The organism is Corallococcus sp. AS-1-6 (assembly GCF_020037015.1).
In the GTDB taxonomy this organism is placed as follows: Bacteria; Myxococcota; Myxococcia; order Myxococcales; family Myxococcaceae; genus Corallococcus.
This window is the reverse complement of the sequence record NZ_JAIQDE010000018.1, coordinates 1-114,776: the sequence shown is the minus strand read 5'-3', so window position 1 is coordinate 114,776 and position 114,776 is coordinate 1. Positions and strand designations below refer to the sequence as shown.

Sequence of the window (114,776 nt, the reverse complement as noted above, 5' to 3'; positions counted from 1 at the left end):
TCGCCCGCGAGCGACGGGCCGCCCTGCTGCCGCTTGCGCCACCAGAGCGTCACGCCCACGCCAATGGCCGCGAGCACCACCACGATGCCCAGCACGAGCACCCAATGGGCCTTCAAGGCCGCCAGCATGGACTGGATCGCGCCCACGTCAGCCGCCGCTCCTTCCGCCCGGCTTCACGGCCAACTGGAGCGCTTCCAGCACGTCCTCGGCCTCCTCCAGCGTGGAGGTCAGCTTCGCGCGCAGCTTCTCCTGCTCCTGCGGCGACGGCAGCATCCCGTCCCCGGGCGGATCCAGCGCCAGCAGGCCCTCGCGCACGGAGTCCAGCAGCGGCTGCACGCCCTCCTTCAGCGACCCCAGCTCCGCGCCCACCCGCTGCTCCAGCGCGTCCAGCAGCGCGAGCGTCCGGGGAGGAGCCTTGGGGGCCGGCGCGGGAGGCCGTGCGTCGTGTGTCGGGAAGGGCCTCAATTGGAGACCCACCACAGGAAGACGGGCAGCCCCAGCACGATGGCCGCCGTCACGGCGTAGTAGCGCACCGGGAAGTCATAGACGGTGGGCACCGCCGCGGGCACCACCGGCGCGGGCGGCGCCATGGCGGCCGGCTGCGGGATGCGCTGGGAGATGCGGTCCTTGAGTTCGCGGATGCGCTCCGGCTGCCCCACGAGGCGGCCCGTGAAGCCCGCGGCCAGGCAGAAGCGGATCATCTCGAAGACGATGGAGGGCGTATCGTTGCGACGCAACTTCTCTTCCACGAACTCGTAGAAGAGGTCTCCGCCCGCATCCACCTGGAACAGGTTCTGCTGCAGGAGCGGCCAGAGATGTTGCTCCGCGTCCGCCAGCCGCCGGAGCACCCACTCATCCAGGAAGAAGACGAAGGGGCGGATCAGATCCTCCACTTCGTCCGGGCGCATGTCCGCGCCGAACGCGGCGCGCAGGCGCTCCAGCTCCACCATCAGCGCCTGCTCCAGGTGGCCCAGCGCTTCCTGCCCCACCCTGCCCTGCGGCCGGCGCGCACCCGGGGCGGGCTCGGCGGGCAGCGCCCGGTCGAGGAGCTGGCGCACGCGTCGCTGCGTTGCCAGGAGTGCGTTCCAATGCTCCAGTTTCATGAGAGTGTTTGACTATGTTGGAAGCTGTAGCGGCCCCAAACCCGCCACCGAGGCCTTGAGATCAACCGTCGCCTCGTTGTTCCAAGCATCAAGCAGGTCCCTCAACTGCTCAAGAAAGCAGATGACGACAGGCTCGAAGCTCTGGTCGAAGGGCTCCATCACGGCTTCATACGCGTGGCGGAGCCCCGACCCCTTGAGCGCGCTGTCGGGCACGACACTGAACTTCAACTCCTTGAGCCACGGAAGGACGCGGCGGAACGGGCTCTCCGCGGGGGTCCCCAGGTGACCCAGCAGGGCGACCACCTCGTCCCGGCCCAGCGTGGGCTTCGCCTTCCACGCGAGGAACTGCGTCAACGCCTCCACGTCATCCCGCAGCACGCTGTCGCGGTGCGGCTGGAGGCTGCCCACCGTCTGCCATTTCAGGCCCTCGATGTGACGGCCCGGCACGGACACGTCCACCCTGCCCGCCGCCTGCGCGGAGAACTGCGGCTGGTGCCACAGGGCCTCCAGCACGATCTTTCGCGGCGCCGTGAAGGCCTCCGGCATGCGCACGATGAGGCTCTGCCGGGACGCGAGCTTCTCGTCGAAGGTCTCGTCCACCTCGTAGCTGGGGCCCTTGCCAGGCAGGAAGGCGGGCCGCAGCGGGGCCAGGCCCGCCTTGGTCATCTCGAAGACGCCCGTCACCGAGTGCAGGGTGAACTCGCGCCCCGCGCTCATGCTGATGATGGGGTGCTCCGCGCGCGTGCCGTCCGCCACCACCACCTGCGCGGGCTCCGCCTTGAGGTTCACCACCGGCACGGTGAAGAGCTGGAAGAAGTCCGGGTGCAGCGAGCGGCCGACGTTCCAGTCCTTGTCCAGGTCCAGGCAGAGGCAGAACCGCATCCAGGAGCTGCCGCGCGGCGGCGGCACCTTCACGTGCACGAAGAGCTGCTGCTCCGGGAACTGGAAGAAGGCGCGCAGGCGCTGGAACGGGTGCGCGTAGAGGCCGCTGTCGTCCGGCGCGGGCGGGTCCCGGTTGAAGGACACCTCGCAGGGGCTGCCCACGGAGTGCTCGTCCGCCTCCTCGTCGTATACGACGCTCACCTGCTTCACGTGCTTGCGCAGCGCGTGGAACACCGCCAGCGACGAGCGGTAGTCGTCCAGGTGCCGCACGTGCAGGCTGAGCACGTCGATGGCGTCCTTGCGCGCGAAGCGGGACTCGAAGCGGAGGATGAGCCGGTGGCCGCTGCGCACCTGGGGCACCACGTCCGTGCCCTTGAGGAAGATGGGCAGCACGCGCAGGTCGCGCTGGAGCCGGAAGGAGCCCGCCACCCCTTCCGCGGGCGTCAGGCGCAGCTCCGTGCCCCGGGTGAGCAGCACCGGCTCCACCATCTTCTCCGTGGGCACGGCCTGCGCCATGGCGGCGGCGGGCACGGGCTCCAGGAGGAAGTCGAAGAAGCCCGCGAACAGCCGGCGCCAGGTGGAGCGCAGGTTGTGCAGCGTGGCGTGACGCGTCTGCACGGAGAAGAACGCCATCGCCTCGATGAGGCGGCGCACGTCCGGGTCCTCGCGGTCCAACGGGGCCGCCGGGTGCCGCTCCTGGAAGCGCTGGCGGAAGCGCTCCAGCCCGTCCAGCTCCGACAGGAAGTCCAGGTAGATCTTCTCCGAGAAGTCCTTCACCGCCCGCTCTCCCGCCGTACGTCAGTCGTCGCCATGTGTGGGTCAGCCGTCCGTCTTCAGCCCAGCTTCACCAGCGTGCCGCCCACGCTGGTGATGGAGCCCTTCAGGTTCGCCATGCCGGAGCTCTCCAGGTCGAGCTTGCCGGTGCCGGACACCTTGGTCATCGCGCCGGACATCTCCGCCTGCGACTTGCCGGCCAGCTTCAGCGTCACGCCGTCCACCTTGGCCTCGCCGCCGGAGGTCACCATCTCCGCGCCCATGTTGCCCTTCATGGCCAGCTTGGACGTGGCCTCGATGTTCACGTTCGCGCTGGAGGACAGCTTCGCGTCGCTGGTGGCCGTCTGCGTGAGCTTGGCGCTCGTCTTGAGCGTCATGTCCTTGGTGCTCTCCACCGTGAGCGTGTCCTGGCTGGTCCACTTGGAGACGCCCTTGGACTTCATCGTGATGGTGTCGGTGTCGAAGGTCAGGTCCTTCACCGTCACCACGATGCTGTCCTGCTTCTGCACGATGGTGCTCGTCTCCTGCTGGCCCTTCACCGTGATGGTGATGCTGGTGCCGTCCATCACGATGGTCTGGGTGATCTTGTCATCCCCATTGTCGACCTGGACGGTGATGCCGCCCTTCTTGTCCAGCTCGATCTTGCAGACCAGCGTTCCCGCCGCTCCCGGTCCTGAAGCTCCCATCGTCCCTCCCGCCTCAGGCGGACTCTTCCTTCACCAGGATGAGCAGGTTGCCTTCCTTGAGCTCGACCTTCTCCGTGTCGCTTTCGTTCGTGCGCTGCAGGCGCCACAGCGGCTTGTTGTCCTCGTAGAAGTGCCTCATGGACGTGCCGCTCGTCGTCGTCTTTCCGACGAGCAGGTGCACGCCCTGCCCGTCCGAGGGCAGCCGCGCGCCCGCCCGCCAGTCCAGGTTGCGCTTGAGCCACGCGCGCAGGAAGTCCAGCGCCACCAGCACCCGGGCGCCCTTGTAGGCAGGGAAGTAGAAGTGCCCCGGCTGCAGGTTCGCGTTGAAGGGCACCTGGACGATCTGGTTGGCGAACAGCGGCAGCTTCACCTTGTAGCTGTCCAGCGACGTGGCCTCGTCCGTGTACGCCTGCCAGGTCTCGTCCTTCTGCTCGCCCACCTCGCTGACGACGAGCCCCTCCACGAAGCGCGGGTACACCGGCGCGGTGAAGGGCGGCAGGTCCACGTGCGCCTCCGCCTTCTTCTCCAGCCGCGTGGTGAGCGAGATGAGGAAGCGGCTCTCCGGCTTGGGCCGCCGCACGGGCTCGTCGCCCGAGGGACCGGACGCGTCCCCGCCCGAAGGCAGCTCCCCCTCCTCCACGGGCAGCGGCTCCGCGCGCAGGCTCATCCGGCGCACCCGGAAGTCCTGCGTGGCCGGCACGCCCGCGGCCGTCCACCCGGCCGTGTCCGGCAGCTTCACCAGCGCGCCCGGGGCGAAGGCCACCGCCGGGAAGCGGTTCCAGTCCAGCTCCACCTCCAGGCCGCGAATCTTGAGGCGCGCCGTCTCCAGCGTCACGCGGGCCTGCACGTCGTCCGCGATGTCCGTGCGCAGCAGCACGTCCTGGCGGATGCCGGTGACGGCCTGGGCGTTGGTGATGGCCTGATTCTTGGGGCTCTCCGCGGCCGCGTTGAGGATGGCCACGTCGTGGCGCGCCACCTCCGGGAACACCACCGACACGCGGTCCACGTCCGCCGCGCGCAGCGTGAGGGGCGTCCCGGTGGCGTCCTTCGTCGCGCGCAGTTGGTAGCCCTGCGCCGTGTAGTCGTACGCCAGCACGCCGTTGCGCGTGTGCACGAACCAGACGACGAAGTCGTAGAAGCTGGCGCCGGACTCCGGGGCCAGGCCCAGGAAGATGAGCGGCAGCGTCTTGTCCAGCTCCGCGGCCCAGTCATTGGCCAGGGTGATCTTGTCGCCCTTGTGCGCGTCCAGCACGTCCTGGAGCGTCTTCTGCGTGTAGAGCACGCACGGGTGGTGCTGCGTCCACAAGAGCCGCGCGGGGTCCACGAAGCGCACGGTGTAGTGGCGGTAGGTGATGCCCGCGCCCTTGGCCCGGGCGACGGCCTCCTCCGTGAGGGCCTTCTCCTGCACCAGCCCCTTCACCTTCAGCGAGGTGAAGGTGGGCTTCGTCGCCGTGTCGGAGTGCACGGCCTTCAGCTCCAGCGCCACCTCCGCCAGGTCCGGCTTGAGGAAGTCCGCCAGCAGCGTGTCCTGCTTCTGTCCGCCGTGCGCCGTCTCGTCGAGCACGCGGAACTCCACCCTCCCCTCGTGCCCCCAGCCGTGCAGATCCAGCTCGAAGGCGAGCACGTCCGATGAGGGGATGGCGTGCGCCGTCCCGCCGATGGTGAGCGTCAGGCCCAGGTCCAGGCGGTCGGCGAAGGCCATCAGGTGTCCTCCGCCTGCACGCGCACCCGGCCGGTGGTGGAGTGGAACAGCAGCGACAGGTGGCAGGGCTGCCCGTCGAAGGTGCCCTTGCAGTCGAAGTACAGCCACAGCGCGCTGTCGCGGCCGCGCAGCTTCACCTCCGGGTCCACCAGCCGCGGCTCGTGCCGGGTGATCTCCTGCTGGATCTCCGCGGTGAGCGCCTCCACCAGCTCGCGCGTGCCCAGCTTCTCCGTGTACCCGCCCAGCCCGAAGTCGTGCATGAAGAAGCCGTAGCCCTTCTTCGTGTTGAGCACGGCTTCGATGTTGCGCATCACGTGCTCCAGGCTGTCGCGGCTGTTGGCGTGCTCCCTGCGGGCCGCGAACTTGTCCAGGAACGGTGCGCGCGCCATGGCGTCTAGCTCCTCCGCCAGAACAGCGAGGTCTGGGCGCCCCGGAGCGCGGGCGTCACGTAGAAGGCCAGGCCGTCCTCGCGCAGCGCGTGCTGCCACTCCTCGCCCTGGCTGAGCAGGTACCAGTCGATCTCCGGCCCCAGCGCGTGCGGGAAGGACGGATACGGCACGTGCTTGAAGGGCACGCCCTTCAGGGCCTGGCGGCGCACCAGCGGCAGCCGGGAGGGGCTGGCCAGCTTCACGCCGTCCAGCGGCGTGCGCTCCCCGGGCTGGGTGCGCTGCACCAGGAGGTACGCCTCGCTGGCGGAGCGGATCTCCGGCGGCAGCGGCGTCATCTGGAACTGGCCCTCCTTCGCCTGGAAGGCCTTGTGCGTGGAGCGCGTGGCCTCCGGCTGGAAGCTGCGCTGGAGCAGGCGGATCCACCCGCCCAGGGACTCGTTGAGGCCCTCGTGCTGGTACACCGGCATCTGCTCGTCCGGGAGCATCTCCAGGTAGCAGCACGCCTCGAAGTACAGCCGGCGGAGCGCGTCGAACAGGTGGTACGGGTGCACGTACACCTGCCGGAACATGTCCCGGCGCAGCGCGATGAGCCGCTGCACTTCGAAGAGCGCCCGGCGCGCGTTGGTGAGCCGGTCCGTGCGCAGGTACGTGTCCGAGATGTTGGTGAGCAGTTGCTGGCGCACCTGATCCAGCAGGTCATCCAGCGTGGAGAGCAGCTTCTCCAGGAAGGGGTTGGGCCCCACGAGCAGGAGCGGCGGCACCCAGTCCGGGGACGTGTGCCACGCGCCGTCCTCGTCCTGCGACACGGCGGCCAGCCCCAGGGAGCCGATGGTCCCGTCCAGCACCGGCTCCGTGGACAACTGGAGCTTGTGGAGCACGCGCTGGAGCACCGGCGGATCATCCGCGTACAGGCGGATGCCCTCCGCGCTGACGGTCTCCTTGAGCACGTGCAGGTAGACGATGAACTCCGTCCTGCCCACGGCTTCGAGCGACAGGGGCGAGATGACGGAGTTGCCCGGGACGTCCAGCAGGTCCCCGGACTTGGTGACGACGGTGAGCGCGGAGATGGACAGGCTGCCGCTCTGCAGGAGCGACTCGTTCCAGGCCAGGTTCGCGACGCCGTAGGAAGGCAGGCCGGACAGCGTGGAGTGGAGGCGGATCTCCGCGTCCAGCGCGTCCTCCTGCGCGACGAAATGCTCCGGAAGAAGCGTCTGGCCTACGTGCCAGCGGACCCGTGCGAGCTTGTACCGCTGCATACGCCGTTCTTTCCTTCCACCCGCCTGAACCCGGCCGGGAGCGAAACCTGCTCCCGGCCTGGTTTAGACCCGGACCGCGGCCGATGCTACTTGGCGGCCGCCTCGGTGATGCCCCACTTCTTCGCGATCTTCTTCGCGGAGGAGGTGGCCAGGTTCAGCGACTGCTCGGTCGCCTGCGGCTTGATGCCGATCTGGAACGTGAAGTTCTTGGGCGACTGCACCTCACGCGACTCGTTGTCCGCGATGGACATGTTCAGGTCGTCGCCGTTCTTCTCGAGCAGGCCCTTCATCTCCGCGTCGAGGAAGTTCGACTTGAAGTACTTCTTCCCGATGGGGTCGTACTCGTAGATGACGTACTTGAAGTTGACTTCGATGTTGCTGAAGTTGCCCAGCAGCATCTCCGCCACCTTCTGCTTGTTCGCCACCGACACCTGGCCGGAGAAGTACATGGCGTCCGTCACGCCCGTCTCCCACAGGTAGTGGTTGAGCACCGCGACGACCTTGTCGGCGATGGCCGCGTCCGGGTTCTCAGGATCCTTGATGGTCTCCTGATCCGCCGCCAGCGCCTCGCCGCCAATGGTGATGGCGGTGATGTAGCCCACGGGGGTCTGCTTGTCCTTCTTGAAGTTGAAACCCTGATACACGTCCAGGTTGCGCGAAAACTGGGGCATCTGTCACTCCAGGGTAAGGGGGGCAGGCGCTCACCTGCCCCAAGTGGGAAGCGGCTTAACCGAGCCGCGACTCGAGCATCAGCTCCACGTTGAGGCCTTCGAACTGGATGTGCGGGAGCACGGCCAGCTTGCAGTCATACCAACCGATCTCACCGGGACGCGGGAACACCGTCACGCTGCTCGCCTTGAACGGGAAGCGGCGCACGGTGAGGTCGTCCGGGTTGGCCACGGTCGTGACGTAGTTGGACAGCCACGAGTCCAACTGCCGCTGGATGTAGGGCGCGTCCGCCGTGTTGCCGATGTTGTCGCGCATGATGCACTTCACGTAGTGCGCCAGACGCGTGATGGAGAACGTGTAGGCCAGGTTGGTGACGAGCTGCGAGTTCTCCGAGTCCTTGGGGTCCTTGAACGTCTTGGCGACCTTGGCGGACTGGGTGCTGAAGAACGTCGCGTCGCTGGAACCCTTGCGGTACACGAGCGGGATGAAGCCCGAGCGCGCGAACTCGTACTCGCGGTAGTCGGGGATCGCGATCTCCACCGGGGCCTTGATCTCCTCCTGGCCGCGCAGGGAGAAGGTGTCCACGGGCAGGCCCGTGATCAGACCGCCGCCCTTGGGGCCGCGGATGGACTGGCACCAGCCGGAGATCTCGAACGCCTTCACCATGTTGCGCGCGAGCAGGATGGCGGAGTTGCCCCAGAGGTACTTGTCGGAGTCGCCGCGCGCCGTCTCGGTGAAGTTGAGGACGTCGCAGGGGTTCTTGTCCGGGTGCCAGGGCAGGCGCAGCACGTAGCGCGGGAAGGTCAGGCCCACGTACGCGGCCTCCTCCGTGTCGCGGAACGCGTTCCAGCGGCCGAAGCGCGGGTGGGCGAGCACGCCCTCCAGGTTCTTGATGGCCTCCATCTCCTCGATGGTCTCGCAGCCGAAGAACTTGTGGTTCACGGCGGAGATGAACGGCGCGTGCGCGGCGTTGGAGACCTTGGCCATGCGCTGCAGCCAGGTGAGGTCCGCGGGCGACGAGGAGAAGTCGTACAGGCCCACGATGGCGCCGAAGGGGCGGCCGCCGTACTGGTCGTACTCCTGGATGTAGACCTTGTCGAACAGCGCTCCGGCGAAGATGTTGCTGGAGTTGTTCTCGAAGTCCTCCGCCAGCTCATCCTTGGCGACGTCCAGGATGTCGATGGCGATGTTGGCCTTGAAGTTGGTGTGGTCGACCAGGTCCTCCAGGCCGCGCCACGTGGACTCCAGCTTCTGGAAGGTCTCGTTGTGGAGGATCTCGTTCATCTGCGCGTCGATCATGCGGTCGATGCGGCTGATGACGTCCAGCACCTGGCCCTTGTCGAAGCGGGCGGTGTTGTCCGGGCCCTCCACGGGGGCCACGTTCTGCAGGAGCGCGGCGACGCTGGAGAGGAAGCGGCTCTCCAGGGTGACCTGCTGCTCATCGCCCGCGGGGGCGAAGTTGGTGGTGATCATCGGCGCCGATTCCTGGGGCGGATCGAGCCGGACGCTGGTGAACAGGCGCTTCAGGTAGGTGGTCTCAGCCATGGCGGAGTCCTTTTAGAAGTCGAAGGGTTGGGAAGGCGGATCAGGAAGCGGCCGGGGGCTTGGCGCCCGCGGCGACGGTGGCGGCGACCGCGGCCGTGGCGGCGGCGGCGCCCCCGGCGGGCTTGCCAGCGGCGGCGGCACCGGCGGCGGGCGCGTCCGTCTTCGCGGTCTCACCGGAGGGCAGGCGCATGGTCTCGTAGCCCTTCAGCTCGTTGAGCAGCTCCTTGAGCGCGTCCGGCTTGGAGAACAGCTCGTAGAGCTCGCGGCGCAGGTCCTTGCGGTTGTCGATGTTCGACTGCATCTCCACGAGGAGCGTCTTCAGGAGCAGCAGCGCCTTGAGCTTCGGCACGTGCTTGACGATCTCATCCGGGTGGAAGGACTTCATCCGGTCGATGGGGAGCGTGACGTTCAGCTCCGACTCCACGTCCGGGTTGATGCGGTTGGGGACCTCGAAGTTGGCGGACATCTTCATGTCCTTCATCAACTCGTCGAGGTTGCGGCCGTCCACGGACCGCAGCTTGCGCGTCTCCAGGTCCGTCTTGCGGTCCTCGGAGGATCCCAGCGAGAAGTCGCCCATGACCAGGAGGCGCAACGGCAGGTTCACCGTCTCCTGCTCGCCGTTGATGGTGGTGCGGTACGTGAGGGTGATGCGGGATTTGGGAAGCTGGTCCTGAATGGCCACGGTGACTCCCTGACATTCGCAGTGCGTCGGATTCCCCCCAGTCCTACTGGAGCCGCCCCGGGAGTACGCCCTGCCGAGTGAACATTTACAGCCTAGGCGCGATCAGGAATTCCCGTCAACCAGCCGACATGACAGGTCTAGCGGGGTTCGGATGATCGCAGTTGAGCGGTGTCCCCCGTGAACAGGAGGACCTCCTGGGTCTGTTCCGGGCCTCCTACCAACGGCTCGTAGCCCAGGTGGCTTCCGTCGATCAGCCGCGCGTAGCTGCTCTGATCACGCAGGCACAGGATGACGGCGAGCGCGAGCGGGGTCTCCGCGAGGCTCGGGAGGATGCGGGTGTTGAGGCGCCGGCGGGCCTCCACGGCCCAGGGGGTGCCGGTGCCGGAGTGCGGCTCGTTGAGGAACAGCCGCACCTCCACCCCGCCGGTGGGGACGGTGGCGAAGCCGCCCACCGCGCTGCCGTCTCCGAGCGCGGCGGCGCCCAGGCGGATGCCCTTGGCTTCGATGCGCTGGCGGCGCGTCTCGCGGCGCACCACCACCTCCGCCTCCGGGAAGACCTTGGCGAACAGCCAGTGCAGGCTGCTGGGGCACGCGAGCCGAAGCAGGCGCAGCCGGTGCGCGGTGGAGTGCTCCCAGCCGGGCAGCAGGGACTCGTCGCGGTCCGGGAACTGGCCCGCGAAGCGGGTCCGCAGCAGCAGGTGGTCGAAGTAACCCAGGAAGTCCGCCATCGTGTCCTGCTCCAGGCGGTCCATGGCCTGGAAGAGGAACGAGGGCAGCGGCGTCTGCAGGCTGAGCAGGCCCAGGTTGACGGTGATGACCACGCGCTTGCGCGGGTGGCGGGTGAACTCGATGGCGTGCACCAGGTGGGGCTGGTGCACGGTGCTGCGGTGGCTGCGGAACTCCACCTCCGCCTCGCCGTAGCCCTCCTTGGCGAGCAGGTCCAGGAGGGCCGGCACGTCGAAGCTGCGGATGCGCTCGCTGATGCGCTCCTCGACGGTGAGCTTGCGGCCCGGCTGTTCGCGCTCCAGTGCCATGGGGCTATTCGTCGTATTCCGGGCCGCCGCCGCGCGGCGGGCGCGCCTGGGCGACGAGGAACGCTTCCAGGTCCACGCGGTAGAGCTGATCCATGGCGCGGAAGGACAGCGTCTCCGTGTTGTGCAGCATGGGCTCGATGGCCTCCGCGTGCTGCGTCAGGCCGTTGAAGAAGCCGGAGAAGAGCTGCGGCAGGTACACGCGCGGGTCGAAGCGCTCCACCGTGGCGAGCACGTCCACGGCGATGACGCTCGCCTTGGTGTAGTCCTCGCGCTCCACCAGCGCCTCGAAGGCAGACAGCTTGCGGACCAGCAGCGCGAGCGCGGGAGACATGGGCACGCCAGGCCCCGTGTCCTGCGCCTCCTGGCGGGCGGCCTTCTTGCGGCGCGCGGGGCGGACCTCCTCTTCCTCCTCCCCTTCTTCGTCGTCCTCTTCCTCCTCGTCGTCCTCCGGAGCGGCGGCGAGCTCGGGCTCCGGCGCCGCGGCGGGCCGGGGCTCCTCCGGCGGAGGCAGGAAGGGCACGGCCTGGGCGTGGGAGCGCAGCGCGCCGAGCAGCGTGCGCATGGCGTCCATGCACGCGCTCTTCTGCAGGATGGCGAGGGCGGCGATGAGCGGGTCGCCCAGGGCCAGGGCCTCTTCCATGGGCTCGCGGTTGCCGGGCGCGCTCCAGGCCTGCCATTGCGCGTCCTTGAGGCGCGAGTGGTGCTCCAGGTGCTTGCCCATCATCTTCAGCAGCCAGCGCAGGCCGGTGTCCGCGAAGACGAGCTTCTTCTCCACCGGGCCGAAGAAGTCCCAGTTCTCCGTCAGCGTGCGCTTGAGGGAGCGGAACAGGACGGGCAGCGCCTTCATGCCGTCCGCGAAGAAGTGGCCGAAGAGGTACGGGCCCACCAGGCGGATGTCGCGCACGCCCTGGCGCAGGAGCGCGGCGGCGGCGCGGGAGGCGTCCGCGTACTCGCTCTTGGCGACGAAGCCGGTGATGGCCTCCAGGCGCGGATCCGGTCCCTCGGACTCGTCGAGCGGTACGGGGGCGGTGGTGAACTCCACGTCGAGCAGCGTGAAGTCCACGGGCTCCAACACCTGCGCGGGGCTACCCATCGATGGCCACCATCTGTCCGGGGGCGGTGATCTGGATGACGCCGCCCCAGTTGCACATGCACTTGGAGTTGCTCTCCAGCGCCGGCATGTTGCCGATCAGCACCTTGGGACACCCGGGCATCCAGGGGGCCGCGGTGACGGGGATGCAGGGCATGGGGGTGAGCGCGCCGAAGGCCGCCGCGGTCGCCGCCGCCACCATGGGGTTGGCCAGGGACTGGCACATGCCGAAGGGCAGGATGTTCATGAACGGCTTGTTGTCCATGATGTTCGCCGCGGGCGTGGTGGCCATCACCCGGTTCACGGGCAGCACCATCAGCGACGAGGGCGCCATCCCGAAGCTGCATTGGAGCATCGCTCCCATCACGACCTGCGCACCCATGGACCGCTCCTTTTTCAGCGCGCTGACGACGGATCATCATCGCCTGAAGCCTCGGCGCTTTCCAGCAGCCGTCCTCGCAGGGCGGTGAGGGCCTGGAACATCGGGTCCCTCGCCTTCTTGTGCAGCGCGCCGGTGAAGAACTGCGAGGCGCACCACGCGTCGTCGACCGCGCCCTTCACCCGGTGGGGAAAGAGCGGAAAGAACTCGATGCGGTCGGGCAGGAAGTCCCCGCCCAGCAGCATTTCGATGCGCCGGTGGATCTCCTGCTCGCCGGACGAGGGAGCAGGCGTGGCCCCGGTGAAGGCCAGGAGGATGAAGCGGGAGTGGCTGGCGAGGCCGCCGGTGGACACGGGCACCACGCTGGTGCCCGCGAGGAACGGCAGGTCCTCCAGCGCGGCGGTGACCTCCTTCGCGGAGTAGGGGCGGCCGTCGTGCCGGAAGCCCAGGGTGCCCGCGTAGTGGTAGCGCTGGCGGATCCGCGCGAGCAGGACGTGACCCGGCGGGTATTCCTTGTCCGGCAGCAGCGTGAAGACGCCCACGTCCGTGGGGGCGCCCTGCCCGCTCTCGTTCGGATCCTTCAGCGTCCACGCGCGGCCCGGCACGGGGAGGACGTCCGTGTGCACGTCCGTGGCCGGCTCGTTCACGCCGCGCGACGACACCAGCACCGCGCCGCCGACGGACGCGTCGATGAGGACGTTGGAGGACGGCACGCCCTGGAGGCCGCACTGCTTCACCCACGCCCGCCACGCCTGGGCGTCGAAGGGCTCCTCCGGGCTGCGGAACCAGTGCTGCACGTTGCGCAGGCTGGCGCGGTGGCGCACGAGCAGGTCTCTCAGCTTCGGCGTGACGCCCAGGGCGCGCAGCGGGTGCTCCAGGAGCGGGGCCGGGTTGAGCGCCAGGTCCGCCATCTCCAGGTGCAGGTAGGTGGCGCCGCGCAGGAGCGTGGCGAAGAGGAGCGCCGGCAGGTGCTGGAGCACCGGGAAGTCCGGCGCCGCGAGGAGGTCCCCCTGCGACAGGCCGAAGGTGAGCATCCCGTCGCCGATGGCGCCCTTCCACGCGTTCTCCGCGGTGAGGGGCACCGGCGTGTGCGGCGGATCCACCAGCGGCGAGAAGAGCAGCCCCACCACGTCCGTGGGCTTGTACGTGTGGGACGTGAAGCCCGGCGCTCCCCTCCCCTGGCTCTTGAGCAGGAGCTGCTCGTGGCCCTTGAGGAGCGGGAGCTGGTGGGGCTCCGCGGCGATGAAGTCCGGCGTCAGGGACTCCAGCCGGGTGGCCATGGCGCGCGGGCCCATGGGCGGCAGGAGCGTGAAGCAGCCGCCCAGCTTCAGCGTGGCCAGCAGCGACACGAGCAGCTCCTGCCCCACGCCGTGGACCAGGCACACCTTCGCGCCCGGCTCCACGCCCTGGTCCGCCCACTCGCTGGCGCGGCGCGAGGCCAGGTCGTGCAGCGTGCGGTAGCCCAGGGCCTGCCAGCCCTGGATGCGCTGGTGCGTGCGGAACGCGGGGCGCTCCAGCGCGACGTGGCGCACGATGAGATCGTGGAAGAAGTCGTACTGCTGGCCCGGGCGGCTCTTGGGTGGCGGGACGCCCCGGCCCGCGTGGGCGTCCGCGAGCGCCACGGCGAACCCTTCCGGATCCTCCCAGCTCTCCTGCCACCACTTCGGGGCCCCGGACTCCGGAGCGAAGCCGGCTTCCAGTTGCCGGAGGATGTCCTTCACGTCGAAAGGCATGGGTGTCTACCGCGAGGGAAAGTCGAAGCCGACCTTCACCATGAAGCGGACCTTGGAGCGCACGTTGCTGTCCGGGGCGTAGTCGATGGGGGTCGCCCCGCGCTTCGCGGGCGTCTGCTGCGGCTTCGCGCGTTCAATGGACGTGGGCACGACGGCGCGCACCAGCGGGTGACGGGCCTGGAGCGGCGGGACGTGGATGTCCACGTCCCGGCCGAAGAGCCACGCGCCGCAGCGCCAGAGGATGTCGTGGCGCCGGAGGAGCAGCGTCCAGAAGCGGTCGCGCGTCTCCGTGGCCTCGAAGAGCAGCGGTGAGCTCCCGTCCTCGCGGGCCTCCCCGGGGGCCGCGAGCAGGGCGCGCAGTTGCTGCGCCACGCGCTCCACCTCGTTCACGTCCTCGGGGGTGACGGGCGAGCGGCCGGCGAGCTTCGCCTCGTGCAGGCGGAACAGCGCCACGAGTCCCAGGCAGTCCCCCACCACGTCGCGGTGGCCCTCGCTGTGGGCGGACGCCACGTCCGCGGCGGAGAGGAAGGCGGCCTCCGCGAGCGCCTCCGCGGTCTTGAGCAGCTTGCGGCGCAGTTGCTGGGCGCGGTCGAAGAGGGCTCCGAAGGTGCTGGCGCGCATGTCGCGCTGGATGCGCAGCGCGGCCCAGGCCAGGCCCTGGGCGAGCAGCGGCAGTTCGCGCAGCTCCTCGACGTTGACGCCCGGGAGCGCGGCGAGCTCCGCCTCCCGGGCGAGCACGCTCTCCACGCCGCGCTTCGTGTTGTGGAAGGCGAGCGCGATGTTGGAGCGGCACTCCTCCACGGCGCCTTCGAGGGCACGCGCGGGGGCCAGGAACACGTCATAGCCGGGCTCGGAGCCAAGGGCTTCCAGCTCGGCGATGTCGTCGGGCCCCAATCCCGCTGTCGCGTGCTGGCCTCCAGCCATGCCGGGCAGGATAGCGGGCGCTTCCGGGCGTCACAACCTGGCGCCCATCCCGGCTGCTTCAGGTGACTCGCGGGGTGGGATGCACGCCTGGGGACCCAGGGGGGCGCCGTCAGACGAGGATGAGGTCGTCCTCGTCGTCCGCCTGGGCGCTACCCGTCTGGGTGCCCAGCACGTGCTCCGTGCGGCGCAGGCGTTCGTCGCTCAGGTCCGAGACGAGCATCAGCACCTGCGGGTGGCTGGAGATGAGCGAGTCGAAGTCCTCGCGCGGCAGGCGCAGCAGCGTGGTGTGGCGCGTGGCCTCCACGGTGGCGGTGGCCGGCGTCTTCTGCAGGAGGGAGATCTCCCCGAAGAGGTCCCCTTCCTTCAGGAGGGTCAGCCGCTGCGCGCTCTTGTGGACCTCCACCTCGCCGGAGAGGACGACGTAGAGACCGTCCGTGGCGTCGCCTTCGCGGATGATGACGTCGCCGCGCTCCACGTCGCGGGCCCGGAAGCGCTCCACCAGATTGCGGCGGTCCTTGCGGTTGAAGGGGCGGAACAGCGCGGAGCTGTTCATCACGTTCGCGAGGAGCCGCTCGCGGCAGAACTTCTTGAGGGCCCTGGCGACGGGCGGATGGCTGCGCGAGAGCGTGGCGAGCACGGCGGCGGAGATCTCGAGCACCTGCGTGTCGTCGGATACGGACTCCACGGAGGCGGCGCGCGGGGCTCCGGACAGGAGCGCCATCTCGCCGAAGAAGGCGCCGACCTCCAGCGTGGCCAGGTCCTGGCGGCGGCCGTCCTCTTCTCTGAAGACGCGCACGCTGCCTTCGCAGATGACGTAGAAGGCGTCGCCGTGGGTACCCTGCGCGAGGATGCGCTCGCCGGGGCCGAAGCGCCGCAGGGGGCAGCGTTCGAAGAGCTGGATGAACGCGTCGCGCGGCAGGTCGGAGAACAGCGGGATGGACGGCAGCGCGTCCCAGGTACCGGGCCCGGCCTCCTCGGTCAGCTCGTGGACGGGCTCCTCCTCCTGCGCGTGTTCGGCCAGTCCGCGCTGGGCCGCGAGCTCCACCGCGTGCAGCAGCGAGTCTGCTTCGATCTCCAGCTCCGTGAAGCTGGAGACGCGCAGGGACGCGCGCCAGGGCTCCGGGGCTCCGGCGGTGGTGGGCACCACGGAGGCTCCGGCGGCGACCGTGGCCGTAGGCCTGGAGGGCGTGTCGACGCGGCGGGGGCGCAGGCCGGGGGGCGCGGCCTGCGCGGGAGGCTTCGGCTCGGTGGGGGCCGGCGCTGTGTCGGGGCCCGTGATGGGCGGCGCGAGCGCCTGCCAGCGCCCGCTGGGCGTCCGGATCTGGGGAAGCTCGAACATGGGAGCTGGGGACGGCGGTGCGACTCGAACGGACTGGCCCGTCAGCGCGGGTGCGGCGGCTGGCGCGGCGGCGACATGCACCGCGTGTGTCTCAGGCGGCGCTGGAACGGCCGCCGACCGCGGGGGAACGGTTACAGGCGACTCGGGGACGGCCGCAGGTGACGCGGGGGCCGCCGCAGGCGGCGCGGGGACGGCCGCAGGCGGCGCGGGGACGGCCGCCGAAGGCGGGGGAACGGCTACAGGCGGCGCGGGAACAACCGCAGGTGACGCGGGGGCCGCCGCAGGCGGCGCGGGGACGGCCGCCGACGGCGGGGGAACGGCTACAGGCGGCGCGGGATGGCTCGCTGTCGTTGGCGCGGCGGAGCCGTGCACCGCGGGCGCCTCGGGCGTCACGGGCGCTTCGGGCACGTCCTGCGCGGGCGCGAGTTCCACCTCGACGGAGAGGACCACCTCGGCGTCGTCCGCGACGGGCGCGGGTGCGCTCGACAGGGCCAGCTCGGGCGGGAGTGAGTCCGACAGGTCCACCGGTGCTCCGCCGGCCTCCAGCGGCTCCGGGGGCACGGGGTGGGTGGCCTCCGGCGGGGGCTCCCGTTGGGTGACGAGGCTCGCGGCGGTGGGCGCGGTGTCCTTCGGCTTCGCCCTGGACGTGGCCGGCGTGCCCCGTCGCGCGTACAGGTCCGCGAGCATCTGCTGCACGCCCTGGTGGGACGGATCCAGCTCGAGGATCAGCTTGCTCGCGGCGATGGCGCGCGGGAGGAAGCCCTCCTTCGCGAAGCCCTCCGCCGCGGACTGGTACGCGGAGACGGCGCGGTCACGCTGTCCGGCCTTGGCCCACGCATCGCCCATGCGCAGGCGGCTCTGGTGGTCCTTCGGCTCCGCCTGGCAGTAGTCCTCGTACAGCTCGGCGGCCTTGGCGAAGCGGCCCTTACCGAAGGCCTCCGTCGCCTTGTCCTTGAGCGCGCGGGACTCCATTCACCGCGCCCCGCCGGCCGCCGTGCCTTCCTTCGTCGGCGAGGCCCCCGCCGCGACGCGGACCTCGCGGAAGTAGTCGCCCTTCAGCGCGTCCAGCGGCTCGGCCTCCGCGCCGGTGTTCATCTTGCGCAGCGCCGTGGCCGCCGCGGCGCGGATCTCCGGCAGGTCGTGGTACAGGTCCCGCCCCACCACCTCCGCGGACTTCGCGTCACCCATGGCTCCCAGCGCCAGCAGCACGTCGCGCCGGGCCACGCTGTTGGAGTCGTCCAGCGCCTTGAGCAGCGTGGGCACCGCGCCCTTCGCGCCCATCCGCCCCAGCAACTGCGCCGCGAGCGCCGCCTCCGCCCCACCCTCCTTCACCACGACCTGCAACGCCTCCGACGCGGACGCCGGCGGCGGCCCCACGCGCGTCAGCGCATCCAGGACCACCAGCTTCTCGCTGCCCATCTTCGGCAGCGATTCCACCAGCGCGAGCTGCCCGGCCTCGCCCTGCTCCGCCAGCGCCAGCGCCAGCGTCTTCTGCAGCTCGCGGTCGGGCTCCAGCAGCGCCGCGCGGGTCACCTCGATGCCCTCCGGCCCCACGGACGCGAGCCCCACCAGCGCCGCCGCGCGCAGCACCGGGCTCGCGTCGTCCGCGTAGCCCTTGAGGATCTCCAGCGCTCCGGGCGCCTTGAGCGCCCCCAGCGCGGTGAGCAGCGTGGCCAGCGGCTGCAGCTTCGCGGGCTCCACGTCGTCGCTCAGCTCCGAGGGGACTCGCGGCGGCACCACCACCCGCCCGGCCTGCTTGGCGCGGGCCGCGTTGAGGGCCTGGAGCCGCTCGAAGAGCTGCGCGTGCTTGGAGGACCGGGGATCTTCCTTCCCCTTCGCCGCGTCCGGGCGCGGGGCCGACGGATCCAGGTCCGCGGCGTACTTCTGCGGCAGCGCCTGCGGGATCCAGTCTGCGCGCAGCGTCGCGAGCCCGGCGACCTCCTGCTCGTAGAGCTTCTGGATGACGGGCACCACGGAGGCATCGCCCACGTGCGTCACCGCCTCCACCGCGAGCGTGCGCGGCCCGGCGTCCGGCTGGTTGAGCCACGGCGTCACCTTGGGCAGCAGCGCCTGCGCCGCCGGGCCCAGGCCCGTCACCGCCTGTAGCCCCGACGCCGCGGTGGCCGGGCGCGACAGCCGGTCCGCGATGGGCTCCGCCGGGCAGCCGCCTCGCGAACGCATGGCGCGGGCGGCGTCCAGGGCTTCGTCCCGGGCGCCGTCGAGCGCGATGGCGCACAGCGCGGCGTCCGTCGCGGGCGTGCGCGGGAAGGTCAGGATGGCGTCGGTGGCCAGCGGGCTCACCGCGCTCTTCTCCACCGCCACCGCCTGGAGCTTCGTCGCGGCGGTCGGGTCCTGCAGCTTCATCAGCGCGCCGATGGCGGACTCGCGCAGCTCCGGGAAGCTCTCGTCGAGCAGCAGCGCGATGGGGGCCACCGCGCGGGTGTCGCCCGCGTCGCCCAGGCCGCGCACGGCGGCGGCGGCGAGGATGACCTGGCTGTCGCGCACCATGGGCAGCAGCCGGTTCACCGCCTCCGCGCGGCCGCTCTTGCCCAGCTCCTCCGCGGCGCCCACGCGCTCCGGGAGCGCGCCCTCGGTGAGGGCCAGGAGGTTGCGGTCCCAGAGGCCCTTGGACTCGGCGGCGACGACGGTGGCCATGGCGCCGGGGACGTTGGCGCTCTTGAGGGCCTGGACGATGACCCGGCGCGTGGCGCGGCCCCGCCGTCCGTACTGGAGCGTGAGGTACGCCTTGGCCTTGTCGTTCTTCACCTTGGCGAGCGCCAGGGCGGCCTGGCCCTGCACGGCCTCGTCGGGATCCTCCAGGAGCTCTCCGAGGAGGTCCACGACGCGCGGGTCCTGGCTCTCCCCGAGCGCGCTGGCGGCCTCACCGCGGACGATGGCGGAGAGGTCCTTGGCGGCGCGGGTGAAGAGGACCAGGTCGTCCGCGTTGTTCTGCTCGGCGAGCTTCCTCACGGCCGCGGCGCGGATTTCGGGACGGGGGTCCTGGATCTCCGCGAGGAGCTGATCCCGGTTGCCGTTGCACCCGACGAGGAGGGTCAGGGCGAGGAAGAGGGGTCGCACGCGGATTCGCATCGTTCTCCCGGAGCGGCGGACGCTGGAGGTAGGCGGCGGTTATATCAACGCCCTCCCGGGCCGCCCACCGACGGAGCGACCCAGGAGGAGGGGTGTTTCAGCGGGAGCGGCCACCGCGAGGGGGCGGACGGCCTGCCCCTCCCCGAGGCGCCTTGCTGTTCCAGCGCGGCTCGGAGGCGCGTGTCTTGCGCTCCTTGAAGTCCTGGTATCCGCCGCCGCGCTCGCCCGGGGGCGCCTTCTTCACGCCCGCGCGGACGATGCGCTCGCCCGAGCCGCTGGACGAGGACTCACCGCCGCCGCGAGACCGGCTGCCGGAGTCCTCGCCACGGGGCTTCCACTCGCGACGCTCGGGACGGCCCGCGGACTCGCCACGGGGCTTCCACTCGCGACGCTCGGGGCGGTCACCGCCAGCGGGCTTGCCGAAGCGGCTGCCACCGCGAGGAGCACCGCCTTCGGAGCGGCCTGCGCCAGCGGGCTTGCCGAAGCGGCCACCGCCACGAGCGCCACCCTCTTCGCCACCGAAGCGGCTTCCACCCGCCGGCTTGCCGAAGCGGCCGCGAGGAGCGCCACCTTCGTCACCGCCACGGCCCGCGCCGGCCGGCTTGCCGAAGCGACCACCACCGCGAGGTGCACCGCCTTCGTCACCGAAGCGACCCGCGGGCTTGCCGAAACGGCCGCCACCGCGAGGCGCACCGCCCTCGGCACCGAAGCGGCCTGCGGGCTTGCCGAAGCGGCCGCCACCGCGCGACGCACCACCCTCGGCACCGAAGCGACCGCCACCACGAGGGGCGCCTTCGTCACCACCACGGCCTGCGGGCTTGCCGAAACGGCCGCCACCGCGAGGCGCACCGCCCTCTTCACCGCCGAAGCGGCCCGAAGGCTTGCCGAAGCGGCTGCCACCGCGCGACGCACCACCCTCGGCACCGGCACGGGCAGGCCTGCCGAAGCTGCTGCGCGGAGCCTCATCACCATCGCGGCTTTCCCGGGCCGGCTTTCCGAAGCGGCCCGCGCCACGAGCGCCGCCCTCGTCATCGCCGAAACGACCCGCGGGCTTGCCGAAGCGGCCACCGCTACGGGGAGCATCTCCCTCCGCGCCAGCACGGGCCGGCTTGCCGAAGCGACCGCCACCGCGAGGAGCGCCGCCCTCTTCGCCACCGAAGCGGCTCGTGGGCTTGCCGAAACGGCCACCGCCGCGAGGAGCGCCACCCTCTTCACCGCCGAAGCGGCTCGCGGGCTTGCCGAAGCGGCCCGCGCCGCGAGGAGCGCCACCCTCTTCGCCACCGAAGCGGCTCGCGGGCTTGCCGAAACGGCCCGCGCCACGCGGAGCACCGCCCTCTTCACCACCGAAGCGGCTCGCGGGCTTGCCGAAGCGGCCACCGCCGCGAGGAGCATCGCCCTCCGTGCCAGCACGGGCCGGCTTGCCGAAACGCCCGCGCGGAGCCTCATCACCACCACGGCCCGCACCGGCCGGCTTGCCGAAGCGGCTGCCACCGCGCGACGCACCATCCTCGGCACCAAACCGGCCACCGCCACGGGACGCGCCACCCTCGGCACCGAACCGGCTGCCACCGCGCGACGCACCACCCTCGGAGCGCCCCGCGCCGGCCGGCTTGCCGAACCGCGCGGCGCCACGGGGGGCTCGCTCACCCTCGGTCTTGCTGGAACGTCCCGCGCCTCGCGCGGCCTTGCCGTACGTGGCTCCCTCGGCGGCGTCCGACTCCACCTCGTCACCGTCGTCGTCGAACGTCGGCACGTCCTCCAGGTCCGCGTCGTCGTCCGTGGCCAGCGTCGCCCCGCGCTTCGCGAACTTCGGCGGACGCGTGCCTCCGTCCTGCACGCCCTTCCACTCCTTGCGCTCCGGACGCGCCTCGCGGGTCTTGGGCCCCGTCGCGGCCTTCTTGGCCGCGCGCTCCGTCTTGCGCGGCGCCACCGGCGCGTCGTCGTCCATCGACAGCTCGACGTCGTCGTCATCCGCCCCGCCGAAGCCCGGCGCCGAGCGCCCGTGACGGCGCGGCGGCAGCTTCAGGTCCGACGCGTTCGGCTGCGCACGGCCCTCCGCCACCTCCGTGAGCTGCATCACCTCCGCGGTCTTCAGCTTCCGCAGCTCACCGGGGCGCAGGCCCTCCACGCCGATGCCCGCGTAGTTCGGACGGAACAGGCGCACCACCGGGTGCCCCACCGCCGCGCACAGGCGCTTGATGAGGTGCGGACGGCCCTCCGCCACCACGATCTTCAGCCAGGTGTTGCGCTCGGCCTTCTCGAAGATGTCCACGGACACCGGCGTGGCCATGCCGTCTTCCAGCCGCACGCCCCCGCGCAGCTTCTCCAGCGTGGGCATGTCCGGCACGCCCTTCACCTTCGCCAGGTACGTGCGAGGCACCTGGAAGCTCGGGTGCGTGAGCTTGTGCGCCAGCGCGCCGTCATCCGTGAAGAGCAGCGCCCCTTCGGCGTCGTAGTCCAGACGGCCCACGGGGAACAGGCGGCGGCCCGTCTCCTCCACGTAGCTGGCCACCGTGGGCCGGCCCTGCGGATCCGACAGCGTCGTCACGACGCCCACGGGCTTGTAGAGCAGGTAGTACGACGATTCTTCCGGCGGCGTGACGAGCTTCCCATCCACGGTCACCAGGTCCACCCCGGGCTCCACCCGGCTGCCCAGCTCCGTCACCGTCTCGTTGTTCACTCCGACGCGACCGGAGGTGATGAGTTCTTCCGCGTGCCGGCGCGAAGCCACTCCCGCGCGAGCCAGGTACTTCTGCAAACGTTCCGCCGCCATGCCTTGCCTTCTTCCAGTTGCCGCCCGTCACTCGGGCTTGGGCCCCTCGCTATCACCCTTCTCGGGCGAAGGGGGGCTTTCCAGGATGCTGGCGCTGACCTTCTGGCTCCGCTCCGCGGCGGCCATGGCCTCCTCCAGCTCCTCCAGGGCGGCCTCGCTGGCCGCCTCGTTCTTCTCCATCCGCTTCGTGAAGTTCGGGTCCGACAGCGCCGCCACCGTCCCCTCCGCCTTCGGAGCCGGGGGCGCCGCCTCCTTCTCCACGATCTCCCGGTGCTCCTGGGTCAATTCATGGAATTCACGGAGCGTGGGCAGCGCGGACAGGTCCTTCAGCGCGAAGAACTCCAGGAACTCGCGCGTGGTTCCATAAAGAATGGGGCGGCCGACTTCTTCCCGCTTGCCCAGGATTTTCACCAGCTTGCGGTCCATCAACGCCTTGAGCACCGCGCCGCAGTCCACGCCGCGGATGTCCTCCAGCTCCGGGCGGGTGACGGGCTGCCGGTACGCGATGATGGCCAGCGTCTCCACCGCCGCCCGGGTGAGCCGCTGCGGCTTCACCCGGAGGTAGCGCCGGACGTACTCCGCGGAGTGGGGATCCGTGCGGAACTGCCACCCGCCCGCCACCTCGTAGAGGACGACGCCGCTGATGCCCTCGCGGTGGATGCCGGAGAGCTGATCCAGCGCCTGGAGGATGGGCTCCCGGGGGATGCCGGTGGCCTGGTAGAGCTCGTCCACGTTGAGGGGGCGCTCGGCGACGAAGAGCACGCTCTCCAGCACCGTGCGGATGCGGTCCGGGGAGAGGTTGCGGCTCTTGGCGACCAGCTTCTCGAAGGAGGACTGGAGGTCCGGGACGTTGTCGGTGTCGTCCGAGTCCTCCTCGATGGCGGCCGCCTCCACCCCGTCCAGCTCCGCGTCGTCCGGGCCGGGGCCGGTGACGGCGGCGATCTCCTCCTCGGAGAACTGTCCGGGGCCGCCGGGCGTGCCGGGGGCGGGCGTCTCGTCAGCGTCGTCGGGACCGTTACCGGTAGTCACTCTCGTCGACCTCCGTGGGGATGAGCTTCTCCAGCGCGTCCCCGTTGGGCGTCACCTGGATGGGGCCCAGGGGCTCCTCCTGGAAGACCTTGATGAGGCGGCGCTTCACCATCTCCAGCATGGCGATGAAGGTGATGACCACCTCCTGGCGCGTGGCCGCCTCCGTGAACAGCGCCTCGAACACCACCTGCCCGTCCTTCTTGAGCCGCTCCGCCAGCCGGAGGATGGCCTCGGACAGGCTGACGCGCTCCAGCACCACCTCGTGCTGCACCTTGGGCGTCAGCCGCTCGAGCACGCGGTCGAGCGCCTCCACCAGCTTGAGGACGGAGATCTCCTGGAGCCCGACCTCGTCCTCCGGGATGGGGACCGCCTCCACGGGCACCTTCCGGGCGAACACGTCCCGGTCCAGGATGTCCTGCTTGGCCAGGTGCTCCGCGGCCTCCTTGTACTTCTGGTACTCCAGGAGCCTGCGCACCAGCTCCGCGCGAGGGTCCTGAGCCTCCTCCACCGAGGCGAGCACGTCCGCGCCTTCGGGCACCTGGGCCGCGTCCTGCCGGGGCAGGAGCATGCGGCTCTTCAGGTGGGCGAGCGTGGAGGCCATCACCAGGAACTCCCCGGCGATGTCCAGGTTCAGCTCCCGCATCCGCTCGAGGTACTCGAGGTACTTGGCGGTGATCAGCGCCAGCGGGATGTCGAAGATGTCGACCCGGTGCTCCTTGATGAGGTGGAGCAGCAGGTCCAGGGGACCCTCGAAGTTGGGCAGCGCCACCCGGAAGGCGTCTCCGGGCGTGCGCGGCAATCCCTCCCCGTCGGGGTCTGGCGGGAGGTCGTCGGGCGGTGGGGGCTTGCGACCTTCGCTCACCGGCCGGCGTCCTTCTGGGGGGATGGGAACTTCGTCATGCGGAAGGGGCCGAAATTCCAGCCTTTACGAGCGCCGGAGGGACAGACCTCCTTAGCAATGCCTCCCAGGGGGGTCAAACATTTGAACAGGAACGGGCGTTCAGGGGATTCCCACGGCCCGTCTCACCTGGTCCATCAGGCGGGTGGCTTCCGCCCGGGCGCGGTCGGCGCCGTCCTTGAGGATGCGCTCCAACTCGCCGGGGTCGTTGAGCAGCTCCTGGCGGCGCTGGCGGGCGGGGCCGAAGGTGACGTGGAAGGCGTCCAGGAGCTTCTTCTTGAAGTCGCCGTAGCCCTTGCCGCCGGCCTTCCAGGACGCGTCCACGTCGGAGAACTCGCCGGGCGGGAGCATCAGCTTGAGCAGATCATAGAGCGGCGCGTCCACGGTGGGCTTGGGCGCGTCCACGGGCGTGGAGTCCGTCTTGATGGACATGATGCGCTTCTTGATGTCCTTCTCCTCGCCGAACAGCTCCAGCGTGTTGCCGTACGACTTGGACATCTTCTGTCCGTCGATGCCGGGCACGGTGGCGGCGTTCTCCTGCACGAAGGCGGAGGGCAGCTTGAGGATGCCGGGCGCGTGGCCCCGCTCCTTCCCTTCCGGGTCCGCCGGGTCGTAGCCGGGGACGTACTGGGTGTTGAACTTCACGGCCCAGTCGCGCGCGAACTCGATGTGCTGAATCTGGTCCTTGCCCACCGGCACCTGATCCGCGCTGTAGAGCAGGATGTCCGCGGACATGAGGACGGGGTACGCGTAGAGGCCGAAGTCCGGGCTGATGCCGCGGGCGACCTTGTCCTTGTAGCTGTGGGCGCGCTCCAGGTGGGCCTGGGGCACCACGGTGCCGAGGATCCAGTTGAGCTCCAGGACCTCCTTCACGTCGCTCTGGCGGAAGAGGACGGCCTTCTTCGGATCCAGGCCCAGCGACAGGTACGTGAGCGCCGCGTCGCGCGTCAGCTCCAGCGCGAGCTTCGGGTCCCTCACGGTGGTGAGCGCGTGGTAGTTGGCGATGAAGTAGTAGGCCTCGCCCTGGTCCTGGAGCTGCACGAACTGCCGCATCGCCCCGTAATAGTTGCCGATGTGCAGCCTTCCGGACGACTGGACGCCTGAGAGAATCCGCATCGCGATTCGCGCTCCGAATGACGGGTGGAGGACACGGTTCGTTCGCACACCCGCCGTCACGCTGCAACCTTCCGTTGGGACAGGTGGGCCCTTTCAATGCCTGACACCCGCATGCCCGGCCTTGCTGGAACATTTCGTCCGGGCAGGAAAAGTCCAGGAGTTTCGAGGGGTTGAGACGTCTCGGGTCTCCCAGTTACCCTGGCGGCCGGCGCAGCATGCGACCTGCCTTGGAGGGCGCCCCCGGATGGAAGCGTTCACAGGAAACCTGGCCAGCTACCGGCTCCAGTTGGTGTTGCCCCCGCTGTACGCGACGCCAGGGGTGGAGGGGACGCTGCGGGTGGAGCGGGGCGCGGTGCGCCGGGAGTTCTACCTGCGGGACGGGCACCTGGTGGGGGTGGCCTCCACGGATCCGAGGGAGCACCTGGCGCAGGTGCTGGTGAACCTGCGCATCCTGGAAGCGCCCCGGGCGGCGGCGGCGTTCGAGGCGGCGGAGGGGGCGAACCTGCCCTACGGCACGTTCCTGGTGCAGCGCTGCTTCGTGGAACTGTCGCAGTTGACGGAGGCGATGGAGCACAAGGCGCGCGAGGCGCTGTTCGACTGCTACACCTGGGAGTCGGGCGAGGTGGAGTTCACGCCGGGGCTACCCCTGTCCGGCCGGGCGGTGGGCCTGCGGCTGCCGTTGAGCACGCTGCACCGGGACGCGGTGGCGCGGGTGCAGGAGTGGGCGCAGTTCCGGGACATCTTCCCGCGCCTGGACACCACGTTCCGGGTGTTCCGCGAGTTCGCGGTGGAGACGTTCTCCGAGGAGGAGGACGTGCTCCTGGACCTGGCGGCCGGAGGCGCGACGCTGGGCGAGCTCTTGGCGAGCGCGAGGGAGGCGCCGTTGTTCGCGGCGCGCTGGGTGCTGCACCTGTACCGGCGGGGGGCGCTGGCGCCGCACCGGTCGACGGGCCCCACGGTGGGCGAGTCCACGGAGTTCACGGAGCTGTTGGCGCTGGTGCGCGCGTTCCTGTCGTCGCGAAAGTACGACCTGGCGGTGGCGTTGGCGGCGCAGGTGCTGGAGCGGGGCCCGGTGCCGGAGGCGCACGCGCTGTACCGCGAGGCGGAGGTGGGGCTGACGCTGGCGTTGAGTGACGCGCTGTTCGCGTTGGACGGGAGGCTGGTGTTCGAGCCCATCCCCCGCCCTGCCCCGGCGGACCTGACGGCGGACGACCTGTACCTGTACTCGAAGCTGAGGGGCAGCCGGAGCATCCGTCAGGCGCTGCGCACGGCGGCGATGGGAGAGCTGGCCGCGTCCCGGTCCGTGGAACGGCTGAGGGCCGCGGGGCTGATCCGCGTGGCGCCCCTGGCGCCCGGTGCGCCAGAGCCCGGGCCAAGGCGGACGACGACGGATCCGTACGGGTTGAACCTGGGGGACCTGGGCGGGAGCTGACGCTCAGGGGAACTTGAGCGTGCCCTCGCGCCAGGCCTTGAGGACGTAATGCGCAGCGAGCCCATTGCGCCCTGGACGCTTCTCGATCCAGAGCAGTACCGGCTCACCGAACTCGGGAGCAAACTCCATGGCATGAGCCGCGACGTTCGTTCGGACGGTTTCGTTCTCGCTCTGGAGAAGGGGGAGGAGCTGGGACGTCGCGCCACGGCTCCGAAGCTCCCGATAGGCTGCGGAGATCTTGTCGGCGGCGCGATTGGCGGACCGTGAGTCCGCAGCCTCCAGCGACTGGCCATATGCGATGGACGCCTCCGCGTACCACTGGACGAGTTCTTCGATGCTGGCCTTTTGAAACTTCCGGGTGCTCAAGGAAGAGCTCCAAAGCGAATGAGGGTCTCTATTCCGAAGTCGCGTTGCGCCTGAAAGGACTGGCTGCTTAACCATTGCCGAATGGTCTGTGGGCCCGTGAGAGCGACTTCCTTCGACGAGTAGTAGGCGCTGATCCGTTGGTGGACGGCTTCGTCAATCGCGATCACGTTCTCGGTGTTGTGCACGGCCTGGGGACCGAAGCGCTGCACGTTGCCGTCCGTCTGCTCGACGATGTGGTGCCACTGCTTCCCCGGCCCCGCGGGTCCTCGGGCCCTCTTGAGGGCGCTGAAGGAGTTCCAGGAACGCGCCCCTCCTGGCGGGGTGCTGGCCGGAGTCTTCGCCGCCATGGCGACCGCCGTGGATGGCAGGGCGAGCGTGATGATGCCACCCGAGACGGACACCGCCCTCACCTGCTCGAGGCTCGCGACGTTGATGCCGACACGTGAGGCCACCGCCGCGCCTCCCGGGAAGTTCGGCAGCGTCGCGATCCTGGCCGCCAGCAACGAGGCGCCACCGGTCATGCCGTGGCTCACCGCGACCGTGAACGCGAGGACCATCACCCGTGCGATGGAGGGACCGACCCGGGCGGCGAAGCGCTGGCCGGACGCATCCAGCTCCTTCCAGGTGGTGGCCTGATCCGTCGCGAGCTTCAGGTCCTGACTCGCGTCAATCAGCTCCAGGAACGTCTCCGCGCCCAGGTAGATCAGCAGCAGCGCGGAGATGACCGCCGCGGCCTTGGTGAACGCAGGCTCGGGATTGGCGGCCAGCGCCGCCCAGGTCACGAGCCCCGTGGCGATCACCGCGTAGAAGAGCTGGGGCGCCAGGGTCTCCTCCACGGCCCTCGCGATGCTCTCCTTGAGCGGGTCGAGGGACAGCGTCAGCGCCACGCCGAACTTGTCCCAGTCGCTCAGCCCCATCACGTCTTCGAGCAGCGAGATGCAGCCACTCCGACGGAGGCCCGGCTCGCAGAAGCCTCCGAACGCACGGTCCGTTTCGCCCGTGGGATGGGAAGCGCGCACCCAGTCGACTGGCCGCGAAGCCCGGAGGCGCAGCGGCGTGACCAGGACCAGCCCGGTCAGCGCCTGTTCAAAGGCCCCCTCCCCCACGGTCACCGCCCGGACGGGAGACGCCGGGCTGAACTCGATGGGGGCACCTTCGCCTGTATCCAGCCGCACCCTGCCCCTCGGGGCCGCACACGCACTGAGCACGGCGAGGAGCAGGACGGCGAGCGGGACTCGAAAGGCCATGGACCCCTCCGGGCCCACTCCCTAGCGTGCGGCTCGACCCGAGGGGAAGCCCCGTGGCGGGCTTCGTGCGCTGACGCGGCTTCAGCGCGCGTCGGGCATCTTCTTGTCGGACACCAGCACCCAGACCGAATTCGTCTTGTCGCTGTAGAACAGTGTGATGGCCACGTGGCGCGCGCCGTGCGCGAAGCGGAAGACGAAGCCGAACGTCTGGTAGAGCTTCTTCGCCCGCACGCCCTCCTGGAACAGGCCGAAGAACTCCCGCACGCGCGTGCACGGCGCGACGTCGTAGAAGAAATTCTTGCCGATCTGCTCGCTCGCCTGGATGCGCGCCAGCGCGGCCTCGGTCCGGTTGAATTTGAGGATCCGGCCCTGCCCGTCGAGCTGGATCATCCCCAACGGGAGGTGATCCAGCTCCACCTCCGACATGCCGTCGACGCGCTGGATGAGCGCGTCGAGCGACTCCGTCGTGGTCGCTTGAAGGGGAACGGGTTCGCCAGTGGGGGGCGTGTGCGGGGTCGGGTTCATGCGCGCAACCGTAGATGAAGTCCTCACCGGCACGTCCGTGCGATGGCGCTGTCCAATGTTTGATCGTTGGATGGTGTGCTTCCAGGCGCGCACGATCCTCCGCAATCCGACGGAAACGCGCGCACGGCGCTCGTGCGGCGAAGTCCTTCCGGACCCTGTGTGCGCCCTTCGCGGCCCTCAGCTCGCGGTGCGGGTCGCCGCGTCCACCCGGCCGAGCCACGCGCTCAACCGCTTGCGCCGCTCCACCTCCGCCCCCTGCCAGGGCGTGAGCGGCGTCCGCAGGCTGTGTAACTGCCCGAACAGCGCCAGGTCCGCCACGCTCAGCGCCCCTGACAGCCAGAAGCCCTGCTCCGGCGCCCGGGCGTCCAACTGGTCCAGCAGCGCCCCGAACCGGCGCCAGCAGGCCTCCGGCCCCGCACGCCAGACGTCGCGCGCCACCAGGCGCTCCACCTGCTTGCGGCGGATCAGCGTCGGGACCACCGCGCGCACCGGCGCCGGCATGAAGTGGAAGAACGCGGCGCGCGTCCGGGGCCAGTTGCGGTCATCCGCCCAGCGCGACGCGACCAGGAAGCCGTTGAGCGACGTGTCCGCCAGCTCCTCCCAGAGCAGCGCCTCCGGCGACGCGTCGATGCGGCCCGGCGCCAACTGCTGGATGCGCGCGAGGATGGCCGTGGAGTCCGGCACCGCCTCCGCTCCCACCAGCAGCACCGGCACCTGTCCGGTGGGGTTGTGCGCGCGGTGCATCGCCGGGTTGTCCGCGCAGCCGCGCGCGTAGGGCAGCCCCGCGTACTTCAGGGCCCGGTGGACCTTCAGGCAGAAGGGCGAATAGCTCTCGATGCCCGGCAGGCCCGGGTCGGCGAGCTCCAGCAGGGTCAGGGACGGAAGTGCGTTCGAGGTCATGCCGCGAACGTAGGCCGCCCCTGTGACAGCCTTCTGTCAGGATGGTGCGAAGGCCGTCCGCCCCGGCTCAGTCCTCCCGGAGGATGTCCGTCCACCGCAAGGTGGAGATCTCCTGCTGGAACGGCGCGAGCATGAGCTTCCGGTAGTCCATCACCACCTGGGTCATCTTCTCCTCCAGGAACTTCCGGACCTCATCGTGGGTCTTGAAGTACGAGTCGATCCCCTTCAGCGCGTCCCGGATGGCCGTCATCTCGTCCCCGGTGTAGCCGTTGGTGAACTCCTCGCGCGTCCGCACGCGCATGAGGAACTGGGTGAGCTCGTCCGCGACGACCGGCGGGATGAACTCGTGGTGCATGGCGATGAAGGCGGCGATCTCGTTCTTCGTGCCGCCCAGGAAGTTGACGTTCTTCGGATCCAGCGAAGCGCCGCTCAGGGTGTTGCAGTACGCCCGCATCACGTCCTTGAGCGCCGCCAACTGGCGCACGTCCGCCACGGATTGGATCTGGTAGTTCGTCAGCGGCTTCAGCTTGCTCCCGAGCTTTCCCTGGGGAGAGACCAGCATGAACGACGCCGCGCCCAGGACGTCGATGCGGCACCGCTCCGAGAACCGCTTCCGGAGCCCGATGGCGGCCTCCTTCACGGCGTTCTCGCGCAGCGACAGGTTCCGGAAGAGCCAGCCCTCGTCGCAGATGAGCTCCAGCTCCGACTCGTCGACTCCCCGGCCCTTCTGGGTGAGGAGGTTGCTGCTGACCAGCAGCTTCGCCACCCCGGACGGACTGTCGTTCACCTCCTGCCCGATGCAGTAGACGTAGCAGTCGACGTCCTGGATCTCCGTGACGAGCTTCTTCGTCTTGGTGATGACCTCGTCCTCGCCCTTGCCCGTCTTCGTGTCCTCCAGCGAGTAGGCCTTCACGCTGAGCACCGTGCTGTTGGTGCTTTCGACCTCCGCCAGGCTCACGCCCTTCTTGAACTCCGACGTGACGGACTGGTGCACATAGGTCCCGCTCTTGGCGAGCTTGGGGGCGTGCACGAGCAGGGAGTTGGCGAGGATGTTCACCCCGGAGCGCACCAGCCAGTGCACCTCATGGCCATAGCGGATGGACTGCTCGACCGCGTCGATGGCCGCGTTGCCGCCCTGGACGACGATCCGCTTGCGCTTCTTCCCGTTCGTCACGAGGAAGCGCATGAGCTGATCCATGTCCATGATGCGCCGGTCCTTCTCCCACCCCTTGGGGGCCTTGATGCCGTTGGCCTCCGTGGGCTTGAGGTAGCTCCCGTTGCCCGTCATCAGGAGCATCTCGCGGGCCTGGATGGGGCCCCGCACCTTCTCCGACGTCGTCGGCGTGAAGGTGATCTCGAAGTGGGCCTTGTCCTCGTCGTCGTCCGGCTTCCACTCGATCTTCGTCACGTTGCCCCAGATCCGGGTCAGGCCCAGGTTCATGGCGCGGCCGATGACGTTCAGCCACTCGTCCTTGAAGCTCTCGCGGGTCGTGTAGCCCTGGGACTGCTCGAACAGGACGTCCTCTCCGACCACGGAGTCACTCGTGCTGAAGACCTTCTCCCACTCGGACTTCACCGTGCTCCGGGACTGGGTGTTCTTGAAGGAGGAGAGCGGCCGGGTGCTGATGACCTGGCGGGTGTGATTGACGACGTAGTTGCCGCCCCGCCCCGTGTACTGGTCGTTCTTGCGGATGTGCCACGGGTTGCTCATGCCGATGAGCACCGTGTTCTTGAACACGGCGCGCTTGGACGTGAGATCCAGCAGCGACTTGTCCCGCGGCGCCTCCTGCATGTCGATGTCCTTGTCACCGACGAACATCAGGTGCGCCAGCGCCTTCTTGCGCGCCTCCAGGTCCTTGATCTTCCCGAACTGCTTCTTGAACTGCTCCCGGACGTCCGACGTGAGGTCGGACCCCATGCGCGCATCGAGGTAGTACATGGCGCCGCCACCGGCGCCGATAATGGCCTTGTCGAAGATGGGCATGGGGTCCTCCCGTCAGTCAGGGGTCTACTGGCCGTTGTACTTGAGATCCCGCGGGTTGACGGTCGGCTTGCCGCGGAGCTGATCGACGGCCTCGAAGGCCTTCATGCCGCTGTTGCCCTGGGTCGCCTGCTGCCACGCGGGCAGCGACTTGAAGGCAAACACCATATCGAAGTCCATGGGCACCGTCCCGGGGTCCAGCGGCACGTTGCCCGGGTTGTCCTGGAACCACTTCATCCAGGCCTGCGAACCGGGCTGCTCGAGCACCAGCGCGTCCCCCACGGTCGTCGGCGGCATCGTGGTGGTGGGCAGCAGGAACGTCTTCATGGGCCACTCGGCCACGCTGTGGCAGCTCATGCACGACGAGGCCTGCACGGCCGGCACGATCTGCCCGTTGATGGAGGCCGGCGCCACCACCGCGCCGTCGTTCGGGCCGGAGAGGCGGCCGCCCCACCCCAGCGTCGCCGTGGAGTACGCGGGCGCCGCGGGGTTGATGACCGTCTCCTGCAGCGGCATGCCCGGGTTCAGCGTGGAGTTGACGTCGGGATCATCCCCCCACATCGCGCCCAGGGGGATCATCTTGTCCCACGGGGTGCCCGGCACGCGCATGTCATAGACGAGCGTGGAGAACACCCAGCCCGTCTTGGGCGCCGTCTTGGTGTCCTTGACGATGATGTCGAACTGCATGATCGACGCGTTCATCACCTGCGGCTTCGCGCCCGCGGGCCCGTTGGGCGGCGGCACGTAGACGGGCCACAGCGACGCGCCCTGCATCACCGGCCAGTCCTTGGCCAGCGCGCTGGTCAGCGCGACCTTGATGACGATGGACCCCTCCGGGAACTGCGCGGACGTGTTGGTGAGCGTGGGCGTCATCGCCGTCTTGCCCCACACCTGCCCCAGCGCGTACGCCGCCACCCTGTCGTAGTAGGTCAGCACGTACGTCGTCATGTCGACCTTGAGGCCGGACGCGGCGAAGGTGGACGCGGGGAACTCGGAGCCCACGTACGTGCCGTGGATGCTCTCGCGGATGGAGGCGAGCCACGGCTCGTTGTACCAGCCCTCCTTCGCCGCATCCCACTGGGGATAGTTGTAGAGCAGCGTCTGCATGGACGGCGCGATGTAGTTCTTCAGCGCGTAGACGTACGCGAGCGCGTTCGTCTTGGAGATGGGCTGCCCCTTGAGCGCGGCGATCCACGGCGGGTTGGCCGGCGGCGCCACGGGCGTGGCCGGATAGTCGTGGCTGAGGCTGAACAGCGGGCCCGAGTACTGCGAGGCCGGCGGGATGCTGCCGTTGTTGTCCGCGAAGGGGTTGGCGTTCACGGCGTTGCGCTCGAAGGCCTCGCGGGCCGCGGCGAACGGCGTGCGGACCTTCGCGGACGCCTCGGGGGTGGTGGCGGAGGCCGGCACCACCTTGGCGGCGGGCGCCTTCTTGGGCGCCGGCTTCGCTTCCGCCGCGTTCGCCTCCGGCACCGTGCAGGCGGAGAGGGACAGCGCCAGGCAGCCGGTGAGGCCCAGGACGCCGGACATCAGGAATTGGCGAGATTGCTTCATGGACGAGCAGACCTTCGTGGGCCACACCGCGCCCGAGTGGGGTGGAACGCGAGACCGTGCGACAGGGCGGCGGACGCCATGTCCGCCGCCGCCGTCCTGCACTGCACACGGCGATCCACCGCCCGGGAATGCGTCGTTTCCCCCGCGAACCTGCTTCCGCGGGAGCGCGTCAGCGCCCGGCGCGCGTCTTCACCGCAAGCGCGTGCGTTCGCGCGCGACGCACGCCCCGCGCCCCTCCCCGCGGTCCAGGGTCCCCCTCACCCCGGAGCCGGGCGCTTGCGCGCGGACGGCCTGGGCTTGAACGCGTCGCTGCGCGGGTGGAACTCGTCGTACACCTTGCGCAGCCGCGCGCCGTTGACGTGCGTGTAGATCTGCGTCGTCGCCAGGTCCGCGTGGCCCAGCATCTGCTGCACCGCGCGCAGGTCCGCGCCGCGCTCCACCAGGTGCGTGGCGAACGAGTGGCGCAGCTTGTGCGGCGACAGCGGCTTCAGGATGCCGGCCTTCAGCGCGTAGCGCTTGAGCAGCTTCCAGAAGCCCTGCCGCGTGAAGCCCTCGCCGCGCGGCGTGACGAACAGCGCCTCCGCCTGGCGCCGGCCCAACAGCTCCGGCCGCGACAGGGACAGGTACGCCTGGACCTTTTCAATCGCCACGCGCCCCAGCGGGACGATGCGCTCCTTGGCGCCCTTGCCCTTCGTGACGAGGTAGCCGGACGTGAGCTGCACGTTGTTGAGCTCCAGCGTGCACAGCTCCGTCACGCGCAGGCCGGTGGCGTAGAGCACCTCCAGCATGGCCTTGTCGCGCAGGCCCGTGACGGTGCGCTCGTCGGGCGCGGCGAGGAGCTGCTCCACCTCCTCCAGGGTGAGGAACACGGGCAGCTTCCGGGGGGACTTCGGCGTGTCCACGTCCTCCGTGGGGTCCTTGTCCGCCAGCCGCTCCGCCACCAGGAAGCGGTGGAAGACGCGCAGCGCGGCCAGGTGGCGCGCCTGGCTGCGGCGGCCCAGGCCCCGCTTGCCCAGCGTCACCAGGTGCGCGAGCACGTCCTCCTGGGTGACGCGCGCCACGTCCTCCTTGCCTCGCGAGCGCAGGTCCTCGAAGTACACGGTGAGGTCCGCCGCGTAGGCGTCCACCGTCTTGCCGGACAGGCCCCGCTCCGCGCGGATGAAGGCGATGAACGCGTCGAGCAGTCCTTCCATGGTCCCCGGAGGCTACCGGACGCGCGCCTCGCGGCAACTCCCTGACGGCCCCCCCGCGCCTTCAGGCCTGGGGCTCCGCCGAGGCCTCCTGGGCGTGCGCGCGCTCCAGCGCCTCCACCACCCAGGGCCAGCCCACCAGGATGTTGCCCGGCGAGCGCAGGCACGCGTCCGCCACCGCCAGCACCTCCGCCGGCCGCGAGCGCACCGCCAGCGCCAGGTGGCGGCCGAGGAACGGGTGCGGCAGGTAGCTCAGGTTGTGGTGGCGCACCGGCACCCAGCGCAGCGTGGGCCTCCCCGTGAAGCGCTCCACCGCGTACGCCACCGCCTGCGCCAGCACCTCCAGCGCGTAGAACGGCAGCCGGAACGCGCACGTCAGGAAGGCCACCAGCGCGCTCGCCGCCACCGCGCCCGCGAAGGACACCGTCGAGGCGCTGCTCCACACCAGCATGGGCACCAGGCTCGTCGCGATGGCCGCCACCTGCACGTTGCGCACGGACGGACCGCGCCCGCTGGACAGGCCGCCAATGCTCCCCGCGGACAGGCCGGACACGATGCCCAGGCACAGGCCCACCGTCATCGCCGCCCCGCCGCCGTGCTCCGGGCCGAAGGCGCCGCCCGCCGTGGCGTGCAGCCCCGCCAGCATGGACACGCTCGCCAGCGAGCCCAGCAGCACCCCGGACGCGAGCCCCGACACCAGCGCCACCACCAGCCCCACCGCGCTGCACAGCGCCGCGGAGACCAGGTACACGCCCCGCATCGGCACGCCCATCAGCCGCAGCCCCAGCCCCGCCAGCACCGTGAGGGTCGGCGACAGCACGACGAGCAGGAGCAGCATCCGCGCCACGTAGGCCCCGGCGGCGCGGCCTCCCTCGGCCTGCTCCCGCCACAACTGCCCGATGCGGCCCGCCGGCGAGCGGATGCCCGCCTCGCGCAGCCGGTAATGCAGATCAATGGGACGGAGCACCAACAGGCCCAGCAGCGCGAGCGCGCCCGGCACCCGCTCCGGTGAATCCACGACAGGCGTTGCTGGTAGGTCCCCCTCGGCCAAGGCTTCCCCCTCTGGAAAGGATTTCAGGACTCCAGACTACCCTTGCCCTGCCTCAGGATTTCAAGCGTATCGCCTATCAGTGAAACCACCGTGGACGGCTCGTTCAACGTGACGCCACCGTCCAGGATCAGATCCAGCCCGTGCCCCAGCGCCGTCTTGATGTCCCGCGCGTCCGAGAGAACCGTACCGTCGGTATGGGTCGCCGACGTGGTGATGAGCGGGCGGCCGAGCGCCTTGGCCAGCTCGCGGGGCAGGACGGCGTCCGGCACGCGCAGGCCCACCTGCTTCTGCTTCGTCATCATCACCTCCGGCACCAGGCGCGTGGCCTCCAGGATGAAGGTGAAGGCCCCGGGGGTGAGCCCCTTCATGGCGCGGTAGGCGAAGTTGCTCACGTGCGCGTAGCGGGCCACGTCCGACAGGTCCGGGCACAGCAGGGACAGGGGCTTCTTCTTGTCGCGGCCCTTGAGCTGGTACAGCCGCTCGATGGCCTTCTTGGCGTTCAAATCACAGCCGAGCCCGTAGTACGTGTCCGTGGGGTAGGCGATGAGGCCGCCCTTCTCCAACACCTCCACCGCGCGCGCGACGTGGCGGGGCGAGGGGTGATCCACGTCCACCTCGAGGATGGGAGCGACGGCGGCGGGCATGACGGCAGGCTCCTGGCAGAGGCCACCCCCGGGCGTGAGAGGGGGTGTGCCCCCACTATGCGCCGCCGCCCGCCTCCTCCGCACGGATTTCGCCACTGCCCAGGAGCGCGCGCCGGGTGAGGACGGGCCCCACCAGCTCGTGCGCGGTGATCATCGCGACGATGAGCACCTCCACCTGCGGCCCGAAGGACGGGAAGGTGCGCGACACCAGCGCCGCCAGGCCGAACGTCACGCCCGCCTGGGAGATGAGCCCCATCCACAGGTATTGCTTGAGGCGCGGGTCCTCCGCGGGCGCGAACCTGCGGCACGCGCCCCAGATGGCCAGGCCGCGCAGCGCCACGAGCAGCAGCGCCGCCGGCCCCACGGTCACCAGCGCGTCCAGCTTCAGCCCCGCGCCCGCCGCGGCGAAGAAGAGCGCGAACACCGGCAGGCCCGCCTGGTTGATGGCCTGGTGGATGCGCCGGCCCTCGCGCTCGTCCAGGTTCGCGATGAGCGCCCCGGCCGCCAGCGACACCAGGAGCGGCGACAGGTGCAGCCGCGCCCCGCCCTCGGCCGCCGCGAACGACAGCCCCACGAGGAACAGCGGCAGCTCGCGGTTGACGCCCCGCATGTACAGGAGCATGGCCACCGCCAGCAGGCACCCCACGGCCACGGAGCCGAACAGCTCCCACCCCACCCCGCCCACCAGCGCGGGCAGGTCCAGCCCGTCGCCGAACGTCGCGCGGGTGATGCCCGCCGCCAGGCCAAAGGCCACCATCACGAACAGGTCCCCGATGATGACCAGCGCCATCAGGAACTCCGTGAAGGGGCCGCGCGCGGACGTCTCCTGCACGATGGCGATGGTCACCGTGGGGGAGAACGACACCACCACCGTGGACAGCAGCGCGCTCACCGCCAGCGCCTGCGGCACCGTCATGGGGGTCAGGAACGGCAGCACGGGCTTGAGCGCGAACGTCGCCCCGAAGCACACCGCGAACGTCACCCCGCACACCGCCGCGCACAGCAGCGCCACGCGCGCGCCCACCCGGCGGATGAGCCCCAGGTGCAGCTCCGTGCCCGCGACGAGCGCGATGAGGCTCACCGCCAGCCCCTTCACCAGCTCCAGCCCCTTCACGCCCGCGTTGGGGATGAAGCCCAGCGCGTACGGCCCCACCGCCACGCCCACCAGCAGGTAGCCGGTGAGGCGCGGCAGGCCCATGCCCTTGGCCACCTTGCCCGCGAACAGGCCGCACAAAAGCAGCGCGCCCGCCGCCAGCAGCACCGGCGTGCCCGCGTCCGCGCGCACCACCTGCGCCTGGGTGATGGCCGCCAGGAGCGCCACGAGCAGCAGCAACCGGAAGATGGACCCCTTCACGCCGCCACCCCCGCGTCACCGGCGGGCGGCGTGGCCTGGGAGGCCGTGGCCCGGGCCTCCGCGGCCAGCACGTGCCGGAAGGCCCCGTGCGCGAGCATCTCGTTGACGACCGCGCCCACCGCCACCACGTCCAGCACCCGCTGGGACAGCGAGCCGGGCACCAGCAGCACGTACTCGGCCACCAGGCACAGCGCCAGGCCGCCCTGGGAGATGAGCGCGTAGCCGAAGCGCGGCGGCAGGTCCAACACGCCCGCCGTGAGCCGCTGCGCGAACCTCCCCCCCAGCACCTTGCCCAGGAAGCGCAGCCCCACGAACGCGGGCAACAGCGCCCAGGCGGACACGTCGCGGGCCTGGATGTGGCTGCCCACCAGGAACACCAGCACCAGGTACGTGGGCCGCTCCACGCGCGAGAGCGCCCGCGCCACCCGCTCCGCCGTGCGTCCGCCCATCAGCGCCAGCGTCGCGCCGCAGGCCACGCCCGCCAGGAGCGAGGACAGCCGCAGGTACGCCGCCGCGCCGCCCACCAGCGCCACCATGCCCAGCGTCACCGTGGTCTGCTCCGCCAGGTCCTTCAGCGAATGCGTGAGGAACGCCAGCAGCGCCCCGCACGCCACGCCCAACAGCAGCGCCAGCGACAGCAGGCCCAGCCCCTCCGCCGCGTTGCCGGTGACGCCCAGCACCAGGCCCAGCGCGAGCACGCCCAGGCCCACCGCGTCGTCCATCATCGTGAGCAGCGCCACACCCAGGCCCCGCGCGCGCTCCATCCGCCCGTTGCGGTAGCCCAGCACCGCGAAGTGGCCGGAGGACAGGCTCGCCGCCGCGCCCAGCAGCGCCGCCGCGCCCACCGCCATCATGGGCCTCAAGCCCATGGACAACAGCAGCGGGACGGACAGGGGCAGCGCGACGAAGAGGAACGCCGTGCCCGCTTGCGCGACCGCCGCCGCGTACACGGGCCGGGGCAGCAGCCGCAGCAGGCGCGGCTCCAGGTTGAGCCCCAACAGCACGCCGCCCGTCCCCAGCCCCAGCGCCACCAGCGGGCTCAGCGACTCCAGGTTGCGCGGGGTGAGCACGCCCAGCAGGGACGGGCCCAGCAGGGCCCCGAAGATGAGGAACAAGAGGCCGCTGGCCGCGAGCCGCGCCAGCGCCGGGAAGCGGCCCGGATCCAGGAGCGACCGGCTGGACGCGAGCAGCGACAACGCCGCGACGATGAGGAAGACGAGCAGCGCTTGCACGCAGCGTGCTTACACCCGCGCGCCCCCGCGCGTCATCCCCGCCGATGCGTGGGCGCCGCCAGGACAGGCAGGGCCACCAGGCGGCCCATGGGCGGGTCGTCCGCGTCCATCTCCAACTGCACGCGCTGGATGATGCGGTCCAGCTCCTCCTGCGGCAGGGAGGGCAGCACGCTCACGAGGACGACGCGGTCCTCGTCCGCGCCCAGCGCGAGGCTGCGCAGCCCGGCGAACACCGGGACCTCCGCGGACAGGGCCGCGGCGGCGCTGCGCGCTCGGATGACCAGCGGTTCCGGGATGCCGAACTCCCGGAGCCGGCGGATCGCCCGCTCGGTCGTCTCCACCTGTTCGAGGAACGTGATGACCAGGTACACGCGGCCGTCATACCGGAAGACCGCGCTTCCTGTCCCCCGTTACTCGTTGCCGCCCGGCTGCGCGGGCTCCTCCGGCGGCGTCGCCGGAGCGGAGGTGCCCTCGGACGCGGGGGCATTCCCGGCCTGGCCCTCCATGGCGGCGCGGGCGGCGCGCTTGCCCTCTTCGATCAGCTTCTTGACCTTCTGCCCGCCCTTGCGGCCGATCTCCTCATAGAAGTTCGGTCCGCGGGTGGCCTTGACGCGATCGCCGCCCTTCTTGCCGATCTCCTCGTAGAACTTCGCGCCGCGCTCGGCCTTCACGGTCTCGCCGCCCTTGCGGCCGATCTCCTCGTAGAAGGAGCGTCCGCGCTCGGCCTTCACCGTCGCTCCGCCCTTGCGGCCGATGGTCTCGTAGAACTCGCGACCGCGCTCGTTGCGGACCGTCTCTCCGCCCTTACGACCCGCCTCGGCCACCGTCATGCTGCCCTTGTTGTCCTTGTCCGACATGTCCGTGTCTCCTCTCATGACTGCCCAACCCCGTCCGCGCCTTGGTGTCCCTTGCCTGAAACCTTGGGACGGAAGCGCCCCGATGCAAGCAAGCTCCGTACACCGCCAGCCGTTCTCTCCTGACATTGCATGCATAATCCCCAAGGATTTCGCGCGCTTGTCAGGCCTGCTGGGCATCCGGACGGGACGGGTGATTGCCCGGCAGGACGCTCTCGCTGTTCACAACAATTCAGCCCACGTTGCCGATTCCCTGCCCGGATCCCACCTTGTGCGCAACGCCTGACACATGGGTCTGGCGGGTGTGGGGAGGTTGCATTGGCGAGCGTCAGGAGTGGGCTGAAGACCTGGTTGCGGATCCTCGCGCCCATGGTCGTCTCCATTGGCGGTCTGGTGATGCTCCGGCTCTTGGGGCCGGACTTCATCGATCAGCGCACCATCCGGGAGGTGCTGCTGCCCCTGGGCGACTACGCCCCCCTGGCCTACGTGGCCTTCCTGGCCGTGAGGCCCCTGACGCTCCTGCCGGGTCAGGTGCTCACCGCGGTGGGCGGGATGATGTTCGGAACCCTTGCCGCGACCCTCTATTCACTAACAGGCAGCTTCCTGTCCGCCACCCTGCTCTACTTCGTCGCTCGCAAGCTGGGCACGCGGCCCATGCAGCGCCTGTGCGGCAGCAAGTACGCGGCCATCGCCAAGGCGGCGCGGCGGCACGACTTCCAGTTCACGTTCCTGGCGTGCCTCAACCCGCTGTGCCCCACGGACATCATGCTGATCGCCGGGGCCGCGAGCGGCGCGCGCTTCTGGCCATCCGTGCTGGGCGTGGTGCTGGGCACCATCCCGGGCACCTTCCTCACCGCGCAGTTCGGCAGCGGCCTGGCGCAGGGCCGCACGGTGATGACCGTGGTGTCCGCGGTGGGCATGGTGGTGTCGCTGGTGCTGGGCGTCATCTTCGGCCGCCGGTTCTACAAGGAGGTCCACGAGGCGTCGGTGGAGTCCAACACCTCCGAAGCCGAGGCCACGCGCGGGCTGCCCGCCACGAAGCAGGCGCTCACCACGCCGTGACGCGAGGGGACGCAACTTCCGGGGCCGGATGGGGATAACCTCCCCAGACCCACTTCCCCCGGTGGTTGGAGGTTCCCTTGAGCACGATCGACCGCACCCGCTCCCTCGCCGTGCCGTCCTCCACCCCGAAGACGGCCGCGGAGCCGCTCGGGAAGAAGCCGGCGGCGCATCAGCCCGCGTTCCAGAGGTCCTCCTTCGAGCAGCCGGCGCAGCGGAAGAACCTGCTGGGCGGCCTCATCGACGCGGCGGTGGGCGGCATCAAGGACATCCCCCGCTTCGTGGAGATGGGGGCGAACGTCTTCAACGCCACCACGGTGCGGGAGATCACCAGCCTCTTGGGCGGCGCGAAGCCGGACCGCGCGCAGGACGGCATGTTCGTGGGCGCGGGCGGCAAGGTGCTCCCGCCGACGACGAAGCCAGGCGACGTGCCGGGCGTCACGCCGAAGAACGACCCGAACCCGGACAAGACGATCCTCTACGTCAACGGCATCATGACGCCCACGTCGGGGCAGTTGAACGAGATGCAGGCGCTGGCGGACAGCTCCGGCGCGAAGGTGGTGGGCATCCACAACGCGACGGAAGGCCTGGTGAAGGACCTGGGCCAGTGCGTGACGGACAAGCTGGACAAGGGCCGCAACCCCGCCGTGGACACGCTGGCGGACACGCTCTACTCGGAGCTGAAGGCCGGCCGTGACGTGCACCTGGTGGGCTACAGCCAGGGCGGCCTCATCACGGCGCGCGCTTTGAACGACGTGGCGAAGCGGCTGCGCGTGGAGGACGGGCTGTCCCCGGCGCAGGTGGAGGCGAAGCTGAGCCACCTGCAGGTGGAGACCTTCGGCGCCGCGTCCACGAAGTACCCGGACGGCCCCCAGTACGTGCACTACGTCAACAACGCGGACCCCGTGCCCACGCTCACCGGCCTGGGCGGCGACGTGGATCCGCTGGCCTTCCTGAAGGACGCGGGCAAGGGGGCGGTGGTGCACCGCTTCACCGACGGCAACCTGAACCCCATCAGCAACCACATGCTGGACACGCTCTACCTGAAGCACCGCGTGGACTTCGACCAGGCCCGGCAGAACCGCTTCTAGTTCCAGGGTCGCGTGCGCCGGGGCGCGGCTAGGATGCCGCGCCCATGAAGCCCTTCCCTGTCGCAACCGCCCTCACCATCGCCGGCTCGGACAGCGGCGGCGGCGCGGGCATCCAGGCCGACCTCCGCACCTTCTCCTTCCACCGCGTGCACGGCACCAGCGCCGTGACGGCCATCACCGCGCAGAACACGCGGGGCGTCACCCGCGTGGACCTGCTGCCGCCCGAGTCCGTCACCGCGCAGGTGGACGCCGTCGCGTCGGACATGCGCGTGGACGCGGTCAAGGTGGGCATGCTGGCCCAGCGCCCGCTGATTGAAGCCGTGGCGAGTCAACTGGCCCGCGTGTCGCTGGGGCCCATCGTGGTGGATCCCGTGATGGTGTCCCGCGCGGGCTCGCAGCTCATCGACGACGAGGCCGTGGAGGCGCTGCGCACGCGCATGCTGCCCCTGGCGGCCATCCTCACGCCCAACCGCCATGAAGCGAAGCTGCTCGCGGGCATGGACATCCAGACGCTGGAGGACATGCGCGAGGCGGCCCGGCGCATCCACGCCCTGGGCTCCCGCGTGGTGCTGGTGAAGGGCGGCGGCATGCCCGGCGCGCTGCGCGGCACGGACGTGTGGTTCGACGGCACGCGCATGGAGACGCTGTCCGTGGCGCCCGTGGACACGCCGAACACGCACGGCACCGGCTGCACGCTGTCGGCGGCGATCGCCGCGAGGCTCGCGCTGGGGACCGCGCCGCTGGAGGCCGTGCGGCTGGCGAAGGAGTACGTCACCTCCGCCCTGCGCTACCCGCTCGCCGTGGGCCACGGGAACGGCCCGATCGGCCACTTCTTCCCGCTGATTCACGACTGAAACACAGATATCCAATGCAATCAATTGCATCTCCAGACAGATACTCCAAGATGAAACATGTATTTTATTAATACATGTTTCACTGGGTGGGTCGCGACCCGCTGAAAGCGCGATCATGTGGGCGTGGCGTTTCTGATCGGGCGGGTGTGTCCACCGACAGACGGCACGCCCCACCCACCTGATCACTGTTTCATGTAGGCATGGCCGATCAGGAACCTGGGACTGCTCGACCGTTCAGGTTACTGCGGGGCGGAAATGGCTAAAAGTCTGTTCAGTGCCTGTTCAGGCGCACGAACGCCCCCGCGAAAAACCACGGAAAGAGCGTTCAGTGCTTCGTCGCGTCGGAATCGAGCCCGTCGATGCCCGGCAGCCGCTGCGCGAGCAACCCGAGCAGCTCCTGGGTGGACAGGCGGGCCGCGGCGTCCTTGCCCTCCAGCACGCCGGCCACCAGGGCCCGCTTCTGCTCATGGAGGGAGAGCATCTGCTCTTCAATCGTCCCGCGTGCCACCAGCCGGTAGACCGTGACGGGGCGCTGCTGGCCGATGCGGTGGGCGCGATCGGAGGCCTGATCCTCCACGGCGGGGTTCCACCAGGGGTCCAGGTGGATGACGCTGGTCGCGGCCGTCAGGTTGAGGCCGAAGCCGCCCGCCTTGAGTGAGATCAGGAACAGGGGCGCGTCGCCCTCCTGGAAGGCGCGCACGCACTCCGCCCGCTCACCGGCCGGCGTCGAGCCGTCCAGGTACTCGTAGGCGACGCCCTGGGCGTCCAGCACCTCGCGGATCAGCGCCAGGTGGGACGTGAACTGGCTGAACACCAGTGCACGGTGGCCCTCCTCGCGCAGCTCCTGGACGAGCTCCAGGAAGCGCTCCAGCTTGGAGGACTCCAGCTTGGACGTCTTGTCGTACAGGCGCGGGTGCGACGCGAGCAGCCGCAGCCGCGTCAGCGCCGCCAGGACCTCGATGCGCCGCTCCTGGTCCTTCATCTTCGACTTGCGGATCTCCAGGTCGGACAGGGCCGCCAGGCGCGCGTCCTCGTAGAGCGTCCACTCCGGTGGGGACAGGATGACGGGGACGTGCACGTCCGTGCGCGGCGGCAACTGCGCCTCCACCTGGGCCTTGGTGCGGCGCAGGAGGAAGGGCTGGATCACCCGGGCCAGCGCGGGCCCCGCCGTCGGGTCCACCTGCTTCTCGATCGGCACCGCGAAGCGGCTGCGGAACGCCTCCAGGCTGCCCAGCAGCCCCGGGAAGACGACGCCGAAGACGGCCCACAGCTCGCCCAGGTGGTTCTCCATGGGCGTGCCGGACAGCGCGAACTTGAAGTCGCCCTGGAGCGCCCGCGCCGCGCGGAAGCGCTGCGTGGCCGCGTTCTTCAGCGCCTGGGCCTCGTCGAAGACGATGGTGGAGAAGCGCAGCGCGGCCAGCCGCTCGATGTCGCGCACGAGCAGGCCGTAGCTGAGCACCAGCACGTCCCGTGGCCCCAGCCGCTCCAGCGTGCCGCCCCGGTCGTCCGAGTCGGAGAAGAGGGTCACCTTCAGCGACGGCGCGAAGCGCTTCGCCTCGTCCCGCCAGTTGAAGGCCACCGACGTGGGGGCCAGCACCAGCGCGGGCCCGTGCTTCGCGCGCTCCAGCAGCACGGCCAGGGCCTGCACCGTCTTGCCCAACCCCATGTCGTCCGCGAGCACCCCACCCGCGTTCCACGACGCCAGCCGCGCAAGCCAGCGGAAGCCCTCCAACTGGTAGTCGCGCAACTGCGTCTTGAGCGTCGCGGGCACCCGGGGCTTCAGGTCCTTCGCCGCGAAGATGCGCTCGACCAGCGACTTCCAGGACACGTCCGCGTCGATGTGCGCGCCCGCGGTGCCCAGCGCCGTCAGGGCCTCCGCCGCGGACGGGCCCACCTCCAGCCCGTGCCGGGACAGGTACGCGTGATCCGCCAGCCGCTCCAGGTGCTCGCGCAGCGCCGCTTCGATCTCCACCCAGGTGCGCGCGTCCACCTGGACGAAGCGCTCCCTGCGCCGGGCCGAGTCCAGCAGCCGCGCCAGCTCCACCCGCTCGCCCTCCACGGACAGGCCGCCCATCACGCCGAACCACTCGCGCTTGCGCTCCAGGACGACCTTCAGGTCGGCCGCGCCCCGGCTGGGCATGAGCCGCATGGACGCGCCCACCCACTCCAGCTCCGGCCGGGGCTCCATGTCCGCGCACGCGGCCAGCACCGCCAGCCCGCCCTGCGCGCTGTGGAAGAGGAAGCAGAACGGCAGCTCCTGCGGCTCCGCCGTCTTCAAGGGAAGCTGGGCCTGGAGCGCCTCGGCCACCGCCAGCTCGCGCGCGAAGTCGCGCACCGCGTGGAAGGACCGCGTGTCGCGCCGCACGTGCACGTCGCGCGCCCCGTTGCCGGGCAGGAGCGCGGGGGCGTCCGGCAGCGCGCGCAGCCGCAGCTCCAGCCGCACCGCGCCTCCGGGTTGTCCCTCCAGCCGCAGCACCGGGAGCTGCTGCGGCGCGATGGACTCCCCCATCACGCTGCGGGGCATGGACACCGGCAGGCGTCCGGAGAGCTTCGACAGGTGCTCCAGCAGCGCCCCGTGGCTCTCCGGGGGGAACGCGTTGCCGTGCCGCTGGAGCACCGTGGCCATGGCGCGCACCTCCGGGCTCACGTCCAGCACCGTGAGCACGTGCGCTCCGTCGTCCCAGAGGAACACCGCGTCCTCCGGCTTCGCCTTGCGCACGCGCTCCAGCAGCGGCGTGGGCAGCACGGTGCCGTCCACGCCCGCGTTCACCACCACGGTGCCGCTCCGGTCCTCCGCGACCAGGCCCACCTTCTCGCGCTCGATGCGCACGGGGATGTCCTGCGTGCCCTCCAGCGACAGGCGCGGGTGATCCATCAGCTCGAACAGCAGCGCGCGTGACGCGGGGGCCGTGCTGTCCGGGAGCAGCGCGGCGATGCGCGAGTCCGCGGGGCTCAACTGCGAGCCGTACTCCTGGAGCAGCTTGCGCCGGCCGACCTTCGTCCCCGGCGTGCGCTGGCCCTTCTTCGTGCGCCGGTGCGCGTAGGGCGCGACCTCCACGCCGTAGCCTTCGATGACGTCCAGCCGCCAGGAGATCTCCACGCCTCCGCCGCCGCCCGGGCTCTCCTCCACCGCCCGCTCCAGCGCGCGCAGCGTCCGCGCCCACGCGGGCCGGACCAGCTCCTCCAGCGTCTCTCCGAAGGCCTCCGTCCAGCGCTGCCGCAGCCACAGGAGCGCCGTGTCCGCCGCCGCCAACTGATGCACGCAGAACGTGGCGCCGCACGTGCAGTCCGCCGTCACGCTGGACGGGCTGAACGTCAGCCGCGCCTCCGCGAGGATGAAGCCCGAGCCCGCCGGGGACACGGGCAGCTCGGAGATGCGCGTCTCCTTGAGGCGGAAGCCCGGCAGGTCCGGCTCCTCCACCAGCGCCTCCAGCGGCAGCGCGCGCTCCGGACGCGGCGCGACGCTGGACGGCACCCGGGCGCGCCACGCGAGGAGCAGCCCGTGGACCGCGTGCGTGCGGATGTCGGCCGGGGGCTCCAGCCGCTCCGCCACGGAGGCCCGGGCCTCGATGGCGCCCTGCCGCTCGTCCTCCACGTAGCGCCAGGCGAGCCTCGGCAGCAGGTCCCGCATGCGCGGCGTGGGCAGCATCTCCGCCGTCCAGCGGTCGAGCGAGTCCTGCGCCAGCAGCTCCACCAGCCTGCGGCGGGAGATGACCGCGCGCACCTGCGGCAGGTACGCGGCCTCCACGCGGGGCGTGAGCAGCGCCAGGCTCAGGCGGCCCAGGTGCTCCAGGCCCTCCGCGTGCAGCCACGCGCGCAGCTCCGCCTCCGTCTGGAACGGGGGCGCGTGGGGGGCCGGCGAGGGCTTGGGGCTGGACGGAGGGGACTGCTCGGCCATGGGGACTGACGACGACGAACGCGTCAATCTACCTTGGCCACGCGGCGGCGATCACCGAGGAACTCTTCCACTCCCAGCACGATGTTCTTCGCCACCTCGTCCTGGTAGCGCTCGGACGCCAGGCGCTTCTCCTCCTCCGAGTGCGACAGGAAGGACGTCTCCACCAGGATGGCGGGCATCTTCGCGCCCAGGAGCACGTAGAACAGCGCCTCCTTGTGGCCCAGGTCCTTGATGCCGTCGTACTTGCCGGACAGGCCCGTCACCAGGTTGTGCTGCACGGCGCTCGCCAGCCGGCTCGACTCCTCCGTGTTCGCCTTGGTGGCCAGGTCCGCGAGGATGAACTGGAGGTCGCTGATGCCCTTCTCCGAGGACGCGTTCTCGCGAGCGGCCAGGCGGATGGAGTAGCGGTCCGCGGACGTGTTGAGCGTGTACGTCTCGATGCCGCGCAGCTTGTGCGTCGCCGCCGAGTTGCAGTGCACCGAGATGAACAGGTCGCCGTGCGCCTCGTTGGCCAGCTTCGCGCGGTCCTCCAGGCGGATGAACGTGTCGTCGTCGCGGGTGAGCACCACCTCCAGGCCCTTCTCCCGCAGGCCGTCCGCGACCTTCTTGGAGATGGCCAGCGCCACGTCCTTCTCCTTCGTCCCCGCCTTGCCGATGGCGCCGGAGTCATGGCCGCCGTGGCCCGCGTCGATGACCACGCGGCGCACCTTCAGCCCCAGTTGCTCCGCCAGCGTCAGCTCCGCGTGGCGGGACTGCTTCGCCACCGCCTTGAGCCGCGCCTGCGCCACCTGCGCGTCCACCGGCGCCGTCACCGGGCGCGGCGCCTCCGGAGCGGGCGACGCCGGACGCGCCGTCTTCGACGAGGCCACGGCCTCCGGAGCGGCGGGCTTCGGCGCCACCGGGGCGCTGTCCACCAGCGGAGCGGGCGCCTTCGACGCCACGGCCGCGACCTCCACGCGGACCTCCGGCTTCGGGGGCTGCGACGTCCCGGGCGCGGACGCCACCGCCTCCGGAGCCTTCGCGGAGTCCTTCACGTCATTGGCGCGGTCGGCGACGGTGGGCGCGTCCACGACGTTCGCCGTGGCGTCCTTCGCGGCGGTGTCGAGGGCCGGGACCGGCGCGTGCGGCACCGGCGACGGCTCGCGGGCGAGCTTGGAGATGGCGTCCACCAGCGGCGAGCTGGGGGGCGCGGCGGCGACGGCGGTGTCCGGCGTGGGCTTCAGCACCGGGGGCAGCGGCTTCACCGTGGGCTTCGCGGGCGGCGTCTTGCTGGGCGGCGGCAGCGAGGCCAGCAGCGACTTGAGCTCCTTGACCTGGTCGCCCTTGGGGTTGGTGGCCAGGGACTCGTTGAGGATCTTCCGGGCCGCCTCCGGCTTGTCCAGGCGGTTGACGTGGATGCGCGCCAGCGCCAGCGCCGCGTCGTCCGCGAGCCGGTGCTTCGGGTGCGCCTCCACCAGCTTCGAGTAGTCCGTGATGGCCGCCTGCAGGTCCTCGTCCACGAAGGAGATGCGGCTCAGCTCCTGGAGCAGGTCGCCCGCGGTGAAGAGGGCATCGGGGGCGCGGTCGCTCTTGGGGAAGCGCGTGGCCACGGACTCGAAGCGGTGCACCACGTTGAGCCAGTGGTGGCGCAGCTTGCGGCGGGACGCGTCGTCCTTCAGCGCGTAGTAGGCGCGGCGGGCCTGCTGGTACGCCTCCTCCGCTTCGTTGCGCTTGGCGGCTCCGACGGCGCTCGGGGCCGTGAGGAGCAGCACGGGCAGCACGAAGTGGGAGAAGCGAACGCGCATGAGAGCCTCCGGACGTTGCAGCTACAGGCGTGTGTCACACGGCCTCCGGGGGCCAGCAACTTTTCAACCCCACCTGTCCGTCCGTCAGCGCACCCAGCCCAGCGTCCGCGCCAGCTCCTCGTCGATGACGCGGCACCAGCCCGGCTCGGAGGGCACCACGGCCGCCAGCACCTTGCCGCCGTTGCGCACCGGGGCCCGCTGGGGGCGGCAGCGCGCCCGCACGGCGTGTTTCACGTCCTGGCGGAAGAAGTGCGCGGGGAAGACGGCCTCGCCCTTCCCTTCCGGCAGGTAGCCGTCATCCGGGGTGAGCCACACCAGCGCGCCCAGGCGCAGGGGCACCACCTCCCGGCGCCACAGCCGCCGCACCTCCCAGGCGAAGCCGCCCAGGGCCACCAGCGCGCCCAGGCCCAGTCCCCAGGGCAGCAGGCCCACCCGGGCCGCCTGGGCCCGCGCATGGGTCGCCTCGCGGGGGCGCCCCGGCTGGGACGGATCCACCAGCAACTGCACCCGGGCGCCGTGGCCCAGGCCCGCCGCGTGGTCCGCGCTCGTGCGCACCCCCGACACGGAGTGATCCTCGTTGGCGAACGTGTAGAGGACGTCCAGCGTGCCCTCCGCGTCCTCGCGCTCATGCACGGGCGGCGCGTGGCTGGCGCCCACCACCGCGTCCACCAGCTCCGCGCGGGACGTGAAGCGCTGCTCCTCGATGAAGTACCGGCCGACGTAGCTGGCGCCCAGGCCCAGCACCGCGATGATCGCCAGGCCCAGCACCACCCCGCGCACCAAGCGCGCCACCGCCCCAGGCACCTGGGAGAGCCGGACACCGCGAGGGGCATGGGGGATGGCGAGCTGCATGGCGGGAGCGAAGCCTACTTCACGCCCGGGGCCCGCGCTCCATTCGTGCCCGGGTTCAAGTCAGTCGCGGTGCCGCTCCGCCTCCCGGAAGAACTGCGTGAGCGAGCAGTCCAGCAGTGACTGACAGGACTGCATGTAGCGGCGGGCGCGGAGGAACGGAAGCCAGACACGCTGGCCCACACGTACCTGCGACTGCTCCAGCCTTTGCCGAAGCACCCACGTCCCGCCCAGCCGACGTACCAGCGTGCGTCCGAGGTAGGCCCCCAGGGCCGGCGCGGTATGTCCGTCGATGAGGTCGCGCGTGTACCGCTCCGGGAAGCGCTCCCTCCAGAAGTAGAAGTCGAGGTCCGTGAGGGCCTCAGGCGTCTCATCGAAGATGCTGGGCACCTGGGTGTGCAGCGCCGCCACGAGGCCTTCTGACAGGTCGTCGTAGTCACTGAGGATGCGCTCCGGGTCCTCGACGTCCGACGGGAGTGCGGCCGGGAGCCATTCCTCCGGCACGGGCGGCCGGAAGTCGTTGAGCTCGGCGATCTTCCTCTGCCGCTCGCTGATGGGGACTTCGTACGGCATCCGGGAGAGGAGCGGTGCCAGGTCGGGGTCATAGCGTGGCGCTACCGGAGCGAGCGCGGCACTGCGCTCTCGCAGGGCCCGCAGTACCGTGTCGAAATCAAGCTCCGGCCGGAGGTGCACATGGGCGCGGGCCTGGGCGATGCGCGCCTCCTCATTGGCGAAGTCAGCGGCGGTGGGCCGCAGCACCAGGAGGACGGAGCCGTTGGGGAGTTCTTCCACGAGATGCGCGGGCGTCGAGAGCATCCGCTCGCGGCCTACCGTCTCCACCAGCTTCGTGCCGAAGACATTGAGCCAGGACAGCTCATAGACTTTATCGAAACCATCCCTCCAGACGGCTTCGTTGTCCCTGCCAAAATGGGGAGCACCCGACAGTTGGCTATCGGCGGAACTGTGGGCCGATGCGTATGACGTCGGGTAGCGCGAGGCCCACGCACGAACCATCCCAACAAGGCGAACGCACGGCGCCTCTTCGGAAAACAGCGGGAGCGAATCAATGTGAGCCAAGACGGAAATGCCACAAGGCAGCGGAGGGAGCCGAAGGCTCAACGACATATCCAACGCAGGTTCTCGCGTTCGATAAAACCCCATGAACGTGACCCCGCCCCTACGCCTTTCCTTCAGCGCCCTCCAGACCGCATCCCGGGAGTATTTGCGGTCACGATTCCCTCCGGCGACATCCGGCATCCACTCGCCCGCATGTTCCTCCAGGATTTCGAGCATCGGTGCCAGCGCATCCTCACACGGAGCAGCGCCGTCAAAGGCCGCTTCAAATGACAACACGAGATGGTCCGCCGACCTTGACTCCCAAAGATTCAGATGCCTCATTGGAACACGACCTCCACTCCCGTGATCGCATCACGTGTATTCATCAAGGCCCGGACCAGGTCTCCCGTGTCTCTGGGCTTGAGTCTTCCTCCCTCATAAATCAAGCGAACCTTCTGAACCCGCACATCCATCTGCATGCCAGGGCGGCGAATGTTCAAGGTCTCGCCGTAGTACCTCAATGCAGCGCTCGCGTCCTCGAACATTTGAGCCGTGATGGCGTCTGTTCCGAACCGTGAAAGGTCCCGGCTCTTGAAGCTGAAGGTCTCAACGCGAGGAGAAGTACCAGGAGCAGGTCGTTCCTCGATGACGAGCACGTCCGCGAAGCGCAGGTCCGACTTCATCACTCCCACGTGCGTCTCGATGCGAGGTTGGTCGAAGTCCCTGAGCCATCGGCGCTGCGCCTGAGGGCGGGCTGCATCCTCCTCAAGGAGGGCAACCATGGCTTTCTCGAAGGCCATGCCCCGGGAGTAGTGGGCGAACATCTCCTGGTAGCCCGCCCACTTCAGGGGTCCCTTGACGTCCGCACCGCCCTGAATCTCCTGGAGCCGCCGCTCCCGGTAGGTGACGTAGTCGCGCCAGAGGCTCGCCCCCTTCTCAACTCCTGCCGGAGGTGCATCCAGCTTGGGAGCCAGTTGCTTGAGCAGCTCCGCGTCCTTGGGAAGGCGCAGGCCCGAAGCCTCCAGCTCCGCCTGGATCAGTTTGGCTTTCGCCGCCTCCACCGCGGACACGCCGGCATCCTGCGTTGGCAACGCGGAGCCGCCGGCCCTCCCGGCCACGCTTTTCGTCGCGGCAGCTCGGGTGGAATCGCGACGCGCCTCGGCCAGCACCGCGTGCGCCTTCGCAGGATTTCCGCGCGCCTCGTACAGCGCCAGCAGCCCCGCCTCCCCCCATTCAGCGGCGACCCGCGCGCCCTCTCGGCTCGCCTGGAGGTAGCGCAGCAGATCGCGAGCGGCGTTGACGCCCAGTTGCTCCTCCAGGCGTTCGAGCAGCACCTTCGTTCGCTCGAAGTCCAGCGCGGGCACCTGGAGCCGCCTCAACCCTCCGCGCGCCTCCACAAGGGCCCTTGCGCCCTTGCCCCCTGCATACAGGGCCACCGCCAGTGCCGCCGGTGCCAGCTCCCGGCTGGCCTGTTCGTACCTGCCCTGCGCCAGCGAGTACGCCCCGTGCCCCGTCTCCGACACCAGGTGGTAGACGCCCAGCGGCACTCCGAACGTCAGGTGATCGAAGGCGCCCGCGGAGAGACTTCCGGGCGAGTAGTGCCGTTCCAGCAAGGCCTTCCGCACTTCGTCGAGGGCCGCCTGGTAGGGCGCCGGCATCTGCTCCCGCAGCGCCATGAGCTCCGTGAACCGGGCCTCGCCACTCACGGAAGTGCTGGAGAGCATGTCCCGGCCCGCGCGCCCCAGCCCACGCAGCACGTCCCGGGCCTGCTCGCCTCGCTCAGGAAAGCCCTCCAGCGACAGGCCCCGCCGCTTCAGCTCCTCGCGGACCGTGGCCATGCTCCCCAGCGTCTCTTCCAACTGCTTGTCGCGCGCCAGCAGCCGCACCAACTCGCGCAGCTCGTCGTCGAAGGCCGAATGAAGAACGAAGAGGGCAAGAACCTCTGCGTACGGCACGCCATACTTCTCAGTGGCGGCGACGAGGAACGCAGCGCGCTGACGGCCGAGGACCTCCGATGCCCGCGCATCGAGAGGCCCCAGGGCGCCCAGCCGGACGGCGTCCCAGCCCTCCATCGACTCCACCAGCGAGGCCATGTCCACTCCGCGCTGCATGGCCACGAACTCGGCTGGAGATGCACACGCGAGGAAGGGCGCCAGCACTTCCTGGCTGGAGTCCAGGTGGGGCCAACCGGAAGGCACGGCCTTGGCACCGCAAGCGAAGGCGATATCGCTCACCTCTCCCGGGCCGCGCGCCCCCAGCCTTTCGGCGGCTTCCGTCAAGGGGCCGCGTCGAAAGCCAAGGGGAGCCATCACGCGCTCCCCAGTCGGGGCACCCGCGTCCTCCTCCTGGTACACGCCTGCCGCCGTGCGGTTCGCCGTCTGGGCGACCGCGGACAAGGGACTGAAAGCCAGGCTCGCTACAGGGCGCGACTTCGCGGGGAGTGGCACGCAGCCCGAAGCGAGGAGGGCCGCCATCAGTACGAGGCAGGGTCCGACGTGCAGCCGATTCTCAGCGCACATGATCCACCCCCAGCCCCACGGCCGCGAACACTCCCGGCCGCAGCGTTCCCTCTGGAGTGGGAAACAGCAGCGTTCCGCCCTGCCCCACCGCATAGAGCGCCCCGCTCAGGAACCGCCACCGCGCCTCGCTCGACACGAGGTAGCGGGCTCCCCGCTGGCCCATTCCCATCGCCATACCGCCTGCCGCCACGGAGAGGTTCCGCTGGAACACCTGCGCCTCCAGGCGCCCCTCCACGTCCACGCGCCCCCAGTTGAAGCCCTCGGCCCCCAGGGTCAGGCGGAGGTGGCGCTTCCCCAGCGTGCCCAGGCCCACCGCGTCCCAACTGAGAATCACCTCGCCATGGACCGAGGCCCCGTCCGGGAAGGGGGCCTCCGCTTGCGGCAGGGCGGACGGTCCCGCCACCTGGAAGCGCGCAAGCTCATAGTCCGGACCGAAGGCGCCCTGGCGGAAGCCGCCCCGTTGCAGGCGCCCTTCCAGACGCGCCCGCAGGTCCAACGTCGGGGAGACGGACTCCACCCCCAGGCCTGCCACCGCGCCCCAGGCACCTCCTTCGCCGGGACGCCCACCCCAGCCCCCCGTCGCCTGCAACTCGAAGCCGCCCTCGGGATTGGCGCGCCGTACGAGAATGGCTGTCCCATCCATGTGGGCCAGCGTCATCGGCGCCGAAGGTCCTCCGGCCTTCCCCCAGTCATGCACCGCGGACAGCGACAGCATGTACCGCAAGGGATTGCGAGGGCGTCCGAAGAGCAGGTGCTGTGCATCCAGGACGACTTCCGTGCCCATCAGCCGCGCACCGAGCACGTCCGAGGCGAAAGCCTCCACGTATACGGGTGCCATCAGGCCCGTCACCACCGCCCCGGCGGGGTGATAGTTGGGATTGCCCCGGTTGTTGTATCGACGCACCAGATGCCCGGACAGTAGGGTGTATGACTCCAGGGCGCCCATCCACAGCGAGTTCGGTGCATCCCCTCCCACCGTGAGGATTCGCACGACCTGGCCCCAGTCGGACAGCGTGTCCCAGTCCTCCTTCCGTACCAGGCCGGCACCTGCCTCACCGCCCCACATCCGCAGCCGCACCGGGGCCCCCAGGCCCAGGTGAAGCACTCCGGGTCTGGCCAGCACCCACCTGGGCGTCACCTGCAGGTAGCCTTCGTCCCCTACCGCCGTCCTCCGGGGAAGCAACGTCCACGTCGTGGCCTCCAGGCTCATGAGGCTTGCCCAACGCGATCTCGAATCGGGCAAGGCTGGCGGCGGAGGCTCATCCGAGTCCTGGGACCCGGCTCTCTCCTCCGCCCAAGCCGCTCCGGATGACAACAGCAGTGACAGGATGGCCAGGCTCCAACGCACGAACATCGACGCCTCCCGAGTAGTCCCCGACAGGGGCAACACGGGGGAGCTTCCCTGTTGGGTCCGACAGGGAATGGCGAGCCGCGGGCGAATGGTTCCCGCGGCGGTCACGGCGGCAGGATGCACGGGCAATGGCTGCTGGCCATTGATCACATCGGGAAGGGGATGGGAGGTACGGCGCCGCGGAGCCAGCCGGGTGTTGGCGCAGGGCCCTCAGGGAAACGTCACGTTCCCGAGTGTGATGCTCCGAGGACCGTCCGCCTCCCAGAGCTTGAGTGAGAACGGCCCGTGGACAGCAGTCGCCGGAGCCTCGGCCTCCACGATCACGCGTCCCTCGGGGCCTCCTGGCAGGATTGGCGTTGCTTGCCACACGCGCAGGATCTTCAACTCCTGGCCAGACTTGTCCTTGAGCGTCGCCCCCTCCGCCGTCCACGGATGTGTCCCTGTCTTCACATCAATCCAGGCATCCACGGCCACCAGCTTGCTTGAGCGGTAGCTTTTGACAACGGGTGCCCCCAGTCCATTGGCAGCCATTCTCGCGACAGTCTTGGCCAGGACCTGCCCCTCGACACCGTTCAGGTCCAATCCGTCGTTGAAGAGGATCCCCGACAATCCACCCGGCGCCTTGTGTTCGGATACAACCCGCGTCAGATCGTCCTGGCAACGCAGGAGTTCCGCGCGGGCATCGCGGATTTCTTGTTGATACGTCTCAATCGTCCGCTGTTCGCGGTAGACCTCGATGGTGGCCTCCGCTTTCGCCGGATGCACCTTCAGCAGGAACATCGCGCTCGATGGCGCCGCACCATCCCGGAATCGCACCCTCAGCCTGAACCATTCACCTGGGGTGGCACTCGCCGAGGGCACGAGTCTGAGGGTCGCCTGCCCCACATCGATCAGGGAAAAGCGCTGCCGGTTCTCCAGTTCGATGCTCTGCCGCTGCAACTCCGAGTCGAAAAGAAGCATCGTGGAGAGGCCCGGGCTGATCATGACTTCACTGACGAGTTCAGCTCGCTCCGGGCTCAATTCGATGCGCCGCGAACCTGGCACTGAAGACGAGGCTTCTGGCTGCGCGACCACCGCCGTCCCGAAGAGAAGCATCCCCAGGAGGACGGCCCATGTTGAAGAAGGCACTCGATGTTCTTTCCGTTGGAGCCGCTATTCGAACTCAGCGACCGCCTTCACGTCGCCAATCGTCCAGATGCGGGCTCGAGAGGGAGAGTCGTCACCTGCCTCTCGCGCCATGCCCCGTGGCCCCTCTTCGGCATGGACATCAAAGCACACAGGGAAGCTGTCTCCCTGGGGTGTCGTCGCCCAGTTGAAGCGAACGTAGACACGGTCCCGGACGATGCTCCGCCCAGACAAGACGCTCTTGCCCGGCAACCCGACCCAGTGCCCGATGAGGCGGACTTCGACGGGGCCCTCGCCGATTGAAATGATCCGGGGATCTCCCATCGCGAAGCGCGCCGGCTGCTTGTCTCCGATATCGACTCCCCGCTTCTCCATGGCCGTCACCGCTCCCACCGGACACGGCTCCGGCGGCGGGGGCTGACGCACCTGCGGTCCAGGACACGCGAGCGCCGTGCATGCCGCCGCCGTGCTCACCGCACGGGCCATGACGCCCATGCCCTTCTTCGCGGGCTTCAAGGGGAGCTGAAGGGGCTGCGTGTCTTTCGGCGGCGTCGTCACGGTGGCTGATTCCTCCTGGAGCGTCGCGGGGAACGCGACGGCCGCGGCAGTGGCCTCCGGCCCGGTGGGAGCCGCGGCGCGGGCAGCTTGAGGCGACTTGCCAGAAGCCGCTACTTCCTGACGGACCCGTGACACCCCGGGACTTCGTGACGGCCAAAGCCACAGCGCCACGGCCAGCACCAGCAGCAGCGTCACGGCAATCCCCCACGGCGAACCGTGCGTGCGCGACGTCGGCTCCGGCTCGGTCCCCGGCGCTGACGGCGTCGCACGGGCAGGCGGCACCCGCCTCCCCCGGCGCGGCCGGTGCAGCGGCGCATGCATCCACCGGTCCTCGCTGTCCCTGCCCCCTTCCGTCGTCGCGGTGTCCTCACCGTAGGCGTCGCAGAGCGGCACGTCCCACGTCGCGTCCGCGTCCGCCAACACCCGCTCCAGCTCCGTCACGGCGGCCAGGGCGCTCATCGTGCGCGTCTCCGGCGTCTTCTCCAGGAGGCGCATGCACACGTCGCCCAGCGCACGCGGCGCCCGTGGATTCTCCTCGTGGGGCGGCACGGGCTCACGGCTCACCACGGCCTCGATGAAGCCGGGCTCGTCGGCCCCATCGAACGGCTGCCGCGCCGTCAGCAGCGAGTAGAGGACCAGGCCCAGCGCCCACAAATCATCCGACGGCCCGGCTTCGTACCGGGCGCCAGGTACGCGGACATGCTGCCGGAAGAAGCGCCACGCCTCCGGGGCGCGGTACTCCGGTGTCCCCGGCGGGAGGATGTCCACCGTCAGGCTCCGCGCGCCCTCGTAGTCGCCGATGCCGAAGTCCACCAGCTTCGCCACGCCGTCCGAGGCCCGCACCATGACGTTGGCCTCCTTCACGTCCCGGTGCAGCACCCCCACGGCGTGCGAGGCCCCCAGCGCCCGCGCCACGTCGAGCACCACGCGCGCCACCTGCCTCGCCGTGGGGTTCTCCTCCTCCGCCCAGACGTCCAGCCTGCGCCCGTCCACGTACTCCATGACGATGACGGCGAACCGCGGCGCCCCGGGCGGCCACAGGCCATACCCCTGGAGCCCCACCACATGGGGGTGGCGCAGCTTCAAGAGGATGGAGACCTCGCGCTCCACCCGCTCGCCCACGCGTGGCAGGTGCAGCAGCTTCAAGGCGAACGGCTGCCCCGCGTTGCGCGCGAGGTACACCGTGCCGAAGCCGCCCTGCCCCAGCGGGTGCTCCACCGTGTAGCCCAGCACCTCGGCGCCCGGTGACAGGATGGCGGGCGGCGGCATCATGACGTCCTCGCTTGGGGACTTCGGACCACTCGCATGCGCTCCTCCGCGCGACGCTGGGATGAACAGCCGCCGCGCCTTGCCGGTGGATGAAGGACACCCGGCCGGGTGTCGTCTGATACACCTCGCGCGGCACCTGGGACGTCCAGGTGTGCCTCCGGAACCACCTGCTCCCGAGCCGGTCCCATGAATGAAGAACTGGCCATCACCATCGGCAGAATTGCCCGCGCCGCCCGCGAAGAGCAGGGCCTGACCCAGGCCGAGGTGGGCCCTCGCGTCGGCCTGCTCTCCACCGTCTACAGCCGTCTGGAGCGCGGGAAGATGCTGCCCAGCGTCCCGACGCTCTACCGGCTGTGCACGGAGCTGAAGGTGTCCCCGGAGGACCTGCTGGGCCTCACCGGTCTGGTGCGAGGCCGCAAGGGCCAGCGCCCGCGCCCGCGTGAGGACGAGACCCCCGCCCTGCGGCGGCTGCTCTACCTGGCGCGCAAGCTGGACGCGGAGAAGCTGGAGGCGCTCCTCCACGTCGCCACCGTCCTGACCCGCTGAAGGCCGCTACCGCCTTGGAGGCGAGACGCCGAGCTCGTGCTCCTCCAGCCCTTCCGGGAAGAGGCCTCCCTCGCCGAACTCCACCGTGTCCCGCAGGCAGCTTCCCTCGGCCAGCACGACGCCCACCTCCTCGGACGCCTCGTGACGCCCGAAGCCCGGGGGGCGTTTCGCCAGCGCGGTCCGCAGCGCGGCGCCCATCTCCGCCGCCGTGGCGAAGCGCTCCGTCGGGTCGGCGCGCAGGGCCGTGTGCAGCAGCGCCTTCACGTCCGGCGAAAGCCCCGCCACCGCCGCCTCGACGTCCGCCGGACCGAACCTGGCGAGCAGGATGCGCATCTGCGTGAGCGGCAGGGAGGGAAGGATCTCAATCCGCAGGGGCGCCAGTCCGCTGGCGGCGAACCGCACGTCCTGCACGTCGAAGAGGTGCTTGCCGGTGAGCAGCTCCACCAGCAGCACGCCCAGGCTGAAGACATCGGAGCGCGGCGACAGCGGCTGCTTCTCCAGGTACTCGGGTGAGGCATAGGCCACGTCCCCCCGGACGAGGTTCATGGGGGACTCCTCGCGCCCCACCATCACCGAGTACGCCGCGCCGAAGTTCGTCAGCTTCACGCCGCCGTGCGCGCCCACGTAGACGTGCCGGGGGTTGACGTCGCGGTGGATGATGCCGAGCGGCCGGCCCGCCGCGTCCGTCAGGGTGTGCGCGTGGTGCAGCGCCTCCGCGAGCTCCGCGCCCACGTAGAGGCCGAAGGCCTCGGAGACAGGCCTGCCGCGCGCGACTCCGGCGCTGACCAGGGTCTCCAGCGAAGGCCCGTCCACGTGCTCCATGACGACGTGCAGGAAGTCCTCGTGCACCTTCCGAAAGTAGACCTGGGCGATGCCAGGGTGGTTGAGGTGGAAGGCCAACCGCACCTCCTCCATCAGGCGCTTGCGGCGCAGGTAGGTGGAGGGATTGGGCAGCCGGCGCACGAGACACAGGCCCGCCATTGCGCCGTCCGCCTCCTGTCGCCGACGGACCAGCATCAGCAGCTCCGCGGTCTGCATCCGCGCCAGCTCGCGAATGGCCTCGTACCGGATGCCATCGACGCAGAAGAGGAAGCGCGGCGCATCAGGCGTCGGCGGCGGCAGGCGCCGCGCGGGCTGGGGGCTACTTCCGCTGTCGGGGGTGGACGGGGACATGACTCCTCCGGGCATGAGCAGGGCGCGAGCGCGCCGCCCGGGGAGTCTCTATCGACAAGGCCTTTGAAGTCTACTGGGATGGACCTTTCAGGTTCACACCCGACCTGCGGTTCGCGCTCCCCTTCAGGCCGGATCCAGGTTCCAGGCACCCTCCTCCCAGCGCTTCAGTACCTCTGAGGCCTCGAACGCCGCCAACCCCTCCCCGCCCGCGGCATGCTCCAGAACGGCCTTCGCTTCGTCGGTTCTGTAGCGGAGCAGATACGCCGCCGCCGCGACTCGAACGTCCATTCTTGGGTGCTTCAGCAGAGCCGTGAGTGCCTCGCGACCTTCATCGCCGATCTCCCGGAGCTTCCTCATCGCGGCCTGGTACTTCTTCGCGTGCTTGTTCCCTGTCTTGGAGTCTCCCCTGAAGATTGCGTCAGTCTGCGCCTCCACGTGCGAGGCGAACTCATCGACGAGTGCCGCAGGCGTCATCGCCAGATTCCCTTCTTGATGTTCTCGATGCTGCGCAGGCCGAATGCCCGTTGTGCGTCAAGCGTCTGAGCACTCAGCCACTGCCTCACGGTCAGCGATTCCGAGCCGGTGATGAACGGACGTTTGGACGAAAAGAATGCGCTCACCAGGTTGTGAAGTGCCTTATCGAGGGAAACGACGTTCTCCGTATTGTGGAGCGACTGCGGCCCGAAGCGCGCCACGTTCCCGTTCGTTTGCTCCACGATGTGATGCCACTCCTTGCCCTCTCCAGCGGGCCCCATGGCTCGCTTGAACGACTTGAAGGACGAGTAGCCTTTCGGACCGCCTCCGCTCCCTCCGCCTGAGCCTGCCGCGTCGCCGGCCCGTTGGAGGATGATCGCCCCAGGCCCCGTGCTCAACACCGACGCCGCACGGCCCACTGGAACAACGACGCGCTCCAGCGCCAGAACTCCGTCCGCGGACAGTACGAGCACTGGCACCGTGGCCTCTACCCCCGCCGACAGGCCCGTCACCGTGCGTGTCGTTGCCGATGCCGCTCCCCAGGTAGCGAAGATGCTCGTCGTCAGCCGTGCCACCTCGCGAATCTGCTCTCCTTCCGTCATGTACTGGAAGCGCTCCCAATAAGCGGGCGACGATGAGATGAGCGCGGCCAGGCCGGTCGGCAGGTTGCTCAATGCCGCAAGGCTGTCCATGGGGCGGGAAAGCGCGTGTCCCAGTGCATGGTACAGATCCACAAAGGCGTCCTCGGCCCCGTCCACTGAGCGGTTGATGACGTCCGAGTCGTCGTACACCTCCGCAAGGGGCAGATGCTCCGACGCCTCAAGCTGCGCGTTCACGGCGCGGAAGACCCCATCCTTTCCGCTGTAGAAGCGCCCCAATTCGAAGCCGTTCGCGCGGAAGGCGCCGTCCCGCCACACAACGGGCGCCACCTTTTGCTGAGTGCGTCCAGTAAGGGCCCAGGCGAGGTAGCCATCCGGCCGGAGCACTGCCAATTGCTCTCGGGCCATCCTCGCCACCTTGCGAGCCAACTCCTCACGAGAGACCTCGCCTTGCTCCAGCACCTCCTGCAGGAGGAGGCCGGCCGCCATGCGTGGCGGAAAGGTGCCAAGGGTTACTGGTTTCTCCATCAACCGGCCCAGCACCTCCACCGCGTCATCCGGAGTGAAAGGGTTACGGTGCAGTGGAAGCTCATCCGGCTCGTCCAGCCCAGCTCGGATCAGCAGCTCCTCGAAGGGCTCCAAGTGCAGCAGGCCCATATCCAGTGCCTGCCGCGAAACCTTCCCGGAAGGAGCAATAAGGACCGTACCCACGGGTACACGCTGTCGAAGGACTCGCGAGCCTCCTCTTCCTGAGGCCGATTCCACACCAGCACAGCCTGCCAGCAGCAAGGCACAGCCCAGAACCGCGACACCTGCAAATCGCATCATCCACTCCAGGGCCGTTGCAATCATCGGAAAGGGGCTTTGGTGCTGACGTTGGAGCAGCTTGTCGAACAGTTCGCACAGAACGTGGTCGCGCAGAACGAGGCCATCTTCCGGGGAGATGCCAAGGCAGGGAACAAGCACGCCAGGAAATACGGGGCCGCTGTCGACAGGCTCTTCGCGCACGGCGATGCCGGACGCGACGCGCTCACCGTGCTGCTCAAGCATGAGCGAATGGACGTGCGCGTGATGGCCGCCGCCCATCTGCTCCGATATCGGACAGCCGAAGCCAAGGCGGTCCTGGAAGATGCCGCCAAGGGACAGGGAATGGTCCCGTTCGGAGCGCAGCAGGCCTTGAAGCGTTGGGAGGAAGGGACCTGGGCGCTCGATCCGGGTTAGCTCGCCTCACCCCAGCGTCTGCTTCAACTTCGCCAGCAGGTTGAGCGCGTCCAGCGGGGTCATCCGGTCGATGGAGGCAGTCCGGAGCGACTCCAGCACCTCCGCGTGCGCGGGAGGCACGGGCGGCGCGGCCACGGGAGCCGGCGGAGGCGCGCCCCCGAACAACCCCAACTGCCCCGCGTTCGCCGGAGCCGCGCGCTTCGTGGAGCGCACCGCCACGCGGGGACGGCCCGCGTCATCCAGCTCGCCGGACTCCAGGTTCAGGAGCAGCTCGCGGGCCCGCGACACGACCTCCGGCGGCAGGCCGGCGAGCTTCGCGACCTCGATGCCGTAGGAGCGGCTGGCCCCGCCGGGCACCAGCTTGCGCAGGAAGATGACCTTGCCGCCCTGCTCCTTCACCGCGATGCACAGGTTCTTCACCCGGGGCCGCTCGCGCGCCAGGTCCACCAGCTCGTGGTAGTGCGTGGCGAAGAGCGCCCGCGCCCCCACCTTGTCGTGGATGTGCTCCGCCACCGCCCACGCGATGGACAAGCCGTCGAACGTGGACGTGCCACGGCCAATCTCATCCAGGATGACCAGGCTCTTTCGCGTGGCGTGATGGAGGATGTGGCTGGTCTCCGTCATCTCCACCATGAACGTGGACTGCCCGCGCGCCAGGTTGTCCGCCGCGCCCACGCGCGTGAAGATGCGGTCGCACAGGCCGATGCGCGCCGCCTTCGCCGGCACGAACGAGCCTGCCTGCGCCATCAGCGCTGTCAGCGCCACCTGCCGCATCACCGTGCTCTTGCCCGCCATGTTCGGGCCGGTGATGACCAGGAGCTGCGCGTCCTCCGGATCCAGCCGCACGTCGTTGGGGACGAAGGACTCGCCCGAGCCCAGCATCCGCTCCACCACCGGGTGCCGGCCGCCGGTGATGGTCAGCCCCTCCCCTGCGTCCACCTGGGGCCGCGTGTAGCCGTACTCCGCCGCGCACCGCGCGAACGACACCAGCGCGTCCGCCGTGGCCACCGCCTCCGCCGCGGAGCGGATCCGCGGCGCCGCGGCGATGACCTTCGCGCGCAGCTCCTCGAACAACTGGAGCTCCAGCACCACGCGGCGCTCCTCCGCCGTGAGGACCTTCTCCTCGTACTCCTTCAGCTCCTCGGTGACGAAGCGCTCCGCGCCCACCGTGGTCTGCTTGCGGATGTAGTCCTTGGGCACCGCGTGGAGGTTCGCCTTCGTCACCTCCAGGTAGTAGCCGAACACCTTGTTGTAGCGGATCTTCAGCGAGGAGATGCCCGTGCGTTCCTTCTCCCGCTGCTCCAGCTTGAGCAGGTAGTCCTTGCCCGTGGTGGACAGCGCCACCAGGTCGTCCAGCTCCGCGTGGAAGCCCTGCCGGATGAAGCCGCCCTCGCGGATGACCACCGGCGGCTCGTCCGTCACCGCGCGCATCAACAGGTCCGCCAGCTCCGGCAGCGCGCCCAGCGGCCCGGCCAGCGCCTTCAAGAGCCCCGCGTCACACCGCGCGAGCGCCGCGCCCAGCTTGGGCAACTGCGTCAGCGACAGCCCCAGCGCGCGCAGGTCCCGCGCGTTGCCCGCGCCCAGCGACAGCCGGCCGCACAGCCGCTCCAGGTCGCCCACCTCCTTGAGCGTGGCCACCAGCTCCTCGCGCCACACGCTCTTGCCGGACAGCTCCTCCACGGCGTCCAGCCGCGCTTCGATCTCCGGCAGCGAGCACAGCGGCGCGGACAGCCAGCGCGCCAGCTTGCGCGCGCCCAGGCCCGTGGCCGTGCGGTCCAGCACGCCCAGCAGCGACCCCTTGCGGCCGCCGTCCCGCAGGCTCTTGAGGACCTCCAGGTTGCCCCGCGAGGACTCGTCCATCACCAGGCAGCCCGCGCGCTCCTGGCGCGACAGCCGGTCCACGTGCGCCGCCGGCGTCTTCTGCGTGTCCTTGAGGTAGCGCAGCGCCGCCCCCGCCGCCCCGGTGGCCAGCGGCGAGCCGTCCAACCCGAACGCGGACAGCGACTGCACGTTGAAGTGCGAGCGCAGGAACGCGGCGGCCCGGGTCTGCTCGAAGGCCGCGCCCTCGCCCTCCGCCACGGCCGGCGCGCGCGACAGCCGCTGGCACACCTGCGCCACCTCCGGCGCGTCCCGCATGCCCTGCGGCACCAGCAGCTCGCGCGGCTCCACGCGCGACAGGCCCTCCACCAGCTCCGACAGGCCCTGCGCCTCGAAGGTGTAGAACTCGCCGGTGGACGCCTCCAGCAGCGCCGCGCCGAAGCCCGTCTCGTTCCAGCACACGGCCGCGAGGAAGTTGCTGGCCTGCGGCTCCAGCACCTCGTCGTCCAGCACCATGCCGGGGGTGATGACCCGCGTCACCTCGCGCTGCACGATGCCCGGCCCCGCGCCCGGCTCCGTCACCTGCTCGCAGATGGCGACCTTGAGGCCGTGCTCCACCAGCTTCGCGATGTACCGGCGCGAGGAGTGGTACGGCACCCCGCACATGGGGATCTTGTCCGCGCCCTTGGCCCGGGCCGTGAGGGTGATCTGGAGCAGCTCCGAGGCCTTCACCGCGTCCTCGAAGAACATCTCGTAGAAGTCACCCAGCCGGAAGAAGAGCACCGTGTCCGGATGGAGCGCCTTCACCTCCAGGTACTGGCGCATCATCGGCGTCAGGGAGGCGATCTCCCGCGCACCCGCGGGGGCCTCACCCGTTCCGACTTCCGGAGTCGTGTCCTCGTCGGGCGGCATCACGTCCGCCGCCTTGCCTGTCTTCGTCTGCTGCGTCACCGCCATCCCCGACCTTCTCTCACGGCCTCACCCCCGGATCAACGAACCGGCGTCCCTACCTGGCGCGTATGCCTACCACCGGCGTCCGACATTTCGGCGGGCCCGTTTCCGAAAACGGTTTGCAGGCCCCGCGCCCCCCGGCAGGCTGCCCGGCGACATGGCGACCCCTCCTCAGACAACGTCCCGTCCTCCCGTCCCCGCCCTGTTCAAGGTGGCCCTGGCCCCCGTGCAGGCCTTCTTCCGGTTGGAGGCCAGCAGCGGCATCCTCCTGGCGCTCTGCGCGGTGGCCGCGCTCGCCTGGGCCAACTCCCCCTGGGGCGCCACCTACGCCGCCGTCTTCGACGCGCCCCTGCACCTGGAGGTGGTGGGCCACGGCGGCCACTTCACCTTCCGTGAGTTCATCAACGATGGGCTGATGACGCTCTTCTTCTTCCTCGTGGGGATGGAGATCAAGCGCGAGCTGTCCGCGGGCGAGCTGCGCACCTTCTCCCGCGCGCTGCTGCCGCTCATCGCCGCGCTGGGCGGCATGGTGGTCCCCGCCGCGCTCTACCTCTTCTTCACCCGGGGCACGCCCGCGCAGGGCGGCTGGGCCATCCCCATGGCCACGGACATCGCGTTCGCCATTGGCTGCCTCACGCTGGTGAAGGCGCGCGTGAGCCAGGGGCTGGTGGTGTTCCTCACCGCGCTCGCCATCTTCGACGACATCGGCGGCATCCTCGTCATCGCGCTCTTCTACGGCACGGGCCTGCACCTGGAGTGGCTCGCGGTAGCCGCGGGCCTGGTCGCGGTGCTCTGGGGCCTCAACCGCTTCTACGTGCGCAACGGGCTGGCCTACGCCGCCGCGGGCGCGGCGCTCTGGTACGCCATGCACCACGGCGGCATCCACGCCACGCTGTCCGGCGTGGTGCTGGGCCTGTGCATCCCCGCGCTGCCCACCCGCCCGGGCCGCGAGGTGCTGGAGGAGCTGGCGGAGTACATCCGGGGGCTGGTGTCCCAGCCGGACGACGAGAGCGCGCGCGGCGCGCAGCTCCTCCACATCGAGGAGGCGCTGGAGGACATCGAGCCGCCGCTCAACCGCTTCGTGCACCTGTGGCACGGGTACGTGGCCTACGGCATCGTGCCGCTGTTCGCGCTGGCCAACTCCGGCGTGGACGTGTCCGGCATGGCGCTGTCGGACCTGCTCAAGCCGCTGCCGCTGGGCATCATCGTGGGCCTCTTCGTGGGCAAGCAGTTGGGCATCTTCCTGTTCACCTGGGCGGCGGTGCGGGCGGGCGTGTCCCCGCTGCCCTCGGGCGGCAGCGTGGCGCAGCTTCACGGGGTGGCGGTGGTGGCCGGCATCGGCTTCACGGTGGCCCTCTTCGTGGCCGGGCTGGCGTTCGCGCAAGAGCCGGCCCTGCTGGCGGAGGCCAAGCTGGGCATCCTGGTGGGCTCGCTGCTCTCCGCCGTCGTGGGTTACGTCCTCTTGCGCTACGTGGCCCATCCGCCCCAGGCTTCCGCCCAGGCCTCACCATGAACCTCCAGGACCTCAACCGCATCCGGCAGATCGCCCTCATCGCCGCCCGCCACGGCTTCGGTGAGGTGACCGAGCGCGCGGGCGTCTGGCGCATGCTCGGCGGCCGCAAGGAGAAGGTGGAGGTCTCCGAGGAGGCGCGCCGTGAGTCCACCGCGCGCCGCTTCCGCCGCTTCCTGTCGGAGCTGGGGCCCACGTTCATCAAGCTGGGGCAGGTGCTCTCCACCCGCGCGGACCTGCTGCCCGCGGAGTTCGTGGACGAGCTGGCCACGCTCCAGGACGACGTGGAGGCCATCCCCCTGGAGCAGGTCCACGCGCAGATCCGCGACGCGCTGGGCAAGGACGTGCAGGAGCTGTTCGCCCAGGTGGATCCGGAGCCGCTCGCCGCCGCGTCCATCGCCCAGGTGCACCGCGCGGTGACGCTGGACGGCGAGGAGGTCGTCATCAAGGTGCAGCGCCCCGGCATCGCCCAGCGCATCGACGCGGACCTGGGCGTGCTGCGCTCGCTGGCGCGCCTCTTGGAGGCCGTGGTGGAGGAGACGGGCATCTACTCGCCCTCCGGCATCGTGGACGAGTTCGACCGGGCCATCCACGAGGAGCTGGACTTCATCAACGAGGCCACCAACATCCGCGCGTTCCTGGAGAACCACAAGGACCGCCCGTACCTCAAGATCCCGCGCGTGCACGCGGCGCTCTCCAGCCGCACCGTGCTCACCATGGAGTTCATCCGCGGGGAGAAGATCAACCCCGCCGCGCTGCCGGAGGCGGACCGCAAGCAGATCGCCCAGCACATCCTGGAGGCCAGCTTCCGCCAGCTCTTCGACGACGGCCTGTTCCACGGCGACCCGCACCCCGGCAACGTGCTGCTCATGGAGGGCAACCGGCTGGCGCTGCTGGACTTCGGCGTTGTGGGCCGGCTCACCCGCCCCATGCAGGAGACGCTGGTGATGCTGTGCCTGGCGGTGGCGCTCAAGGACAGCGACTCCGTGGCGCGCATCCTCTACCGCGTGGGCGTGCCGGACGCGCGCGCCAACCTGATGGGCTTCCGCAACGACATCGACTCCATCCTGGGCCAGCACCTGCCCACGACGCTGGGCCAGGTGGACGCGCGCACGCTCCTGCGCGACCTGCTGGACCTGGCCGTGAAGTACCGCATCCGCATCCCCAAGGAGTACGCGCTGCTGTCGCGCGCCTCCGTCTCCACCGAGGGCATGCTGCGCGGGCTCTACCCGGAGCTGAACATCCTGGAGGTCGCGCTGCCGTACGCGAAGGAGCTGATGGCGGGCCGCTATGATCCCACGCAGCTCCAGGGCGGCCTGATGCGCACGCTCCTGCGCTTCCAGTCCATGGCGCAGGACCTGCCTACGCAGTTGTCGCAGATTCTGCTGGACCTGGAGACGGGCAAGTTCAGCGTCACGGTGCGCGCGGAGCAGTTCGACAAGCTCAACGAGAACCTGCGCAGCGTGGCCGTCATCGCCTTCCTGGGGCTGTGCGCGTGCGGCTTCATCGTGGGCGCGTTCATCGCCTTCGCGCCCCGGCCGCCCATGTACGGGAACGTGCCGGTGCTGGGCATCGTCGGCATCGCGCTGGCGGCGGCCCTCTTCGGCGCGGTGCTCACCTGGTACCTGTTCGGCGGCCGGTTCGGGAAGGTCAGCGTGGCCCGCTTCCTCAAGAAGCGCAGGTAGTCCGGGTGTGACAACACCCCACCCCGGGCAGGAGCAGGCGGGGCGGGGAGCGCGTGTCACGCGAGCGCGAACGGATCCGTTGAGGGGTGCACAGTCAGGCGCGGCCCGGGTAGTCTGCGGGGCTTGTCGCTCCCCCCTCTTGCCCCCGTGCTCGACTTGTCCGCGAACCCATCCGCCGCCCGTCGTCCGTCCCGCGCCCCGCTGGCCACGTTGTTCGCGGCCGCGCTCCTCGCCACCACCGCCGGCTGCGCTGGCGGGCTCGATGACCCCGAGCGCTTCACCGGGGGCTCCAACGCCTGCGCCACCGGCACCACCGGCGCGAGCGTCATCCAGGCGCAGTGCTTGTCGTGCCACTCCACGGACGCCAACGGTTCGGCGGGCGGGGGCCTGGACCTCCAGGCGGCCGGCCTCCCCGGGCGGCTCTACACCACCAACGCGGCGTGCAACTCCAAGCCGCTGGCGGACAGCGCCAACCCGTCCCAGTCCTTCTTCCTGAAGAAGCTCACGTCGTCGCCGGGCTGCGGCGCGCAGATGCCGCTGGGCTCGGCGCTCAACGCCGCGGACACCGCTTGCGTCACCGAGTGGCTGGTCGCCGGAAAGCCGAGCTCCCCGTGATGACGCGCACCCGATACGCCTCCGCCGCGGCCCTCCTGGGCGCGGCCCTGCTGCTCGCCCCCGCCGTGGACGCCGCGCCGAAGAAGGCGTCCGCCAGGACGACGCAGTCCTCGAAGAAGAAGGCCCAGCCCGCGGAGGCGCGCCGCGTGGCGGTGCTCGCCTCCGGTCCGCACGCGGACGCCGCGCGCGACGCGCTGGAGGCGGAGCTCCAGCGCCGTCCGGCCCGCTACGAGGTCGTCCCAGAGTCCGCGGTGCGCGCCGCCGCCTCGCGCCTGGGCAGGGATCCGACGCAGCCCGCGGGCGCCGCCGCCGTGGCGAGCGAGCTGGGCCTGAGCGCGGTGCTGGTGGCGGACACGTCCACCGTGGGCAAGAAGCCGCAGGTGCGCGTCACCGTGCGCAACGGCAGGGACGGCAAGGCGCTGGCCTCGCCCGCCGCCGCGAAGCCCGCCACGCCGAAGCTGGTGCCCGTGGCGGTGAAGCGCCAGTGGACGGCGCTGGAGCGCGGCCTGCAGAAGTCCCGCGCGCCGGAGGCCGCCCCGGTGGCCCCCGCGCAGCCCGCCGCGCCGGTGGAGCCGGAGCCGGCGGTGACGCCGGCGGCGCCCATCACGCAGACGCCCGCGCCCGCGAAGTCGCCGGACCCGGAGCCCATCCGCAAGCCGGTGGCCCCGAAGCCCCGGGAGGACAAGGCCCCGGAGAAGACGGAGGACGCCCCGTCCACGGAGCCGGCGCTGGCCTCCTCCGCGCCCATCGTGGAGGGCGCGCTGGGCCTGAAGCTCCTCGGCCGGTCGCTGCGCTACAAGGACGACGTGTTCGGCGTGCTGCGCCCGTACACGCTGGGGCCGGACGTGGGCGGCTTCGCGCTGCCGGGCGCGCCCCAGGTGGCGGGGGACGTGACGGTCTACCCGCTCGCGGCCTTCCAGAAGGGCGCGCTGGCGCGGCTGGGCATCACGGGCTCCATCGATCAGTCCTTCGGGCTGAAGTCCACGGGCTCCACGGGCGCGGTCTCCTACCCCACCACGGCGCGCGAGTGGCAGGCGGGCCTGCGCTACGTCATCCCCTTCGGCGCGGCGCAGCAGCACGGCTTCGAGCTCACCGGCACGTACGGGATGAACACGTTCCGCATCGACGCGGTGGACGGCGAGCGGCCGTTGGACCTGCCCAACGTGGAGTACAAGACGGCGGGCCTGGGGCTGGGCGTGCGGGCGGCGCTGTCGGAGAAGTTCGACTTCAACTTCCGCCTGGGCTACCAGCACCCGCTGGACTCCGGCGAGCTGTCCTCGGACGCGTGGTTCCCGCGCATGTCCGCGGGCGCCGTCACGGGCAGCGCCACGCTGGCGTACCGGCTCAACCGCATCCTGGACGTGAGGCTGAGGGCGGACCTGCGCCGCTACTTCTTCAAGTTCAACCCGGAGCCGGGCGACCCGTACGTCGCCGGTGGCGCCGTGGACCAGTACCCCGGCCTGTCACTGCAGGTGGGCTTCCGCTACTGACCAGGTCGTTGCAACGCCAGGCGTTTCGCCCGATGCTGTCATACCGTGCGTGAAGTCGGCGCCGCCGGAGACCGGATGTCCAACCCTGTACGCGTCGTCTTTCGCAACCAGGCCAACGCGCCTGTGACCGTCATCATCAACGGCTATCAGAGCGCCGGCGGCGCCCCGACCCGCGTCTATTCGGGGCAGGTCACCGGGATGAGCGGGGTCTTCCAGGTGTCGGGTTACGCCACCTACTCCTGCTCCGCCTACGCGACGACGATGGTGTCCCCCGCGCTGGCCCCCCAGACGGATGTGTCCATCGTCTTCACCTCGGAGCAGACGCCATGAGCGGGATGCGAGTCGTCTTCACGCCGTTGCCGGGGCAGACCTATCAGGCGAGCATCAGGAAGCTCTCCCAGGGGCAGCCGCCCACCCAGGTGAAGGACGTGCAGGTCTCCAAGTCCGCGTCCACCGACGTCACCACGACGTTCTCCGGCGGCGCGGGTGAGAGCTACTTCATGCAGCTCTTCCCCTCCGGAGGGGCGCGGGCCATCTCCGGGACGGCGACCTTCTCCTCGGACGTCACCCTCACCTTCGGCGCGCTCTACACCGTCTTCGACGAGGGATGAGCGCGCCACCGGCTCCAGAGACGCCGTCGCTGTTCCTGGTGTCGCTGCCCCGCTCCCTGTCCTCCACGACCTGGCAGTGGGCGCGCGAGCTGTTGCGCCTCTCCTCCCCCGGTTGGGTGACGGATGGCGAGGTGCTCAACCTGGAGCGCTTCGGCTTCGCGTCCAACCCCGCGGCGGTGCACTTCCTGCGCCCGTCGGACGGCCCCGCCTTCGAGGCCGCCCGCGAGCACCTGGCGCACCTGGTGCGCCCCACGGGCTGGGCCTACAAGGACGTCACCCAGCCCTTCGTCGTCTCCGCCGCGCTCCGCCAACCCGGCGCCCTCCGCGTGCTGAGGATCCACCGCTCCATCGCGGACGTCGCGCTCGCCATGGGGGACCGGGGCTGGACCTATCCCGCGCGAGGCGTGCGCCGCGAGGATCCGGATGAGGCCCTCATCGAGGGCCTGCTCGACGCCCAGGAGGCGCTGGAGTCCATCCCCGGCCTGGTCGTGGACTTCGACGACCTGGTGATGGACGAGCTGGCGCTGCCCGCGTCGCTGCGGAGCCTCTATCCCGGGCTCGCCCTGCCCGACACCGTCACCTTCGACGAGGCCTTCCTCCGGGCGCGCGACGAGGTCCTCACGCGGCGCCGGAGCGAGCGGCACCGGGTCCTGGGAGATCGCGTGCTGGAGGCCGTGCGGCGGCGCGCGGAGGAGCGCCGTGCGTGCGCCGCGGACGCGCCCGGGACTTCCCCGCCGGCCGCCGGTCGCCGGAGCCGCCCGCGCATCCTCGTGGTGGGTGACGCCGTGGCCCCCACCGGCTTCAGCCGGGTCACCGAGAGCATCTTCCGGCGCCTCGCGCACGACTACGACGTGCACCAGCTCGGCATCAAGTACGCGGGCGGGGACCACGACCTGCCCTGGTCGCTCCACCCGGCCATCGACGCGCGCGGCGTCAGCCAGTTGCCGGAGCTGTGCGCCCGCCTGGAGCCGGACCTCGTCTTCCTCGTCAACGACATCTGGGTGCTCGGGGACCATGTCCGCGCGCTCGGCCGCGTGCCCGGACGCCACCGGCTGGTGGCCTACTGCCCCGTGGACTCCGGGCCGCTGAGCCCGGCCTTCCTCGCGGGGCTCCAGGGCGTCCACCGGCTGGTCGCGTACACCGCGTTTGGCCAGGGCGAGCTGAGCGCCGCCGCCGGAAGGCTCACCCCCGCGCCCACCTGGCCCCGGGTGGACGTCATCCCCCACGGCGTCGACACGGACGTCTTCCGCCCGCTGACGCCCGCGGGGCCGTCGCTCGTCGCGTCCCGCCGCGCCAGCCGCGCCGCGCTGTTCGGGACGGACGCGCTGGACGACGCCTTCATCGTCCTGAACGCCAACCGCAACCAGCCGCGCAAGCTCATCGACCTCACCGTGCGGGGCTTCGCCGCGTTCGCGCGGGAGCGCCCCGACGCCCGGCTCTACCTGCACATGGGCACCGAGGACGTGGGCTGGGACGTGCGCGGCCTGGGGGCGCGCTTCGGCGTCACCGACCGCCTCATCATCAGCACGGACCAGCGCTTCGCGCCCCGGCTGTCGCTCGCCCAGCTCAACCACGTCTACAACGCGTGCGACGTGGGCGTGAACACCTCCAGCAGCGAGGGGTGGGGGCTCGTCGCCTTCGAGCACGCCGCCACCGGCGCCGCGCAGGTGGTGCCCGGCCACACCGCGCCCGGGGAGCTCTGGGCGGGCAGCGCCGAGCTGCTCGACGTCGCGTTGACCTTGTGCCAGCCCCGCATCCTCACCGACGCCCACGTGCCGTCCGTGGACTCGCTGACGGCGGCGCTGACCCGGCTGTACGAAGACCGTGCGCACCTGGAGGCCCGCTCCCGGGCCGCCCATGCGCTCGCCACCCGTCCCACGCTCCGGTGGGACACCATTGCCCTGCAGTGGGCGCGCCTCTTCGAGGACGCGCTCTCCCAGGGCGGAGGCCGTCCATGAACACGCTCTACCAGCAGGCCCTCGCGGGAACCCTGGCTTCGGCCCCTACCGGCGGCATGCGCTCGCTGCGCTTCTGGAACAACCTGCCCGTGGACGCGCAGCTCTTCTACCTGGCCGAGGACGCGTCCCGCTGCCCCATGGGCGTCGTCCCCGCGGGCTACGCGGTCAACTTCTGGGTGGCCAACGGGGACTACATCAGTTGGTCCTGCCGCCACACGGGCTCGTTCATCGGCCTGTGCTCCATCACCTCCAGCACGCCCAGCGTCTTCTTCGGCCCCAACTCCATGGTGGCCCCCAACGACATCGGCCTGCCTCCGCAGCCCACCTCCGAGGTCATCATCCCGCCGGACTCCCCGCGCGTCCTCGTGGCCGCGGGCCTGCTGCAGAACCGCAACCGCACCATCCGGGAGCAGTACTGGCGGCGGCTGCCCGAGTCCTACACCATCGCCCCGGGCGAGACGCAGACGGTCAGCACCACGTCCACGTCGAACATGCAGCAGACGTCCTCGAGCACGGAGACCGTCTCCGCCTCGCTCGGCGCCAGCGCGAGCGCGGGCTGGGGGCCCATGTCCGTGGGCCTCTCCGCCAGCCTCTCCGCCAGCTCCACCAGCTTCCAGGAGGTCTCGCTCAGCACCGAGTACACCGCCTACGTCTCCGACACGCTGACGGCCACCGAGAGCTACACGCAGATGGTCATCAAGTGGCAGTTGATGGACATCGTCAGCGTGCTCTCTCCGGACGGCGTGGTGCTCTCGAGCATCGTCAACGGGCTGTCGCCAGTGGTGATGCAGGGGCCCTACAACGTCTCCGACCCTGCGACGCTGGGCGCCGCGAAGAAGGCCCTGAACCCGGCGCGCCCGGGCTTCCCCCGCACGCGCGTCGCCGCCCGCCCCTTCCAGCCCCGGGCCATGGCGGGCCGCGGGTGATCGTCGCGTACTGGAATACGCAGCGGGCCAGCGGTCTGCGGTCCCGAAACCTGGAACCCCAGGCCCGCTGCATGTGGTGCTGCCAGCAGATCCTCCAGTGGATCATCGCGACCGCCAACGCCCACCAGGCCCTGCCCTCGCTCATCTTCCTGTCGGAGGTGTCGCAGGGAGGAGGCGCGCTGGCCGAGTACCTCGGCTCGGCCGGCGGCTACCGGGCGCGCTACATCGCCGCGGGAGACCGGAACGACAACGCCAGCCCGTGCTCCTTCATCGTCATGTGGCAGGAGGAGCTGAACCCGGAGATCGAGATCGTCGGCGTCAGCCAGCGCCGGCCCATGGTGCGCGTGCGGCTGCGGGACCTCACCGTGGGGGGCGTCCACATCATCGCGAACTCCGACAAGGCCCCCGAGGAGATCTTCGGCGACATCACCGAGCTGCACACGGAGCCCAACCCCGCGGTGCTCATCGGCGACATGAACTTCCCCTGGACCCGCCTCGACAAGGCGCAGCCCGGCGACTCCCAGAGCCTGGAGGACGAGATCGCGGACCTCTACGACTGGGAGCCGGTCCACCCCCGGCTCCAGGCCACCTTCGGAAAGGTCTCGGAGACGGGCGGGTTCCGGACCCAGATCCTCGACTACCTGTGGAAGTCCGAGGACATCAGCCGCATCGACGCCATGCCCCCGTTTCCCGGCTACAACCAGTGGACGATGATCGACCACGCGCCCATCGCCTACCGCATCCACCTGAACGACGAGGACGAGCTGATGTCCGACGGCGAGGATGAGATGGGCGACGACGCGGCGGACACGTCCGCTTCGTGAGCGGCGCTCAGCCGCGCGCGGGGGCGTGACGGCGCAGCCACTCCACCACCGTGGGCCAGAGCGTGGCGGAGTGGTGCTCGCGGAAGAAGCCCAGGTGGCAGATGCCCTGGCCGGCGCTGTCCGCGGGCGAGAACTGCCGGCGCTCCACGGCGCAGCCGGTGAGGTGCTCGCAGACCAGGTCGATGGATTCGGGCGGCCCCCAGGCGTCGTCGTCCAGGCCAATGGACAGCACCGGCATGCTCAGCCGCCGGAAGCGGGCCGCGGCGTCCACGCCCGGATCATCGAAGTAGAAGCGGGGCAGCGACGCCCAGCGGCTCCACTCCAGGGCGGCCCGGGCGGGGACGTCCTCGCCAAGCCCCAGCCGCGCATAGGGCATGTAGCCCAGGAACCGCGCGCACAGCGGCCCGATGAGCTTGAGGTACATCCTCACCAGCAGCCGCTCCCGCAGGCACCGGATGAACCGCAGGCTCCCGGCCTGGGTCGCCACCATCACCGCCGCGGTGAGCCGCTGGCTGCTCGCGCTCAGCCCAATGGCGTGGCCGCCGAAGCTGTGTCCCACGGCCAGCAGCGGCAGCCCCGGGTAGCGCTCCGCCGCCCAGCCCGTCACCGCGCCCACGTCCTCATCCGCCCAGGTGAGGAACCCGGCGCGCGTCCGCTTCGCCACGCCCGAGGGGTGCACGCCCCGGTAGTTGTAGGTCACCACCGCGAAGCCGTCGTCCGCCAGCCGCGCGGCGAACGCGAAATACATGTTCGCGGGCATGGCCGTGGCGGGATGCACCAGCACCGCGCCTCGGACAGGCCCTTCGGGGGTGTGCAGCGTGGCGTGCAACTCGAAGCCATCGGCGCAGCGGATGCGATGCGGAGTCGAGCGTGCCATGGCCCTCGGGAGCTGCTTCGCCTGAAAACCTATCGGCTAGCATGTACCTCCGTACCGGGCAAGGACGTGCCTCGTGGGGACCGGCGCGGGTGCTGGCCCCCATCTCCCCTGCGACCTCCGTGCAACAGGCGCATAGGCTGGGTACCTTTCTGGACCCAGAGGAGTCACGTGATGCCCCTGTCCTCCGCCGAGCCGTCCTCGCACGTCGACGTGTTGATCATCGGCGCGGGCCTGTCGGGCATCGGCGCCGCGTACCACCTGCAGACGCGCTGCCCCACCCTGAGCTACGCCATCCTGGAGGGGCGCGGGTCCATGGGCGGCACGTGGGATTTGTTCCGCTACCCGGGCATCCGCTCGGACTCGGACATGTACACGCTGGGCTACCGGTTCCGGCCGTGGCTGGGGGGCAAGGCCATCGCGGATGGGCCGTCCATCAAGGCGTACATCGAGGAGACCGCGGCGGAGTACGGCATCGACCAGCGGATCCGCTACCACCACCGCGTCACGCGCGCGGAGTGGTCCTCCGTGGACGCGCGCTGGACCGTGGACGTGGAGGTGGGTCCCGAGCGCGCGCCCGTCCGCATGACGTGCGGCTTCCTCTACGCCTGCACCGGCTACTACGACTACGCGAGCGGCTACACGCCCTCGTGGCCCGGCACCGAGCGCTTCCAGGGCCGCGTCGTGCACCCGCAGCACTGGCCGGAGGACCTGGACTACGGCGGCAAGCGCGTGGTCGTCATCGGCAGTGGCGCGACGGCGGTGACGCTGGTCCCCGCGATGGCCGGGCGCGCCGCGCACGTCACCATGTTGCAGCGCTCGCCCACGTACATCGCGGACCAGCCGGCCGAGGACGGCGTCGCCCGGGCGCTGAGGGCCGTGCTCCCCCGGCGCGCGGCCTACGCGGTCGCGCGCTGGAAGAACGTCGTGCGCGGCATGTTGCTCTATCGCCTCGCGCGCAGCCGGCCGCGGCTGTTCAAGTGGCTCCTTCGCCTGGGAGTCCGGCGCGCGCTCGGCAAGGCGTACGACGTGGATACGCACTTCGCGCCCCGCTACAACCCGTGGGACGAGCGGCTGTGCGTCGCCCCGGACGGCGACCTCTTCCGCGCCATCCGCGAGGGGCGCGCCTCCGTGGTGACGGACCACATCGAGTCCTTCACCGAGACGGGCCTCGAGCTGCGCTCGGGCGCGCACCTGGACGCGGACCTCATCGTCACGGCCACGGGGCTGAACGTGAAGATCCTCAGCGGCCTGGCGCTGACCGTGGACGGCGAGCCCGTCCAGGTGTCACGGACGCTCGCGTACAAGGGGATGATGTTCAGCGACGTGCCGAACCTGGTCGCGGCCTTCGGGTACACCAACGCGTCGTGGACCCTGAAGTGCGACCTGGTGGCCGAGTACACCTGCCGCCTGCTCAACCACATGAAGCAGCATGGCTACACGCAATGCGTGCCCCGCGTGACGGGGCCTGCGATGACGCCGGAGCCGGTGCTCGACTTCAGCTCCGGCTACGTGCAGCGCGCGCTGGACGCCCTGCCCCGCCAGGGCACGCGCGCCCCGTGGCGCCTGTACCAGAACTACGTGCGCGACCTGGTGATGATGCGCTACGGCCGCGTGGACGACGAAGCCATGGAGTTCAAGCGTTCCGGAAGCGCCGCCCCGGGACAGGCGCTGCTCCCGGGGTCGGCCCGCGGCTGAGCTCGTGCGATACGGGGGTCAGTCCGCGTCCAGCCAGAAGAAGTCATCGCCACTGGCGAGCGCCCTCTCCAGGAACTCGCTGAACGACGCGGCAATCTGCCGGGTCTCCGCCGGATCCGGGAACGTCTCGTGAAAGGCATCGAGCAGCGGGTATCGCCCGTCCACCTGCCGCGAGACGTCCGCGAGAATGTAGTCGCCGTCCTGGAGATAGAGCAGGGTGTACCAGGAGGCGGGACCATAGGTGTCCGTGTCCTCGTGCCTCATCTTGACGCGGGCGCGCTCAATCTCATCGAGCGGGAGAATGCGGTAGTTGGGCGCCTTCTCTCGCGGAGCAAAGAGCGTGGCGCCGTCGCAGTGCAGATAGAAGGCGCGCAGGTCATCGTCCAGTGGCCAGCCTACACGTGCCTCGAAGGCCTCAACCTGCGCATCTGTGGCCGGAGGGTTGGGGAAGTGGCTAGCGGAGACTTCAGCCAGAAGGCGCCGCATGAGCGTCGTCATGGTGCCGTCCTCAGTCCACATAGGGCCGCGCGGAGCCGGGGGTAAGCCACTTGCCGCCAGGCGCATAACAGGCGGGATACTCCTTGTTGAAAAGGTCGTGCACGTCTGGAGGCGTGGGGAGGATGTTACCGGGCGCGGTGGCCGGGCCTCCGTGCGCGAGGTCGAAGATGTGGTGGCCCGGCCAGGGGTCCTTGCCTGCCGGCCACGCGCCGAACTCCTGTGCCCAGTCCTCGCGGAAGCCAGGACGCGCCTTGTTCCAGTGCGTGCGCAACTGCTTGAGATTGGACGCGGCACGATAGTCACAACAGCAGTGAGTGATGGCGAGGCGGCCACCGGCCTCCGCGGGCATGAAGAGGTATCGCCCCTGCCAGTCGCCCTTGATGTCGGCCAGCCACATGCAGCCCATGAGGGCGTGGCCCTGCGCCGCGCACTTCGACTCGCAGCGGGAGAGGAACTCGGCGCTGCACTGCCAGGGCCCGTAGTAGATGGTCGTGCGGAGTTGCCCGCCGTCCGGAGTGCTGACGATGGGGCTGACCCACTTTGCCCGTGCCGGGCTACCTCCCCCGCTGACGGTAGCGGAGCCGCACCCGACCAGTGCGGCGACCGCGACCGAGCACCCGGTGCGCAAGAAGGATTGCGAGGCTGGCATCGCGCCGCATGTCAGCACGGGGGGCGGTGAAAGTTAACCTCCGCGGAGGAGTGCGCTCCTGGAACCTGCCCGACGGTCAGACGGGCCTTCTGAACAGGTCGCCCAGGTCCGCGGGCAACTGCGACGCCACGGCGGCGACCTCCTCTTCCGGGATGCGGTCGCGCACGGCGGTGAACACCGCGGTGACGACGCGGAAGGCCTGGTCCGGCTTGATGTTCAGGTGGTCCGCCACGTCGGTGATGAACTCGTCGCGGCCGATCCGCTTGGCGCGCGACGGACCCCGGTGCACCGAGCAGGCCCCCAGGATGGCGCCGATGCCTCCGGGCAGCGCGCGGTAGAGCTTCACGTCCTCCCCGTCCGACAGCCGCCGGGCGAGCGAGCAGAACACCGCGCTCGCCGCCTCCCGGGCCTCCAGGCCCTGGGTGTGCATGACGGCGTCGCCCTGGATCTCGTCCAGGAACGGCTGGAGCTCGAGCGACTCGTCGCGCTCCTTGACGGGCACGGCGTGGGTGTCGGGAGGAACAGTCGAGGCCATGGCAGCGTCTCCGAAGGTTCAGGGCCCCGGGACGGGGCCGTGGTTCCGAAGAGGCTGCGCATGTGCCAGCGCGCCTGCATCGTCCACCGGCGCCAGGGGCGCGCGGGCGGGCGGGCCACCGCTGCGACTCCCCGTCACCGGCAGGACGGCCCCGTGGGCTCGCTGGGGCGCTCGAGCGCGGGGGTGGGCTGGCCGGGCGTGAGGTTCAGCGCCGTGTTGATGAGCCCCACGTGGGAGAAGGCCTGGGGGACGTTGCCGAGCAGCCGCCGGCCCACCGGATCATACTCCTCGGACAGGAGCCCCACGTCGTTGCGCACCGCGAGCAACCGCTCGAACAGGGCGCGCGCGTCCGCTTCGCGGCCCATGAGCACGTAGCAGTCCGCCAGCCAGAACGAGCACGCCAGGAAGGCCCCCTCGCCCCCGGGCAGCCCGTCCCCGCTGTCCTCGGAGTCCGTCGCGTAGCGCCGCACGAAGCCGTCGCGCAGCAGGTCGCGCTCGATGGCCGCCACGGTGTCGCGCATGCGCGGATCCGTCACCGGCAGGAAGCCCACCTGCGGCATCAGCAGCAGGCTCGCGTCCAGCTTCCGCGAGCCGTACGCCTGGGTGAAGGCGCGCCGGTGGCCATCCCAGGCCCGGGCGCAGACCTCCGCGTGGATGCGATCACACAGGTGCCGCCACCGCGCCACCGGTCCGTCCAGGCCGAAGGACGCCACTCCCTTGAGCGCCCGGTCGAAGGCCACCCACGCCATGACCTTGGAGAAGGTGAAGTGCTGACGGGGGCCACGCACCTCCCAGAGCCCCTCGTCGGGGCGCTCCCAGTTGCCCTCCAGGAACCGCAGCAGCGCCCTCTGCATCGACCACGCGACATCCTCCGGCGCCAGGCCGCCCCGCCGCGTCTGGTGGAGGGCGTCCATCACCTCGCCGGGGACGTCCAACTGCAACTGGTGGACGGCGGCGTTGCCCAGGCGCACGGGAGCGGAGCCCTCGTAGCCCGGCAGCCAGGGCGCCTCGGCCTCCGTCAGCCGCCGCTCTCCGGCGACGCCGTACATGATCTGCAGCTTCGACGGGTCGCCCGCCACGGAGCGCAGCAGCCAGTCCCTCCAGGCCGCGGCCTCTTCCCGGTAGCCGGCGTGCAGCAGCGCCTGGAGCGTGAACGTCGCGTCCCGCAGCCAGCAGTAGCGGTAGTCCCAGTTGCGCACCCCGCCGGGCCACTCGGGCAGGGACGTCGTCGCCGCCGCGACGATGCCGCCCGTGGGCGCGTACGTCAGCGCCTTGAGCACCATGAGCGACGACAGCACCGCGTCCCGCCACTCCCCCTGATAGGTGCAGCGGGCGGACCACTCGCGCCACCACGCGGTGGTGTCCTCCACCTCCCGGGCCGCGTCGAGCCTCGGCGGCGGCTCCTCGTGCGACGGGAACCAGGTCAGCACGAAGGGGACGCGCTCCCCCTTCGCCACGGTGAAGTCCGCCACGGTGGTGAGCCCCTCGCCGCGCGTCGCCACGGGCGTGTCGAGCGTCACCGCGTCGGGCCCCGCCACCGCCAGCAGCCCTCCGCCCGGCCGCTTGCGGACCCAGGGCACCACGGAGCCGGAGTCGAAGCGCAGGACGAGCTCCATGCGCATGGGCACCCGCCCCTCCACGCCCTCCACCAGGCGGACGACGTCCGGCGTGCGCCCGCGCGGCGGCATGCAGTCGACGAGGCGCACGGTTCCCTCGGGCGTGGTGAACGTCGTCTCCAGGACGAGCGTCCCCTCGCGGTAGCGGCGGCGCGACTGGACGGCGTCCCCATTCACGGGAGCGATCAACCAGCGCCCGTGCTCCGGCGTCCCCAGGAGCGCCGCGAAGCACGCCCCCGAGTCGAAGCGCGGAAGGCACAGCCAGTCCAGCGACCCGTCCCGCCCCACCAGCCCCACGGCCTGGGTGTCACCTATCAGTGCGTAGTCCTCGATGCGCAGGGCCATGGTCGTCCGATGGGAAGATGGACATCCCCGGAGGACGCGCCCCGGGGCGGGAGCGCCCCCCGGCGGCCAGCCCGGCGGACACGGATGCGCTCCGCGCCGGACGCCGGTTGGACTATGAGGGGGGCGATGACCCCGGGAATCACCGAATCGCTGGGCCTCTTCGCCGCGGGCGTGGTGCTGCTGCTGCTGGGAGGAGACCTGCTCGTCAGGGGGGCGGTGGCGCTCGCCGAGCGCCACGGCGTTCCTCCCCTCACCGTCGGGCTCACGCTGGTGGCCTTCGGCACGTCCGCGCCGGAGCTGGCGCTCAACGTGGCCGCGGCGTCCAGCGGGGCAACGGCCCTGACGTTCGGCAACATGACGGGCTCGTCGCTCACCAACGTCGGGCTGGTGCTGGGCCTGTCCGCGATGGTGCGCCCGGTGAAGGTGCAATCGTCGCTCCTGCGGCGAGAGCTGCCCGTGCTCCTGGGCACCGTGTGCCTGCTGCTGGCGCTGTGCTGGCTGCCAGGCGCCCTGGGCCAGAAGGGTCCGCTGGGGCTGACGCGCATGGATGGAGCGGTGCTGCTGTGCGGCTTCGCGGGCTTCGTCGGGATGCTGCTGCGCGCGGCGAGGCAGCCCGTGCGCGTGGGGGCGCCGCTCGCGGAGGAGGTCTCGGAGGCGGCGCGGCGCGAACCCTTGATGTCCTGGCCGCTGGCGACGGTGATGGTGCTGGGCGGGCTGGCGCTGTTGGGTTTCGGGGGCAACCTGGGCGAGGAGGGCGCGGTGGGGGCGGCCCTGTCGCTGGGCCTGTCCCAGCAACTGGTGGGGCTCACCGTCGTGTCCGTGGCCACCACGCTGCCGGAGCTCGTCACCAGCCTCATGGCCGTGCGCCGCGGCCAGTCGGACATGGCCCTGGGCAACATCGTGGGCTCCAACATCTTCAACCTGCTCTTCATCCTGGGCACCGCGGCGCTCATCCGCACCGTGCCGCTGCCGCCGGGCGGGACCGTCATCCTGCTGGCGGTGCTGGGCTTCACCCTGCTGCTCTTCCCGCTGTCCATCACCTTCGACTGGACCATCACCCGGCCCGAGGGCCTGCTGCTGTTCGTGCTGTACCTGGCCTTCATGGGCTGGCAGCTCTGGCTGGGGCTCGCCTCCCCGGCGGCCCTCCCCTGACGCCGGGCGGTTGGCGGGACCACGGCCGGTGGGTACCTGCAATGGATGCTCCGCATCCGCCTGCGCGCCAAACTGACGTTGGGTGTCTGTCTGGTCCTGGTGCCGCTGCTGGGACTGCTGCTGTTGGGCATCGAGGAAGGGTATGAGATGCGCCGGGCCTCACTGCTCAACAGCATGGGGCAGACGGCGACCATGGCCGGGCTGCTCATCGACGCGTCGCTGGGTGACGCCATGCGCCTGGCGGAGACGCTCGCCGTGGGGGCGGCAGGGCAGGACCTGCGCGCGGGCGAGTTCCGGCGCTCCCTGGCGGACCTGGTGCGCCTGCGCGAGGACCTGCTCAACGTGGCCGTGTTCGACGTCTCCGGCCAGCCCATCACCTCCGCCATGCCCTGGCCGGAGACAGCGGAGGGCATCCTGGACCGCCCCTACTTCCAGCACGTCCTCCAGACCAAGGAGGCAGGCGTCTCCCCGCTCATCGTCGGCCGGCGCACGAAGCAGCCCACGGTGATCGCCGCCGCGCCCATCCTCGACGCGACCCGCAAGCTGGTGGGCGTGGTCACCGTCAGCCTGCGCCTGGACCGGGTCTCCCAGCGGATGCTCGACATCGAGCTGCGCCCCGGTCAGGCCCTGTTCGTCACGGACTCGCTCGGCCGGCTCGTCCTCCACACGGGGCGCCTGGAGTCCTCCTGGCCGGAGCGGGACCTCTCCGGCATGCCGCGCATCCAGGAGGCCCTCTCCGCCGGGACGCCGGTCCTCACGACGGACTTCCAGGGCATCTTCCTGAAGGACTCGCGGATCGCCGCGCTCGTCCCCACCCCACGGCAGGGCTGGCTCGTCGGCGTCACGTGGGGCACGCAGGAGGCCTTCGAGGAGCTGGCCGGCGTGCGCCGGCTCCAGCTCGCGGCCTTCACCGCCATCGCGCTGCTGGTGCTCGCGGGGGCGTACACGCTGGCCGCCTACCTCAGCGGGCGGGCATCCCGGCTGGTGGAGCACGCCCGGGCCCTTGGGCGGGGGGAATGGACGCCCATCCCGCCGTCGCGCCTGGGCACCGGGGACGAGCTGGACGAGCTCACCCACGCCTTCAACCACATGGCGGCGGAGCTGAAGTCGGAGCGCGAGCGGCGGGAGCGGTTCATCTCCGCCGTCGCCCATGACCTGAAGAACCTCATCACGCCGCTCACGCTGGCCACCCAACTGCTGGGCTCCCCCTCGCGGCAGACGCCGGAGGCCCGGGAGCGGATGCTCGCGCGGCTGGGCCGGCAGACGGCGGGCATCGAGCGGCTGGTGTCGGACCTGCTGGACGTGTCCCGGCTGCAGACAGGCCACTTCACCCTGTTCCGGCAGCCCAGCGACGTGGCGAAGGTGGTGCGCGACGTCCTGGAGGAACAGCAGGAGGGGGCGGCCGGCCATGTGCTCGTGTACGAGGGGCCGGAGCACCTGGGGGCGGAGATTGATCCGGACCGCGTCGGGCAGGTGCTCACCAACCTGGTGGGCAACGGCATCAAGTACAGCCCGGAGGGCGGGACGGTGACGGTGGCGTTGAGCCAGACCGCGGACACGGTGGACTTGCGCGTCGTGGACCAGGGCATCGGGCTGCAGCCCCAGGAGCTCCAGGAGGTGTTCGCGCCCTACTCGCGCGCGGTGGAGGCCCGGAGCATCCGGGGGTTGGGGCTGGGGCTCTACATCTGCCGTGCCATCGTGGAGGCCCACGGCGGCACCATCGAGGCGCGCAGCGAGGGGCGCGGCCGGGGGACCACCTTCCTCGTCAGCCTCCCCCGTCACCCGCCCGGCGGCGCCGCCACGTAGCGGGGGCCGCGACCCGGGCTGGCTACCCGTGCGGCACCGGCCGGGGCGCGTCGTGGACGGCCTGCGCGTCGTCGTCCCCGCCCTTCCCCCTGCGCAGCCGGTCGCCCAGCCGCGTCTTGATGCGGTCCGCGACGACGTAGAACGCGGGCACCACGAGCAGGCTCAAGACGGTGGACACGGACAGGCCGCCCAGCACCGCGATGGACATGGGGGCGCGCGTCTCGCTGCCCGCGCCCAGCGCCAGCGCCGCCGGCACCGCGGACATCATCGTCGCGGTGGACGTCATCAGGATGGGCCGCAGGCGCACCGGGCCCGCGCGCAGCATGGCCTGCATCGCGTCCGCGCCCAGTTCGCGCTGCTGGAGCGCGTAGTCCACCAGGATGATGGAGTTCTTCTTCACGATGCCCATGAGCAGCAGCAGGCCGATCATGCTGAAGATGTTCAGCGTGTTCCCCGTGACGAGCAGCGCGAACGACGCGCCCGCCACCGACAGGGGGAGGATGGTCAGCACCGTCACCGGGTGCAGGAACGAATTGAACTGCGCGCCCAGCACCATGTACGCGACGGCGATGCCCAGGAAGAGCGCGAAGATGAGGCTGCTCATCGAGTCGCGGAACGCCACGCTCGCGCCGCCCGCCACCACGCGGATGCCGCCGGGCAGGTCCTTGCCCAGCGACTCCACCGTGGCCAGCGCCTCCTCCTGGTTCGACCCCGGCGCCACGTTGGCGAAGAGGCTGATGGCGCGCTCACGGTCGCGGCGGGTGATGGCCTGCAGCGCGGGCAGCTCCTCCTGCGACACCAGCGAAGACAGCGGCACCAGCGCGTTGTTCGCCGTGCGGACCTTCAAGAGCGACAGGTCCTCCGGCCGCGAGCGCTGGTTCGCGAGCAGCCGCATGCGCACGTCGATGCGCCGCCCGCCGCTGCTGTACTTGCCCACGCGCACGCCGCCCACCAGCGCGTTCACCGTGGACGCCACCGCCTGGATGGGCACGCCCAGGTCCGCCGCGCGAGCGCGGTCCGGGGTGATGCGCAGCTCCGGCTGGCCCAACTGGTAGTCCGTGTCCAGGTCCACCACCTTGCCGGACGCCTGGAGCCGCTCGCGCAGGGACTGGCTCGCCTCCACCAGCTTGTCCCAGTCCGACCCGCGCACGCTGAACTCCACCGGGAAGCCGCGCTGCGCGGTGAAGCCCGCCTGGGACAGGTCCTGCACCACCGCGCGCAGGCCCGGGTAGCTGTTCAGCTCCTTGCGCAGCACCTGCGCGAACTCCGCCTGCGGCATGCGCTGATCCGCCGGCAGCAGCGTCAGGTTCATGAAGCCGGAGTTCACGGTCGCCCCGCCCGTGCCCACCACCAGGAACACGCGAGACACCTCCGGACGGCTGGCGACGAAGGCCTCCGCGCGCCGGAAGATGCGGTTGGTCTCCTCCAGGCTGCTGCCCACCGCCGTCTGCAGGCGCACGGACATGCGCCCCTGGTCCTGCGACGGGACGAACTCGCCCGGCAGCGCCTTGAACGCGAACGCGCTCAGGAACAGCATGGCCACCGCCACCAGCAGCACGCGCCAGGGCCGCACCAGCCCCCAGCCCAGCGCCCGCGCGTACAGCGCCTCCAGCTTGGAGAAGGCCTTGTCCACCACCACGCCCACCCGGCTGCGGTGCTCGCGCGACGTCTTGAGCAACTGCGCGCATCTCGCGGGCGCCAGGGTGATGGCCTCCACGTAGGACAGCAGCACCGCCACGCACAGCGTGACGCCGAACTGGAGGAAGAACCGGCCGATGATGCCCTTCATGAAGACGACGGGCAGGAAGATGGCCACCACCGCCAGCGTCGCCGCCAGCGCCGCGAAGGTGATCTCCGCCGTGCCCTCGCGCGCGGCGCTCACCCGGTCCTTGCCCTCCTCCGCGTGCCGGAAGATGTTCTCCAGCACCATGATGGCGTCGTCCACCACGATGCCGACGGCCAGGGCCAGGCCCAGCAGCGTGAACGTGTTGAGCGTGAAGCCCAGGAAGTAGATGACCGCCACCGTCCCCAACAGCGACATGGGGATGGCGAGCACCACGTTGAGCGTGCTGGACAACGACCCCAGGAAGACCCAGCACACGAACGCGGTGAGGATGCACGCGAGCAGCAGCTCGAACTCAATCTCGTGCACGCTCTCCTCGATGAACTGCGTCGAGTCGAAGTTGATGCTTGCGCGCATGCCCTCCGGCAGCTCCTTCTGGAGCTGCGCCAGTTGCTCACGCACCGCCTGGGCCACCGCCACCGCGTTCGCGCCGCGCTGCTTCTTGATGCCCATGGCCTGGGCGGGCTCGCCGTCCACGCGCGCCAGGCGCCGCTCGTCCTCGAAGCCGTCCTCCACGATGGCCACGTCGCGCAGGTACACGGCGCGGCCGTCCTCCTCGCGCACCGCCACGTTCGCCAGGGTCTCCAGGTCCAGCGCCTCGCCCATGAAGCGCACGTTGACCTCGCGGCCCTGCGTCTCGATGCGGCCGGCGGGCAGCTCCACGTGCTCGCGCTGGAGCGCGCCGATGACGTCCGTCACGGTGAGCCCGTGCGCGTCCAGCTTCTGCGCGTCCACCCAGATGCGCACGTTGCGCTCCAGGAGGCCGCCCAGGATGACCTCGCCCACGCCGGGCACCGTCTGCAGGCGCTCCTTCACGCGGTAGCGCGCGAAGTCGCTCACCACCTGCTGGGAGAACGGCCCGGACACGCCCAGCCACATGATGGGCTGGTCCTCCGGGTTGGACTTGGAGACGACCGGCGGATCGATGTCCAGCGGCAGCCGGCGCTGGGCCTGGCTCACCTTGGTCTGCACGTCCTGCAGCGCCAGGTCCACGTTGCGCGACAGGTCCAGCTCCACCGTGATGTTGGCGCTGCCCTGGCGCGCGGAGGACGTGATGCTCTTGACGCCCTCCACCTGCGTCACGGCCTCCTCGATGGGCTCGACGACGTCCGACTCCACCGCCTCCGGGTTGGCGCCCTCCCACGACACGGAGATGTTGATGGTGGGGAAGTCCACATCCGGGAACTGGCTGATGCCGATGCGCTGGGCCGCTACCAGTCCGAAGATGATGGTCGCCGCCATGATCATCCAGGCGAACACCGGCTTCTTGATGCAGACGTCGGTGATGCTCATGGCCGGCCCCCCGCGCCCGCGTTCGTGCTCGAGTCGCCGCGGGCCTCGGCCGGGGGCTGCTCGCCGCCCACCTTCGGCTTCGGGCGGGCCTCCTCCACGCGCACGGCCACGCCGTCGCGCAGGGCCTCCGCGCCGCGCACCACCAGCGTCTCACCGGGCTTGAGCCCCTCCTTCACCTCCACCCGCCCGTCCGGCGTGCGCAGCCCCAGCTCCAGGATGCGCTCGCGGGCCTTGTTGTCCGTCACCACGAACGCCAGGAAGCCGCGCTCGCTGGGGCGGATGGCCGTCTGCGGGATCACCGGGCTGTCCCCGCGCGACTCCACCGGCACGCTCACCGTGGCGAAGGCGCCCGGGCGCAGCTTCCGGGCGGCCTCGCCCGTCACCTCCGCGGTCACCGCCACCATGCGGCTCTGCGTGTCCGCGCTCGCGGACACGTAGGTGATCTTCGCCTCGTACGAACCGCCGTCCGAGCGCACCGTGAAGCGCGCGGGCATCCCCGGCTGGATGCGCGTCACGTCCGCCGCGGGCACGTTGAAGCGCAACAGCAGCGGCTCGCGGCGCAGCAGCGTGGCCAGCACCACGCCCGGCTGCACGTACTGGCCCGTCTGCACGGTGCGCGTCTGGAGGACGCCGTCCATGGGGGCGCGCACGTAGGCGTCACGCTGGTTGAGCTGCGCCTGATCCAGGGCCGCCTTCGCGGCCGCCACGTCCGCCTGGGCGGTGGCGGCGCGAGCCTGGTACGTCTCCAGTTGCTCGGCTGGCAAAAGGCCCGGGCTCTGCGCGTTGACCTCCGCGCGGCGCTGGGCGCCGGCCCTGGCCTCCACCAGCGCGGCCTGGGCCTTCTGCAGCGCGGCCTCCGCGGCGCGCACGGCGATGGCGTAGCGCGCGGGTTCGATCTCCGCGAGCGTGTCGCCCTTCTTCACCGTCTGGCCCTCCGCGAAGGACACCCGCTCCAGGGCGCCCGGGACGCGCGCGGTGATCTGCACGCTCTCGAAGGCCTCCACCGCGCCCACGGCGCTGACGGCGTACTCCACGTCGCGCGCCTCCACGGGCGCGACCTCCACGGGGAACTGGGTGGGGCCCCGCCCCGCGCCCTTGCCGCCTTGCGCGGGCGCGTCCTTCTTGCAGCCAGGGGCCAGGGCCAGCACGGCCAGCGACAGGGCCAGCACTCCAGTGCGTTGCATTGCCTTCACGGTTCCTTCCCCAATGGATTCAGTCCGACAGCGGCCCGCAGGCCCAACAGCGCCACGCCCAGCCCGTAGCGGTTCTGGGCGAGCGCCACCTCCGCCTCGAAGAGGCTGAGCGACGCGTCCGCCAGGGTGAGCGCGGTGGACAGGCCCTGGCGGTAGAGGATGCCTGTTTCCGCGGCGTTCTTCCGCGCCGCCTTCGCCGCCTGCTCGCTCTGCGCCAGCGCGGCCCGCGCCGTCTCCAGGTTCACCCTCGCCTGCTCGATGTCCACCGGCACGCGGCGCGTCGCGGCCTGGGTGTTCAGCTCCGCCACGTTGGCGATGGCCACGCGCTCGTCGCGGTCGGCGTAGCGGGCGCCGCCGTCGAAGAGCGTCCAGGTGAGGTCCAGGGCGAGGAAGCCGTCACCGACGTTGCCGTTGAGGCCCGCCTCGTTGGTGAGGCGGTACTGGGCGCTCGCCCCCAGCGACGGCAGCAGGCGCGCGAGCGGCTCCTTCGCGCTCTCCCGCAGCGAGCGCACGCGCAGCCGGGCGGAGAGGATGTCCGGCCGCCGGTCCGTGGCCCCCTGGGTGAGCAGCTCCAGGGGCGGCGTGGGCCGCGCGGCGTCCGCGAGCAGCGGCTCCGGCGGCGTAAGCTCCCCGTCCACGGGCTCCACGAGCAGGTAGCCCAGCTCCAGGCGGCTCGTCTCCGCGGTGCCCAGGGCGGCGGCGAGGTTGGACTCGGCGGTGGCCAGCTCCAGCTCCGCGCGGGTGACGTCGTTGGTGCTGGCGAGCCCGGCGCTGGCGCGGGCCTGCGCGTCCGCCAGGCTCTGCTTCGCGTAGGCCAGGCGCTGCTCGGCGGCCTGGTACACCTGCTGGTTGGCCAGGGTGACGAGGAAGGCGTTGGCGGCGCTGAAGGCCACCTGGCGGCGCGTCTCCACGGCGTCCAGCTTGGACGCTTCACTCTCCAGCTTCGCGGCCTTGTAGAGCGGGAAGCCGCGCGCGTCGAGCAGGGCGACCCGGCCGGAGAAGACCGCGCCCAGGGCGTTGAACTTCTGGAGCACGACGGTCTGTCCGCCGACCTCGCGCGTGGACTCGCGCAGGCGCCGCGTGTAGGTGCCGGTGGCCGTGAGGGTGGGCAGGAAGAAGGCGCGGGCGCGGGCGACGCGGGCCTGGGCGGCCTCCGCGGACTGCCCCGCCGCGAGCACGGCCTCGTTCTTCCGCGAGGCCAGCTCCACGGCGCGCTCCAGGGTCAGCGGCGCGGCCGACGCGTCCGGCTTCGGCGGCTTGGGGAAGGCGCTGGCGGGGGACTCGGTGGCGGGCGCGGGGGACGGGGCCGGCGGCGTCTGGGCGGAGGCGTCCGGGGCCAGCGCGCAGAGGCAGGCACCCAGGGGCGCGGCGAGGAGGGCACGGCGGACGGTGGGCATAAGGCAGGTGCGGTGGAGCGGGCCAGTGTTGAAAGGTCAGCGGCCCCTATACACGGAAGCCGTCATCCCGGGGCTGATGAGCGGAGCGTGTCTGGACGATGCCTCGCGCGGCGGACTAAGGGTCGGAGGAAGAAGGCTCTCGGGTTGAAATGTCGACGGGTGGCGACATCGCCCTACTCGGGGTGCGGGCGCGCCCCAGAATGCGTGTCCGATGCGTTTATTCCTGGTCGCTGTGCTCGCGAGCGTCCTCGCGGGGTGCTCCAAGGGTGATGGGCTCAAGTCCGCGGCCCTGAGCGTGAAGCTTCATTACGAAGGATTTCGGCCGGGGTGCGTGACCCTGACGGTCACGGATCAGGCGGAGGTTTCCCGGCATGTCACGAAGACCGTGAACGTGTCCGCCGGTGCGCCTCCGGGGACGCTGTCCGTGGCGGTGTTCCGGCAGGCCGGCTGGAGCCACGACGTGACGCTCCTGGCCCGCGCGTACGAGCAGTCCTGCGAGGGCGCCCAGGTGGCGACCGCGGAGGCCGCCGCGAGCCTCGCGAAGGACGGCATCACGCCGGTGGAGCTGCTGCTGGGCGCCATGGACGCGGACGGCGACGGCTTCGTGCGCAGGGAGGACCAGGGCACGGACTGCGACGACACCGACCCCGCCCGCAAGGGCCCCACGCCCTGGTACGCGGACGATGATGGCGACGGCTACGGCAACGGGCTTTTGCCGCCCCGGAGGGTGGCCTGCGAGGGGCCCGCGCTGACCGCTTCCCGCGCGGGTGACTGCAACGACCGGGACCTGAACGTCCACCCGGATCAGGCGGAGTTCCGCTGCGATGGCCAGGACGACAACTGCGATGGCGTGAAGGACGAGTCGTTCGACGTGGGCGGGACGTGCGTCAACGCGCTCGACTGCCAGGGCGTGAAGGCATGCGACGGTGCGGGCGCCGTCGCCTGCACCAGCACCGCCACGCCGCCCGTCTACTACGTGGACACGGACGGGGACGGAAGGGCCGGCACGGAGGTGCGCGGGAGGTGCGGCCCCATTCCCGAGGGCGCGAGCCCCCAGTCCTCCGACTGTGACGAGAGTTCCCGCTTCCGCGCCTCCGGCCTGACGGAGGTCTGCGACCGCATCGACAACGATTGCAGCGGCGGGGCCGACAATGGCCTGGCGTGCAACCTGGATTGGCGGACGCCCGTGGTGACGGACGGAACGAACTGGAAGGCGACCGCGACGGATGGAACGGCGAACCTCTGGGTCGCGGGGGACGGCGGCAAGCTGGCCCTGTCCCAGATGGACTTCACGGGGGAGCGGCTCATCCCCTGCGACGGGGACTGGAAGGCCGCGTGGGTCGCGGCCTCCGGGGAGCTGTTCCTCGCGGGCGGCAAGGGCACCGCCGGCCGCTTCGCGCGGGTGACCCCCAGCGCGACCGAGTGCACGACGGAGACCCACAACGTCCCCCAGGTGATGAACGGCCTGGTCGGCATCGAGAACCCCTCGGAACCGCCGACCCTCTACGGCGTGACAGGGGGCGGCAGGAGCTTCCGGTGGACCCCACCCGCCGCTCCGGAGCAGACGCAGCCGAACGCCGTCGCGGCGAGCCTGCGCGCCATCAGCGCCGCGGGCCGTCTGGACACGCTCCTGGCCGTGGGGAGCAGGAACGCGAGCACGCCCGTCGCGTTCCGGTTCGACGTGGCGAGCTCCACCTGGAGCGAGGAGGCGCTGCCGGCGGCGCTCACGGGCGAACTGCGAGGCGTCCACGTCGTGAACGCGAGCGATGCCTATGCCGTGGGCGACAACGGAATGGCGCTCGAGCGGGTCAACGGCGTGTGGAGCGCGATGAAGCCCGTGCCCGCGGCCTATTCGACCCGCAGCCTCCAGGACGTCGTGGCCTTTGGGAGGACGGCGGTCTACGTGGCGACCACCGATGCGGGCGCCAACGGAGGCTCCGTCCTCTTCTTCAACGGCAGCGACTGGAGCGTCGTCTACACCGACGTGAACGCCCCGGCCCGGGCGCTGCGGTCGCTGGACGGGAAGACGCCCACGGGCGTCGTCACCACGGGAGACCGCGGCGCGGCGGCGAGCTTCGTCACGACGCGCTGAGCGCCCACCATGGACCTGCGCGCCGAAGCCCTGACCCTCCGCTACGGCACGCGGACCGTGCTGGAGCCCACGGACTGCCACCTCCCGCCCGGCACGCAGGCGCTGGTGCTGGGGCGCTCGGGGTCGGGCAAGACGACGCTGCTGAAGGCCTTCGCGGGGCTGCTGCGCCCCTCCGCCGGACGGGTGACCTGGGACGGGCAGGACGTCGCGGGGCTCTCGGCGCCGGAGCGGCGTGCGCGGCAGGCGTCGTTCGGCTTCGTGTTCCAGACGGACGCGCTCTTCGACTCGCTGACGGTGCGGCAGAACGTGATGCAGCCGCTGCTCCGGCGCCACGTGCCGCATGACGAGGCCCGCGAGCGGACGGACGCGGTGCTGCGCTCGGTGGGGCTGGCGGACGCGGCGGACACGTTGCCGGAGCGGCTGTCCGGCGGCATGAAGAAGCGCGCGGGGCTCGCGAGGGCCATCGCGGCGAGGCCGGCGGTGCTGCTGGCGGATGATCCGTTCGCGGGGCTGGATCCCGGCACGGCGCGTCAGGTGGCGAGGGTGCTCCTGGAGGTCGCGGGCCAGGGGACGCTGCTGGTGGCGGCGCCGGAAGCGCCGGTGGACCTTCCCCTGCCCCGCTGGCTGTACCTGCGAAGCGGCGGACTGGTGCACGATGGGGCCCCGGCGCCGGAGCTCGAGCGCGCGCCGGACGAGGCCCTCGCATGACTCCGCGGTTTCTTCACCCGTGAGCACCGCCGCCCTGTCGTGGCTGGGACGCTCGGCGATGCGGGCGGTGGGCGGCGTGGGGGCGCTGGCCCTGGTCGCGGGCCGCACGGCCTGGGGGCTGCGCAAGCTGGAGCGGCGCGAGCTGGCGCGGGGGCTGGTGCAGTTCGGCTACGGGTCGCTTCCATTGGCATTGGCGACGGCGGCGCTGGCGGGCGTCATCGTGGTGGTGCAGGCGGCGCTCTACATCCAGCGCTTCGGGGCCCGGGCCTTCCTGGGGTGGGCCGCGGGCTACGGCGTGCTGTGGGAGTTCGGCCCGCTGCTGCTGGGGCTGATCATGTCGGCGCGGATCGGCGCGAGGAACGCGGCGGAGCTGGCCACGCTGAAGGTGGGCGGACAGATTGAGGGCCTGAGAGGCATTGGCCTGGATCCGTTCGCGCTGCTGGTGGCGCCCCGGGTGGTGGCGATGGAGCTGAGCATGCTCGCGCTGAGCACGTTCACGTTCCTGGTGTCCATCCTCTGCGAGGCGGTGGCGGCGAAGTTGACGCTGGACCTGCCGGTGCGGGTGTTCTTCGGGACGTTCGCGCAGATGCTGAGCCCCTCCGACCTGCTGGGGGGCGTGGTGAAGACGGGGGCGTTCGGGCTGGCCATCTCGCTGGTGTCCACGGCGGTGGGCCTGCGGGCGAAGGGAGGCGCCCGCGCCGTGGGCGAGGCCGCGGCGAGCGCGGTGGTGCTGGGCTGCGCGGCCATCTTCCTGTTGGACTTCGTGCTGACGACGCTGCTGTCCCGGTGGCTGGCATGAAGCGGGTGCTGACCTTCTTCGGGGCGCCGGGGGTGATGCTGGCGCGCACGGTGCGGGCGGGCGCGCGGGAGGGCATCTCGTGGCGCGAAACGCTGGCGCAGGTGCACGAACTGGGCGGGCGCAGCGTGTGGCTGGTGACGTCCGGCATGGCCTTCTTCGGCGCGGTGCTGGTGATGATCGCCAACGCGCAGGCGAAGAAGCTGATCGGCAACGTGGCGGTGCTGGGCCCGGCCTACTTCGAGATGCTCATCCGGGAGCTGGGCCCCGCGGTGTCGGCGCTGCTGACGGCGTCGCGAGCGGGGGCCAGCCACTCCGCGGAGCTGGCCACGATGAGCGTGAACGAACAGGTGGAGGCGCTGGAGATGTCCGCGGGGGATCCCTACGCGGACCTCGTGGCGCCCCGGGTGGTGGCGGGCCTGGTCGGGGTGCCGCTCTTGAGCGTGCTGGGGACGATCGCGGCGACGGCGTCCGCGGTGGGGGTGGCGAGCGTGGCGTTGAACATCGACGGCCGGGCGTTCATGGACGCGAGGTACGTGGATGGGTGGGACCTGCTGGTGGGAGGGCTGAAGGTCGTGGGCTGCGGGCTGTACATCCCGCTGGCGGCGGCGGTGGCGGGGCTGAACGCCCGGGGCGGCGCGGAGGCGGTGGGAGAAGCGACGACGCAGGGCGTGGTGGCGGCCAGTCTGGGATGTCTGTTGATTGACCTGACGGTGTCGCTTGCGTTCCAGTTCGTGCGCCTGTGAATGACACCGGTCCGGACACGCTGCTCTTCGAGGACGTGGCGATCGCCTTCGAGCCGGGCCGCCGCGTCCTGGAGGGCCTGAGCGCGCGGGTCTCCACGAGAGAGCTGACCTTCATCGCGGGAGCGAGCGGCTCCGGCAAGAGCGTGCTGTGCCGGCTGGCGGTGGGGCTGCTGAAGCCGGCGGCCGGCAAGGTGACGCTGTTCGGGGAGCGGGTGGACACGCAGCCGGAGCGGGCGCTGGTGACGCTGCGCCGCCGGGCGCCGTACCTGGTGCAGGGCCCCGCGCTGCTGGACTGGAGGACGCTCCGGGAGAACGTGCGCCTCGCGGATCCGGGCGCCCCGGAGGAAGCCGTGGAGACGGCGCTGGAGAAGGTAGGCCTGAAGGAGTGGGCGGACCGGCGGCCACCGGAGCTGGGGCCCGGGGCGAAGAAGCGGGCGGCCATCGCGAGGGCGTTGGTGCTCAAGCCGCGCTACCTGCTGTTGGACGAGCCGACGACAGGGTTGGACCGGAGGGCGGCGATGCAGGTGGAGGCGGTGTTGGCGTCGTTGAAGGAGCAGGGCCTGGGGGCGCTGGTGGTGTCGCACGACTACCGGCAGTTGAGAGGCATCGCGGACCGGGTGTTGGTGGTGGCGAAGGGGCGCAGCGCGTACCTGGGGAGCCCGGAGGGCTTCCTGGAGTCCCCTGCCCCGGAACTGCGGACGCTGACAGCGCCGTTCATGGAGGGCGCGACGGATGGATGAGCAACGGCTGGAGTTGAAGGTCGGGGCGCTGGTGCTCGCGACGCTGGTGGGAGTGCTGGTGTTGCTCTGGCTGATGGGAGAGCTGACGCTGGGCCAGGGCGCCAGGCTGGAGGTGGACTTCGCGCACACGGGCAACGTGGTGCAGGGGGCCCCGGTGAAGCTGGGAGGCGTCCAGGTGGGCAAGGTGGACACCATCCACCTCCTGGCGGACCGAAGGGACGCGAAGGGCCGTCCCCTCCCCGTTCGCATGGACCTGTCCGTGGAGCCTGCGGCGAGGAGCGCCCTGCGCCAGGACGCCAGGGTGACGGTGGGGACGGTGGGCCTCTTGGGTGAACCCTATCTGGAGTTGAACCCAGGCAACGCGGACGCGCCGCTGCCGGAGACAGAGGCGCTGCGAGGCGTGGATGCGCCGCGCCTGGATCTGCTGTCGGAGCAGCTCTCCAAGTTCGTGACGCTGTTGTCGGACATGCTGGAGAAGGACCCGGAGGCCGTGACGGGCCTGGCCGCCAATGTGTCCAGGTTGGCGAGGACCTTGGATGAGGTGCTCACGGAGAACAAAGGCGACGTGAAGGTCCTGGCCACGGAGCTGGCGGCGGCGTCAAAGGACCTGCGTCAACTGGCCCAATTGGCCAAGGAATCCATGCAGCCTGGAGGCAAGGGCGCGAGGCTCCTGGATGACGCCTCCGCGGTGGCGGCCCTGATGCGAAAGGACCTCCCCGGCCTGACGAAGTCCGCGGGAACGACCCTGGACGGACTGGCGGCGGTGACAGGCCCGCTGACGCCCGAGGACGGCCAGCAGGTGAAGCTGGCCCTCCAGCGCTTCACGGCGGCGGCGGGCCAGTTGGAGCAGATCGCCACCAAGGCGGATCGGATCCTGGGACAGCTCGACTCCGGTGAAGGAACCGGCGGCGCGCTGCTCAAGGACCCGGCGCTTTACGACGAACTGAAGACCCTGGTCACGGACCTGCGCAAGCACCCGTGGAAAGTCTTGTGGAAGGACTAAGTGCAGTCGATGATGCTGCATTCTAGCCTTTTACCATCACAGCCCAACCATGACAAATCAAACCGCCAAAATCACTCAGCTTCAAGAGCAAATCCAGAAGGAGCGAAGACTTGTCTCCTTCGACAGCTACGACATTAGCGTTCGACAACTAGTTGAGATGTTTGAAACAGACAACATCAAAATCCCTCCAGAATATCAGCGTCAATTCCTGTGGGATGTCAATCGACAGTCCCAGTTGATTGAGTCGCTATTCCTGGGAATTCCAGTGCCGAGTCTTTTCATGGCAACAAACAACGACTCCACATGGGAAATTGTAGATGGAGTCCAGCGACTCGGCACTGTAGCACACTTCGTTGGAACACCATCGCTGCTCACCAAAATCAATAGATCGGAGCCATTGCGAATCACAGAGCTTGAGAAAATACCAGCAATGCAGGGAATGTTTTACCAGGACCTACCCTCGACACTGCAATTGATGTTCGGAACACGCCCTCTTCGCGTGACCGTGCTGAATGACAAGAGTGACTCAAATGTACGATTCGACCTATTTGAGCGTCTAAACACAGGCGGAATCATTCTCTCCGCCCAGGAAATCAGAAATTGCGTGTACAGAGGGATATTCAACGACAGTATCAAGACACTTTCCACAACCAACGACTTCGTCTCCGTCACCAACCTTCAGCCGGCAGATGAAAAAAATGGCACGCGCGAAGAGCTGGTGTTGAGGTTTTTCGCCTACCTCAACGCATATCAAGACTTCGAACACAGCGTCAAAGGATTCCTCAATGATTACATGAAAAAGAACATCAACAATGCGCCATCAAATCTAGACATCCAGCTATTCAAGAAGACTTTCCAATATCTGCGAAAGGAACTTCCCAATGGAATTGCTCGCGGCAACAGGCGCGTTACCCCCATCAATCTCTATGAAGCCATCTCAGTAGGAGTGGCACTCTGCATTAAGTCAGGGAAAGCTCCTCGCAAAGTAGCGCGGCTATTAAACGATCCGAAGCTACAAAAACTAACAACGGGCGCAACCAATAGCCGCAAGATGGTTGCAGGCCGCATTGAGTTTGTTCGAGACGCCCTGTGACGCTCCTTTCGACCCATAGACAGGAGACGTATGCTCGACTGCAGGAGGTCAGAGCAACTCTTGAAGTAATCAAAAGACTAGAGAGCACAGACATCCAAACGCCAGATCCGGCTGAGGTTGCAATCCTAAGGGGCTTATTCTTTGTCCATCTTTATGGCGTCCTTGAGCATTGCGTAAACAGCGCAACCCAGGCCGTGCTCCAACATATTTCGCAACTCAACGTCAGGTACAGCGATTTTATCCCGAGCATGCATTCCATCGCCCTTGATGGAGTCTTCACGTCTCTTGGAGAGATCAAGAAGGGTCGCTGGGAGAAGAGACTTGAGCTAATTCGCACCCAATTGTCGCCGAGCGCTTGCGCAATAAATCCACTTGTCTTTGCCAAGGATCTTCAAAACATCTGGTATAAAACCCTTCTTGCGCTTTTTGATTGCCTGGGATTGTCTTCCCTTCCTGTTCCCGATATTCGCCTTAAGCAATATATCGACGAGATTGCCGACAAGCGAAATGCCGTCGCACATGGAAGGGAAAGCCCAGTCCAAGCAGTCGCCGGGCGGCGCTCACCTGATTTGGAAATTCGCTTCCAGGCAGTCGTGGCTGTCGTTGAGCACATATTTGACTGTTTTGAGTTATACCTGAAACATCGCGAATTCATCCGTCAAGATCAAAGATCGGCCTACCCTTAGGCTGAAATTTCGAGACTGCCTTGTCTTGCCACACTAACAGCACCGCGCATCATTTACGGACGGGCGGAGTCAGTTCGTTCTGGCGCTCAAGCGCCCTAATCGATCTATCCATACCCAGGATCCAGCGCCCAGGTTCCTTCCGCCCAGCGCTTCAAAGCCTCGGAGGCAGCGAAAGCAACCAGGTCCTGCCCTTGAGCAGCCTCGTTGAGGACGGCCTTGGATTCATCCGTTCGATGGCGGAGGAGGAAGGCCGCCGCCTTGACCCGGACGTCCATGCGCGGATGAAGGAACAGGGCCGCGAGCGCATCCCGACCCGCGTTCCCGTGCGCACACAGCTTGTCGAAAGTCTCATTCACTTTCTTGGCGTGCTTGTTCGCCGTCTTCGCATCCCCCTGCCGGACCGCATCATTCTGGGATGCCGCATGCAGGGCGAACGCCTCTACTAGCTTTTCCATCGTCACTTCCAGACTCCCCAGATTCGCTTCTGGATCTTCTCGATGGCTCGCAGGCCGAAATCGCGCTGAGCCTCGAAGGACTGCGTGCTCAACCACTGTCTCACCGTCTGGATCCGCGAGCCGGTGATTTCTTGTTGAATCGATGAATAGAAACCGCTCAGCCGCTTGTGCAGGCCTTGGCCTTGATCCAGTTGAATGACGTTTTCTGTGTTGTGAAGAGCCTCGGGCCCAAACCGATTCACGTTGCCCGGTGTTTGCTCAACGATGTGGTGCCACTGATTTCCGTCTTCCGCCGAGCCAAGGACGAAACGTCGGTGAGGAGCGACAGGCAACCTTCGCTCTCCAGGCTCGTGCGACAAATGCCTCCGAAGCTCCTGCGCATCAGAGGTCGCCAGCTCGCGCCAGACGTGCTGGCCGGATAGGCGGCACGAACCAACCAGGGTTGCCCCTCTGTGCGAATTGAAAGCGGGAACTCAAGGCCCCAAGCAGAGAGCGCCTCCTCGAATGCGTTCACCCCGACCACCACCGCCCTGGCGGGGCCGCGCTGCACGTACTCGATAGAGCGCCCCTGCCCCGAGTCCAGTCGGAGCACGGGGCGGCTCGCGCACGCGCCGAGCAGCGAGAGCACCAGGACGGAGACTACCAGGCGATTCGCCATGACTGCCTTCGACATTGGGGAGGAGCTTATCGCCAGGTGGAGGACTCCAACACACGTCCAGGCAGAGGCGCGACCAGAGGATGACGCAGTCTCCAGGGACGCGAAAGCCGAAGTACAACGTGACGCGGAGGTGAATCCCCAGCCCAGTCGACCTTCGGAATCACACCCGCGACTCTTCACTCAGGCAGCATGAGCAGACGCATTCCCTTGCGCCAAGCAAGTCCGTACGATGCGGCCGTCGTTCCCAGAAGGAAGGCCGCATGACGCAGCAGGGGGAGTCCGGACCGCCACCACCCCGGCGGACCGCGAGCTGGCAGTTGGTGGTGGTCGCGCTGGCGTTGGCCATCTTCTCCGTCAGGGTCGTCATCCCCGGTGTCTTCGTGGGCATCGGCGCCACCGGGCTCATGGCCTTCGCGCTCGCGGCGGTAGGCCTTGAGCGGATGGGGGCGCTCTCGCCAGGCATCTTCGAGGGGACGGCCCAACTCGCCGTCATCTTCCTGGGCATGGCCTTGCTCACCTTCGCGGCCATCAGCGCATGGAATGGATACCGGCGTCTGGCTGGCAGGGAGGGCCCTCCTCCCCTCCTCCTGCGCTCGCCCTGGGACTTGCTGTGGCTCCTGCTGTTCCTGGCGTGCTGGTGGGCCATTCCCGATGCGGGCGAGCGCGTTGCCCTCCCCGTGCTGTCCGGCGCGATTGTCATCACCTTCTCGGTCTGGACGACCATCGCCCTCAGCGTGCGGCTGGTTCAATTGAGCGTCGGGCTCCTCCGGCTCTCCTGGCGGCTCGCCCGGGCCTCGCCCTTCGGAGCTGGGGGATTGACCCTGGCGGCGCTCGCGGCCACGGGGCTGATCCCCAGCGTGGACTCGCTCGCGGAGGCACTCCCGGCCCGCGCCCAGACCGTGGCCTCCGCGCGTCCGGCCCGCTGTGATTCATTGTCCTGGGAGTGCTCGCGGCAGGCGCTCCTTGCCGCACAGTCCTCAAGACGCGCGCCTGTCTACGCGCAGCCAGCGGAGGGGTACGGAGACATCACCGCGGCTTCCTTCACGGACTCCGCTGATTCCGCGGCCACCCTCAACACGCGAGCCTGCCTGGAGAAGCAATTCCACCAGCGGGAAATGATGAACAAGGCTCGTCGAATCGCGCAGGCACTGGTCGGCACCTCCGATGCGGAGGACCTCGTGCACTCCATCCTCCTGAACATCTGCCTGAGGAAGCGCCCGCCAGACGAGTTCGAGCAGTTCTTCCTCCGCTCGGTCCAGTACGGAGCCATGAAGCGCTTTGGCCGCGTCATCCGCTCGTGCCCCATCGACGAGTCCCATGAGCCCCAGTGCACGATCAGGCCTGACGACCAGTTCATCCAGTACGAGTCCCACCTGGCCCTACGCAATGCGCTCTGTGCGCTCCCGGAGAAGCATCGTGAGGTCCTCGAGATGCGCTACTTCGAGGAGCTGTCCGACGACGAGATCGGCATCCGGCTCGGGCTCCTTCCCGACGCCGTCCGCAAGCGGACCCAGCGCGCCCGGGATCAATTACGGACGATTTTTCTCCAGCAATGTCAGTGACTTACGATTTTCGGTCACACTTAATTCGCTGAAGGAAGTGGAGCACCAGACTGCCCGACACGGGCGGTTTCTGGAGGCTTCATGCACTCGCTGTCCGCCACGCCGTCCCCGGCCACCGCCCAGGTGATGCCGCCCTCGGTCAACTTCCACCTGTGGGAGCCGTGCAACATGCGTTGCCGGTTCTGCTTCGCCACCTTCCAGGATGTCCGCAAGGACGTGCTCCCCAAGGGGCACCTTCCCAAGCAGGAGGCGCTGAAGCTCGTGGAGCTGTTGGCGCTCCGCTTCCAGAAGATCACCTTCGCGGGAGGCGAGCCCCTGCTCTGCCCGTGGTTGCCGGAGCTCGTGGCGGCCGCCAAGGCGCGGGGGGCCACCACGATGCTGGTGACCAATGGCAGCCGCCTGGATGCGGACACCCTCGCGCGCCTCCACGGCGTGATGGATTGGGTGACGCTCAGCATCGACAGCATGTCACCCCAGACGCACGCCGCGCTCGGGAGGGCCGTCCACGGCAAGGCGCTGCCGGTCGAGCACTACCTGACGCTCGCGGAGCGGATCCGCGCGGCGGGAATGCGCCTCAAGGTGAACACGGTCGTCACGAACCTGAACGCGGGTGAGGACCAGACGGCGTTCCTCCGGGAGTTGCGGCCTGAGCGCTGGAAGCTGCTGCGCGTCCTCAGCGTCGAGGGACAGAACACCGGCAAGGTGGAACCTCTGTTCTGCCCCAGGGAGGACTTCGACGCGTTCGTCGCCCGCCATCGCGGCCTGGAGCATGACGGCATCGTCCTGGTGCCCGAAGACAACGAAGACATGCGTGGCAGCTACGCGATGGTCGATCCGGCGGGCCGATTCTTCGACAACGTCCAGGGAGGCCATCGCTACAGCGCCCCCATCCTCCAGCATGGCCTGGATGCCGCGTGGTCCCAGGTCCAGTTCTCCATCGATCGCTTCGTCGGTCGAGACGGTTTCTACGCGTTCGGAGGTGAGTCATGAACCCGGCCTCCAGCCTGGTGTGCCTCGCGGGAGTCTCCGGCGCGGGCAAGGACACGCTGGGCGGCTTCCTGGCGAAACAGTATGGGTTCGAGCGGGTCGCGCTCGCGGACCCCATCAAGGCGGCGCTGATGGGCCTGCTCCAACTCGATCCCACGCAGCTCTGGGGGGAGCGCCGCAACGAGGTGGATCCCCGGTTCGGCCGCGCGCCCCGGGAGCTCTACCAGCGGTTCGGCCAGGCATGCCTGGAGCTGGATCCCGAGGTCTGGCTGCGGCCCTTCCGGATGCGAGTCGAAGCCATCCGCCGCGCGGGAGGACGTGTCGTCTGCACGGACTTGCGGACCCAGGCGGAATGGCGGGCCGCTCGGGAGCTGGGAGCCACCATCTGGCTGATTGAAAGGCCCGGCGCGGGCGCTCCCGGTGCATTGTCGCATCACGCCACGGAGAGGGAACTCCTGGGGCTCGACCGGAGTTCATTCGACGCCGTCTTGAGGAATGACGGCTCACCCGAGGCCCTGTACCTCACCGTGAAACGCATGCTGGAAGGGGCCGTCAGCGCGCCGGCCCCTTGAAGGCATCCGGGCTTCGCTCACAGCGTCGTCGGCACCGGCACTTCGTCCGCGGGAGCGGGTGCCGGAGCCGGCGCGGGCGTCTCATCCTGGATCACAGGCGAATTCAGGGTCCACGAATAGCCATACCGCGCCCCGAGCAGCCGGTACGTCGCGCGCTTCCCGCAGCCCACGACGCCCGTGGTGACGCGGTCCAGCTTGGACGCCTGGAGCTCCGCCTTCCCGCAGCCCATGTCGAACTCGGCGCGGAGCCTCACGTCCGGAATCCAGGCGCACTGTCCCATGATGCAGCGCAGCTCGTAGACGCCCTCGGTGTTGCAGCCGATCATCCGGTACTGGTTCTCACCCAGGTACTGCGGCGTCAGCGCCTCCTGGCACTGGAGATCCCGGGCGGCGATCTTCTCCAGGTTCGCGTAGCGCTTGGAGTTGATGGACGGTCCCATCTGGGAGAAGTCCACCTTGCCGTGGCTCCGGCGGCCCCCGCAGCCCGCCACCAGGAACGCCACGCCAACGCCAACAAACGACAGTCGAAGGAGGTTCATGGGCGCCCATCTACTCCAGGGCCTGACGCGCTTTCCAGCCCGCCCCTCGTCAAACACAAGGAGCCGCCCCACCGCGCAGGCAGGACGGCTCCCAGGTCAGCGCCGGCGCGTCACTGCATCGACAGGGCCCAGGTGTAGCTGCCGTTCGAGCCCAGCCCGACCAGCGTCGTCTTGCACGTGGCGGTGGTGCTGCCCCGCGACGTGGCCGAACCACTCGGCGTCCAGTAGCCGGACGTCCCCAGGATCGGATTGGGCGGTGTCCAGAGGCTGCTCATGTAGAAGCGACAGGTCTTGCTGCCGCTCGTGTAGTCGAAGGCCACTGCGGAGTTCTGGCCACAGTCGGTCTGGTGCACCCCGGACGTCGAGTTGGCAGCCACCGAGCTCAGCGCCGGAATGACGGAGCCACAGCCGTTGAAGTAGGAAGTGGTGATCGCGCTGGTCGTGATCTTGTTCTGCACCGTGAACGTCAGAGTCGCCGCGTGCGCGGAACCCATGCCCAGCGCCGACACCGCGAACGCAGCCACCACCGTCAAGCTTTTCATGGACAGCCCCCAAGGAAGGGGAATCGCTTCCCCAGAATCAGTTAAGCGATCCCAGGGAGCCTTGTCCAGACATCCAACGCTTGGACAGCCATGCAACGGATTGCGAGGAAAATTCTCGCCCGGCTCACTCCCCCTCCTGAGTCAGGCTTGAATCTCCTACCGCCAATCGTGGTCAGGCCCGACTCACGAGCCTCCCTTCAATGACAGACATCCCCACGTCGCGTCAGGGCGGGGACGCCTCCACACTCCCGGGCAGCAGATCCGCCAGCAGCATCTGCTCCTCACTGGGCGAGAGGTCGTAGTGGCGGGCTGCCTCCGTGATGATCTCAATCAAGGGGGTGCCCGGTTCGTCGGCCCTCCGCATCGCGATCCTCCGGGCGGCGCTGCGCAGCGCCGCTCCCCTGGGACGAAAACTCTCACGCATGACGACACCTCACTGGACAGGGTGACCGCACCATGCGGCCCCTCTCTTCACGGTTCGGACATGCGCGCGCCGTTGCAACGAGCGATGACGGGAAGTGGGAGCAGGCGCTCCCCGTCAGCCCCCGCCTGCGGGAAGCGGGCGGCTCGCAGGGCGGCGCGTGCCTTCCTCTGGATTCGCGAGCGCTTCAGCTTTGGGGTCGGACCCCACTCCGAGGAACGAGGAACCAGACATGGCAGCGCAAGACATCCCTGGCACCGGGCAGCAGGCAGGAAGCCCCATGCACCGCAGGACGGACATCCCGCTCGACGAGCGCCGCCGCATGCGCCACGAGTCCCGCACGTCGCAGACCTACAAGGCCTTCCTCAGGTACCTGCGCGACGTAGGCCAGTTCGAGAGCGAGCAGGCCGCCCAGCAAGCCGCCTTCTCCGTGCTGTGCGTGCTGGAGCAGCGCCTCTTCGGCGAGGAGGACAACGACCTGGAGGCCCAGTTGCCGCACAAGCTGCGCGAGCTCCTGGTGCGGTGCGACCGCCACGAGTCCGGACCGCCGCCCCACAAGTTCGGCCGGGAGGAGATGCTGGCGATGGTCGCCACGGACCTGGCCGTGGACGCGGACGACGCGGAGTCCATCGTCCGCGCGGTCTTCAGCGCCGTCCAGGCGCAGATCTCCGAGGGTGAGAGCGACGACATCGCGGGCGAGCTGCCAACAGACATCCGCGAACTGTGGGCGCGCCCCATGTGAGGCGGCTCAGGCCGCGGAGACCACCGTGCCCTGCGCCAGGGCGCACAGCGTCTCCGCGCCATCCTTCACGGCGAAGACCTCACACTGACACACGGCCTGCCGCTTGCCGGCGGCCTTCGCCTGGGCCCGCGCGATGAGCAGCGAGCCCACGGCGGGCTTCAGGTAGTTGATCTTGTACTCGGAGGTCAGCGCGTTGCCGCCCAGCGCCAGGCCCCCGGCGAACGTGATGGCGTTGTCCGCCAGGTAGCTGAGCACGCCCCCGTGGACGAAGCCGTGCTGCTGCTTCAGGTGGTCCACGATGAGCAGCCGCAGCTCCGCGCTTCCAGGTCCGGAGCTGGCGAGCTGCGCGCCAATGAACTGGCTGAAGGGCTGCGACGCGAACACCTGCTGAGCGAACGCCTGAAGGTCATCCATGCGTCCACCAGAACATCGATGGACGCAGCCCTCAACCCCTGCAATCTACCCCTCCGCCGGAGCCGGCGCGTTCACCGGTTCGGGCGGCTCCACGGGGGGTTTGACGATGAGCTGCTCCAGCGTGGGGCGCTTCGGCTTCTCGAACGGGGCCAGCTTCACCGGCTTCGCCGTGCGCGCGGACTCCTGCAACGCGACGATGACGCGCACGTCCGCCAGGCCTTCGATGCCGTTGGGCTCCGGATCCCTGTCCTCCAGGACGCACTTGGAGAAGTAGATGAGCTCCGGCGCGAACTGGTCGCTGTTCTTGAACGTCCGCGTCTCCGTCTCCCCTCCCACCGTCAGCTCGTGCTGGATGTCCGTGCCGTAGCCGAAGCCGTGCTTCACCAGCAGGTCCCCCTCCGTGCCCACCACCCGGTAGCTCGACACCGCCGAGGCCTCGTGGCTGATGGCGAACTGCGCCACCCTCCCGTTCGGGAAGCGCATCAGCGCGAACGCGGAGGCGTCCACGCCGTGGAAGCGCCCGTCCCGGCCTCCTCCCGTGAAGGCGAACACCTCGCGCGGCTCGTCGCGGAAGAGGTAGCGCGCGGCGTTGATGGGATACGGCCCCTCGTCCAGCAGCGCCCCGCCTCCCACGTCCACTCGCGTGCGGATGTCCCCTTCGCGCACCTGCTGCGTCAGCGTCCCCGTGAACACCAGCGGGTCCCCCAGCCGCCCTGAACGCACCAGCTCGATGGCGCGGAGGTTCGCCTCTTCAAAATGGAGCCGGTAGGCGACCATCAGCTTCACGTCGTTCTCGTTCGTGGCGCGGATCATCGCCTCGCAGTCGTCCACCGACGTCGCCATCGGCTTCTCGCAGAGGACGTGCACCCCGACGCGGGCCGCCCGCTCCGTGAAGGACCGGTGCATCGTGTTGGGCAGCACGATGTAGACCGCGTCCGCCTTCGAGTCGCGCAACACCTGCTCGAAGTTCTCGTAGCCCCCCACGTGCTCCACGCCGTACCGCTCCTGGAGCGCGGCCCGCTTCGCCCTGTCGGAGGAGATGATGGCCACCAGCTCGGAGTTCTCCACCGCGTGCTGGAACGCCGGCAGGATGGCCACCTGCGCGAGGTTGCCCGCCCCCACCACCGCGTACCGCACCCGCCTGGATGTCTCCTGCGCCATGACGCACCTCTCCCGTGGTGAGCCTCTACGCTGGTGACGCGCCGGGCCAGCCAGCAAGCCGCGCCCGTCCCTGCGGTGCAGGGGCCGCATGACGGGCAGGCAGCCAGACACCCAGGCTTTCGCGCGGCGCGCATCCGGCCTATGCCGTCCCCCATGCCCTTCATGAAGATGCTCGCCCGCCTTGGCATCGGCAGCGCGCGCGTGGACACCCGCCTGGAACACGACACCGTGCGCGCGGGCGGCGACCTGCGCGGACTCGTCCACGTCCAGGGCGGCCACACACCCCAGCGCATCGACCGCATCGAACTTCACCTGATGGCGCAGTACCTCCAGCGCGACAACGACCGCCTCAGCGCGCTCAACGCCGTCGTTCGCACCTGGCGCGTCTCCAACCCCTTCACCCTCCAGCCCCGCGAGGAGCGGGAGATCCCCTTCTCCCTGCGCATCCCCGCCCACACGCCCACCACCGAACGCGGCACGCCCGTGTGGATCAAGACGGCGCTCGACATCGACAACGCCCTCAACCCCGAGGACAGCGACCGCGTCCACGTCCTGCCCCACCCGTCCCTCCAGACCGTGCTCGAAGCCGTGCAGCACCTGGGCTTCCAGTGGCACAACTCCTACTGCGAGGCCGGCCCGCCCCTCGGCCGCGACGAGCCCTTCGTGCAGGAGCTGGAGTTCCACGCCGGCCCGGAGTGGAGCGGCCCGCCGCGCTCGCTCGCCCTGCTGCCCTTCCCCGGGGAAGAGACGCTGGAGCTGGTCCTCGACCTGGACCGCGGCCCCCGGGGCCTCACGTCCCTCCTGGAGGGCACGGCGCTGGACGGCGGCCGGCGGCGGCGGCTGGTGCTGTCCCACGCGGACCTGTCCTCGGGGGCAGGGGCCGTCGCTGCGCTGTTGACCCCACACCTCCGCGAAGGGACGTAAAAGCCCGGAAGGCCCGGCCCTTCGTAAAGGCCTGGACGCACCTGACGTCCCCAGTCCTCCTCCCGGGCGCGGAAGTGGTACAAGCCGCCGTGTGAAAGCTCCCCCGCCTCCCGCTGCCCCCGAAACCCCCACCTTCGACGCCCTCGGGCTCAAGCCCGAGCTCGTCGAGGCGTTGACGACGCTCGGCTACGAAGAGCCCACTCCCATCCAGGCCGCCGCGCTCCCGCCGCTGCTGGCCCAGAAGGACCTGCTGGGCATCGCCGCCACGGGCACCGGCAAGACGGCCGCGTTCTCGCTTCCGCTCCTCCAGCACCTGAAGCCCGGCGCCGCCGCGCCGCACGGCACCTCCGCGCTGGTGCTCGTGCCCACGCGCGAGCTGGCCATGCAGGTGTCCGAGGCCATCCACCGCTACGGCCAGAAGCTGGGCGTCAGCGTGCTCCCGCTCTACGGCGGCCAGGAGATCGGCCGGCAGTTGCGCGTGCTCAAGCGCGGCGTGGACGTCATCGTCGCCACGCCGGGCCGCGCGCTGGATCACCTGCGCCGCAAGACGCTGAAGCTGGACCAGGTGCAGACCGTGGTCCTGGACGAAGCGGACGAGATGCTCGACATGGGCTTCGCGGACGACCTGGAGGCCATCCTCTCGGAGACGCCCGAGCAGCGGCAGACGGCGCTCTTCTCCGCCACCCTGCCCCCGCGCATCGCCAGCATCGCGGAGCGCCACCTGCACGAGCCGGTGCGCGTGCGCATCGCGAAGGAGAAGCTGGAGGCCGGGGAGATGCCGCGCGTCCGGCAGACGGCCTACATCGTGCCGCGCGCGTTCAAGATCGCCACGCTGGGGCGCGTGCTGGACCTGGAGTCCCCCACCGCCGCCATCGTGTTCTGCCGCACCCGCACGGAAGTGGATGAACTCACCACGTCCCTCAACGGCCGGGGCTGGCGCGCGCACGCGCTGCACGGCGGCATGAGCCAGGAGCAGCGCGACCGCGTCATCAAGCAGTTCAAGTCGCAGGCGGCGGACCTGCTCATCGCCACGGACGTCGCGGCGCGAGGCCTGGACATCCCCCGGCTGACGCACGTGGTGAACTTCGACGTGCCCAACGCGCCGGAGGCCTACGTGCACCGCATCGGCCGCACGGGCCGCGCGGGCCGCGAGGGCGTGGCCATCACCCTGCTGGAGCCCCGCGAGCACCGGCTCCTGCGCAACATCGAGCGGCTCACCGGCCAGCGCATCGAGGTCTCCGCGGTCCCCACCGTGTCGGACCTGCGCGCGCGCCGGCTGGAGATGATCCGCTCGTCGCTGCGCGAGGCGCTGGTGGCCGGGGAGCTGGACGCGTTCCGCGGCATCGCGGAGGACCTGTCCGGCGAGTTCAGCGTCATGGACGTGGCCGCCGCCGCCATCAAGCTCCTCCAGGAGAAGGAGGACGAGGGCAAGGACACCGCCGAGCAGGAGATTCCCCAGGTGTCGGCGCCGGCGGAGCGCAAGTTCCCGCGCGCCGAGCGCTCCGGGCCTCCGGGCCGCTTCGCCGACCGCGGCGCTGAGCGCCCGTCGCGAGGCTCCCGCACCGCCGACCGGGCCGAGCGCGGAGAGCGCGCCGAGCGCGGCGAACGATCCGAGCGGGCCCCCGCGCGTCCCCAGCGCGCGCCGGAGTGGAACGTCACGCGCCTGTTCATCGGCGCGGGCCGCACCGCGGGCATGCGGCCCGCGGACCTGGTGGGCGCCATCGCGGGCGAGGCGGGGCTCGACTCCTCGCGGATCGGCGCGATCCACATCGCGGACATGTACTCCATCGTGGAGGTGCCGGAGCCGGACGCCGCGCGCATCATCTCCGCGCTGAAGGGCTCCACGCTGCGCGGCCGCAAGGTCACCGTGCGCCGCGACACCCGCGACTGACGTCCCGGCGGCGTCACCGGCCCGCTGTCACGGCGGGCTGGTGCGGCACCCGCATCAGGGCGCTTCCGGGTCCATGTCCCCCGCGCGCCCCAGCAGCAGCGGCGACGCGAGCCGGCTCTCCGGGTGCATGCGCAGGAGCGTGTGGATGACGCCGCCCAGCCCCGCCATCAGGCCGGGGGAGAAGGCGTCCCGGGCAAGCCCCGCCACCGGGCCGCGCGCCTCCAGCCCGGAGATGAGCTCCGCGTCCAGCGTCTCCCGGTCCGGCCCGAGCGGCTCCGAGCCCAGGCGCCGCGCCGTCTCCAGCAGCTCCCACACCCCCAGGTCGCCGTGGCACAGGGTGTGGGTCCAGCCGAAGCCCTCGCGCACGGCCGCGGCGCGGGCCCGCTGGAACAGGTCCTGGTAGCGCGGCATCCCCGTGCGCGCGAAGAGGTCCGCCGCGGCCAGGCCGATGCCCGTGCTCCCGTGGCACCAGCTCGTCAGTTGATCCGTCGCGTCCGGGCGGCGCAGGTCCGTCCAGTTGCCCAGGTCCTGCCGGTAGAGCCCGTCCACGAAGTCGAAGGCGCGCTCGGCCAGGCTGCGCCACCGCCGCCGGTCCGCCGCCGTCCCCGCCGCGCTCAGGCCCAGCCGGGCCAGCGCCCAGGCGATGCCCGCCGTGCCGTGCGCGAAGCCGCCCAGGGGCTCCGGGAACATCGACGTGGACCACCGCGCGTCCCCCGCCACGCTCCGCGCCGTGTCCTCCAGCCGCCGCCCCGCGTGCGCCGCCAGCTCCAGCCACCTCGGGTCCCCCGTCTGGTCCACCAGGTTGAGCAGCGGGACGATGACGCCCGCCGCGCCGCCCAGCACCTCCAGCAGCCCGTCCGCGTCCAGCACCTGGGGCGTCAGCGCCGCCGCGCGCTCGCGAGCCCGGTCCAGCGCGCCGGGGAAGGTGCCCAGGTCGTGCAGCGTGGACCAGATCCACACCTGCGACGCGAGCCCGGCGAAGCCCCCCGGGGACTTCACCGGCACGCGGTCCTCCGTGGCGCGCAGCACCGCGAGCGTGCCGTCCAGCAGCTCGGGCAGCCCCTCCACCGCGTCCGCGCGGCCGTGGTGGACCTCGCGCAGGTACTGGGCCAGCACCACCGCGACGCCGCCCTGCCCGCTGTAGTGCTCGGCGGAGAGCGGCCGCACCGCCCAGCCGTACTCGGCGAGCACCGGGCTGATCCACGTCGCCGTCCCGTCAGGTCCCCGCACGGCCGCGTCGCTCACGCGGCGGACCAGCTTGGAGAGCTGGGCCCGGCGCCGCGCGTCCAGGCGCTCGCGGCGCGCGGGCGTGGCCGGCGCGGGGACGCGCGGAGGCACGGTCTTCTCGTTGAGGTAGGCGCTGATCAACGTGCTCTGGATGGTCATCTCCTCCAGGGATTCGTCCACCGAGCGCCACGCCTCCATCGTGGCGTCGAGCATCCTGCGGGTCACGGGCTGGGTGAACACGGGGATGTCGCCCACGCACAGGTCCGCGAGCTCCTCGTCGATGACGGGCGTCGCGGAGGGCGCGCCGGGGGACACGCCGGCATTCTTGCGCAGCACCTCCCTCGCCCGGGCGTGGGCCTTGGGCGCGTCGTACAGCGAGGCCGGGTGCCAGAGCATGCGCAGCAGCTCCGCGTACGTCTGCGTGGGCCGCAGGATGCGCCGGACCACCGCGCCCGTGAACGGCTCCAGCAGCGGGCGCAGCCCCCCGTACGCGTCCAGCGCCTTCATCCGCGCGGTCACCTCGTGGAAGCCCTCCACGACCTGGTCCCAGTGCCGCGCGAGCACGGGGTCCGGGCTGGGGTGGTTCTTCGCGTGCGGGCGCTCCAGCAACGTCATGCCCAGGCGGGCGCGGTCCGTGCCGCCGCCGACGATGAGCGGCGCCGGGACGCGCGGCTGCTGCCCCGGGAGCGACCCCGCCGCGGAGATGTCCAGGCCGCCCAGGCCCGGGCCCTCGCTGCGCACGGGGAGCAGGCCCGTGCGCAGGACGGTGCCACGGATGGCCTTGGCGGCCAGGTCCACCGCGAGCCCGCGCTCCGCCGGAGGCACGGGCGGATCCGGGGCGAAGAGGCTCTCCACGTCCACCACCACGGGCACCGGCCCGTGCGCGATGAGGTTCTCCGAGTGCAGGTCCGTGCCGCCCAGCAGGCGCATCACCGCGAGCCAGTGGCCCAGGTTCCGGTAGAAGCGCGCGAGCTCGGCTTCGCTCGTGCAGAAGCGGTGCTCCACGAACTCCGCCCAGCCATAGCCCGCGCGCACCAGCACGGCTGGCACGCGGATCCGCGTGGCTTCGGCGTCCGGTGCCAGCACGCGCGCGAGCAGGCCCTCCAGCGCGCGATCCACGCGCATGCAGCGGGGCTTGTAGAGCACCGTGCCCGCCTCCAGGTCCAGCAGCGCCACCGTCTGGCCGCCCCGGTGGGCATCCCCCTCCCCCAACCTCAGGCGCTTCAGCGCGCCGCGAGGACGCCCGGGCAGGTCCGTCAGCGACTCCCGGTCCGCGACGAACCGCTCCGCCAGCCGCAGCACCGCCTGGGTCTGGAGCCGGCCCAGCGTCGCCAGCCGGTCCAGGAGCGGCGGGTAGCGTCCGCGCAGGTGCGCGTGGAAGTCGGAGGCGCAGGCCATCTCCAGGAACCGGGCCCACCGCCCCGGGGAGTCCGCGGCGTCGAGCCGTCCCTCCAGCGACGCGGCGTGCAGCTCCAGGAGGAGCACGCGGTTGAGCTTGAGCTGGGCGCTGAAGCCCAGCGTCTCCCGGGCCGCGGCCTCCACCACGCCGCGCTCCGCCGGGGAGAGGCCCTCCATCCGGGACAGCCGCTCCGCGAGCGAGTCCAGATGCGGCGCCAGCAGGACGTTCACGGGGCGCGCGAGCCATCCCTCGGGAGGGACCTCGGCAGCCATCGACGCTTCCTCGTGGACCATGAGGGGGCTCCCTGGGGGTGGGAAAGACGGAAGACCCTCCGGCACCGCGCACGGCGCCGGAGGGGAGATTCATGCGGACGGGGGTCCGCGATGGATCAACAGCAGAAGCCGGTGGTGGAGGCGCTGCAGCTGCTGCAGCCCGTGTTCTCCACGAGGTTGGACTCCGTGAGCGCCTGCTCCGTGCGCTGACCTCCCACGAACACCGGGCCCGCCGGGTTCGTCAGGCCATGGGACTCCTCATCACCGGACAGCCAGCCCTGCACGACATCCTGGACCGAGGCCTTCATCGTCATGAGTGCTCTCCCTTGCGGCCGGACCCGCATGGCGAGGGGTGCCATGTGCGCCGGACGCGGAGCGAACGTGAACACAGACACGCCCCGCAATGCCAGACGCACCGGGCCAAACAAATACATTTCATCGCGACTTGCGCTTGCACGCCACAAGTCCAGCGAGGCTCGAATGGGGCGTAAGGGATTGCCCCCATGAATCAGACAGGCCCCTGTCCAGGAGGACGAGGAGACCGTGGACCAGGTGACAGGGCTGCCTCCGGGTCGCAGCGCGAGCCCGCCACGCGACACCCGCCTCCCCGAACGCCGGGGGCCGGACAGCCGGGCCCCTGACCGCTCTTTCCAGGTCGGCGGGGACGCCTAGGATGGCGGGGAGGAGGTGAACGTGGAGCGCTCCATCACCAACCCGGAGGACCCGCTGGTCTTCAACGGGATTGATGGCGTCACCGGGCAGTACCTGGTGCCGCCCGTCGCGTTGCCCGCGGCCGCGGAGGTGGCGGAGCCTCGGGGCGAGGCCTTCGCGGCGTGGAGGAAGTGGCTCGAACTCCTCCCCATGCGGCTGAGCTTCGGCCTGCCGCCCGACGCGCCGCCGGAGGACTACACGAAGTCCGGCTGGGGCGTGGTGTTCGCCGCGTCCGCCTCCGACGAGCTCCGCAAGAGCCTGGAGCCGCTCCTCGCCCACCGGCGCGAGCGCGTGGAGGAAGCGGACCGGTGCCACGTGCTCACCTACCAGCCCGGTGAGACGGCGCATCAGTTCCTGGAGCGGCACGGGGCGCCCATCGGCGACGTGGAGCCGACGGTCGTCCCCTACTACCTCCTGCTCGTCGGCGGGCCTGACGTCATCCCCTTCGACGTGCAGCACTCGCTCTCCCTGTCGTACGCCGTGGGGCGGCTCTCCTTCGACACGCCCGCGGAGTACGCGCGCTACGCGGACAGCGTGGTGGCGTATGAAACAGGCACCTCCGTGCCCAATCACCGGCAGGTGAGCTGGTGGGGACCCAAGCACCCCGGGGACCGCTCCACGGAGCTCAGCGCGGACAGCCTCGTCGCGACGCTGGCCCGCGGCGCGCCGCTGGATCAGCCTCCCCAGCCGGCGAAGACGATCGCCGCGAAGGTCCGCTTCGTCAGCCGGGACGCCATCGAGGACGACGCGACCCGCGAGTGGCTGCTGGCCGCGCTCCACGGCCGGGACGTGCGCCCGGCGGTCCTCTTCACCGCGTCCCATGGCGTGGGCTTCAAGGCGAATGACCCGCTCCAGCTCGCCAAGCAGGGCGCGCTGCTGAGCCAGGACTGGGCGGGCTTTGGCGCGATGGCCCCCGCGCACTACGTGGCGGCGTCGGACATCCAGGACGACGCGCGGCTGCACGGCCTGGTTGCGTTCTTCTTCGCCTGCTTCGGCATGGGGACGCCCGCGCAGGACGAGTTCCCGCTCACGGCCTCCCGCGGCGGCGAAGCGCTCGCGAGCGCGCCCTTCGTCGCGGCCCTGCCCCGGCGGCTGCTGGCCCATCCCAACGGCGGCGCGCTGGCGGTCATCGGCCACGTGGAGCGGGCCTGGGGCTTCTCCATCAAGCCCCTGCAGATGACCCAGACGACCACCCACCCGTTCCGCAACACGCTCTGGAAGATCATGAGCGGCATGCCGGTGGGCCACGCGCTGAAGGACTTCCGCGACCGGTTCTCCGCCGCCAACAACATCCTGCTGACCCACCTGGACGCCAACACGTCCAACGGCAAGCTCGCGCCGCGCGAGCTGCTGCACCGGTGGATCGAACGCAACGACGCTCGCAACTACGTGGTGCTCGGCGATCCCGCCGCGAGCATCCGGCACAACGACCTGCAGGCGCTTCCCTGAAAGGAGCATCGACCCATGCGAACGCTCATTCTCAGCGATCTCCACCTCGGCAACGGCGGCCCCTACGACATCTTCGCGGGCGCCGCCGAACTGCCCGCCCTCTTCGACTCCTTCACCCGCACGCCCACCCACGTCGTCCTCAACGGGGACAGCTTCGACTTCCTGCTCAACGACGACCCGCTGGCGGTGGATCCCCAGCGGACGCTGGAGCAGGCCCGCGCGCTGGTGACGTCCGCGCAGACGGCGCCCGCGTTGAAGGCGCTCGGGCGGGTGCTGGCCTCGGGGGGGCGGGCGACGATGGTGGTGGGCAACCACGACCTGGAGCTGGCGCTGCCGGACGTCCAGGAGGTGATCCGCTCCGCGCTGGGACAGCCCGGGGAGATCGCTTCGCGGCTGGAGTTCCGGGACGGCACGGCGCCTTTGCAACTGGAGGTCGGCGGCTCACGCGTGCTCGTCACCCACGGCGAGCACACCGACGTGGCGAACCGCATCGACTACGCGTCGCTCCTGTCGGCCGAGCGGGCGGACCGCTTCCGCTATCCGCCGGGCTCGGTGCTGGTGAAGACGCTGCTCAACCCGCTCAAGCACCAGCACCGGATGCGGTACATGGACCTGCTCAAGCCGGACTTCGAGGGCGCGGTGATGGTGGCGCTCGGCGTGAAGCCTGACGCGCTCAGGGTCCTGTTCAACGCGGGGACGCTCACGCTCATCCGGCGCCTGCTGGAGAACCGGGGCCTCGCGCCGGCCTTCGCGCTCGAACCGATGGACGCGGTGGGGGCTTCGGACGCGGACGCGCGCCTGGCGCGCAGCCTGGCGCGGGTGGACCTGAAGGACGACGAGGTGGACGCGCTGCTGTCGGCGCTCGACCCGGAGAAGCTCAACGCCTTCGACAACCCGGAGGCCCTGGGCCGTGCCCGGCTGAAGCTGGCCAAGGCGGGGTTCGCGTTCTACGCCCGGCTGCACCGCTCGGTCGCGGGCAGGACCGGCACGGACTACTTCGCCTTGGAGCCCGGAAAGGATGAGCTCGCGGAGACCGCGCGGCTGGGCAGGAAGTACAACCCGCAGGCGGTGGTAATGGGCCACACGCACGCGGCCCGCTGGCACGAGGGCGAAGGCCCCCTCTACGCCAACACCGGCACGTGGATCTCCCTGCTGCGGCTGCCCGCCCCGGAGGCCTCCGACGAGGAATGGGGCGAGTACCTCGCGGAGCTCCAGCTCAATCCGTCGCTGGAGCCGGCGAAGCAGAAGCACGCGAAGCTGGAGCAGCGCTTCACCTTCGTGGAGGTGGAGCCCCACGTTTCAGCGAAGGGCGCGACGCTGCGGCTGGCGCAGTGGACGGCTCAGGGCCCGAAGACGCTGCGCAGCGCGGAGCTCCCGGCCGGGAGCTGAGGTCCGCGCTCAGCGGGAGAGCTGGGGACGGTCCGCCACGGCGGACAGCCCCCCGTGCAGCAGGGCCAGCACCACGGCCACCCCGAGCATGTACGGGGCGATGAACTGAAGGCCCCAGCGCTCCGCGATGACACCCGCGAGGCTGGGCAGCGCCGCGACGCCCGTCGTCGCCGCGCTGACCTGGAAGCCCACCGCGTGCGCGGAGACGTCCAGCCCCACGCGGCGCGGCGTCTCCGACATCAGGGCCGGGAAGATGGGCGCCAGCGCCAACCCCAGCAGCGCGAGCCCCAGCGCGGGCGGCACGGAGGGGAGCGCGAACAGGGCCGCGCCCGCCACGGCCAGCACGGTGCTCGCGCGCAGCATCCGCACGGGCCCGATGTGTTCGACGACGAAGCCGGAGAGGACGCGGCCCACCAGCAGGCTGCCCCAGTAGAGGCTCACGCAGGTGCCCGCGGCGGCGGTGTGCAGGCCCCGGCCTTCGGTGAGCACGGTGAAGCTCCACTGGCCCGCCGTCACCTCCACGCCCGTGTAGAAGAAGAACGTGAAGATCTGCAGCCACACGCGGGGCCGGCGCACGGCCTCCATCGCGGAAGCGGTGGGCACCTCCGCACGAGGCTCCTCGCCCGGCGCTCCCACCGGCGCGTCCCACGAACGGCGCATCACCAGGAACGTCAGCGCCAGCGTCCCCAGGACCCCGGCGAGGACGGCATAGCCGGTCCTCCAATGCGCGCCCCGAGCGAGCAGCGCGGTCATCAACACCGGGCCCATCGCGGCGCCCACACTGTAGGCGGCGTGCAGCCAGCTCATGTGCTTGGGACCGAAGTTCTGGGCCGCGTAGTTGTTGAGCGCGGAGTCGATGGCGCCCGAACCGAAGCCGATGAAGCACGCGGCGGCGAGGAACAGCACGAACAGGGGCACCGTGGCGTAGCCCGTGAGCCCCAGCGCCACGGAGCCGGTGCTCAGCGCCAGCAGCAGCCCCAGATTCATCGCGCGCATCAGCCGGCCCGCGAACAACCCGGAGATGAAGTAGGCGACCGCGGCCGTCGCCAGGATGGAGCCCATCGCCGCCTGCGACAGGCCGAACGTGCTTCGCAGTGAAGGCCACGCGACCCCGAGCACCGCGTCCGGCAACCCCAGGCTGACGAACGCCAGGTAGGCAAGCGTGAGAAGCGCGGGACGCGGACGGGGCACGGGCGAAGACGGGCTCACGCGGCGCACCGTAGATCGCGGCCCGGCATCCCGTGGGGACAACCCCGTCACATTTCCCACCGGGGTCTTGACCTTGACACCCGTGGCAGGCCCGAAGCTCTCGACCATGGAGTCTTCAGGCATGAGAAGGAAAGAACCCAGCCGGGACGCCCCGCCGGGAGCGGACCGCAGAAAACCTGTCCGACTGGAGGTCTGCGCGGAATAAGCAGTCCTACGAGCCGCATAGAGGTGGGGTGACATCGCAAGAAGAAGCCC

At 70.2% G+C, this 114,776-nt stretch carries 98 protein-coding genes (1 of these 98 running past the window's edge); 34 read left to right on the top strand and 64 right to left on the bottom strand.

Annotation, left to right across the window (positions count from 1 at the left end; all coding sequences use genetic code 11):
- The 22 genes from K8612_RS23975 to trpS form a co-directional block, all read right to left on the bottom strand.
- Positions 1–146: the start of a type VI secretion IcmF C-terminal domain-containing protein gene (locus K8612_RS23975; protein WP_223763994.1), read on the bottom strand. 3,673 nt of this gene lie to the left of the window's left edge; 146 of the gene's 3,819 nt are visible here — the first part of the coding sequence; its start codon is at positions 144–146; the stop codon falls past the left edge of the window.
- A gap of 1 nt (position 147) precedes the next feature.
- The gene (locus K8612_RS23970) at positions 148–465 is read right to left on the bottom strand and encodes a hypothetical protein (protein ID WP_223743060.1); all 318 of its coding nucleotides are present in this window, start codon (positions 463–465) and stop codon (positions 148–150) included.
- Entirely contained in the window at positions 462–1,058 is a 597-nt protein-coding gene (locus K8612_RS23965) for a DotU family type IV/VI secretion system protein (protein WP_223743059.1), read from the bottom strand. Before K8612_RS23965 ends, K8612_RS23970 begins: the two co-directional genes overlap by 4 nt.
- Positions 1,059–1,115: 57 nt before the next feature.
- Positions 1,116–2,762, bottom strand: a complete 1,647-nt coding sequence (locus K8612_RS23960) for a type VI secretion system baseplate subunit TssF (RefSeq protein ID WP_223763993.1) — start codon at positions 2,760–2,762, stop codon at positions 1,116–1,118.
- Positions 2,763–2,818: 56 nt separating this feature from the next.
- Positions 2,819–3,445: a hypothetical protein gene (locus tag K8612_RS23955; RefSeq protein ID WP_223763992.1), complete on the bottom strand. Its 627-nt coding sequence runs from the start codon at positions 3,443–3,445 to the stop codon at positions 2,819–2,821.
- 13 nt (positions 3,446–3,458) lie between these two features.
- Positions 3,459–5,147 carry a hypothetical protein gene (locus tag K8612_RS23950; RefSeq protein WP_223743056.1) on the bottom strand — a complete coding sequence of 563 codons (1,689 nt, stop codon included), beginning with the start codon at positions 5,145–5,147 and terminating at the stop codon, positions 3,459–3,461.
- Entirely contained in the window at positions 5,147–5,536 is a 390-nt protein-coding gene (locus K8612_RS23945) for a GPW/gp25 family protein (protein WP_223743055.1), read from the bottom strand. Before K8612_RS23945 ends, K8612_RS23950 begins: the two co-directional genes overlap by 1 nt.
- A 5-nt stretch (positions 5,537–5,541) precedes the next feature.
- Complete coding sequence (gene tssK, locus K8612_RS23940; protein ID WP_223743054.1) at positions 5,542–6,792, bottom strand: type VI secretion system baseplate subunit TssK; 1,251 nt, start codon at positions 6,790–6,792, stop codon at positions 5,542–5,544.
- An 86-nt stretch (positions 6,793–6,878) separates the two neighbouring features.
- On the bottom strand, positions 6,879–7,463 hold the full coding sequence (locus K8612_RS23935) for a hypothetical protein (RefSeq protein WP_223743053.1): 585 nt from the start codon (positions 7,461–7,463) through the stop codon (positions 6,879–6,881).
- Between the two features lie 55 nt (positions 7,464–7,518).
- Positions 7,519–9,006, bottom strand: coding sequence for a type VI secretion system contractile sheath large subunit (tssC, locus tag K8612_RS23930; protein WP_223743052.1), 1,488 nt, complete (start codon positions 9,004–9,006; stop codon positions 7,519–7,521).
- Between the two features lie 40 nt (positions 9,007–9,046).
- Positions 9,047–9,688: a type VI secretion system contractile sheath small subunit gene (tssB, locus tag K8612_RS23925; protein WP_223763991.1), complete on the bottom strand. Its 642-nt coding sequence runs from the start codon at positions 9,686–9,688 to the stop codon at positions 9,047–9,049.
- Positions 9,689–9,825: 137 nt separating this feature from the next.
- A complete protein-coding gene (locus K8612_RS23920) occupies positions 9,826–10,722 on the bottom strand; it encodes a hypothetical protein (RefSeq protein WP_014396951.1) in 897 nt (298 codons plus the stop codon).
- 4 nt (positions 10,723–10,726) lie between these two features.
- The gene (locus tag K8612_RS23915) at positions 10,727–11,815 is read right to left on the bottom strand and encodes a type VI secretion system protein IglI family protein (RefSeq protein WP_223743050.1); all 1,089 of its coding nucleotides are present in this window, start codon (positions 11,813–11,815) and stop codon (positions 10,727–10,729) included.
- Positions 11,808–12,194, bottom strand: coding sequence for a DUF4280 domain-containing protein (locus K8612_RS23910; protein WP_223763990.1), 387 nt, complete (start codon positions 12,192–12,194; stop codon positions 11,808–11,810). Before K8612_RS23910 ends, K8612_RS23915 begins: the two co-directional genes overlap by 8 nt.
- 14 nt (positions 12,195–12,208) lie before the next feature.
- Positions 12,209–13,924 (bottom strand): long-chain fatty acid--CoA ligase, encoded by a 1,716-nt coding sequence (locus K8612_RS23905; protein ID WP_223763989.1) that lies wholly within the window; start codon positions 13,922–13,924, stop codon positions 12,209–12,211.
- Positions 13,925–13,930: 6 nt separating this feature from the next.
- Positions 13,931–14,818: a hypothetical protein gene (locus tag K8612_RS23900; protein ID WP_223763988.1), complete on the bottom strand. Its 888-nt coding sequence runs from the start codon at positions 14,816–14,818 to the stop codon at positions 13,931–13,933.
- A gap of 139 nt (positions 14,819–14,957) precedes the next feature.
- Positions 14,958–17,159 (bottom strand): cyclic nucleotide-binding domain-containing protein, encoded by a 2,202-nt coding sequence (locus tag K8612_RS23895; protein ID WP_223763987.1) that lies wholly within the window; start codon positions 17,157–17,159, stop codon positions 14,958–14,960.
- Positions 17,160–19,277 carry a HEAT repeat domain-containing protein gene (locus K8612_RS23890; RefSeq protein ID WP_223763986.1) on the bottom strand — a complete coding sequence of 706 codons (2,118 nt, stop codon included), beginning with the start codon at positions 19,275–19,277 and terminating at the stop codon, positions 17,160–17,162.
- Between the two features lie 97 nt (positions 19,278–19,374).
- Complete coding sequence (locus tag K8612_RS23885; protein WP_223763985.1) at positions 19,375–22,050, bottom strand: pseudouridine synthase; 2,676 nt, start codon at positions 22,048–22,050, stop codon at positions 19,375–19,377.
- Between the two features lie 27 nt (positions 22,051–22,077).
- Positions 22,078–23,079, bottom strand: a complete 1,002-nt coding sequence (gene scpB, locus K8612_RS23880; RefSeq protein ID WP_223743043.1) for an SMC-Scp complex subunit ScpB — start codon at positions 23,077–23,079, stop codon at positions 22,078–22,080.
- Positions 23,066–23,878 carry a ScpA family protein gene (locus tag K8612_RS23875; RefSeq protein WP_370639975.1) on the bottom strand — a complete coding sequence of 271 codons (813 nt, stop codon included), beginning with the start codon at positions 23,876–23,878 and terminating at the stop codon, positions 23,066–23,068. Before K8612_RS23875 ends, scpB begins: the two co-directional genes overlap by 14 nt.
- 201 nt (positions 23,879–24,079) lie before the next feature.
- Positions 24,080–25,093 (bottom strand): tryptophan--tRNA ligase, encoded by a 1,014-nt coding sequence (trpS, locus tag K8612_RS23870; RefSeq protein ID WP_223743041.1) that lies wholly within the window; start codon positions 25,091–25,093, stop codon positions 24,080–24,082.
- A gap of 244 nt (positions 25,094–25,337) precedes the next feature.
- Here trpS and K8612_RS23865 point away from each other — a divergent pair, with 244 nt between their 5' ends.
- Positions 25,338–26,525 carry a DUF4388 domain-containing protein gene (locus K8612_RS23865; protein ID WP_223743040.1) on the top strand — a complete coding sequence of 396 codons (1,188 nt, stop codon included), beginning with the start codon at positions 25,338–25,340 and terminating at the stop codon, positions 26,523–26,525.
- Between the two features lie 3 nt (positions 26,526–26,528).
- Here K8612_RS23865 and K8612_RS23860 read toward each other — a convergent pair whose 3' ends face one another.
- The 13 genes from K8612_RS23860 to K8612_RS23800 form a co-directional block, all read right to left on the bottom strand.
- Entirely contained in the window at positions 26,529–26,891 is a 363-nt protein-coding gene (locus K8612_RS23860) for a DUF2019 domain-containing protein (protein WP_223763984.1), read from the bottom strand.
- Positions 26,888–28,003, bottom strand: coding sequence for a hypothetical protein (locus tag K8612_RS23855; protein ID WP_373692133.1), 1,116 nt, complete (start codon positions 28,001–28,003; stop codon positions 26,888–26,890). The genes K8612_RS23860 and K8612_RS23855 overlap by 4 nt, the downstream gene beginning before the upstream one ends.
- A gap of 216 nt (positions 28,004–28,219) precedes the next feature.
- On the bottom strand, positions 28,220–28,663 hold the full coding sequence (locus K8612_RS23850) for a PAS domain-containing protein (RefSeq protein WP_223763982.1): 444 nt from the start codon (positions 28,661–28,663) through the stop codon (positions 28,220–28,222).
- Positions 28,664–28,840: 177 nt separating this feature from the next.
- On the bottom strand, positions 28,841–29,563 hold the full coding sequence (locus tag K8612_RS23845) for a glutathione S-transferase family protein (protein ID WP_223763981.1): 723 nt from the start codon (positions 29,561–29,563) through the stop codon (positions 28,841–28,843).
- Between the two features lie 67 nt (positions 29,564–29,630).
- On the bottom strand, positions 29,631–31,547 hold the full coding sequence (locus tag K8612_RS23840) for a hypothetical protein (RefSeq protein ID WP_223763980.1): 1,917 nt from the start codon (positions 31,545–31,547) through the stop codon (positions 29,631–29,633).
- A 24-nt stretch (positions 31,548–31,571) separates the two neighbouring features.
- Positions 31,572–33,095 (bottom strand): hypothetical protein, encoded by a 1,524-nt coding sequence (locus tag K8612_RS23835; protein ID WP_223763979.1) that lies wholly within the window; start codon positions 33,093–33,095, stop codon positions 31,572–31,574.
- Positions 33,096–33,352: 257 nt separating this feature from the next.
- Positions 33,353–34,288: a site-specific tyrosine recombinase XerD gene (xerD, locus tag K8612_RS23830; protein ID WP_223763978.1), complete on the bottom strand. Its 936-nt coding sequence runs from the start codon at positions 34,286–34,288 to the stop codon at positions 33,353–33,355.
- A 61-nt stretch (positions 34,289–34,349) separates the two neighbouring features.
- The gene (locus K8612_RS23825; protein WP_255652275.1) at positions 34,350–35,336 is read right to left on the bottom strand and encodes a hypothetical protein; all 987 of its coding nucleotides are present in this window, start codon (positions 35,334–35,336) and stop codon (positions 34,350–34,352) included.
- Between the two features lie 23 nt (positions 35,337–35,359).
- Positions 35,360–35,980, bottom strand: a complete 621-nt coding sequence (locus tag K8612_RS23820; RefSeq protein WP_223743031.1) for an L-threonylcarbamoyladenylate synthase — start codon at positions 35,978–35,980, stop codon at positions 35,360–35,362.
- Between the two features lie 55 nt (positions 35,981–36,035).
- Positions 36,036–37,334, bottom strand: a complete 1,299-nt coding sequence (locus tag K8612_RS23815; protein WP_223743030.1) for a cation:proton antiporter — start codon at positions 37,332–37,334, stop codon at positions 36,036–36,038.
- On the bottom strand, positions 37,331–38,566 hold the full coding sequence (locus tag K8612_RS23810; RefSeq protein ID WP_223763977.1) for a sodium:proton exchanger: 1,236 nt from the start codon (positions 38,564–38,566) through the stop codon (positions 37,331–37,333). Before K8612_RS23810 ends, K8612_RS23815 begins: the two co-directional genes overlap by 4 nt.
- 32 nt (positions 38,567–38,598) lie before the next feature.
- Positions 38,599–38,937, bottom strand: a complete 339-nt coding sequence (locus K8612_RS23805) for a hypothetical protein (RefSeq protein ID WP_223743028.1) — start codon at positions 38,935–38,937, stop codon at positions 38,599–38,601.
- A gap of 39 nt (positions 38,938–38,976) precedes the next feature.
- Positions 38,977–39,423: a general stress protein gene (locus K8612_RS23800; protein ID WP_223743027.1), complete on the bottom strand. Its 447-nt coding sequence runs from the start codon at positions 39,421–39,423 to the stop codon at positions 38,977–38,979.
- Between the two features lie 348 nt (positions 39,424–39,771).
- Between K8612_RS23800 and K8612_RS23795 the strand changes: the two genes are divergently transcribed.
- From K8612_RS23795 to thiD, 3 genes are all read left to right on the top strand, one after another.
- Positions 39,772–40,482, top strand: coding sequence for a TVP38/TMEM64 family protein (locus tag K8612_RS23795; RefSeq protein WP_223743026.1), 711 nt, complete (start codon positions 39,772–39,774; stop codon positions 40,480–40,482).
- Between the two features lie 77 nt (positions 40,483–40,559).
- The gene (locus K8612_RS23790) at positions 40,560–41,570 is read left to right on the top strand and encodes a hypothetical protein (RefSeq protein WP_223763976.1); all 1,011 of its coding nucleotides are present in this window, start codon (positions 40,560–40,562) and stop codon (positions 41,568–41,570) included.
- A 44-nt stretch (positions 41,571–41,614) separates the two neighbouring features.
- Complete coding sequence (thiD, locus tag K8612_RS23785; RefSeq protein WP_223763975.1) at positions 41,615–42,424, top strand: bifunctional hydroxymethylpyrimidine kinase/phosphomethylpyrimidine kinase; 810 nt, start codon at positions 41,615–41,617, stop codon at positions 42,422–42,424.
- Between the two features lie 325 nt (positions 42,425–42,749).
- Here the strand turns inward: thiD and K8612_RS23780 are convergent, their stop codons facing one another.
- The 8 genes from K8612_RS23780 to K8612_RS23745 all read right to left on the bottom strand — a co-directional run bounded on the left by K8612_RS23780 (position 42,750) and on the right by K8612_RS23745 (position 56,836).
- The gene (locus tag K8612_RS23780) at positions 42,750–46,322 is read right to left on the bottom strand and encodes a DEAD/DEAH box helicase (RefSeq protein ID WP_223763974.1); all 3,573 of its coding nucleotides are present in this window, start codon (positions 46,320–46,322) and stop codon (positions 42,750–42,752) included.
- 23 nt (positions 46,323–46,345) lie between these two features.
- The gene (locus K8612_RS23775; protein ID WP_223763973.1) at positions 46,346–48,106 is read right to left on the bottom strand and encodes an N-acetylmuramoyl-L-alanine amidase; all 1,761 of its coding nucleotides are present in this window, start codon (positions 48,104–48,106) and stop codon (positions 46,346–46,348) included.
- An 84-nt stretch (positions 48,107–48,190) separates the two neighbouring features.
- A complete protein-coding gene (locus K8612_RS23770) occupies positions 48,191–48,958 on the bottom strand; it encodes a DUF3592 domain-containing protein (protein WP_223763972.1) in 768 nt (255 codons plus the stop codon).
- Positions 48,959–49,018: 60 nt separating this feature from the next.
- Positions 49,019–50,353 carry a hypothetical protein gene (locus tag K8612_RS23765; RefSeq protein ID WP_223743020.1) on the bottom strand — a complete coding sequence of 445 codons (1,335 nt, stop codon included), beginning with the start codon at positions 50,351–50,353 and terminating at the stop codon, positions 49,019–49,021.
- Complete coding sequence (locus tag K8612_RS23760; protein ID WP_223763971.1) at positions 50,350–52,530, bottom strand: hypothetical protein; 2,181 nt, start codon at positions 52,528–52,530, stop codon at positions 50,350–50,352. The genes K8612_RS23765 and K8612_RS23760 overlap by 4 nt, the downstream gene beginning before the upstream one ends.
- Positions 52,520–53,884 (bottom strand): hypothetical protein, encoded by a 1,365-nt coding sequence (locus tag K8612_RS23755; protein ID WP_223743019.1) that lies wholly within the window; start codon positions 53,882–53,884, stop codon positions 52,520–52,522. The genes K8612_RS23760 and K8612_RS23755 overlap by 11 nt, the downstream gene beginning before the upstream one ends.
- Before the next feature lie 207 nt (positions 53,885–54,091).
- Entirely contained in the window at positions 54,092–55,009 is a 918-nt protein-coding gene (locus K8612_RS23750) for a DUF2381 family protein (RefSeq protein ID WP_223763970.1), read from the bottom strand.
- A 24-nt stretch (positions 55,010–55,033) separates the two neighbouring features.
- Positions 55,034–56,836 (bottom strand): serine/threonine-protein kinase, encoded by a 1,803-nt coding sequence (locus tag K8612_RS23745; RefSeq protein WP_223743017.1) that lies wholly within the window; start codon positions 56,834–56,836, stop codon positions 55,034–55,036.
- 183 nt (positions 56,837–57,019) lie between these two features.
- Here K8612_RS23745 and K8612_RS23740 point away from each other — a divergent pair, with 183 nt between their 5' ends.
- Positions 57,020–57,379 carry a helix-turn-helix domain-containing protein gene (locus tag K8612_RS23740; protein WP_223743016.1) on the top strand — a complete coding sequence of 120 codons (360 nt, stop codon included), beginning with the start codon at positions 57,020–57,022 and terminating at the stop codon, positions 57,377–57,379.
- A 6-nt stretch (positions 57,380–57,385) separates the two neighbouring features.
- Here K8612_RS23740 and K8612_RS23735 read toward each other — a convergent pair whose 3' ends face one another.
- The 3 genes from K8612_RS23735 to K8612_RS23725 all read right to left on the bottom strand — a co-directional run bounded on the left by K8612_RS23735 (position 57,386) and on the right by K8612_RS23725 (position 60,282).
- Complete coding sequence (locus K8612_RS23735; protein WP_223763969.1) at positions 57,386–58,552, bottom strand: serine/threonine-protein kinase; 1,167 nt, start codon at positions 58,550–58,552, stop codon at positions 57,386–57,388.
- 123 nt (positions 58,553–58,675) lie between these two features.
- Positions 58,676–59,026: a HEAT repeat domain-containing protein gene (locus K8612_RS23730; protein WP_223763968.1), complete on the bottom strand. Its 351-nt coding sequence runs from the start codon at positions 59,024–59,026 to the stop codon at positions 58,676–58,678.
- Positions 59,023–60,282, bottom strand: coding sequence for a hypothetical protein (locus K8612_RS23725; protein WP_223763967.1), 1,260 nt, complete (start codon positions 60,280–60,282; stop codon positions 59,023–59,025). Before K8612_RS23725 ends, K8612_RS23730 begins: the two co-directional genes overlap by 4 nt.
- A gap of 213 nt (positions 60,283–60,495) precedes the next feature.
- On the opposite strand from K8612_RS23725, the gene K8612_RS23720 reads away from it, so the two are divergent.
- Positions 60,496–60,846 carry a DUF2019 domain-containing protein gene (locus tag K8612_RS23720; RefSeq protein WP_223764033.1) on the top strand — a complete coding sequence of 117 codons (351 nt, stop codon included), beginning with the start codon at positions 60,496–60,498 and terminating at the stop codon, positions 60,844–60,846.
- Between the two features lie 6 nt (positions 60,847–60,852).
- Here the strand turns inward: K8612_RS23720 and mutS are convergent, their stop codons facing one another.
- Positions 60,853–63,621 carry a DNA mismatch repair protein MutS gene (gene mutS, locus K8612_RS23715; RefSeq protein ID WP_223763966.1) on the bottom strand — a complete coding sequence of 923 codons (2,769 nt, stop codon included), beginning with the start codon at positions 63,619–63,621 and terminating at the stop codon, positions 60,853–60,855.
- A gap of 151 nt (positions 63,622–63,772) precedes the next feature.
- Between mutS and nhaA the strand changes: the two genes are divergently transcribed.
- The 9 genes from nhaA (at position 63,773) to K8612_RS23670 (ending at position 73,234) form a co-directional block, all read left to right on the top strand.
- Positions 63,773–65,128 (top strand): Na+/H+ antiporter NhaA, encoded by a 1,356-nt coding sequence (nhaA, locus tag K8612_RS23710; RefSeq protein WP_223763965.1) that lies wholly within the window; start codon positions 63,773–63,775, stop codon positions 65,126–65,128.
- A complete protein-coding gene (locus K8612_RS23705) occupies positions 65,125–66,810 on the top strand; it encodes an AarF/ABC1/UbiB kinase family protein (protein ID WP_223763964.1) in 1,686 nt (561 codons plus the stop codon). Before nhaA ends, K8612_RS23705 begins: the two co-directional genes overlap by 4 nt.
- Positions 66,811–66,933: 123 nt before the next feature.
- A complete protein-coding gene (locus K8612_RS23700) occupies positions 66,934–67,425 on the top strand; it encodes a cytochrome c (RefSeq protein ID WP_223763963.1) in 492 nt (163 codons plus the stop codon).
- A complete protein-coding gene (locus tag K8612_RS23695; protein ID WP_223763962.1) occupies positions 67,425–68,915 on the top strand; it encodes a hypothetical protein in 1,491 nt (496 codons plus the stop codon). The genes K8612_RS23700 and K8612_RS23695 overlap by 1 nt, the downstream gene beginning before the upstream one ends.
- Before the next feature lie 75 nt (positions 68,916–68,990).
- Positions 68,991–69,245, top strand: coding sequence for a hypothetical protein (locus tag K8612_RS23690; RefSeq protein ID WP_223743006.1), 255 nt, complete (start codon positions 68,991–68,993; stop codon positions 69,243–69,245).
- Entirely contained in the window at positions 69,242–69,526 is a 285-nt protein-coding gene (locus K8612_RS23685; protein ID WP_223743005.1) for a hypothetical protein, read from the top strand. The genes K8612_RS23690 and K8612_RS23685 overlap by 4 nt, the downstream gene beginning before the upstream one ends.
- A complete protein-coding gene (locus K8612_RS23680; RefSeq protein WP_223763961.1) occupies positions 69,523–71,484 on the top strand; it encodes a hypothetical protein in 1,962 nt (653 codons plus the stop codon). The genes K8612_RS23685 and K8612_RS23680 overlap by 4 nt, the downstream gene beginning before the upstream one ends.
- Positions 71,481–72,410, top strand: coding sequence for a hypothetical protein (locus K8612_RS23675; RefSeq protein ID WP_223763960.1), 930 nt, complete (start codon positions 71,481–71,483; stop codon positions 72,408–72,410). The genes K8612_RS23680 and K8612_RS23675 overlap by 4 nt, the downstream gene beginning before the upstream one ends.
- Before the next feature lie 71 nt (positions 72,411–72,481).
- Positions 72,482–73,234, top strand: coding sequence for a hypothetical protein (locus K8612_RS23670; RefSeq protein ID WP_223763959.1), 753 nt, complete (start codon positions 72,482–72,484; stop codon positions 73,232–73,234).
- A gap of 7 nt (positions 73,235–73,241) precedes the next feature.
- Here the strand turns inward: K8612_RS23670 and K8612_RS23665 are convergent, their stop codons facing one another.
- A complete protein-coding gene (locus K8612_RS23665) occupies positions 73,242–74,111 on the bottom strand; it encodes an alpha/beta fold hydrolase (RefSeq protein WP_223763958.1) in 870 nt (289 codons plus the stop codon).
- 171 nt (positions 74,112–74,282) lie between these two features.
- On the opposite strand from K8612_RS23665, the gene K8612_RS23660 reads away from it, so the two are divergent.
- Complete coding sequence (locus K8612_RS23660; RefSeq protein WP_223763957.1) at positions 74,283–75,806, top strand: NAD(P)/FAD-dependent oxidoreductase; 1,524 nt, start codon at positions 74,283–74,285, stop codon at positions 75,804–75,806.
- 18 nt (positions 75,807–75,824) lie between these two features.
- Here the strand turns inward: K8612_RS23660 and K8612_RS23655 are convergent, their stop codons facing one another.
- The 4 genes from K8612_RS23655 to K8612_RS23640 form a co-directional block, all read right to left on the bottom strand.
- Positions 75,825–76,304 carry an SMI1/KNR4 family protein gene (locus K8612_RS23655; RefSeq protein WP_223763956.1) on the bottom strand — a complete coding sequence of 160 codons (480 nt, stop codon included), beginning with the start codon at positions 76,302–76,304 and terminating at the stop codon, positions 75,825–75,827.
- Positions 76,305–76,314: 10 nt separating this feature from the next.
- Complete coding sequence (locus K8612_RS23650; RefSeq protein ID WP_223763955.1) at positions 76,315–76,710, bottom strand: hypothetical protein; 396 nt, start codon at positions 76,708–76,710, stop codon at positions 76,315–76,317.
- Between the two features lie 319 nt (positions 76,711–77,029).
- Positions 77,030–77,488 carry a DUF2267 domain-containing protein gene (locus K8612_RS23645; RefSeq protein ID WP_223742999.1) on the bottom strand — a complete coding sequence of 153 codons (459 nt, stop codon included), beginning with the start codon at positions 77,486–77,488 and terminating at the stop codon, positions 77,030–77,032.
- Between the two features lie 134 nt (positions 77,489–77,622).
- Positions 77,623–79,449: a glycoside hydrolase family 15 protein gene (locus K8612_RS23640; protein ID WP_223763954.1), complete on the bottom strand. Its 1,827-nt coding sequence runs from the start codon at positions 79,447–79,449 to the stop codon at positions 77,623–77,625.
- Between the two features lie 126 nt (positions 79,450–79,575).
- Here K8612_RS23640 and K8612_RS23635 point away from each other — a divergent pair, with 126 nt between their 5' ends.
- Both K8612_RS23635 and K8612_RS23630 read left to right on the top strand, forming a co-directional pair.
- On the top strand, positions 79,576–80,601 hold the full coding sequence (locus K8612_RS23635; RefSeq protein ID WP_223763953.1) for a calcium/sodium antiporter: 1,026 nt from the start codon (positions 79,576–79,578) through the stop codon (positions 80,599–80,601).
- Between the two features lie 45 nt (positions 80,602–80,646).
- Positions 80,647–82,407, top strand: a complete 1,761-nt coding sequence (locus K8612_RS23630) for a sensor histidine kinase (RefSeq protein WP_223742996.1) — start codon at positions 80,647–80,649, stop codon at positions 82,405–82,407.
- Between the two features lie 22 nt (positions 82,408–82,429).
- On the opposite strand, the gene K8612_RS23625 is transcribed toward K8612_RS23630, so the two are convergent.
- Genes K8612_RS23625 through K8612_RS23615 form a run of 3 tightly spaced genes read right to left on the bottom strand, consistent with a single transcriptional unit; the run spans position 82,430 to position 88,133 of the window.
- On the bottom strand, positions 82,430–85,543 hold the full coding sequence (locus K8612_RS23625) for an efflux RND transporter permease subunit (RefSeq protein WP_223763952.1): 3,114 nt from the start codon (positions 85,541–85,543) through the stop codon (positions 82,430–82,432).
- Positions 85,540–86,727, bottom strand: a complete 1,188-nt coding sequence (locus K8612_RS23620) for an efflux RND transporter periplasmic adaptor subunit (protein WP_223763951.1) — start codon at positions 86,725–86,727, stop codon at positions 85,540–85,542. Before K8612_RS23620 ends, K8612_RS23625 begins: the two co-directional genes overlap by 4 nt.
- A gap of 5 nt (positions 86,728–86,732) precedes the next feature.
- Positions 86,733–88,133: a TolC family protein gene (locus tag K8612_RS23615; RefSeq protein WP_223763950.1), complete on the bottom strand. Its 1,401-nt coding sequence runs from the start codon at positions 88,131–88,133 to the stop codon at positions 86,733–86,735.
- A 331-nt stretch (positions 88,134–88,464) separates the two neighbouring features.
- Here K8612_RS23615 and K8612_RS23610 point away from each other — a divergent pair, with 331 nt between their 5' ends.
- The 8 genes from K8612_RS23610 to K8612_RS23575 are packed head-to-tail and all read left to right on the top strand — an operon-like array spanning position 88,465 to position 95,997.
- Positions 88,465–90,225: a putative metal-binding motif-containing protein gene (locus K8612_RS23610; protein WP_223763949.1), complete on the top strand. Its 1,761-nt coding sequence runs from the start codon at positions 88,465–88,467 to the stop codon at positions 90,223–90,225.
- Positions 90,226–90,234: 9 nt separating this feature from the next.
- Positions 90,235–90,933 carry an ABC transporter ATP-binding protein gene (locus K8612_RS39345; protein ID WP_306799712.1) on the top strand — a complete coding sequence of 233 codons (699 nt, stop codon included), beginning with the start codon at positions 90,235–90,237 and terminating at the stop codon, positions 90,931–90,933.
- A 19-nt stretch (positions 90,934–90,952) separates the two neighbouring features.
- Positions 90,953–91,732 carry an ABC transporter permease gene (locus tag K8612_RS23600; protein ID WP_223742990.1) on the top strand — a complete coding sequence of 260 codons (780 nt, stop codon included), beginning with the start codon at positions 90,953–90,955 and terminating at the stop codon, positions 91,730–91,732.
- On the top strand, positions 91,729–92,475 hold the full coding sequence (locus K8612_RS23595; RefSeq protein ID WP_223742989.1) for an ABC transporter permease: 747 nt from the start codon (positions 91,729–91,731) through the stop codon (positions 92,473–92,475). The genes K8612_RS23600 and K8612_RS23595 overlap by 4 nt, the downstream gene beginning before the upstream one ends.
- On the top strand, positions 92,472–93,215 hold the full coding sequence (locus K8612_RS23590; protein ID WP_223763948.1) for an ATP-binding cassette domain-containing protein: 744 nt from the start codon (positions 92,472–92,474) through the stop codon (positions 93,213–93,215). The genes K8612_RS23595 and K8612_RS23590 overlap by 4 nt, the downstream gene beginning before the upstream one ends.
- Entirely contained in the window at positions 93,208–94,218 is a 1,011-nt protein-coding gene (locus K8612_RS23585; RefSeq protein WP_223763947.1) for an MlaD family protein, read from the top strand. The genes K8612_RS23590 and K8612_RS23585 overlap by 8 nt, the downstream gene beginning before the upstream one ends.
- A gap of 49 nt (positions 94,219–94,267) precedes the next feature.
- Positions 94,268–95,311: a DUF262 domain-containing protein gene (locus K8612_RS23580; protein WP_223763946.1), complete on the top strand. Its 1,044-nt coding sequence runs from the start codon at positions 94,268–94,270 to the stop codon at positions 95,309–95,311.
- Entirely contained in the window at positions 95,308–95,997 is a 690-nt protein-coding gene (locus K8612_RS23575; RefSeq protein ID WP_223763945.1) for an MAE_28990/MAE_18760 family HEPN-like nuclease, read from the top strand. Before K8612_RS23580 ends, K8612_RS23575 begins: the two co-directional genes overlap by 4 nt.
- Before the next feature lie 104 nt (positions 95,998–96,101).
- Here K8612_RS23575 and K8612_RS23570 read toward each other — a convergent pair whose 3' ends face one another.
- Together K8612_RS23570 and K8612_RS23565 are read right to left on the bottom strand one after the other, a co-directional pair.
- Positions 96,102–96,452: a DUF2019 domain-containing protein gene (locus K8612_RS23570; protein ID WP_255672106.1), complete on the bottom strand. Its 351-nt coding sequence runs from the start codon at positions 96,450–96,452 to the stop codon at positions 96,102–96,104.
- A gap of 2 nt (positions 96,453–96,454) precedes the next feature.
- Positions 96,455–96,784: a hypothetical protein gene (locus tag K8612_RS23565; protein WP_223763943.1), complete on the bottom strand. Its 330-nt coding sequence runs from the start codon at positions 96,782–96,784 to the stop codon at positions 96,455–96,457.
- 586 nt (positions 96,785–97,370) lie between these two features.
- Here K8612_RS23565 and K8612_RS23560 point away from each other — a divergent pair.
- From K8612_RS23560 to K8612_RS23550, 3 genes are all read left to right on the top strand, one after another.
- Entirely contained in the window at positions 97,371–98,672 is a 1,302-nt protein-coding gene (locus tag K8612_RS23560; RefSeq protein WP_223763942.1) for a sigma-70 family RNA polymerase sigma factor, read from the top strand.
- An 81-nt stretch (positions 98,673–98,753) separates the two neighbouring features.
- A complete protein-coding gene (locus tag K8612_RS23555) occupies positions 98,754–99,662 on the top strand; it encodes a viperin family antiviral radical SAM protein (RefSeq protein WP_223763941.1) in 909 nt (302 codons plus the stop codon).
- Positions 99,659–100,231, top strand: coding sequence for a hypothetical protein (locus tag K8612_RS23550; protein WP_223763940.1), 573 nt, complete (start codon positions 99,659–99,661; stop codon positions 100,229–100,231). The genes K8612_RS23555 and K8612_RS23550 overlap by 4 nt, the downstream gene beginning before the upstream one ends.
- A gap of 17 nt (positions 100,232–100,248) precedes the next feature.
- Here the strand turns inward: K8612_RS23550 and K8612_RS23545 are convergent, their stop codons facing one another.
- Together K8612_RS23545 and K8612_RS23540 are read right to left on the bottom strand one after the other, a co-directional pair.
- On the bottom strand, positions 100,249–100,770 hold the full coding sequence (locus tag K8612_RS23545) for a hypothetical protein (RefSeq protein ID WP_223763939.1): 522 nt from the start codon (positions 100,768–100,770) through the stop codon (positions 100,249–100,251).
- 110 nt (positions 100,771–100,880) lie between these two features.
- Positions 100,881–101,312: a hypothetical protein gene (locus K8612_RS23540; RefSeq protein ID WP_223763938.1), complete on the bottom strand. Its 432-nt coding sequence runs from the start codon at positions 101,310–101,312 to the stop codon at positions 100,881–100,883.
- 701 nt (positions 101,313–102,013) lie between these two features.
- On the opposite strand from K8612_RS23540, the gene K8612_RS23535 reads away from it, so the two are divergent.
- A complete protein-coding gene (locus tag K8612_RS23535; RefSeq protein WP_223763937.1) occupies positions 102,014–102,475 on the top strand; it encodes a DUF2267 domain-containing protein in 462 nt (153 codons plus the stop codon).
- A 6-nt stretch (positions 102,476–102,481) separates the two neighbouring features.
- On the opposite strand, the gene K8612_RS23530 is transcribed toward K8612_RS23535, so the two are convergent.
- Positions 102,482–102,889, bottom strand: a complete 408-nt coding sequence (locus tag K8612_RS23530) for a PaaI family thioesterase (RefSeq protein ID WP_223763936.1) — start codon at positions 102,887–102,889, stop codon at positions 102,482–102,484.
- Positions 102,890–102,934: 45 nt separating this feature from the next.
- Positions 102,935–104,050, bottom strand: a complete 1,116-nt coding sequence (locus K8612_RS23525; RefSeq protein WP_223763935.1) for a Gfo/Idh/MocA family protein — start codon at positions 104,048–104,050, stop codon at positions 102,935–102,937.
- A 153-nt stretch (positions 104,051–104,203) separates the two neighbouring features.
- On the opposite strand from K8612_RS23525, the gene K8612_RS23520 reads away from it, so the two are divergent.
- Positions 104,204–104,974: a sporulation protein gene (locus K8612_RS23520; RefSeq protein WP_223763934.1), complete on the top strand. Its 771-nt coding sequence runs from the start codon at positions 104,204–104,206 to the stop codon at positions 104,972–104,974.
- 91 nt (positions 104,975–105,065) lie between these two features.
- Positions 105,066–106,865 carry a DEAD/DEAH box helicase gene (locus K8612_RS23515; RefSeq protein ID WP_223763933.1) on the top strand — a complete coding sequence of 600 codons (1,800 nt, stop codon included), beginning with the start codon at positions 105,066–105,068 and terminating at the stop codon, positions 106,863–106,865.
- A gap of 54 nt (positions 106,866–106,919) precedes the next feature.
- Here K8612_RS23515 and K8612_RS23510 read toward each other — a convergent pair whose 3' ends face one another.
- On the bottom strand, positions 106,920–109,763 hold the full coding sequence (locus K8612_RS23510) for a type 2 lanthipeptide synthetase LanM family protein (RefSeq protein WP_223763932.1): 2,844 nt from the start codon (positions 109,761–109,763) through the stop codon (positions 106,920–106,922).
- 116 nt (positions 109,764–109,879) lie between these two features.
- On the bottom strand, positions 109,880–110,077 hold the full coding sequence (locus K8612_RS23505; RefSeq protein WP_223740160.1) for a DUF6229 family protein: 198 nt from the start codon (positions 110,075–110,077) through the stop codon (positions 109,880–109,882).
- Between the two features lie 379 nt (positions 110,078–110,456).
- On the opposite strand from K8612_RS23505, the gene K8612_RS23500 reads away from it, so the two are divergent.
- Together K8612_RS23500 and K8612_RS39340 are read left to right on the top strand one after the other, a co-directional pair.
- Positions 110,457–111,923, top strand: a complete 1,467-nt coding sequence (locus tag K8612_RS23500) for a hypothetical protein (RefSeq protein WP_223763931.1) — start codon at positions 110,457–110,459, stop codon at positions 111,921–111,923.
- Between the two features lie 15 nt (positions 111,924–111,938).
- Positions 111,939–113,312 (top strand): metallophosphoesterase, encoded by a 1,374-nt coding sequence (locus tag K8612_RS39340; protein WP_306799711.1) that lies wholly within the window; start codon positions 111,939–111,941, stop codon positions 113,310–113,312.
- Between the two features lie 9 nt (positions 113,313–113,321).
- On the opposite strand, the gene K8612_RS23490 is transcribed toward K8612_RS39340, so the two are convergent.
- Complete coding sequence (locus tag K8612_RS23490; RefSeq protein WP_223763930.1) at positions 113,322–114,521, bottom strand: MFS transporter; 1,200 nt, start codon at positions 114,519–114,521, stop codon at positions 113,322–113,324.
- Positions 114,522–114,776: the final 255 nt, after the last annotated feature.

Coding starts and splice junctions, on each gene's coding strand:
- K8612_RS23955 (WP_223763992.1), bottom strand. CDS start 3,445: ATGGGAGCTTCAGGACCGGGAGCGGCGGGAACGCTGGTCTGCAAGATC.
- K8612_RS23950 (WP_223743056.1), bottom strand. CDS start 5,147: ATGGCCTTCGCCGACCGCCTGGACCTGGGCCTGACGCTCACCATCGGC.
- K8612_RS23945 (WP_223743055.1), bottom strand. CDS start 5,536: ATGGCGCGCGCACCGTTCCTGGACAAGTTCGCGGCCCGCAGGGAGCAC.
- tssK (WP_223743054.1), bottom strand. CDS start 6,792: ATGCAGCGGTACAAGCTCGCACGGGTCCGCTGGCACGTAGGCCAGACG.
- K8612_RS23935 (WP_223743053.1), bottom strand. CDS start 7,463: ATGCCCCAGTTTTCGCGCAACCTGGACGTGTATCAGGGTTTCAACTTC.
- tssC (WP_223743052.1), bottom strand. CDS start 9,006: ATGGCTGAGACCACCTACCTGAAGCGCCTGTTCACCAGCGTCCGGCTC.
- K8612_RS23920 (WP_014396951.1), bottom strand. CDS start 10,722: ATGGCACTGGAGCGCGAACAGCCGGGCCGCAAGCTCACCGTCGAGGAG.
- K8612_RS23915 (WP_223743050.1), bottom strand. CDS start 11,815: ATGGGTAGCCCCGCGCAGGTGTTGGAGCCCGTGGACTTCACGCTGCTC.
- K8612_RS23910 (WP_223763990.1), bottom strand. CDS start 12,194: ATGGGTGCGCAGGTCGTGATGGGAGCGATGCTCCAATGCAGCTTCGGG.
- K8612_RS23905 (WP_223763989.1), bottom strand. CDS start 13,924: ATGCCTTTCGACGTGAAGGACATCCTCCGGCAACTGGAAGCCGGCTTC.
- K8612_RS23895 (WP_223763987.1), bottom strand. CDS start 17,159: ATGGAGTCCCGCGCGCTCAAGGACAAGGCGACGGAGGCCTTCGGTAAG.
- K8612_RS23890 (WP_223763986.1), bottom strand. CDS start 19,277: ATGCGAATCCGCGTGCGACCCCTCTTCCTCGCCCTGACCCTCCTCGTC.
- K8612_RS23885 (WP_223763985.1), bottom strand. CDS start 22,050: ATGGCGGCGGAACGTTTGCAGAAGTACCTGGCTCGCGCGGGAGTGGCT.
- trpS (WP_223743041.1), bottom strand. CDS start 25,093: ATGCGGATTCTCTCAGGCGTCCAGTCGTCCGGAAGGCTGCACATCGGC.
- K8612_RS23865 (WP_223743040.1), top strand. CDS start 25,338: ATGGAAGCGTTCACAGGAAACCTGGCCAGCTACCGGCTCCAGTTGGTG.
- K8612_RS23850 (WP_223763982.1), bottom strand. CDS start 28,663: ATGAACCCGACCCCGCACACGCCCCCCACTGGCGAACCCGTTCCCCTT.
- K8612_RS23845 (WP_223763981.1), bottom strand. CDS start 29,563: ATGACCTCGAACGCACTTCCGTCCCTGACCCTGCTGGAGCTCGCCGAC.
- K8612_RS23840 (WP_223763980.1), bottom strand. CDS start 31,547: ATGCCCATCTTCGACAAGGCCATTATCGGCGCCGGTGGCGGCGCCATG.
- K8612_RS23835 (WP_223763979.1), bottom strand. CDS start 33,095: ATGAAGCAATCTCGCCAATTCCTGATGTCCGGCGTCCTGGGCCTCACC.
- xerD (WP_223763978.1), bottom strand. CDS start 34,288: ATGGAAGGACTGCTCGACGCGTTCATCGCCTTCATCCGCGCGGAGCGG.
- K8612_RS23820 (WP_223743031.1), bottom strand. CDS start 35,980: ATGCCCGCCGCCGTCGCTCCCATCCTCGAGGTGGACGTGGATCACCCC.
- K8612_RS23800 (WP_223743027.1), bottom strand. CDS start 39,423: ATGTCGGACAAGGACAACAAGGGCAGCATGACGGTGGCCGAGGCGGGT.
- thiD (WP_223763975.1), top strand. CDS start 41,615: ATGAAGCCCTTCCCTGTCGCAACCGCCCTCACCATCGCCGGCTCGGAC.
- K8612_RS23780 (WP_223763974.1), bottom strand. CDS start 46,322: ATGGCCGAGCAGTCCCCTCCGTCCAGCCCCAAGCCCTCGCCGGCCCCC.
- K8612_RS23775 (WP_223763973.1), bottom strand. CDS start 48,106: ATGCGCGTTCGCTTCTCCCACTTCGTGCTGCCCGTGCTGCTCCTCACG.
- K8612_RS23770 (WP_223763972.1), bottom strand. CDS start 48,958: ATGCAGCTCGCCATCCCCCATGCCCCTCGCGGTGTCCGGCTCTCCCAG.
- K8612_RS23765 (WP_223743020.1), bottom strand. CDS start 50,353: ATGAGGCATCTGAATCTTTGGGAGTCAAGGTCGGCGGACCATCTCGTG.
- K8612_RS23760 (WP_223763971.1), bottom strand. CDS start 52,530: ATGTGCGCTGAGAATCGGCTGCACGTCGGACCCTGCCTCGTACTGATG.
- K8612_RS23755 (WP_223743019.1), bottom strand. CDS start 53,884: ATGTTCGTGCGTTGGAGCCTGGCCATCCTGTCACTGCTGTTGTCATCC.
- K8612_RS23745 (WP_223743017.1), bottom strand. CDS start 56,836: ATGATGCCGCCGCCCGCCATCCTGTCACCGGGCGCCGAGGTGCTGGGC.
- K8612_RS23740 (WP_223743016.1), top strand. CDS start 57,020: ATGAATGAAGAACTGGCCATCACCATCGGCAGAATTGCCCGCGCCGCC.
- K8612_RS23735 (WP_223763969.1), bottom strand. CDS start 58,552: ATGTCCCCGTCCACCCCCGACAGCGGAAGTAGCCCCCAGCCCGCGCGG.
- K8612_RS23730 (WP_223763968.1), bottom strand. CDS start 59,026: ATGACGCCTGCGGCACTCGTCGATGAGTTCGCCTCGCACGTGGAGGCG.
- K8612_RS23725 (WP_223763967.1), bottom strand. CDS start 60,282: ATGGGCCTGCTGCACTTGGAGCCCTTCGAGGAGCTGCTGATCCGAGCT.
- mutS (WP_223763966.1), bottom strand. CDS start 63,621: ATGGCGGTGACGCAGCAGACGAAGACAGGCAAGGCGGCGGACGTGATG.
- nhaA (WP_223763965.1), top strand. CDS start 63,773: ATGGCGACCCCTCCTCAGACAACGTCCCGTCCTCCCGTCCCCGCCCTG.
- K8612_RS23705 (WP_223763964.1), top strand. CDS start 65,125: ATGAACCTCCAGGACCTCAACCGCATCCGGCAGATCGCCCTCATCGCC.
- K8612_RS23695 (WP_223763962.1), top strand. CDS start 67,425: ATGACGCGCACCCGATACGCCTCCGCCGCGGCCCTCCTGGGCGCGGCC.
- K8612_RS23690 (WP_223743006.1), top strand. CDS start 68,991: ATGTCCAACCCTGTACGCGTCGTCTTTCGCAACCAGGCCAACGCGCCT.
- K8612_RS23685 (WP_223743005.1), top strand. CDS start 69,242: ATGAGCGGGATGCGAGTCGTCTTCACGCCGTTGCCGGGGCAGACCTAT.
- K8612_RS23680 (WP_223763961.1), top strand. CDS start 69,523: ATGAGCGCGCCACCGGCTCCAGAGACGCCGTCGCTGTTCCTGGTGTCG.
- K8612_RS23675 (WP_223763960.1), top strand. CDS start 71,481: ATGAACACGCTCTACCAGCAGGCCCTCGCGGGAACCCTGGCTTCGGCC.
- K8612_RS23670 (WP_223763959.1), top strand. CDS start 72,482: ATGTGGTGCTGCCAGCAGATCCTCCAGTGGATCATCGCGACCGCCAAC.
- K8612_RS23665 (WP_223763958.1), bottom strand. CDS start 74,111: ATGGCACGCTCGACTCCGCATCGCATCCGCTGCGCCGATGGCTTCGAG.
- K8612_RS23660 (WP_223763957.1), top strand. CDS start 74,283: ATGCCCCTGTCCTCCGCCGAGCCGTCCTCGCACGTCGACGTGTTGATC.
- K8612_RS23655 (WP_223763956.1), bottom strand. CDS start 76,304: ATGACGACGCTCATGCGGCGCCTTCTGGCTGAAGTCTCCGCTAGCCAC.
- K8612_RS23650 (WP_223763955.1), bottom strand. CDS start 76,710: ATGGGCTGCATGTGGCTGGCCGACATCAAGGGCGACTGGCAGGGGCGA.
- K8612_RS23645 (WP_223742999.1), bottom strand. CDS start 77,488: ATGGCCTCGACTGTTCCTCCCGACACCCACGCCGTGCCCGTCAAGGAG.
- K8612_RS23640 (WP_223763954.1), bottom strand. CDS start 79,449: ATGGCCCTGCGCATCGAGGACTACGCACTGATAGGTGACACCCAGGCC.
- K8612_RS23635 (WP_223763953.1), top strand. CDS start 79,576: ATGACCCCGGGAATCACCGAATCGCTGGGCCTCTTCGCCGCGGGCGTG.
- K8612_RS23630 (WP_223742996.1), top strand. CDS start 80,647: ATGCTCCGCATCCGCCTGCGCGCCAAACTGACGTTGGGTGTCTGTCTG.
- K8612_RS23625 (WP_223763952.1), bottom strand. CDS start 85,543: ATGAGCATCACCGACGTCTGCATCAAGAAGCCGGTGTTCGCCTGGATG.
- K8612_RS23620 (WP_223763951.1), bottom strand. CDS start 86,727: ATGCAACGCACTGGAGTGCTGGCCCTGTCGCTGGCCGTGCTGGCCCTG.
- K8612_RS23615 (WP_223763950.1), bottom strand. CDS start 88,133: ATGCCCACCGTCCGCCGTGCCCTCCTCGCCGCGCCCCTGGGTGCCTGC.
- K8612_RS39345 (WP_306799712.1), top strand. CDS start 90,235: ATGGACCTGCGCGCCGAAGCCCTGACCCTCCGCTACGGCACGCGGACC.
- K8612_RS23595 (WP_223742989.1), top strand. CDS start 91,729: ATGAAGCGGGTGCTGACCTTCTTCGGGGCGCCGGGGGTGATGCTGGCG.
- K8612_RS23585 (WP_223763947.1), top strand. CDS start 93,208: ATGGATGAGCAACGGCTGGAGTTGAAGGTCGGGGCGCTGGTGCTCGCG.
- K8612_RS23580 (WP_223763946.1), top strand. CDS start 94,268: ATGACAAATCAAACCGCCAAAATCACTCAGCTTCAAGAGCAAATCCAG.
- K8612_RS23570 (WP_255672106.1), bottom strand. CDS start 96,452: ATGGAAAAGCTAGTAGAGGCGTTCGCCCTGCATGCGGCATCCCAGAAT.
- K8612_RS23560 (WP_223763942.1), top strand. CDS start 97,371: ATGACGCAGCAGGGGGAGTCCGGACCGCCACCACCCCGGCGGACCGCG.
- K8612_RS23555 (WP_223763941.1), top strand. CDS start 98,754: ATGCACTCGCTGTCCGCCACGCCGTCCCCGGCCACCGCCCAGGTGATG.
- K8612_RS23550 (WP_223763940.1), top strand. CDS start 99,659: ATGAACCCGGCCTCCAGCCTGGTGTGCCTCGCGGGAGTCTCCGGCGCG.
- K8612_RS23545 (WP_223763939.1), bottom strand. CDS start 100,770: ATGAACCTCCTTCGACTGTCGTTTGTTGGCGTTGGCGTGGCGTTCCTG.
- K8612_RS23540 (WP_223763938.1), bottom strand. CDS start 101,312: ATGAAAAGCTTGACGGTGGTGGCTGCGTTCGCGGTGTCGGCGCTGGGC.
- K8612_RS23535 (WP_223763937.1), top strand. CDS start 102,014: ATGCACCGCAGGACGGACATCCCGCTCGACGAGCGCCGCCGCATGCGC.
- K8612_RS23530 (WP_223763936.1), bottom strand. CDS start 102,889: ATGGATGACCTTCAGGCGTTCGCTCAGCAGGTGTTCGCGTCGCAGCCC.
- K8612_RS23525 (WP_223763935.1), bottom strand. CDS start 104,050: ATGGCGCAGGAGACATCCAGGCGGGTGCGGTACGCGGTGGTGGGGGCG.
- K8612_RS23520 (WP_223763934.1), top strand. CDS start 104,204: ATGCCCTTCATGAAGATGCTCGCCCGCCTTGGCATCGGCAGCGCGCGC.
- K8612_RS23510 (WP_223763932.1), bottom strand. CDS start 109,763: ATGGCTGCCGAGGTCCCTCCCGAGGGATGGCTCGCGCGCCCCGTGAAC.
- K8612_RS23505 (WP_223740160.1), bottom strand. CDS start 110,077: ATGACGATGAAGGCCTCGGTCCAGGATGTCGTGCAGGGCTGGCTGTCC.
- K8612_RS39340 (WP_306799711.1), top strand. CDS start 111,939: ATGCGAACGCTCATTCTCAGCGATCTCCACCTCGGCAACGGCGGCCCC.